The following is a 114,080-nucleotide window of genomic DNA, read 5'->3' as shown; positions in this document are numbered from 1 at the left end:
TTTTCTGCAGGAGTTTCCTGCTGGCGAAATCGTCTTCAACCACGAGCGCTTTCATGTACTCCCTCCAGCATTGGGCATCATCACTCCCATACCGGGAAAGCACCTCTGAGACAAGGGTTTGGTCTTGATAAGATGCGCCGGTTGGGGCAGTGATGCCCGCCAAGAACACTCACAAGGGGCTCACGTGCTTACAGCGCACATTTCCTGGTTCGAGGAGCACGTCCGAGGCTTTCTGACCGGCGACGCCGAGGACGATTCGCACATCGAACTCAAGAAACGCCATTCCCTCAACGTCCTGGCCGAGGCGCGCGCCATCACGTCCGCCCTGGACATCGCCCCGCGCCTGGCCGAGGCGGCGCACCTGGCGGCCCTGTTCCACGACGCCGGGCGCTTCCCGCAATACCGCGACTTCAAGACGTTCCGGGACGGCCTGTCCACCAACCACGCCCTGCTGGGCGTGCGGTCGCTCCGGGCTGGCGGGGTGCTTGCTCCGCTCGATCCGGACCTGCGCGTCCTGGTTCTGGGGGCGGTGGCCATGCACAACCGGCGCGCGGTTCCGGGCCGCCTCTCCGCCGGACTGGACACCGTCACGCGCATCGTGCGCGACAGCGACAAGCTGGACATCGTGAACATCATGCTCGAGCACCTGCGTCCCGGTGGCAAGCGCTCCGACGTGGTTGTGCTGCACATGGCCGACGAGCCCGACCGCTATTCCGGCGAGATCGTTGCGCAGATACGTGCCGGGCGCATCGGAGACTACTCGCTCATGCGCTACGAGAACGACTTCAAGCTGCTGCTTTTGAGCTGGGTGTTCGACCTCAATTTCGCGCCTTCGCGCCGGGCGTTTCTGGAAAGGGGACACGTGAAGGAGCTTTTCGGCCTGTTGCCCAGCACCCCGGAGTTGACGCAACTCGAAGACAGCATCTATGATGTCTTGAATCGGTAGGTTTCTCTGCCGCAACCCTCGAGATACCGGAGCCATTCGTGCAGGAAATCGGCGCATCCTCGGTCAGGCTGGATGTCGTGGCCATCGTCACCGGAGTGGAGGAGCATTCCCGGCGTGACCGCCAGTGCGTCAAGCAACTCCGGGCGGGCATGATCCAGCAGTTCTCTTCCGGTTCGGAGGCCATTGATTTCCTGGGCGCGCAGGACGTGGATCTGGTGGTGCTCGACTCGCAGCTGGCCGACATGGACGGGGTGAAGTTCCTGAAGCTTCTGCGCCTGAACATGAATCTCAAAGATACGCCCGTGGTCATGGTCACGGGCGACGGCCAGAAGGACCGCGTGCTCGAGGCCATCGCCGCCGGAGTGGACGGCTACGTGCTGCGCCCCTATTCCGTGGAGACCTTCCAGCGCCACATGCTGCGTGCGCTCAAGATCGACAGGCTCGTGGAGATCGAACACGCCCAGTTGAGCGAAGGCAAGCGCTTGCTGGCGGCCGGAAAGTACGAGGACGCCATCGAGGCCTTCGAGGAGCTGGTCAGCGAGGACAACCAAGCCCAGAAATACTACGACATGGGCTGCAAGTATCTGGTGAAGCTCAAGTACGGACAGGCCATCATCGCCTTCAAGAAGGCCGTGAAGATAAACGAGCTCTACGCCGAGGCCTACAAGGGCCTGGCCGAGGCCTACAAGGGCAAGGGCGACCTGGAGGGCTACAAGAACTACCTCCAGAAGGCCGCCGAGACCTTCGCCCATTTCAACCGCCTGGAGGAGACCAAGGAACTCTTCATCGAGGTCCTCAAGTACGACGCCGCCAGCCCCAACCCCTTCAACTCGCTGGGCGTCAAGCTCAGGAAGGAGGGGGACCTGCCGGGCGCCCTGCACGCCTACCGCCAGGCCCTGGAGCTCACCCCGGACGACGAGAACATCCACTTCAACATGGCCAAGGCCCAGTTCTTCATGGGCGACAACAAGGGGGCGCAGGACGCCCTGCTCAAGGCCCTGTGGATCAATTCCAACTTCACCGAGGGGCTCAAGCTCCACCTGAAGCTGTTCGGGCGCGAGTTCAAGCCGCCCAAGGGCGCGGCCATGCCCGGCGGGCCGCCGTCCTCGGGGACGCTGGACAGCATGCAGGATATCTAGTGTGGCGCCCTCAAGATAAATGTACATTTATCTTGAGGGCAACAAGTAGAAATTATTATTTTTATCCCTAAAAACATATTCATGTTTTTCAGGGACGCGACACTCGGCGCCGGGGCCGCGGGCGTCTTCTCCGCAGCGTCTCGGCCGTCAGCGTTGGCTGGCTATCTCTTCTTCAACGGGATGCGCAGTTCGAAACGCGCCCCGCCGGACGACTCCACCGTTATTTCACCGCGCAACTGGTTCACCAGCAGATACACGATCTGCAACCCAAGGGTCGTGGTTTCCGGCAGGGAGAAGCTCGCGGGCAGGCCGACTCCGTCGTCCTTGACCGTGCATGCCAGATCTCCGTCGACGAGGCGCGTGATGATTTCGATCGATCCGCTGCGCCCTCCTGGAAAAGCGTGCTTGAAGGCGTTGGTGACCAGTTCGTTGAGGATGAGGCTGAACGGTATGGCCTGATCGAGCATCAACGTGGCGGAGCAGGCCTCGATCCTGATCTGGATGTTGGAATTGCTCCTGTAGGTGGACCGTATGCTGGCCAGAAATCTGTGCAGGAAACTTCCGATCTCGATTTCGGAGAAGTCGTTCGATATGTAGAGCTGCTCGTGGATCATGGCCATGGCCACAATGCGGCCCCTGCTCTCCGCGAGGACGTCCGAGGCGGGCGAGTTGTCCGCACGCTGCTCTTGCAGGGACAGCAGGCTGGAGATGATCTGCAGGTTGTTCTTGACCCTGTGGTGGATCTCCCGCAGCAGGATTTCCTTTTCCCGCAGGGCCGATTCCATCTTGTGGTCGGAGAGCTTGCGTTCGGTTATGTCGCGCGCGATGGCGATCAGCACCGTCTCCTCGCCGAATTCCAGGCGCACCACGCGCAGATCCACGGGGAAGTCCGTCCCGTCCTTGCGCAGGTGAACCGTTTCGAAGGAGGCCTTGTTGCAGGTGCTGAGATCGTGGAGGACGCCCTCCACGGCCAGGGGAGTGGAGAAAAGCGTATCCAGATGGCGGGCGCTCATGGCGAGCAGTTCGTCGCGTGAATATCCGGTCTGTTTTTCGGCCTCGGCGTTGGCCTCGAGGATGCGGCCGGCCATGTCGGTGATGTATATGGCGTCTCCCGCGCCCTCAACGATGCCCTTGAAGCGCCTTTCGCTGTCCCAGGCTTTCTTCTCCGATTCGCGGATGTCGCGCATGGATTTGCTGCGAAGGACCTCGTGCCGGACGAGGACGCTCATCGTGATGAGGATGAACAGGGCGCCCGCCCCGAAAATCATGGTGTAGCGGTGCGAGGTCTCCCGAGTGCTTTTCTCCAGGGACGCCATGTAGCCGCCCAGCGGCAGGGTGACGCTTATTCCTCCCCGGATGTCCCCCTCGCGATACCCTTGCTTGGCGTGGCATTTCAGGCAGGGCTTTTCCGTAACCATTGCGTGCATGTATCGAAAAACCGGCTGGCCGTTTTCCTGGTCGACGGAGTAGGTTTCCCGAACCCCTTGCTCGAAGGACCTGAGCGCCTCGGCCTCCCATGGCCTGGGCGCGTTGCCGGGGCGGATGGGATTGAGGCTTGTTATGTGCCCCTTGGCGCCGCTCGATTGTTCCATCAGGCCGTGCACCATGCGCGTCATGTAGGCGGGATTGACCAGGGTCAGGCGTTTTCCTGAATCGGTGACCACGTCGCGCTCAGGAACGTCGAGGTAGGGGTTGGGTTGCAGCGAATCCGTGATCTCGACGTAAACACCTCCCAGTTGGGCCGCCCAACGCCGGTAGGTGATGTCCTTCTCGTATGCGATGCGGGCTTCGATAAGGGCGTTGTCGTTGACGTTTCTTTCGTCTGAGTCCAGTGCGTTCTTGTATAAATAATAGACGAATGATGTCCAGAGAACGCTGAACAATATTCCCATGACAAGCAGTCGCCTGTAGCCCTTCATGTCGCAGTCCCGCTGAAAAGTGTCATCCTAGGTCATCACGCGTTCTCTATACAGTTGATGCGTGCCGCAAGCAAGTGGCTGCGGACGGGGTGCGACGGCACGAGAATGATCGAGACTGCATGAAGAATCCTGCGCGGGCAGCGGAACCGACCGCGTGTCGGACCGGCTCACGCATCCAGGCCCTGCCGGGGCTTGCGAAGCTATCCGCGGGTCGCGAAAAACGCCGCCGCCATGGCCAAGGCCTGCTCGAAGGCCCGCGCGCGGCGCTCCGTCACCGTCTCCTCGCCCGCCAGGGTGGCCTCCACCCGCACCGAGCGGATGTCTTTGAGGCCGACATAATTGAGGATCGTCTCAAGATAGGGTTTTTGGAAGTCCAGGGCCTGCGCTCCCGTTCCCGGGGGGTATTGTCCGCCGCTGGCGTAGGCGATGAACACCGGCTTGTCCGGGATCAGCCCTCGCGCGCCGCTTCCGTCCGCCTCGAAGGACACCCCCGGCTGCACGATCAGATCGATGTACTGCTTCAGGCGGTAGGGGATGGAAAAGTTCCACATGGGGACGGCCATGACCAGCCCCGCGCAGGACTTGAGCTCGTCCACGTATGCGGCCACGTCCTGCCACGCCTTGAGCTGGGCAGGGTCGTGGGTGAGGCCGTGCAGGACATTGTACTTGGCCTGCAGCACCGGCCCGTCGAAGGCCGGCAGGTCCATCTCGAAGAGATTTCTGGTTTTGACGATGGCCTCGGGGATCTTTTCCTGAAGGGCCTCCAGGAAGACGTCGGCCACGGCGATGGAATGGGACCTGGGGCCTCGGGGCGAAGCCTTGACGTAGAGGATGGTGGACATGGCGGCTCCTCGGTTCCCTGGATGGCCGTCCGGCGCGTGAGAGACGGGAACCTACCAGGACCGTATACGCGCGCGGGGGGCGAGGGGCAAGGATCGGGGCGCGATCAGTCCTCGCCCACCAGCGAGGAGAATTCACTACGCTTCAGCACTTCGCGGTCGAAGTGGGCTTTCAGGGCGGCATCCTTGGGGAAGATGTGGTTCTTGCGCAGGTAGGCCAGGAAAGCCAGGGCTTCACGGAAGTCGGGCTTGATCTCGATGCACGATTTGAGGCTCTCGTAGGCTTTTTCCGTGTCGCCCTTCTCGAACCAGGCCCGGGTGATGTTCAAGAGCAGGTGCTCGTCGTCGGCGCAGAGCGCCCTGGCCCGGTTGTAGAAGGCCAGGGCTTCGTCGAAGAGTCCCTTCTTGCGCAGGGCGATGCCGAACTCGTTGAAGAGGTGCTTGTGTTCGGCGGAGAAGCTTTCCTCCATGCCCACCAGCTTCTCGAAGGCGTAGCGCCCCTTTTCCAGCTGATTGAGGGCCAGATACGCGAGGCCCAGGCCGAAGTTGCCCCGGATGTTCTCCTCGTCGATGCGCAGAAGCTTCTGGTACTCGATCTTGGCCTCGACGTTGAGGCCCTGGTTGCGGAAATAGTCTCCCATGAGCACCCGCTGGGTGAGCAGCTTGTAGCCCAGGTCCGGCTCCAGGGTGAAGTCGGCCAGGAATACGTCCTTGGGCAGGACGTGCTGCCGGGGGGTGGGCAGGTAGTGCTCGTCCAGGAGCTGGGCGTTGATGGTGATGTCGTCGATCTGGCGCGCGAACCAGTACCGCTTGGGCACGGCGGGGTCGGGGGCCTCGCCGGGCATGGCGGGGGAGGAGAATATCCCCTTGAGCTTGTGCGAGGAGGGCTCGTTCCCCCGGTCCAGGGTGTCGGATGCCATCAGGGGTTGATGAGCACGACCACGCGGCGGTTGCGGGCCTGGTTATCCGCCAGGGGCTGTCCCTGGGGAGAGTCGTTGGGGGCCACGGGCCGGGTGTCGGCGAATCCGGCCACCTGGATGCGTTCCTTGGTCACGCCGTGGTCTACGAGGTAGCGGGCTACCCGCGAGGCCCTGGCGGCGGAAAGCTCCCAGTTGGAGGGGTAGAGGAACGACTGGATGGGGATGTTGTCGGTGTGGCCTTCCACCGTCACCTTGTAGGGCGTGCCCTTGAGGGAGGTGGCGATGGAATCAAGGTAATGGGTGGAAGTGGGGCTCAGGTCGGCGCTGCCACGGTCGAAGAGCACGGCGCCCTTGAGGGTGACGGCATAGCCGCCCTCGCGCTTCTCCACCTGCACGCCGGAGGGGTCCTGGGCGAAGCGCAGGCCGAGTTCCGCTCCCAGTTCGTCCAGGGTCTTGGGCTGCTGGCTCGCTCCTGTCTCCATGGGGGGCTGGGTGGCCGGGCCCGGAGGCGTCTGGTAGACCTGCGGGGGCAGGGCGGGCTGGATCACGGGGTAGAGCTGGCCGCTGGAGCTTGCGTCCTGGTTGAGGGAGAACCCCATGGGGCGGCTTGGGCTCTGGGTGGACGCGCGCTTGGCTTTTTCGGCCTTGAGGGCGTCCTCCATGGATTTGGCCACGTTCTTGTAGCGTTCCTGGTCCAGTTGGGACACGGACAGCATGAGTACGAAAAAGCAGAGCAGCAGGGTGAGCAGGTCCGCCAGCGAGATGAACCACGTCCCCTCGTCCTCTTCCTTGAGGCGCCCTCTGAGTTGGGAAAGCTTGAGCATTGGCCGCCTTGCAACCGTGTTTTCAAGAACGCGGGACTAGGACTTCGTCCCGATGGAGGCCCAGCGCCTCGGGGGCAGGTACGCCTTGAGCTTGTCCAGCACGATGGCCGCCGGGGCCTTGTCCTTGATGAAGAGCACCCCGTCGCGGATCACGCACATGAGCAGCACCCGCTCCTCGATGCGTTTTTCCACCTTCACCGCGATGGGCAGAAAGATCAGGTTGGAGAGCAGGATGCCGTACAGGGTGGTGGTGAGGGCCACGGCCATGTGCTGCCCCAGCGCCGCCAGCCCGCCGCCGCCCATGGCCTGCATCAGGCCGATGAAGCCGATGAGCGTGCCGATGAGCCCGTAGGCGGGCGAGAGCTTGGCCATGGTGCGGTAGATGCCCGCCGAGGATATCTCCTGCTGATAGGTCTGCTCGATGCGCGTTTCGAGGATTTCCTTGATCTCGTCGCGGGAGTAGCCGTCCACCAGCATCTGCAGGGCGTTCTGCAGAAATTCGTTCTCGATGCCGGGGAGCGCCCGCTCCAGGTGCACCTTGCCCCTGGCCGAGGCTTCGCGGGCGATCTGCACGATGGATTCGATGTAGTTGCCGATGGGCAGTTCCTCGCGCTTCAGGGCCGTGAGGAAGATGTTGAAGACCCGGGTGACTTCCTTGAGCGGGAAACAGATGAAGGTGGAGGCCAGGGTGCCCCCCAGGACGATGGCCAGCCCCGGCAGGTTGATGAACACCCGGGCCGAGTCCGTGGCGAAGAACGTCGCCGTGCCCAGGATGATGACGCCCGCGACGAAACCGATGACCGTTGCTATGTTCACCCGTTAAGCCCCTTCATGGTCCTGATGCAGGAGATGAGCTCGTCTTCCACGTCGGAGGCTTCGCCTGGGTCAGGTTCCCCCATGCGCTCCATCTCTTCCTTGACCACGGTGGCTATCTTTTTGGAAAGATTGTGGAATATCTTCTTGCGCGCGTCCTCTCCCGCCATGGCCGCCAGCACCGACACCTTGTAGAACCCCAGCTTGGAAAGGGCCTCGTCCAGGGTGGCGTTGTCCACGGACACGATGTCGTCCACGGTTTCCAGGTCTTCGACCTTGAGGCGGGGGCGCTTGGCGCGCTGGAAGAACTCGGGGCCTTTCTTGGCCGCGAAGGCCAGGGCGGACGCCTTGTGGAAGAAGAAGACGTTCTCGGGAAACTCCCCGTAGGCGATCTTTTTCAGCAGGGTTTCCGGCTGGGCCTGGACCTCCCTGGCGAAGTCGTCCAGGTCGAGGAATTCCATCTCGGTGCCGCAGTGGTCCTGGTTGTCCTTGGCCATGTTCTTGACCACGCTGGCGAAGCGGTCCACGTCCGGGATGGAGAGCAGACGCTCCTTCACGAACTCGCTGGACTTCTTCATGGTGCCGAGCAGGGGATCCTTGCGGAAGTAGGTGCCCTTGATGTCCAGGATGGTGATGATGTGCACCTTCTCCAGCTTGTCGAATATCTCGTCGATCTCCACCTGGGAGATGAGCAGGATGTCCTTGATGGTCTTGGAAAGCTCCACCGTGGATATCTGCGCGGCCTCGTTCTTGGGAGCTGCCTTGGCGGCCGCTTTCCAGGCCAGCAGCATCACGTTGCAGGCCGAGGCGAAGATGTTGGCGCTGGGCCGGTCGGACACGCGGGAGTTGAGGGCGCGCACGCGCTCCACCAGGTAGGTGGTGATGATCTGGATGGGGCGCGGGCTTTTGAGCAGCAGGGTGTGCAGGAGCGTCTGGTCGAGGACGATGACCTCGGTGTAGTCCAGGGCCTCGGCCGAGGCGGTTCGCTTCTCCTCGGTGATGACGCCCATCTCGCCGAAAATCTGTCCCGGGCGCAGGATGCCCAGGTTGACTCTCTTGTTGCCGGTGAGCCTGTAGAGGCCGACGGCCCCCTGCTTGATGATGTAGGCTTCGTTGCTGGACTGGCCTTCCTTGTAGATGACCTGGCCCTTGTGGAAGATCTTGCTCTTGTCTCCCACTTCCGGTGTCTTCATCGCCGCTCTCCGGTCCAAATTGCGCCTCCCGGTACGTCCAGGGACTTTTCACCCGTATCCATTGTCAGATGCGGCGGGAGGCTGGTAGTGTCAATAGGCAAGGGCCTCGAAACGCAGATAATTCTTCGGCCAATCCCTACTTACGGTATCCGCAAAGCGTCCGGAATACAAGACGGCGTTGATCCTCCTTGAAAACATTTACTAATGCTCGCCTTGAAGGTAGTTTCGGTCCAGGAGCCAAACATGCCCTTGAACAGATGCCATGACGTGAAGGTTATTGCCCTGAACCCGCACGGCCCGGAGGGGCTGGAGCACGGCCTGTGGCTGCTGGAGTTGGAAAACCCCGGTTTCCCGGATGTGAGGCCCGGCCAGTTCGCCATGCTGCGCCCCCCGTCCTGGGGTTTCGACCCCCTGTGGGCCAGGCCTTTGTCCATCTGCCGGGCCTTGCCGGACAGGTGGGTGTTCAACTTCCTGGTGGCCGGACGGGGCACCTCGGCGCTCACGCGCCTGAAGCCAGGCGACACGGTCACGGTATGGGGCCCCCTGGGCAACGGGTTCGCCGTGGAGCCCGGAACACGCACCCTCATGCTGGCCGGGGGCATCGGCCTGGCCCCCTTCGTGGAGTACACCGCGGCGCACCCCGCGCCGGGGCAGCTTTCGCTTCTTTTCGGGCATCGCCCGCCGCTGTCCTGCTATCCCTATGAAGACCTGGCCCGGCTCGTGCCCTGCGAGTCCTTCCAGGACAAGACTCCCGAGGACATCCCCCGCTTCGTGGCGCTGGTGGAGAAGCACATGTCCGAGCACGCCGGCGGCCTGGCCCTGGCCTGCGGCCCCACGCCGTTCTTGCGCACCGTGCAGGCCGCGGCCAAGAAGTTCGGGGTGCGTTGCCAGATATCGCTGGAGAACCGCATGGTCTGCGGCGTGGGCGCGTGCCTGGGCTGCGTGGCCGCGGACAAGGACGGCCACAACGTCCAGACCTGCACCAAGGGGCCGGTCTTCTGGTCCGGCGACATCACCTTGTAGGAGCTTCGATGGATCTTCGCGTCAAACTTTCCGGCCTCGATCTCAAGAATCCGGTCATGACCGCCTCGGGAACCTTCGGCTACGGCCTGGAGTTCGCCCCCTACGGCGACCTGCGTACCCTGGGCGGCATCGTGGTCAAGGGGCTCTCCCTCAAACCCCGCGAGGGCAACCCCATGCCCCGCGTGGCCGAGACCCCCTCGGGCATGTTGAACGCCATCGGCCTGCAGAACTGCGGCGTGGAGGCATTCCTCAAGCGCCGTCTGCCTTCGCTGCCCTGGCGCGAGACCCCCATCGTGGCCAACCTTTACGCCTGTGATCCGGACGAGTTCGGCGAGCTGGCCTCGATCCTGGCCGCCGAGGAGGGCGTGGCCGCCCTGGAGGTGAACATCTCCTGCCCCAACGTGAAGGCGGGGGGGGTGCTCTTCGGGCAGGACCCGGCCCTGGCGGCCTCGGTGACCGAGGCCGTGAAGAAGCGCGCGGGAAACAAGCCGGTGATGGTCAAGCTCTCGCCCAACGTGGCCGACATAGCGGCCATGGCCAAGGCCGTGGAGTCGGCCGGGGCGGACATCCTCTCGCTCATCAATACGCTCACGGGCATGTCCGTGGACGTGCGCACCCGCAAGCCCCGCCTGGCCAACGTGGTGGGCGGGCTCTCGGGGCCGGCCATCAAGCCCGTTGCGTTGCGTTGCGTCTGGCAGGCCAGCCGGGCGGTGAAGATCCCCGTTGTGGGCATGGGCGGCATCGCCTCGGCCCTGGACGTGCTGGAATTCATCCTGGTCGGCGCGCATGCGGTGCAGGTGGGAACGGCCAACTTCATCCGTCCGGACTTCAGCTTCCGGCTGGTCGAGGAGCTTCCAGCCCTCATGCAGCGCATGGGCGTGACTGACCTCGACGAACTGCGGGGGAGCCTGAAAACCGGTTGACGCCGCCACGCCTCTAACCGCGCAACAGCGATGCCTGGGGGGGGACGTGAGAAGAAGCATCCTGGCGATGTTTTTGGTCCTGGTCCTCGGCGCTGCCTTGGCGCCGTCTCCGGCCGCGCCTGGGGAAGCGCAGCCCCCGGTCGTCTGGAAGCGCGTCTTCGTCCTTCACAGCTACAATCCCGAATACGTCTGGACCCAGAACATCAACCAGGGGATACTCGAGGCGCTCGAGAGTCTCCCCGTGGTTTACGACTACGCCTACCTGGACGCCAAGCGCACCCCCTCCAGGGCTTTGCTTACCGAGGCGGCGGGGAAGGTCATCACCCGGATGCGGGACTTCGATCCCGATGTGGTCATCGCCGCCGACGACGCCGCCCAGGCGTATGTTGTCGTTCCCTTTCTCAAGGACAAGCCGCGCCCGCAGGTGGTGTTCTGCGGGGTCAACGCGCCGCCGTCCATTTACGGCTTTCCCGCGTCCAATGTTTCGGGCGTGCGCGAGCGCTGGCACTACCGGGAGGGGGTCGCCCTGCTCAAACGGCTGATCCCCTCTGTCCAGAGCATCGCCTTTCTGACCGACGCCTCCGAATCCTCGGACTATATTATCCAGGACATGCAGGAGGATCTGAAGCAAAGAGGCCCCTACGCCCTGGAAATCAAAAACATTGATGTCATAGGTTCCTACCAGCAGTGGCAGAGGCGGGTCATCGCGTGCCAGACCACCGTGGACGCCCTGGCGCTCGGCATCTACCAATCGCTGCGCGACGAGAGCACGGGAAAGGTGGTGTCCCCGGAGGAGGTCATGGCCTGGACCAACTCGGTGAACGTGAAGCCCACGTTGGGCTTCGCTGACTACGCACTGGAGCACGACATCCTCTGCGGCGTATTGGAGTCCGCGCACGAGCAGGGTTACCTGGCCGGAACGATGGCCCTTAAGACGTTGTCCGATCACGTCCCCGCCGGAACGCTGCCCATGCGCATCAACGACACCGGGATAGTGATGCTCAACCTCAAGACGGCGGAACGCCTGCACATCGATATCCCCTATGAGATCATCGAGGCGGCGGGAGCCGTGATCCAGTAAGGCGCCGGACGTGAGAGAGCACATGCGGACTCCCTTCTACAAGCGCTACCTCGTGCCGATCCTTTCGGTGGTCATGCTGGGAGTCGGCCTGACCACGACGCTCTCCTATTTCCATACGAAACGCTCCGTCGAGGCCCTGGCCATCGGCCAGATGACCCAGGCCCTGTCCTTCCTGAACAGGGAGATTTCGGAAAAGGTCAAAGGCATCGACTCCGACGTGATTCTCTGGAGCCAGGAAGAGGTCTTCCGGCTCGCCCTCACGCAGGGTTACCTGGGACGTTCGGCCAGGGCCGCCTCGGACCGGCGTCTGGCCGAACGGGTCTACTACAACGGGTACGGCCGCGCCTTGATCGCCGCCCCGGACGGAAGCGTCGTTTCCGCCTCCGAAGCCAACATGGCTGGGGTTCTCAACATCTCGGACCGGGACTATTTCCACCGCTCCCTTGCCGGCAAGATGGCCCTGGACACTCTGGAACGGGGCAAGACCTCCGGCATCCCGATCATGGTGGTTTCAGCGCCCGTGCGCGACGCGGAACTGAACATCACCGGCGTCATGGCGGTGGTGGTGGACATCCCCAGGGTCGCCCGGGAAATCCTGAACGACGTGAGCATCGGTCAGACCGGAGGAGCCTTCATCCTGGCCACGAACAACAGGATTCTGGCCACCCCCACCTGGAAGCGGGATGGGGAGTTCAGCCCTCCGCCGGATACGGCCGCTGCGCTGCGCGCTTCGCAACCGGGGCAGGTGATCCGCTATCAGGCCGGAGACAGGGAGCGCATGGCCTTGGCAGCCCGGAACCCCGAAACCGGCTGGCTGCTCGTTGTTGAGGCCGACTCGGCAGATGTGTTGCGTCCTGCCGGCCGCCTCGCCGCCCTCAACGGTGCCATCTCGCTCGCCGTTCTCGGTCTGGTGGCCGTGGCCCTCTGGATGCTGCGCAACGCCATGGACCGCCTGCGCTCCTCCGAGGCGCGCTACCGCACCCTGGCCGAGACGACCCCCGTGGGCATCGCCACATTCGACAGACAGGGGGCGCCCTCCTACCTGAACCAGCGCGCCATGGACATCCTCGACCTGGCGCACGGGCCGTTCTCCAACACGGAAACATGGACGGACCGGTTCGAAACCAGGGAGGGCCAGCCCCTGGCCTTTCACGAGCTTCCCATGGGGCAGGCCGGTTCGGGTGTGCGTCCGCAACAGGGAAGGATGGTCTGGTACAGGCTCCCCGCCGGGGGGCGCCGCATCCTCTATCTGGGCGCGGCTCCCCTGGACAGAGGGGGGGCGCAGCCGGCGGAAGTGGTGGCAGTCATCGAGGACCTCACGGAGCGCACCCGCATCCAGGAGATGATGGTCCAGACCGAAAAGATGCTGTCGGTGGGCGGGCTCGCGGCCGGGATGGCCCACGAGATCAACAATCCCCTGGCTTCCATCCTCCAGGCGTTGCAGGTGATCAACCGCAGGCTGAGCCCGGACCTGCCCGCCAACGTCAAGGCAGCCGAGGCCGCCGGGCTCGATCTGGATGCGCTCAAGGTCTACATGAAAAGCCGCAACCTCAATGAATTCCTGGCGGGAATGCAGGAGGCGGGGGAGCGCGCCGCCAGGATCGTGAGGAACATGCTCGGGTTCTCCCGGAAATCCGGCGGGGAATTCCTTCCGTGCGACCTGGAGGAACTGCTCGACAGGACCGTCGAGTTGGCTGGAGGCGATTATGACCTGAAGAAACAATTTGATTTCAGACAGATAGAGATAGTTCGTGAATACCTGCCGGATATGGAAAAGGTCGAATGCCAGCCCATGGAGATCGAGCAGGTGTTCTTCAACATCATCAAGAACGCCGCCCAGGCGCTCAAGGAGCGCTCCACGCAGGGGGCGTCCCCGCGAATCACCCTGCGCGCCAGGACCGAGGGCGGGTACGCCGTGGCCGAGATCGAGGACAACGGGCCCGGCATGAGCGAGGAGATCCGCAAACGGATATTCGAGCCATTCTACACCACCAAGGACATCGGCGTGGGCACCGGACTCGGGCTCTCCGTGGCCTTTTTCATCGTTTCGGAGAACCACCGGGGGAGCATCACGGTGGAGTCCGAACCGGGCAGAGGGGCCAGGTTCATCGTGAAGTTGCCGCTCACGCACGTGGCCTAGCGCGCTATCCTGGGGTCGCGCTCCATGGCCTGGGCCAGCTTGCGCATGGCCGTGGGGAAGGCCAGGTTCGCCAATGCGTCGAACGGGAGCCACCGGTAGGACGTGGCCGCCGTAAGCACCGGCTCTGGAGGCTCCGCTCCCTCTGGGAATGCCGCCAGGTAGGCGTGCATGGTCACGCGGTAGCGCGTGTAGGAATGCTTGATGACCGCAAGCTTTCCCAGCGACCGGACCGTGAACCCCGTCTCTTCGGCCACTTCGCGTAGCGCCGTCTGCTCCGGTTCCTCCCCGGGCTCCATCTGTCCGCCCGGAAATTCCCACAACCCGGCCCATACCCCCCCCGGGGTGCGCTTCTGCACGAAAAAGAGCCCCTTGTGCTGGATCACCGCCGTGCCCATGCCGATGTGCACGGCGGGCTTGGCGGCGGGCAGGGCGGGACGGTCCTCCACGGTTCCGGCCGCCAGGGCCTTGCAGACGCCCGCCAGGGGGCAGGCCGCGCAGGACGGGTCCCGCGGCGTGCACACCAGGGCCCCGAACTCCATGAGGGCCTGGTTGAAGTCCCTGGCCTGGCCGGCCGGGATGAGAGAGGCCGCGAGTTCGGTGAAGTACGGCTTGGCGCTCGGGTCCTTGGGAGAGAGGGCGATATCGAAACATCGGGCCAGCACCCGCTCCACGTTGGCGTCCACGGCGGGCACATCCTCGTTGTAGGCGATGGAGAGCACCGCCCCGGTGGTGTAGCGTCCCACGCCCGGAAGCGCCCCCAGGGCGGCCGCGTCGGCCGGTATCACGCCCGCGTGGCGCGACACGATCTCTCGCGCGGCCTTGAGCAGGTTCCTTGCCCGCGAGTAGTAGCCCAACCCCTCCCAGAACCTGAGCACTTCGTCTTCACTGGCCCGGGCCAGGTTGTGGATGGTGGGGAAGCGGCCCAGGAACCGGTTGAAATAGGCCACGGCCCGGTCCATCTGGGTCTGCTGGAGCATGATCTCGGAGAGCCAGACGTGGTAGGGGTCGTAGGTCAGCCGCCAGGGCAGGGGGCGCTTGTTTGCGCGGAACCATTCCAAGAGCAGGTCGGAAAAACTGGATGAATCGGGCATGTAGGTTTCCAAAGTCGAACAAAGTGAAGTATAGCACGATCACTTTCCGCCGTCGACAAAGGAGCCCCTATGCGATCCGTGGCCGCATGCATCCTCCTGGCGCTTTTTGCGGCGCCCTGCCTCGCTCAGGACCGCCCCTGGCTTCCCGATGACCTGAAACCGTGGGAAGGCTGGGTCCTCTACGGCCTTGAGCAGTCCCAGTGCCCGCCCCTGGCCACTGACCCGGCCCAGAGGCGTTGCCTGTTTCCCACCCGGCTGGCCCTGTCGGTGGACTCCGATGGAGCGTCGTTCTCCATGACCTGGCGCGTGTTCGCCGAGTCCACGGTGCCGCTCCCGGCCGCTCCCGGCCTCTGGCCCGCACAGGTCAAGGCGGACGGACGGGGCGTGGCCGTGGTCGATCAGTCCGGCGTGCCGGGCGTTCGCCTCACTCCGGGCGAGCATGTTCTGACCGGGGTGCTGCCCTGGAAACGCAGGCCCCAGAGCCTGGCCGTGTCGCCGCTCACCGGCGTGGTGGAACTCAAGATCGACGGCGTGCCGGTGGCGCTGCCCAAGCTGGACGCTGGTGGGAGCCTGGACATCTCCGGCCGGGAGGAGCGGGCTGCGCCCGAGGATTCGGTCCAGACCAAGGTGTTCCGGCTCGTGCGCGACGGCGTGCCCCTCACCGTGACCACCCTGGCGCGCCTGGACGTTTCCGGCCGGGCCAGGACCGTGGTGCTGGACGGACTGCTGCCCCCGGGCACCGAGCCCATGTCCGTGAGCGCGCCCGTTCCCGTGGGCTTCGGCCCGGGCGGGCGCGTGCTGGTCCAGGCCGGGGCCGGGCGCTACGACATCGAGATATCCGGCCGCTACCGGGAGCAGGCCCAGGCCCTGGGGCCGGTGAGAACGCCCTTCGGCCGGGAGGTCTGGGCCTTCGCCGCCGACCCCGGGTTGCGCGACGTGCAACCCAAGGGCATGGCCTCCGTCGATCCTCAGACCACAGACCTGCCCGATGCCTGGAAAAAGTTCCCGGCCTTCCTGGCCGAGGAGGGGACGACCCTGTCCCTGGATGTCATCAGGCGCGGCGAGGCTCGCCCGAAAGGCGACGAGCTTGGCGTCAAACGCATCCTGTGGCTGGATTTCGACGGCAAGGGAATCACCGCGCGCGACATCCTGACGGGCACGGTGCGGCGCGGCTGGTCCCTGGCCATGACCCCGCCCGGAGAGCTGGGCCGGGCCACCCTGGCGGGCAAGGACCTGCCGGTGGTGCTGCTGGACAAGGAACTTCGCGGCATTGAGATCCGCGACTCGGCGGTGAATCTGACGGCCGAATCGCGCTATCCGGACGCGCAAGCCGATCTTCCCGCCTCGGGCTGGCGGGCCGGGGCCTCGTCGCTCGCGGTGGACGTCAGGCTGCCGCCGGGTTGGAGGCTGGCCCACGTGGAAGGCCCCGCCTCGGCGAGCCAGACCTGGGTGAGCCGCTGGGACCTCCTGAACATCTTCCTGACCCTGCTCATGGTGGCCGGAGCCTGGAAGCTCAGGGGCGTGGCGGCAGCCCTAGTCCTGCTGGCCTACCTGGTGCTGGCCCAGCACGAGCCGGGCGCGCCGATCGAGCTGTGGCTGGTGCTTCTGGCAGGGCTTGGCGTCATGAAGGCGCTGGAACGCCCCGGCGCTCCGGACTCCTGGCGGAAGGCCCTGCGCTTGGCCAGCCTGTTTTCCGCGGCTGCGGCGGTCAGCCTGATCCTGGCTGCGCTGCCTTTTCTGATCGGGCAGATACGAAGCGGAGTCTATCCGCAACTGGAGGACCTGCACTCCGGGCTCTTCCAGGACATGTCCACTCCCGCGCAGGAACCGGCCCAGCCCCAGGCCGTCCCGTCGCCCGCCGCCACCACGTTGGCGCGCGAGAAGGCCAGGAAGGACGCGCCTCAGCTCCTGTCGAAAGGCGTTGCGTCCTCCTTGGAGCAGGACCCCAAAAGCCTGGTGCAGACCGGGCCGGGCATCCCCGCCTGGGCGTGGCGTTCGGTCTCGCTCCGCTGGAACGGCCCGGTGGAGCCCTCCCAGACGTTGCGCATGATCCTGGTGGGGCCGCCACTGTTTTCGATTCTGTGTTTCATCAGGGTGGTGCTTTTTCTCGGCGCTCTGGTGCTGCTGGCCAGGAAGAGCTGGCACCCGCCGGGCAAGGCGGCCACGGGCGCGGCGGCCGCAGTGGCGCTCGTGCTGGCCTTTGCCGGGCCGTCCCTTGCCGGGCCCGCCACGGGCGCGGTCCCGCCCAAGGAGGTGCTGGACGAGCTGCGCGCCCGCCTGACCGCACCGGCGGAGTGCTTCCCCGCGTGCGCCGGGGTGTCCTCCCTGGCCGTGTCCCTGGACGCCAAAAGCCTGCGCCTGACACTCGCCACCGGGGCAGCGGCGCGTCTGGTGCTGCCCCTGCCCGTGGTGAGCGACGGCTGGCGGCCCCAGTCCGTAAGCGTGGACGGAAAGCCCGCCCCGGTGCTGGCCTCCGAGGGCGGCCTGGGCGTGCTGCTGGAGCCGGGAGCCCATGCGGTCGTGGTGACCGGCGCGGCCCCGCCGGGAGTGTCCTTCAGTATAGGGGCGGCATTCGCTCCGCGTTCGGTATCGGTGGATGCACCGGGATTCAGCGTGTTGGGCGTCGGCCCGGACGGCACCTTCGAGGGCGGGCTGCGGTTCTCGCGTCGGGAAGACCCCGGGCAGGGCGGCAAGCCGCTCGTGACGGCGGTGATCCCGACGTTTCTGGCCGTGGACCGCGTCCTGGAGCTCGGGCTGGAATGGAGCGCAGTGACCACGGTGCGCAGGCTGTCCCGCTCCGGCGAGCCCGTGGTGGTCCAGGTGCCGCTCCTGCCGGGCGAGTCCGTCCTGGACCAGGACGTGCGCGTGGAGGACGGCAAGGCCGTGGTCTCCCTGGCCGCAGGCCAGAGCCAGACGAGCTGGCGTTCCCGGCTGGAGATCGCCCCGGAACTGGAACTCACCGCTCCGTGGGGAACCGCCTGGGTTGAGACGTGGCGGCTCACCGCCTCGCCCGTGTGGGACTGCTCGCTGTCCGGCATCCCGGTGTCCGCGAGCCTGGACGAGGCCGGGCGCTGGTCCCCCCTGTGGCGGCCGTGGCCGGGCGAGAAGGCGGTCATAGCGGTGTCGCGGCCCGCTCCGGCTCCGGGAGAGAGCCTGACCATCGATTCCGCGACGCTTCGCCTGATCCCGGGCGAGCGTGTGGACGCGGCCGCGCTAGACGTGCGTCTGCGCTCAGCCCTCGGGGGGCGCCACGTGTTCAAGGTGCCCCTTACGGCGGAAATCACCGGGGTGGCCGTGGGCGGCAAGCCCGCCCCCTGGTCCGGCGGGAATCCGGGTGAGATCGGACTGGCCCTGCCGCCCGGCAGGCAGGACATCCATCTGGGCTGGAAGCAGCCCCGCCCGTCGCTTGGAGAGGTGGAAACCCCGGAGGTGGACCTGGGCCATCCGGCCGTCAACGCCTCGGTGAGCGTTGAGATGCCCCGGGACCGCTGGATTCTCCGGGTGCACGGGGACACCCCCATGGCTCCGGCCGTTCTCATCTGGGGAGCGGTCATGGCCGTGGCCGTGGCCGCCGTGGGGCTGGGGTTCCTGCCCGGGACGCCGCTTCGCCGCAGGCAGTGGTTCCTGCTGGGCCTGGGCCTGACCCAGGTGGACATGGGCGCGTCCCTGGGGGCGGTCCTGTGGCTGATCGCCCTGGGGCTGCGCCGTCGTCATTCGGCGTCTGGCCGGGTCGCTTTCAACGCCGTGCAGGTCTGTCTGGTGATCCTGACGCTTGCGGGCCTGTCCTGCCTGTTCGAGGCCATCCGCACCGGGCTTCTGGGCATGCCCTCCATGAAGATCGCCGGAAACGGCTCCACGGACTCCATGCTGCGCTGGTACTTCGACCGCGTGGGCGCGGTGCTGCCCTCGACCCAGGTCTGGTCGGTGTCGTTGTGGTGGTATCGCGGGGTGATGCTGGCGTGGTCCTTGTGGATGGCCCTGTCGCTCATCAAGTGGCTGCGCTGGGGGTGGGATTCGTTCACGGATGGGGGCGCGTGGCGGAAGGCCGAGCGCAAGCCCGGAAAGCGGGGCGAGGAGGCACCGGAAAAGCCCGTGCTGCGCGCAGGGCTGGAGCCTGCGCCACAGGCGGACGAATCACGGCAGTCTCCGGAACAGGCGGAGGATCAGGCCGCGCCTGAAGCTTCCCCGAAGGGTGTTTCCCCCGAGGAGGCTCCTCCCAAGGCGGACCGCAAGGCCTAGCCCGCCGGGTTAGGCCTTGGCCTTGGCCTGGTTGGCCACGGCCTCGATCTGGCGGGCGATCTCTTCCGGGTCGCCCAGGTAAAAGTGCCGGATGGGCCTCAAGTCGTCGCCGAGCTCGTACACCAGGGGCACGCCCGTGGGGATGTTGAGCCCCGCGATGGCCTCGTCGCTTACGCCGTCCAGGTATTTCACCAGGGCCCGAAGCGAGTTGCCGTGGGCCGCCACCAGCACCCGCCGGCCCGATTTCACCGCCGGGGCCAGGGTGTCGTGCCAGTAGGGCATGACCCGGGCCACGGTGTCCTTCAGGCATTCCACCGCCGGAAGTTCGTCCGGGGCGAGCGCCGCGTAGCGCGGATCGAAGCGCGGATGGCGCGGGTCGTCGTGCTCCAGGGCGGGCGGGCGCACGTCGTAGCTGCGGCGCCATATGAACACCTGCTCCTCGCCGAACTTACTCGTCATCTCCGCCTTGTTGAGCCCCTGCAGCGCCCCGTAGTGGCGCTCGTTGAGCCTCCAGGATTTCTCGACCGGCAGCCACATGAGGTCCATGGCCTCCAGGACGATGTCCAGGGTCTTGACCGCGCGCTTGAGGTAGGAGGTGAAGCACAGGTCGAAGCCGTAGCCAGCGTCCATCATGGCCTTGGCCCCGGCCATGGCCTCCTGCTCGCCCAGGGGGGAGAGGGAGACGTCGGTCCATCCGGTGAAGCGGTTCTCCAGGTTCCACTGGCTCTGGCCGTGGCGCACGAGCACGAGCGTATGCATGGCGTGTCTCCTTTGCCCGGCCCCAGGCCGGGATTGGCTGTCAGGGGAAGCGGTCGCCCACCGGTTCGCGCCGATGGCCGGGCCGTGGAATGCCTTTTGCCGATAACACGCCCTTGGGCCAAAGAAAACCGCCCGGGAAAGATCGTCTCTTTCCCGGGCGGCCATGGCGTCGTGGTCGGAGCCGTCGTCAGAACGGCCCGCGCGCTAGGACTTCTTGCCGCAGATCATGGCGTCTTCAACGCCTTCCAGCATGCGGATGGCGCAGAAGGAGCCGCACATGGCGCACTCCTTCTCCTTGTGGAAGTCCTGGCGGCGCTTGCGCAGGGTGTAGGGGTCCAGGGCGTTGTCGGCCATGGCCTCCCAGTCCAGGGCGGCTCGGGCCTTGGAGATGTTCAGGTCGCGCTCGACCGCCCAGGGGCGGCCAAGGGCGGTCTCGGCGCTCTGGGCGGCGATGAGGCTGGCCTTCACGCCGTCCCAGACGTCCTCGGGGCCGGGCAGGGTGACGTGCTCGGCCGGGGTGAGGTAGCACAGGAAGTCAGCGCCGAAGTAGGCGGCCTGGGCTCCGCCGATGGCTCCGGCGATGTGGTCGTACCCGGCGGCGGCGTCGGTGGTCAGGGGCCCGAGCACGTAGAGCGGGGCGTTGTTGGTCAGACGCTTGATGCCCTGGATTTGGCTCTGCACCAGGTGCAGGGGCACGTGGCCGGGGCCTTCGATCATGATCTGCACGCCGTATTCCACGGCGCGCTTGGCCAGGTCGCCCAGCACCGAGACTTCCTCCCACTGGGCGGCGTCGCCGGCGTCGGCTCCCGCGCCGGGGCGCAGGCCGTCGCCCAGGCTTATGGTCACGTTGTGCTTGAGGCAGATTTTCAGCAGCCGGTCATAGTTCTCCAGCAGTGGGTTCTCCACGTTGCGCCGCTTCATCCAGCGGGCCAGGAGCGCTCCGCCGCGCGACACGATGCCCAGGATGCGCCGCCCGTCGGAGGCGAGGGAGGCCCCGCGCGCGGTGACGCCGCAGTGCAGGGTCATGAAGTCCACGCCCTGTTCGGCTTCCTTCTCGATCTCCTCGAAGAGCTCGTCGACGGTGAAGTCGCTGGGGTCCTGCCCGCGGGCAACGTAGGGCTGGGCCACGGAGTAGAGCGGCACGGTACCCAGCGGCAGGGGGGAGGCTTCCAGGATGCGCACCCGCACCTCGTCCAGGTCACCGGCGGTGGAGAGGTCCATCACGGTGTGGGCTCCGGCCTTTTCGGCCAGCTTCAGCTTCTGGATCTCCATCTCCACATTGTTGATCATGGGGGAGGTGCCGATGTTGGCGTTCACCTTCACGCGGCCGGGTTGACCGATGAGGGTGGGCGACACATTCTTATGGGACGGGTTGGCCAGAAGGGCCATGCGTCCGGCGTCGAGCCCGGCGCGGATGGCCTCCAGGCCGAGGTGTTCGTGGGTGGCGAGAGTATCGCCGTGACTGGACAGGTACTTGGAAACAATGGTGTTCTTGTCTGTAAGAGACATGCGGACCTCGATGGGGTTGGCTTGGATACGGGGGAGACCCGGGCCGGGTTGCCGTCTCCCGAGTGGATTGTTACTCTATCATAACCATGCGGGGGACGGTAAGTCCCCGCGGACGGTTTCTTTCTGGGCCCGGTAGCTAGCACGGACCTTCACTGCGGAAAAGGCCCTGATTTCGCTTGCCACCTGCTGGGTCACGGTGTATAGAGCCCGTCTTCGATTTGATCAAGGAGCTTTTGATGAAGACCGACATCCATCCCAAGACGTTCAAGGCGAAGGTCGTCTGCAACTGCGGATACCAGGCCGAAGTCCTGTCCACCAAGGGTGAAACCGTGAGCGTGGAAATCTGCTCCAACTGCCACCCCTTCTACACCGGGAAGCAGCGCTTCGTGGACACCGCTGGCCGTATCGACCGCTTCCGCAAGAAGTACGCCAAGTTCGAGGAAAAGAAGGCCTAACAAGCCCTTTCCGGGAAGGACCAACCGGTCCTTCCGGCAGTTCTTCGCATTGGGCCGGGCATGCTTGCAAAAGCCCCGGCGGACGACATTTGCGAGGCCGCGTGGAAAAGTCTTTCCGGCTTTTCCATCCAACGAAACTCGTGGTTCCGGCTTGCAACATTCCCGTTGCGCCTTCGCGGCGCACGGGGACGGGGCTTGCGGCCCATAAGCGTGAAGCGGCGCCCCGGGCGCCGCTTTTTCTTACCATTATGCCCATATCCGGAGCGCTCGGCGCAAACGAAACCGTCGGCGGGCAGGCCGTCATGGAAGGGGTGATGATCCGCTCCAAGGACTGCCTCGCCATTGCCGTGCGCAAGCCAAGCGGCGAGATCTTCGTTGAGACTCGCCCCTGGTTCACCCTTGCGCGCTCCAAGTGGCTGAAAAAACCCTTCCTGCGCGGGTTCCCCATTCTGCTCGAGACCCTGGTCAACGGCATCAAGGCCCTCAATTTCTCCGCGCAGCAGTCCCTGGACGAGGAGGAGGGCGAGATCTCGCCCTGGGCCATGGCCCTGACCATGGCCTCGGCCATCGGGTTCGCCCTGCTCTTGTTCGTGGTGGCCCCCCACGTCTTCTCGCTGGCCATGAACTGGCTCGGGCTCTCGGGCGGGGCCGAGGCGCTTTCCTTCCATATGTGGGACGGGCTTTTCAAACTACTGATGTTCGTGGGCTACATCGCGGCCATCTCCTTCATCCCGGACATCCGGCGCGTGTTCCAGTACCATGGGGCAGAGCACAAGGTGATCTGGGCGCACGAGAACAAGATCGAGCTTTCGCCCGAGGCCGTTCGGGACTTCTCCCGCCTGCATCCGCGCTGCGGCACCACGTTCCTGCTCTTCGTGCTGGGCGTGTCCATCGTGCTCTACACCTTCCTTGTGCCGCTTCTGCTGCAGACCTGGGCTCCGCAGCACGCCGTGCTCAAGCAGGTCTACATCATCACGGTGAAGTTCCTGCTCATGGTGCCGATCAGCGCCATCTCCTACGAGATCATCAAATTTTCCGGGAAGTTCCATAAGAACATCCTTTGCAAGGCCCTGTCCTGTCCGGGCATGGCCATGCAGATGCTCACCACGCACGAACCCGACGACGCCCAGATCGAGGTGGCCATTGCCGCCCTCAAGGGCGCTCTCGGCCAGAAGTAACCGGAAGCACAGCCATGTTCGCCAAGCTCGAAAGCATCGAAAGCCGGTTCCTGGAACTGGAGAAGGAACTGTCCTCCCCCGAGGCCCTGTCCGACCAGGAGCGCTACCGCAAGCTCACCAAGGCCCACTCGGACCTGGGCGAGGTGGTGGCCGTCTACCGCAAGTACAAGAAGCTCAAGGAAGACCTGGAGGAGAACAAGATCCTCCTGGAGGATTCCGACCCCGAGATGCGCGAGATGGCCAAGGCGGAGATCGCCACCGCCCAGGAGGAGCTTCCCCGCCTCGAGGACGAGCTCAAGATCCTTCTGCTGCCCAAGGACCCCCTGGACGACAAGAACATCCTCCTGGAAATCCGCGCGGGCACCGGTGGCGAGGAAGCTGCCCTGTTCGCTTCCGACCTGTTCCGCATGTACATGCGCTACGCAGAGCGCCACCGCTGGAAGATGGAGGTGATGAGCGAATCGCCCTCCGACACCGGCGGCTACAAGGAAATCATCGTCAGCATAGCTGGGGAAAAGGTCTACAGCCGCCTGAAGTACGAGTCCGGCACCCACCGGGTGCAGCGCGTGCCCGCCACCGAATCCCAGGGCCGCATCCACACCTCGGCCGCCACCGTGGCCGTGCTGCCCGAGGCCGACGAGGTGGACGTGCACCTGGATCCCAACGACCTGCGCATCGACGTGTACCGCTCCGGCGGTCCCGGCGGCCAGAGCGTGAACACCACGGACTCGGCCGTGCGCATCACCCACATCCCCTCGGGGCTTGTGGTCATCTGCCAGGACGAGAAGAGCCAGCACAAGAACAAGGCCAAGGCCATGAAGGTGCTCCTCTCCAGGCTCCTGCAGCAGGAGCAGGAAAAGCAGCGCCAGGAGGTGGAGGCCAACCGCCGCCAGCAGGTGGGCTCGGGCGACCGCTCCGAGCGCATCCGCACCTACAACTTTCCCCAGGGCCGCATGACCGACCACCGCATCAACTTCACCCTGCACAACCTGGACAAGATCATGGACGGCGACATCGAGGACATGATGGACGCCCTCACCAACCACTACCAGACCGAGGCCTTGAAGGCCCAGGCCGACATGGCCTGATCCCGGTTGTTCATCCCTCTTTGCATCGGCTTCAAGGCCCGGCTTCGCCCGGGCCTTTTCTTTTTGCGGCCGCGTCGCACCCCTTTGGCTTGTTCCGTCGGCCATGGCGGATCACCCAGCCGTTCGATCCCAGCCCCCCCTCCACTCCCCCTGTTCCTGCCGGGCTCCCCCCTCTACTCGCCACTTGCAACCTTGTAAAAAGAGAGTAGGCTGCGAACCGCATTTCGTAAGTTTTTGTTATGTTCAAATAATTGCTTGAAATTATTGAACTATTTTTGAATTTTTTGACTCCTGGGAGGGGTGGTTTTGGAACGCAGCATGACTGGCGGGCGCGAGAAGTTTGCTTGGCCCGTACCGAAATTGTTCAAGGTTTTACGCAGGGGGCTTTCCGCCCAGGATGTCTCGAAAGACCTTTTGGCCGGACTCACCGTGGGCGTGGTGGCCCTGCCCCTGGCCATGGCCTTCGCCATCGCCTCCCACGTGGGGCCGGAAAAGGGTCTATTCACGGCCATCGTCGCCGGTTTCCTCATTTCGTTCCTGGGCGGCTCTCGCTTCGCGGTGGGCGGGCCGACCGGCGCGTTCGTGGTCATCATCGCGGGCGTGGTGGACAGGCACGGATACCAGGGGCTGGTGCTGACCACGCTCATGGCCGGCGCCATCCTTCTGGTCATGGGGCTGGCCAAGCTCGGCAAGCTCATCAAGTTCATCCCCTATCCCGTGACCACGGGCTTCACCAGCGGCATCGCCGTGCTCATCTTCTTCAGCCAGCTGACTGATTTCCTGGGCCTCAAGTTGGAGCACGTCCCGGCCGAGTTCGTGCCCAAGGTGGCCCTGTTGGCCTCCTCGCTGGGCTCGATCGACCTCTCGACGGCGGGCATCGGTTTCATTTCGCTCGGAGCCATCCTGCTGGCCCGGCGCTTCTTCCCCAGGATACCGGCCCCTGTGTTCGGCGTGGCCGTGGGCGCGGTGACGGCCGCAGCCTTCAACCTGCCGGTGGAGACCATCGGCACGCGCTTCGGGGGCATCCCGAGCGAGCTGCCGTCCCTGGTAGTGCCTTCCCTGGACTGGGCCTCGCTCAGGGCTTTGATGCCGGACGCCATGACCATCGCCCTGCTGGCCGGTATCGAATCGCTCTTGTGCTGCGTGGTGTCCGACGGCATGACCGGCGACCGGCACGACTCCTCCATGGAGCTTCTGGCCCAGGGCACGGCCAACATCGCCTCGGTGCTGTTCGGCGGCATCCCCGCCACAGGGGCCGTGGCCCGCACCGTGACCAGCATCAAGTCCGGGGCGGTGTCGCCCGTTGCCGGATGCATCCACGCCGTGGTCCTGGTGGTGTTCGTGCTAGCCGCCGCGCCCGTTGCCTCGGCCATTCCGCTGTCCAGCCTGGCGGCGGTGCTCCTGGTTGTGGCCTACGACATGAGCGAATACCGCAAGTTCGCAAGGCTGCTGCGTGCGCCGCGCTCCGACGTGGCCGTGCTGGTGACTACCTTCGCCCTGACGGTGCTCATCGACCTGACCGTGGCGGTCTACGTGGGCGTGCTCCTGGCGGCGCTTTTGTTCATGCGGCGCATGAGCGAGATGACCGAGATCTGCTCCTGCAGTCTGCCGCAGAGCGACAACCTGGATGAACGGGTCCGCATGGCCGACATCTCCGCCGGCGGAGAGGACGCGGCCTATTCCAAGGAGTCCTGCCCCCTGCCCACCGGACAGTCCCTCTTGGAGGAAGGAATCCAGGTCTACGAGATCGACGGTCCCTTCTTCTTCGGCATCGCGGACCGCTTCCAGGACATCCTGGACGTGGTTTCAGGGAAGCCCAGGGTGTTCATATTGGACGTGTCCCATGCGCAAACAATCGATTCTACGGGCGTCAATGCTCTCGAAGGCTTTGTGAAGAAATGCAAGTCACGAGGAATCGAACTCTATCTCGCCGGAGACAGGGATCATTTCAAGGCGACGTTGCAGCGTTTCGGAACCGACGTCCTGATTGGATGGGATCATATGGTGGATTCCGTCGCCGAGGCATTGTTGATCGCGTCCTACAAGGGGCGTTACGACGCACGCAAGGATGGTCCTGCGGCACAGGCGTAGGGATTTGCGGCAGGTGTGCGCGCGGGGCCTGGGCCACGTCCTCCGATGAGGAATTCGTCCCCGGCGCCCCGCGCTGGGGCGGGCGAGGCTTTACATCGTGTACGGCACATGCAATGGTCTGGTTTCTTAGGGAACATTCCGGAGCATGGGGACGACATTGCAGTTTTGCAGATCAGCCTTTCCGACCCGCTACCCGTTTTCGCGGCCCCAGCTCTTCCGGCAGGCTGCGGGTTGGCTCCTGCTCGCGCTGGCGCTTCTCATCCTGCCCGGAAACGGGCTTGCCGAATCCCGCTTCATTCCCAGATTCCAGCATTTCGGGGTGGAGGACGGACTTTCCCAGTCCTCCGCCGTCTGCCTGGCCCAGGATCGCGAGGGTTTTCTCTGGATAGGAACCTACTCGGGCCTCAACCGCTACGACGGATACACCTTCAAGGTGTATCCGGGCGGCCAGGACAGTCCCGGATCGCTCCCTGACAGCAACATCCGTGCTCTGACCGTGGACGACGCGGGGACCCTCTGGGTGGGCACCAGGAGCGGCGGCCTCTGCCGCTACGACCGCGCCACCGACTCCTTCGTCAGCTACACCCACGACCCCTCCAATCAGTCGGGCATTCCCAGCAACGAGGTCCACGCCATCCATCAGGACAGCCGGGGCGTCATCCGGGTGGCCACCGCGGCTGGACTGGCCGAATTCCAGAAGAGCACCGGATCCTTCCGCCTGGTCCCCGTCGCCCAGGGCAAGGCCGGGGGCGAAATCATGGCCATCGCCGAGGACGAGCTGGGGCAGGTGTGGGCCGCGTCGCACAGGGTGGTCTACCGCCTGGACCAGGCCAAGGGGGCGCTGGTTTCCATCGTTGACGAGAAGCTGTCCAAAATCCTGGCGAACGCCCAGATCAGCCAGATATTCCCTGAAGGCAACAACATCCTCTGGATCGTCAGCGACGTCATCGGGCTCTTCAGGCTGGACTTGTCCACGGGGGCGTTCGAGCAGCATCTGCCTGGAGTGGGAGTCTTCAGGCTGGCGCGAGACAAATGGGGGGCCGTCTGGGCCGCCACCAGCAAGGGGGTGGGCCGGCTCATGGAGAACGGCTCCGGGAGGCGGTTCGAGCTCTTCGGCCACAATCCCTACGACCCCGACTCCATCAGCCAGGACGATGTGATCTCCCTGCTCGAGGACCGGTCGGGCATCCTGTGGGCGGGCACCTATTCCGGCGGGCTCAACAAGCTGGTCACGGGATCGCGCTGGTTCGCATCGTACCGGCACATCCCGGGCGACGCCGGCAGCCTGCCCGGCAAGGAAGTGAGCGCCGTGTGGCTGGGGCGGGACGGAAGCCTGTGGGTGGGCCTGCGCTATGAGGGACTGGCCAGACTCGGCCGCGACCGAAAGCTCGCCCAGCATTTCCGCAATGACCCCGCGAATCCGTCCAGCCTGGGAGAGAACCAGGTCAACTGCGTCATGGAGGACTCCAAAGGACGCATCTGGGTCGGCACGGTGGAGAACGGCATAAGCATCCTGGACAGGGCCACGGGCAAGTTTTCCCACTTCCGGCACGACCCGGCCAACCCCGAGACCCTGAGCCAGGACAAGATCTGGTGGCTGTTCGAGGACTCCTCCGGCATCGTCTGGGCCGGAACGAGCAAGGGCGGCCTCAACCGCATCGATCCGGACACGGGCAAGGTCAAGCGGTACCTGAATGATCCCAAGAATCCGTCCAGCCTGAGCCATGACCGCGTCCGCCACGTCATGCAGACCCGCGACGGGGCGCTCTGGATCGGCACCAACGCGGGCCTGAACCGCTTCGATCCAGCCACCCAGACATTCACCTGCTGGCGGCACAACCCCAAGAATCCGGAAAGCCTCTCCAACGACCGGGTCACGCCCATCCTGGAGGACCCCTCCGGAGCGCTCTGGGTGGGAACGGACAACGGCCTGAACCGCTTCGATCCCGCCAGCGGAACATGCAGGCGCTACCTCGAGCGGGACGGGCTGGCCGACGACGGTATCCAGGGCTTGGCCATGGACGCCAAGGGCCTGCTCTGGATGAGCACCTTCAAGGGCATATCGCGCCTCGATCCCGCCACCGGCGAGATCAGGAACTACTCCCGCCGCGACGGACTGGCCGGGGTGGAATTCTACATGAACGCCTTCCACAAGGGGGCCAACGGGGAGATGTTCTTCGGGAGCTTCTCCGGACTCAACGCCTTCCAGCCTTCCGAAGTCATGCCCAACCGGCACGCGCCCGCGACGGCTCTCTCCGGCCTGTACGTGAACAACCATCCCAGCGAACCTGCCGGCGGGCCGGGCCGGTATTCAGTGGTGCTCAAACCCAGCGACCAGAGCCTCACCTTCGAGTTCGCGGCCATGGATTTCACCAATCCCCACAAGAACCGCTACGCGTATATGCTCGACGGCTTCGAAACCGGCTGGGTGGACGCCGGGACCACGCACCGGGCCAGCTACACCAACCTCGACCCGGGCCAGTACCGCTTCCTGGTGAAAGCCTGCAACGACGAGGGCTACTGGAACGAGAAAGTGCTCGAGATCGCCGTCACGGTGATCCCTCCCTTCTGGAGGACCCTGTGGTTCAAGGGCCTGATGGTTCTCGCCGCCGTGGGGTCCCTGTACGCCGTGTTCTCCCTGCGCTTGAACGCCCTCAAGGCCCGGCGCAGGGAACTGGAAGACACCGTGGCCAGCCAGACCGCATCGCTGCGTGTCGAAATCGAGGAACGCGTCAAGGCCGAGGCTGAACTGCGCGACAGCCAGCAGAGCTTCCAGGCCATCTTCCAGTACAGCCCCGTGGCCGTGGCCATCTCTTCCGTCCACGACAACCGCATCCTGCAGGTCAACAACGCGTTCTGCTCCCTGACCGGCTTTCCGGCCGAGGAGATACTGGGGCGGACGGGGTCCGAACTGGGCATCTGGCAGGACACTTCCGCACGCAGGATGATGCTCGATGAAGTCATGGCCAGCCGGGTGGTGCTCAACCGCGAGTTGGGCATGATCTCCCGGGACGGCCGCCAGACCCATGCGCTGTGTTCGGCGGCATTGATCGACGTGTTCAACGAGCCGTGCGTGCTCTGGCTTGTTTCGGACATCTCGGACCGCAAGGTGCTCGAACTCAAGCTCATCGACGCGCGCGAGCGGGCCGAGGCTGCCAACCGGGCCAAGAGCGACTTCCTGGCCAACGTCAGCCATGAGATACGCTCGCCCATGAACGCGGTCCTGGGGCTCACGGAGCTGGCGCTTCGCCGCAACCCGCCTGAGGACATGCGCAAGTACCTCGCGAAGATATCCTCGGCCAGCCACGTGCTGCTGGGCGTCATCAACGACCTCCTGGATCTTTCCAAGATCGAGGCGGGGAAGATGGAGCTGAGCCTGGCCCGGTTCGACCTGCAAACCATCCTGGATCGGGTGTCGGACATCTACGTGTCCAAGGCGCGCGAGAAGGGCGTGGAATTCTCCGTGGACATTCTCGAAGGCACCCCCACGGACCTGGTGGGCGACGGCCTGCGGCTGGAGCAGATACTCATCAACCTGGTGGGCAACGCGGTGAAGTTCACCTCCGCCGGGGTCGTGACCGTCGAAGTCTCCGGAACCCTGGACGGGCAGGGCCGGACGGAGCTGACCTTCACGGTGCGCGACACCGGCATCGGCATGTCCCCGGAACAGCTCGGCCGTGTCTTCAAGCCTTTCGTTCAGGCCGACACCTCCACCTCCCGCCGTTTCGGCGGCACCGGACTGGGGCTTTCCATCGTCTCCAAGCTGGTGGAGATGCTTGGTGGAAGGATAACCGCCCGGAGCACACCCGGGTCCGGCAGCACCTTCGTCTTTATCGTTCCTTTCGCCCTGGTGGGCCCTGGCGCGATGGACAGCGCGGGCCATGCTGAAGACTCCTCCGGACTCGAGGGAGTGCGCGCCCTGGTCGTCGACGACAACGCCCTCAACCGCGAACTGACCTTCGAGCTGCTCAAGATGGCCGGTGTCGAATCCAAGACCGCCTCCGGCGGGCATGAGGCCCTGGCCATGCTCGAGGAGGAGGACTTCGACGTGGCCCTGCTCGACGTGCAGATGCCGGTCATGGACGGGTACGAGCTGTCGCGGGCCATCCGGGAGCAGCGCGCCGGACGTCCCATGATCCTCCTGGCCCTGACGGCGCACGGCATGTCCGGCGACAGGGAGCGCTGTCTGGAGGCCGGAATGGACGGCTACCTCACCAAGCCGATCATGCCCGACGTCCTGTTCGCGGCCTTGAAAAAGCACCTCGGCCGGGGCGGAGAAGCCAAAGCCTGAAAAATGGCTTGGAATCCACGCGGCAGGGGGATATGCCCCCCGCAATCATGACCAAGCAGCCAACCGTCCGCGACATCCTTCTCAAGACCGAAGCCTATCTGCGCGACAAGAACGTCGATTCGCCGCGCCTGTCGGCCCAGATACTCCTGTCCAAAGGGCTGGGCACCAACCGCATGGGCCTTTTCCTGGATATGGACCGGCCTCTCAGGGAAGAGGAACTGGTCGCCCTGCGCCCCCTGGTGGCCCGACGGGGCAGGGGGGAGCCGGTGGCCTACATCACGGGCGAGCGCGAGTTTTTCAGCATGGCCTTCGAGGTGACGCCGGACGTCCTTATCCCCAGGCCTGAAACGGAGATGGTCGTGGAGGAGGCCCTGCGCCTGTTCCCCAAGGAGGGCGAGCTCTCCTTCGCCGACCTGGGCACGGGTTCGGGCTGCCTGGCTGTAACGCTCGCGGCGCAGTTCCCCGCCTCGCGGGGCGTGGCCCTGGACGCGAGCCCCGCCGCCCTGGCCGTGGCCCGGGCCAACGCCGTCCGCCATGAGGTCCAGGACAGGCTGGAATTCGTCGAGGCGGATTTTTCTGGACTGGATGCCCCGGCGGGCGGGTTCGGGCTCATCGTCTCCAATCCCCCCTATGTGAGCGAGGAGGAATACGCCGCGCTGTCGCCCGAGGTGTCCGGCTTCGAACCGAAATCCGCCCTGGTGCCCCGGGGCGGGGGGGGCACCGGCCTGGAAGCCTACCCGGTCGTGGTGGCGAGCGCCTGGAAGGCCCTGGCCCCCGGCGGCGTGCTCATGCTGGAGATAGGGTGGAAGCAGGGGCCTGACGTGAAGTACCTGCTGGAGGCGGACCCTTTCGGGTTCGAGGGCGTGGCCGTGCTGCCCGACCTGGCCGGAAACGACCGGGTGGTGCTGGGGCGCAAGCCGGGCGAGCCCGGGAGCACCTGAAAACGTGTGCGCGTCCAGGCGATCCCGGGCGCCTTTGGATGACGGTTCCCTTTCCTGAACGGTCCGGCGGACCACGAGGACGCGGCGCGAGGCCGCCGCGCGGGAGGGCCGGCGATCATGCTCGAACTGGTGGTTTTTCTCTGCGGCGCGGTGGTGATGGTCATCGAGCTTGCCGCCACGCGGGTGCTCGCGCCCGCCCTCGGCACGTCCACGGTGGTCTGGACCAGCATCATCGGGGTGATCCTGGCGGCCATGGCCCTGGGCTATTGGTGGGGCGGACGCCTGGCCGACCGACGGCCGTCGCCCAAAGCCCTGTCCCTGGTCATCCTGGGAGCCTCGGTCTGCACGGGGCTCATCGGCTTCTCGCGCTCCTTCGTGGTGGAGATGATCCAGGCGTCGGGCAGCGGGCTGCATTTCGGGTCGGTGCAGGCCGTGGCGCTTCTTTTCGCCCCGCCAGCCACGCTGCTCGGCATGGTTGCCCCTTTCGCCGCGCGCATCCGCATGACCGACTGCGCCCGGGCCGGCAGCACCGTGGGCAGGCTCTATGCCCTGTCCACCCTGGGCAGCATCGCGGGCACCTTCGCTGGCGGTTTCTTCCTCATCTCTTATTTCGGCAGCGTCACCATCCTGTTTTTGCTGGCGGCGGTGTTGGCCGGGGCATCCATCCTCTGCCACGTCGGGAAATGGCCGCTCAAGGCGTCGGTCGGACTGGCCTTCGCCGCCCTGTACCTGCTGGCCGCAGTGGAGAATCGCGCCCAGGCGGCGTCCGGCATGGTGGACGTGGACACTCCCTACCAGCGCGTGCTGGTCTATCCCTCGCTGGATTTCAGCACAGGACGGCCCATGCGGGCCCTCTCCACAGGCCCCGAAGGCGTCCAGGGCGGTGTCTATCCCGACGATCCGGACGCCCTGGCCCTCAACTATACCCGCTACCTCAGCCTGGCCGAGCACTTAGCGCCGGACATGCGCCGCGTGCTGGTACTGGGGGGCGGGGCCTTCGCCATGCCCAAATATGTACTGGCCCGCCACGAACAGGCCACGGTGGACGTGGTGGAGTTGGACCCCGGCATCACGAAGCTGGCCAGGGCCCATTTCTTCCTCCCGGAGAGCCCCCGGCTTCGCATTCTCCACGAGGACGCCCGAACCTTCCTCAATACCAACGGCGCGCGCTACGACGTCATCGTGGAGGACGTGTTCAATTCGGCAGCATCCATCCCCTTCCATCTGGCCACGGTTGAGACGGTGCGACGCCTCTACGACGCCCTGGAGGACGACGGCGTACTGGTGGTGAATACCATCGCCGCTCTGGACGGGCCGAAATCCAGGCTTTACAAATCCTTCTTCGCCACATACGCGAGCGTGTTCCCGCAGGTGCACTCCCTGCGCGCCTGGACCGCGTCACCCGAGACGCAGCCGCAGAACATCCTGCTGTTCTGTTTCAAGAACACGGCTCCCAGGCAGTGGACCAGCGCCGACGCGGCCGTACAGGCCAGGCTCGAAAGAAGACTCGATCCCCCGGACACCGCCGGGGCGCTGGTCCTGTCCGACGATTTCGCACCCGTAGAACGCTATCTAACCGGTTGGTGACACATGAACGAAAACGATCCCTGTCCTTGCGGCTCCGGCCTTGAATTGTCCGCCTGCTGCGGCCCCATCGTCGCGGGCACGCGCCCGGCCCCCACTGCCGAGGCCCTCATGCGCTCGCGCTACACCGCCTACGTGCTGTGCGACGTGGACCACCTGAAACGCTCGCTGGACCAGCGCTGGCACGCCACCTTCGATGTGGATGGCTCGCGTGAGTGGTCCGAGAAGGCCACGTGGAAGGGGCTGACCATCCTCTCCACCAAGGCCGGGGCCGAGGGCGACGAGGAGGGCGAGGTGGAGTTCGTGGCCAGCTTCGAGATGGACGGCGAGGAGCAGCAACTGCGCGAGCGCTCCCGCTTCCGCAAGCGGGCTGGCGAGTGGCGCTATCTGGACGGTAAGGTCAAGTCCACCAACGAGCCCGTGGTGGCGTCCGGCCCCAAGGTGGGCCGCAACGATCCCTGCCCCTGCGGCAGCGGCAAGAAGTTCAAGAAGTGCTGCGGCTGAACTTTTTTCAAGTAATTTGAAATAGTCGTTGACACTCCGGTGTCTCGAGCATAGAACCTCTTTCTCAACGACGCGGGGTGGAGCAGACCGGTAGCTCATCGGGCTCATAACCCGAAGATCGTGGGTTCAAATCCCACCCCCGCAACCAAGAGATTACAGGGGCTTACGGATACACACCGTAGGCCCCTTTCTCTTTTTCCAACCTTTCCCCGACGGCTTCACTCCTCCGCGCGGGCCGTGCGCAGGGCCATCTCCTGGGCCTTCTTGATGTCCCGGGCCAGGGCTGGGCTCAGGACGGCCGCTTCGAGACGCTCTCTGTCCACCATGTGGTGGTATGAGATGTTGAGCGGATCCGCGGGTTCTTCCGTGCCGGATGCGAACACGCCAGCCAGCTTGTCCGCCACGTACAGGGCCGTCAGGTGGCGCAGGGTGGCGGAGTCGAGCCCCAGCGTCTGGCATTCCGTCCAGGCCGGTGAGTGGTGGTGCTCAAGCCCGGCGGAGATGCGGTCCGGAAAGTTCCACCGCGTGGCGAGCAGCTTCCCGGCCAGGGCATGGTTGATCCCGAACAACTCGTTCTCGTCCTCGATGGAGAATCGCTGGTCGTAGGCCAGGGTCTGGTCCTGGCCTCGGTCCACCAACGGCGAGGTGGCGATGACGAACCGCCCGATGTCGTGCAGGAGCCCCATGGTGAAGAGGGTGCCGGGGTTCACGCCGTCGAAGGCCGGCGCCACGTGCGAGCAGCATACGCTGGTGAAAGTCAGGTGCTCCCAGAGTTGGTTGAAGAAGAGCTTCAGCCTTGGGTCCTCGATGTCCACCAGTTGGACCATGTGCGCGCGGTATATGATGTTGCGCAGGTTGACCATTCCCAGGATCAGGATGGCCGTGGGAATGGAGCTGACCGCGCCGCGCAGGCCGAAGTAGGGCGAGTTCACGCACTTGAGAACCTTGCCCGAGAGGCTCGGATTGTCCGTGATGATGCGTGACAGCTCCGAGAGCCTGATGTTGGGGTCGCCCAGGGACGCAAGGACGGCGTATCCCGTTTCGAAGCTCCTGAGGATTTCGTTGCGCCGCCCGAGCACCTGCAGCAGGGCGGGGCGCACGCCGTCCAGGGTGAGTTCCGGCTGCCGCTCCTCCGGAGGGCGGCCGCTGAAGAGAAGCTCCAGGCGGGCCGACAGCTGTTCGCGCCAAGCCTCGGTCTCCACGTCCAGGCCGCGCTTGGCCACCATGACGCCGCCGTCCCCCCGGAAATAGTCGGCCCACATGGTCTCGTGCCCGGCGTCGACCTCTCCCAGGGACATGTCCTCCTGGTGGGGGTCTTGGAAGAACGGGGTGTTGGCCTTATCCCGGCGCGTTCGTGCGCGCCGGTCCATGACGAGCTTCACGGCGAGCGCCAGTCCGGTCAGGCCGAGCAAGACGGCCAGGATATCCCACATGTGAAGCGCCCCTGGTCGATAGGGTTCACGTATCCGGCGGCTGAACAGGACGTTGCGGCCGGTGCTCTTTTTTATTGCCGTAGGCGGGGGAAATGTAAATCGCAAAGATGCGGCGCGCCAGGCCGATGCATTTTTTTCACTGTTGACCCGGAAGACGGATTACCTGTATATATGAAAGATGAAGGAGGATTCCAGATGAAAAAACACGGTGTGCTGACGGCGTTGTTTCTGGTTCTGGTCGTATCGCAGGCTTGGGCGCAGTCGACCTACTCCGGCGAGTTGATCTTCAGCCAAGGGGATTTCAGGCAGCTCGATGTGCTCGGATCGGGTCCGGTCACAGGGGGCGTTTCTGGAAACAACCTGATCATAACGTCCACGGGCGGAAACTTCTCCTATCAGAACAGCAGCAACTCGCTGGACTGGTCCATAAGCCTGGACAAGACCGCGGCCGCTGCCATGGTTTCCGGAACGGGCGTGACCACCTACACCGGCTATTTCACCTATGGTCAGCCCCAGGGTGCGCAGACGGTCATCGGATCGGGCCAGCTCAACGGCTCGGTCAGCAACGGCGTGTTGTCCTTGCAGACCTACAACGGTCGCATGGGCGTGAGCGGGGTCATCCCGGCCAACACCGTGGCCAGCGACTGGAACACCGCCGCATTCAACTGGAACATGTCCATGCCTGTCAGCACCGTCAGGTTGTGGCTGGGCATGTAGCTTCTTTCAAGAACGAGTCTGGACTGAAAAAGCCCCCGCGTGCGGGGGCTTTTTCGTGTCTGAACGGGCCGGACCGGCCTACTCGCCGACCGCGCCGTTTCAGGTGAAGCCGGAACCGGCGGTGCAGGCGAAGCAGTGATCTCCGGTGGGGATGTCGCCGCCTGGCTGGCCGGCGGCCAATTCCGAGATGTGCCGGACTGACGACGAGGGGAGTTGGGCGGCCTGGTTGAAATCACAGTCGTAGAGGGTCCCGTCCCAGGCCACGGACACGAGGGTGCGGCACATGAGGCCCGGGACCACAGCGGGGTTGAAGCGTTCCCGTAGTGAGCGCGTGTAGCCCTCCAGATTGCCCGAGCGCTCCAACCATGACTTGAACCGGCCCAGCGGCATGTTGGCGAAGACGAAGAGCGAATTGAACCGCACCCCATGGCGCCTGAGCAGTTCCCGTTGGAAGTGCTTTTGGGCAGCCTCCTGGGCCGGGGGCAGGAAGGCTCCGGCCGGGTTGGCCACCAGGTGCAGCTCGAGCCCGTCCCCCGAGGCGTATCCGGCCTCGTTCAGCGCGCGCAGCATGTCCAGGCTGGCCTCGAAGACGCCGTGCCCGCGCATGGCCTCCACCTGGCTCCCGCTGACGGCGGGCAGCGAGGCCGCCAGGTTCCATCCGCCGGAGGCGAGGGTGTCCAGCAGGCCCATGTTTTCGCGCAGGGCCACAAGGTTGGTCCTGAACATCCTGCGCGGGGCCAGCGGCGCGAGTTCGCCAAGCAGCGCGCCGATGTCCGGGACCATTTCCGGGGCTCCGCCGGTGACGTCCACGGTTTCGAAGGGGATGCGCCGGGCGCAGGCCACCACGTCCGCCATGGTGGACCGGCTCATGACCTCGCTGCGTGACGGCCCGGCCTCGAGATGGCAGTGGCGGCAGGCCAGGTTGCAGAGGTAGCCCGTGTTCACCTGGAGGGTGTTCACGGCCGCCTTGCACAGTTCGAGGCCATGGGCGCGCAGGGTCTGGAGGAAGCTGGGACTGGCCTGGGACATGCCGGCTACAGGGATATCTTCTCGGCGATGTTGCGCATCTGCACGCCGTGGACAAGGGCCGCTCCACCCCTGATGGCGTTGGCCACATGCACGGCTTCGGTCATCTCGGGCAGGTTGGAGCCTTTTTCCAGGCAGGCCCGTGTGTAGGCCTCGATGCAGTAGGGGCACTGCACCGCGTGGGCCACGGCCAGGGCGATGAGGGACTTCTCCCGTTCGCTGAGCGCGCCGTCGGCGAAGACGGTGGCGTAGTAGTCGAAGAACTTGCGCGCCATTTCCGGCGCATCCTTGCCGATCTCGGCGAACCGGGCCAGGTCGTCCGAATCGTAGTAGCCGCTCATGGAGCCTCCGGGCTGGTGTAGGGTAGGTGTCCCGGCCTGCGGACATGCCGGGAAGGAGCCGTAATCCCATAGCGCCGCAGCGCAGGTGACGCAAGGGTGACGCATGTCTCCGTCATCAGCTCCCCTTGCTTGGGTGCCCCGGAAAGCACATGCGCACGGCCGGTCAAGCGCAATGAGTGTGAAGCTCTTTTGGACCGCATGGGGGCATCATTTTCGTGAAACCCTCCTCCCGGCAGGTTGACCCTGCCGGGCAGCGCGGATAAAAAAGGAAAGCGATTCCAAGGGGACGCCGCGAACCCGGCAGTTGGGCGGGGGCCGGGGCGGCCCTATACGCGCGCCCGATATGTGCGTTGGCATCGAGAGGGGCATCATGACCGGCGACGTATCCTATCCACTGGTTCTTGGCGTCTATTCGCTCCGGAAGGTCAGCGAAATCGGTTCCGGCATTACCACCACGGACCATGAGAACATCACCTACTGGTATGTGCGCCAGACCGGGGAGGAGCGCTTCGAGGTCCAGCCCCTGGCCACGTCCGGGCTCCCCTCGGGCATGGTGAAGCCCATGGCCTCCAAGGATTTCATCAAGGCGTACACCCCCGAGCCGTTCTATTACAGCAAGAACCCGGTACCGGTGGTGGACAGCCTGGCTGCCAAGCTGCTCGAGGTCGGCCAGACCCATTCCCTCGCCAGTCTGAGCGAAGTCGAACGCTCCGCCCTGAACGCCCTCATGGTGGAAAAGATCGTGATCCCGGGCCCCGGCAAGCCGGGCCAGGACGACGCCCTCCATGCCCTGATGACGCGCATCGGAAGGGTGATCGGCATCCTGCTGTGCCGTGATCCCAAGGTCAGATTCGAGCACCGCACGCGCTTCAACTCCTGTGGCGTGAGCCTGCGCAAGGACGGCCATCTCGACCAGTCCCTGGGGTATTTCTCCAAGGCCCTGGAGATCGACGGGCGCGACGAGAACGTCTATTTCAACATAGCCAGGGTGTACTTCGACATGGGGGAGCTGGGCGAGTGCTCCAAGGCCCTCGAACAGGCTCTGGGCTTGAATCCCGAGTTCAAGGAGGCGGACAAATTCGCCCGCTACGTGGCCAAGCTCGGGGCCACCTCGGCCTGAGCCCGCCTCCGGCGCTCAACGCCGGGCGTTGCCGCCATTCCCTTGCGGGCGCGTTCGTGCTAGGACGCTCCCCAGCCGCCGCGCCGGCCCGGCGGTTTCCATCCTGACCAGCCAAGGCACGTCATGAGTTTTCGTTTCTTCAAACCGTTCGCCCTGCTGGCGGTCGCCGCCATGCTGCTCCTGAGCGCCACGGGAGCCTTCCCCCAGGATAAGAGACGCATCCTGGTGCTGCATTCCTATCACAAGGGGCTTGCCTGGACCGACAGCGTGGACGCGGGCATGATGTCCGTGCTGGGGGCCGCCCCTCACGTGGATGTCTTCACCGAATACATGGACACCAAGCGGGTCCACGAGAGCCGCGACGACGCCCGCCTGGCCGATTTCCTCAAAGACAAGTACGCCCGGGTGCGCTTCGACGCGGTCATCGCCTCCGACGACGACGCCTTCCAGTTCCTGCTGGATAAGCGGGCCACGCTCTTTCCCAACGCGCCGGTCGTGTTCTGCGGGGTGAACTTCTTCGACGAGGACAAGCTCGCGGGCAAGAGGGATTTCTTCACCGGCGTGGTGGAGGCTTACGACGTGCGCAATACCCTGCGCACCGCCCTTGCCCTGCAGCCCGGAACCTACCGCATCGTGGTGATCAACGACCGCTCGGCCACGGGCTTGGCCAACAAGAAAGTCCTGGCCGAGGTGCTGCCGGAATTCGAGAAGAAGGTCTCCGTGACCTACCTGGACGACCTGGACATGGACGAGCTGCTCACGCGGGTCCGCTCCCTGGCCCAGGGCGACATCATCCTGCTTCTGACATTCAATCGCGACCGCTCGGGCAATCCCTTCGATTACGACGAATCCATCGAGCTGGTGGCCCGCCAGGCTCGAGTGCCCATATACGGCGTGTGGGACTTCTACCTGGGCAAGGGCATCGTGGGGGGACTTCTGACCAGCGGTGTCGACCAGGGCAGCGTGGCTGCTCGCATGGCGCTGCGCATCCTGGACGGGGAGAAGGTCCGCGACATCCCCGTGGTCAAGGAGAGCACCAACCGCTACATGTTCGACTACGAGCAGCTGCGCCGTTTCGGCATCTCCACCAGCCTTCTGCCCGAAGACAGCCTGGTCATCAACCGCCCGGCCTCGTTCTACGAGGAACACCGGGGCAAGGTGCTGGCCGTGAGCGCGGCCTTCATGGTCATGCTCGGCATGCTGGTGGCGTTGTGGGTGAACATCCAGGGCCGCAAGAAGACCGAGGCCAGCCTGCGCGAGTCGGAGGAGAAGTTCGAGCGCATCTTCCGCCACAGCCCGGACTGGATCGCCATCCTCAGCATGCCCGACGGCCGGTACGTGGACGTCAACGACGCCTTCATGGTCATCACCGGCTTCACGCGCGAGGAGGTCATCGGCAAGACCTCCATGGAGATCGGCATCTACGCAAACCCCGACGAGCGCTATGAGCTCGACGAGTCCTTCCTGCTCCAGGGCAAGACCAGCGTGCAGGAGGTGCAGTACCGCCTCAAGTCCGGCGAGGTGATCACGGCGGAGCGCTCGGGCGAGCTGGTGGAGATAGGCGGGGAGAAGTGCGTGGTTTCCGTGGTGCGCGACGTGACCAGCAAGCGCCAGGCCGAATTGGCCCTGCTCGAGTCCGAACGCCAGAAGAAGCTGCGCACGGACGCGGAGATCAAGATGCTCCAGGCCCAGATCAACCCGCACTTCCTGTTCAACGCCATCACTTCCATCATGCACTACATCCGCACGGACCCCGAGACCGCCTCGGACCTGCTGGTGAAGCTGGGAGACTTCTTCCGCAAGAACATCAAGCCCGGCGGGGCGAGCGTCCCATTGTCCAAGGAGCTTGAGCACTGCGAGGACTACCTCTCCATCGAGCGGGCCCGCTTCGAGGAGCGGCTCCGGGTGGCCTACGACATCGACCCGGCCGCCCTGGAATGCCCGGTGCCGCCGCTGATCCTGCAGCCACTGGTGGAGAACGCCCTGCGCCACGGCATCATGCCCAAGGAGGAGGGCGGCGAGATCGTCATCGGAGCGCACCCTGAAAACGGGGCGGTGCGCATCTTCGTGCGCGACAACGGCGTGGGCATGGAACCCTCCGTGGCCGCCTCGCTCCTGGACGAGACCGGCGCGTCGCCCCCGCCCCAGGGCACCGGACTGGCCCTGCGCAACGTCAACGCCCGGCTTGTGGCCATCCACGGTGCCCAGCACGGCCTGCGCATCGAAAGCAGCCCCGGGCAGGGAACCTCCATATCCTTTTCCATTCCCCGCGCATGAACCTGACCGTTTTCATCATCGACGACGAAGGCCCGGTGCGCCGCGAACTCAAGCACCTGCTCGGACGCATCGAGAACGTGGAGGTGGTGGGGGAGTCCCCCAGCGGCCGCGCCGCCCTGCCGGACATCCGGGAGCTGGAGCCGGACCTGATCTTCCTGGACATCCAGATGCCGGGGCTCTCGGGGCTTGAGCTGTCCTATCTCTTCGGCGACCTGCCCAAGAAGCCGCTGCTGGTCTTCGTCACCGCCTACGAGGAGCACGCGGTCAAGGCGTTCGAGCTCGACGCCCTGGACTACATCCTCAAGCCCTTCACCCTGGAGCGGCTGCGCAAGGCCGTGGACAAGGCCCGGCGTTTCCTGCGCCTGGACGCCGCCGCCGCTCCCCAGGCTCCGGCCCCCGGGCAGCCCGAGCGGCGCATCCCCCTGTACGACGGCGAGCGCATCGTGCCCACCCTGCCCAAGCACATCTTCTTCGTCACCAGCGAGGAGGGGAAAATCACCGTGCACGCGGTCCACGGGCGCTACACGGTCAAGGCCACCATCTCCGAACTGGAGGCCCGGCTCGTGCCCCACGGCTTCTTCCGCGCCCACCGCAGCCACTTGGTGAACCTGAACCACGTGGCCGAAATCCTGCCCTGGAGCGGGGGCAGCTACAAGCTCATCATGAGCGACCGCGAGCGCACCGAGATCCTGGTCAGCCGCTACAACGCCAAGGACCTCAAGGTTCATTTCGAACTGTAGGACAAGCTTTTCCGGCCCTTCATCCCTGGCGAGGGCAGGCCAAGGGGCGATCCGGTGATCCAGCAGTCGATTCGCCGGGCGACCGGCATGCCTTCTGCCTCAGTCATTCTCTCCATTCAGGTCCGGAAACGCTCCCTTGGCCCTGAAAATCGCGCCAAACGGCCTTGCGCGATTCATTAATTGTCTAAAATAATTAAGTTTAGCTGTCTTCCCTCCCGGCAGGCCATTCGCTCTGCCTTTCAGCCCTCAAAAACCGCCATTCAGACCTCGGAACGGGGTATTGAAAATTATTTTTCATATCTTTGAAAACAAGCCGTACACAACGCCTCAATACAGGCTGCGCCGCGTGCGCGCCATTGCCGAAACGGGCGGCCAGGCCGGGCGCCCTTCACATCCGGAGGACTGATATGTTTGACCTGTTCAAAGCCAGGGCCGAGGCCGTGAGCGCCGAGGTGCACCGCTTCGCCGCCAAGGGCGAGGCCATGGAGTTCATCAAGGAAACTTTCCGCAAGGAAGCGATCGCCGACGCCCCGCAGTCCTACGCCGTCTGGACTGACTGCCCCTTCCTCGTGGGCGAGGACAAGGACGCCCTGGCCAAGGAATTCCCCGGCCTTGCGTTCGACGTCACCCGCGACCGCTCCGAGCAGGCCAAGATCGGCGTCACCCAGATGCACTGGGGGCTGGCCAACACCGGCAGCGTCTGCCAGAATTCTTCCGACCCCAAGGAACGCCTGGCCTCCATGCTGCCCATCATCCACGTGGCCATCATCGGCACCGGCCAGATTCTGCCCGACCTGCCGGCGCTCCTCGAGACCGTCCATCCCAAGGATTGCGCCTACCTGGCCATCATCTCCGGCCCCAGCCGCACCGCCGACATCGAGCGCGTGCTCACCATTGGCGTCCACGGACCCAAACGCCTCATCGTCGTCTGCGTCGACGATCTGGGAGGGAACAACTAATGGCCAACACCGAATTCAAACAATCCGTAGATAAGGCGCTGCACAACTCAAACCTGTCCGGCGCCCTGGGCCGCTTCTCCGAAGCCTACGCCACCGCCCGCGTGAAGGCCTACGAAGGCATCGACTTCGAGCAGCTGCGCGAGCGCATCGCCGCCATCAAGGGCTACGCCGCCGAGCACCAGAACGAGCTTGCCGAGCAGTTCACCAAGGCCGCCACCGCGCGCGGCGCCAAGGTTTTCCGGGCCAACTCGCCCAAGGAAGTCAAGGACTACATCGCCAACCTCTGCCGCGAGAAGGGCGTCAAACGAATCGTGAAGTCCAAGTCCATGGCCTCCGAGGAAATCCACCTGAACGACCACCTGGTCAAACAGGGCATCCAGGTGAACGAGACGGACCTGGGCGAGTGGATCATTCAGCTGGCCGGGCAGACCCCCTCGCACATGGTCATGCCCGCCATCCACATGACCCGCGACGAGGTGGCCGACCTCTTCAGCAAGGAAATCAACGAGCGCCTGACCAACGACATTCCCAAGCTGGTGGAAGTGGCTCGCAAGGAGCTGCGCGAGAAGTTCCTCCAGGCCGACATGGGCATCTCCGGCGGCAACATGGCCATCGCCGAAACCGGAACCATCGCTCTGGTCACCAACGAGGGCAACGCCCGCCTGACCACCAGCCTGCCCAAGATCCACGTGGCCATCGTGGGCCTGGAGAAGCTCGTCCCCACCTGGGCCGACGCCGCCCCGATCCTGGTGGCCCTGCCCAAGAGCGCGACCAGCCAGCAGCTCACCAGCTACGTGAGCCTCATCACCGGCCCCACCCCCAACGACGACGGCTCCATGAAGGACATGCACATCATCCTCATGGACAACAAACGCTCCGAGATGGCCGCGGACCCCATCTTCAAGCAGGCCCTGCAGTGCATCCGCTGCGCTTCCTGCCTGAACGTCTGCCCGGTCTACCGCCTGGTGGGCGGCCACGTGTTCGGCAAGGTCTACACCGGCGGCATCGGCACCATCCTCACCGCCTGGTTCGACGAGCTCAAGAAGAGCGAGGACATCCAGGGCCTGTGCATCCAGTGCGGCAACTGCAAGCAGGTCTGCCCCGGCAAGATCGACATCCCCGCGCTCATCCTTGAAATCCGCCGCAGGCTGGTCAAGGAGCAGGGACAGGGCGTGGTCCAGAAGGCCATCTTCTCCGTGGTCAACAACCGCCCGCTGTTCCACGCCATGCTGCGCACGGCCTCCAAGACCCAGGGCCTGGTCGGGGCCAAGGAAGGCTTCATCCGCCACCTGCCCCTGTTCCTCTCGGGCCTGGCCGACTTCCGCAGCCTGCCCGCCATCGCCGACAAGCCCTTCCGCGACGTGTTCGACACCATCAAGCAGCCCGTGCTGCCCAAAAAGGTGGCCTTCTACGCTGGCTGCCTCATCGACTTCGCCTATCCCGGCATGGGCGAGAAGCTGGTGAGCATCATGAACAAGGCCGGCTACAACGTCACCTTCCCCAAGGGCCAGACCTGCTGCGGCGCGCCCGCGCGCTACAACGGCGCCTACGAGGTGGCCGCCGGGAACGCCACGGACAACATCAAGGCCCTCTTGGAAGAGGATGTGGACTACGTGATCTCGGCCTGCCCCACCTGCACCGGGGCTCTCAAGCACGAGTTCATCGACGTCTACGAGAGCCTGGGCAAGCGCGACATGCTGCCCAAGGCCCGCCGCCTGGCCACCAAGACCATGGACTTCTCCAGCTTCGTCAAGCAGCTGGTGGACGAAGGCAAGCTCACCTTCAAGGAAGGCCAGTCCCTGGGCAGGATCACCTACCACGACTCCTGCCACCTGAAGCGCACCCTGCACGCCGAAAAGGAGCCCAGGGAGCTCCTGACCCAGGCCGGCTACCAGATCGACGAGATGTTCGAGTGCGACATGTGCTGCGGCATGGGCGGATCGTACTCGCTCAAGTTCCCGGAGATCTCCAAGCCCATCCTCACCCGCAAGCTGTCCAACATCAAGGCCACTGGAGCGCCCATGGTGGCCATGGACTGCCCGGGCTGCGTCATGCAGATCAAGGGCGGCCTGGACAAGGACGGCGCGAAGATCACCGTGAAGCACACCGTCGAGCTCATCGACGACCTGCTGTCCTAACACTCACGAAAAACGCCGCGCGCTCGCCCGACTCGGGGCGGACGCGCGGCGGCAAATCTCCCGGTTGATGGCGGCCCTTGCGGGAAATCGGTCCCCCTGCTGGGGCCGCCCTTTTATCGAGAGGGTGGTTAAGAGGAGATATTTCACGCAATACCGGGAAGAGGGTTGGGCCGAGTCAACCACGTGACTTCCAGGGCAACGGTTGCAAGCAGCCAGTTGGCGAAAAGGAGTACCCCGATGAACATCCGTACGGGCGACGAGTATCTCGACAACCGCATCGACACGTATTCAGAATGGATGCGGGAAGGCAAGATTCCCACGTCCTCGAAAGTCATTCCTGTGAAACAATCCCTGTCCGGCCTGCAATGGATTCTTCCCACTGAGCAGGCCAGGGTAATCCTGCGCAACTCCCGCTCCTTCGCCCTTGCCCATTGCGCGTGCCGCAAGCGCTACGAGCGCTGCGACAACCCCACCGAGGTCTGCTTCTATTTAAACGACGTGGCCGACAAGAAAACGGCCGACGGCCAAGCCCGCCGGGTTACGCTCGAAGAGGCTGAGAAACAGCTCATGCTTGCCGACGCCCACGGCCTGATCCACATGACGATCTACAATCCGGAACAGCACGTTTTCGCCCTTTGCTGCTGCTGCGCCTGTTGCTGCCACGAGGTGGCGTTCCTGCGGCAATACAAGCGTCCCGACATGCTCGCCCACTCCGATTACATCGCCGCGACGGACACCGGATCCTGCGTGCATTGCGGGGCATGCGAGCCCAGGTGCGTCTTCGAGGCCAGGACAATGAAGGACGAAATCATGCACTACGAGCCTTCAAAGTGCTACGGTTGCGGGCTCTGCGTGTCGGTCTGCCCCAGTTCGGCCACGAGCATGGAGTTGCGGGTGGCAGACAAGCACGGACTTGCGGTCCGGTAGCCGGGCAGGTCCCAGCCGGGGGGAGAGGGTCCCCCTGAAATTCTCCCGGTCGAAGGCGGCCCTTGCGGGATATCGGTCACCCCGCAGGGGCCGCCGTCTCGTTTGACGGATTACAAGCGCAGCGTTGCGAAGAACGCGGCCATCACGAAAAACGGCAGCGTCTTGGCCTTGGACGACCTGAACATGCCCTCAAAAGCCGGGACGACGCAGGATGCGGCGCAGACGGCCCCGCTGAATGCGATGTAGGCGGCCGTGGCGCACAGGACCACCGGCATCACATTGGTGAAGAGAAAAACGAGTTCGGGTTCCATTATCATGAACGTCCTCCGGCGGGGTGCTGCGAAAGCCATTCCGGGCATGGCAGTGATGCTTCTTAAGTATGGATGGGCCGGAGGGCGGTGCGGTTACGGCTGGAACCGGATTGGATGATGGCGAAGGGTAATGATCCGGACTTTCGGCAGCGTTTCAGGATGGCCGGTCCGGTCATCCCGGTGGAGGGGGGGGCGGACTCTGCCCGCTGTTGCGCGATGCGCCTGGACGCCGGAAAAAAGAAACCGGCAGGGGCTTCCGGAGCGCCCCTGCCGGTCGAAATCAAAGCCCTGAAGAAGTGTTATTTCTTCGTGGCCTTCTTGGCCTTGGCAGCCTTGGGGGCTTCCTTGGCAGGTCCGGGGAAGTTCATGACCAGGCCGCCCATCTTCATGCACTCGCCGGTGGTGGCGGTCATGACCTTCTTGTCGCCCACGGAGCATTCGATCTTCTTGGGGGCTTCCTTCTTGGGGGCCTTGGCCTTTCCGGCGGCAAAGGCGGCGCCAGCGGACAGGGACATGGCGAAAACGAGACCAGCAATAAGCAGCTTCTTCATGGCAATAGGCTCCTTTCGAAAGGTTTTTAGCACTTTAGCCAAGGCCGCTTCTTGCATCAAGAGGTTTCATGAACAATATTTCATCTTTCCAAAGAGTCATGTAACGATTCCCGACATTCCGGGGACATTTGGCGTCTTCCGGACACTCCGTCATCCCGTGTGGGAGGCGCGCCCGCGTCCCGGCTCCGTTCTTCACCGGGATGCAACGGCCGTTTCCGCCGCGTTCCAGCCGCCGCCCAGGGCCTTGTACAGACTTACAAGGTCCGTAAGCTCGTTGGCGCTCGACTTGCACAAGCTGTCCTGGGCCTCGTAGAGCGACTTCTCGGACGACAGGACATCCAGAAAGCTGGTCAGCCCCTTGGAGTAACGTTCCCGCGCCAGGGCCAGGGCTTCCTCGTTGGCCCGCACGGCCAGGGCCAGCATGCGCTTGGTTTCCTGCTCCGATGCGAGCGCCGTCAGCGCGTTCTCCACATCCTCCAGGGCCGTGAGGAACGCCGTGCGGTACTTGGCCAGGCTTTCATCGTAGGCGGCGGTTTTCCTGCTCACGTCCGCGCGGGCCTTCCCGGCGTCGAAAACCGGCGCGGTCACGGAAGGGATCACGCTCCAATACCAGTTGGCCAGCCCCAGAAACTTCGTGAGCGCGTTGCCCTGCACTCCGAGCCCCATGGTCAGGTCGAACGTGGGATACAGCCCGGCCGTGGCCGCGCCGATGTTGGCCGAAGCCGCGGCCAGCTGACGCTCGGCTTTGCGCAGGTCGGGGCGGCGGCTGAGCAGGCCGGAGGGAAGTCCGGTGGCGAACACCCCGTCGGGCTTCGGAAGCGGGACGGCCCGGGAGAGGCGTGCCAGGAGCGCCTCTGGCGGGTTGCCGGTCAGGATGCCCAGGCGGTGGATGGACTGTTTCACCGATGCTTCCAGGCCGGGGATGTCCGATCTGGTCTTGGCGTGCTGGGCCACGGCCTGGGACACGTCCAGATGGCTGGTGAGCCCCAGCCGGAATCGTTCCGTGGTCACGTCCACGTTCTGCTGCTGGGACGCTGCCGTGGCCTTGGCGATGGCCAGGCGCTCCTGGCCGGACCTGAGCTCCACGTAGTTGCGGGCCACGTCGCCGAGCAGCGTGAGGACCACCGAACGCAGATCCTCCACACTGGCCTCGTAGGTGGCCCGGGCAGCTTCGGTCTTGCGCCGCTGGCCGCCGAAGAGGTCCAACTCCCAGCTGACGTCGAACCCGGCCTGGTAGGTTGTGCCGGGGGAGACGGCGATGCTCTCCAGGGACTGGTCCGTGGATGTGGCCGCGCCGTTGGAATAGCTCGAAGTGGTCGTCCCCCCGACCTTGAGGGCGGGCAGTTGGGCTGCGCGCGCGATGCCCACGTCGGCCCGGGCCTGGAGCACGCGGGCCTTGGCCTGGGCCACGTCCAGGTTGCCCCGCACGGCCTCTTCCACCAGGCGGTCGAGCTCCGGGTCGTTCAGCCTCTTCCACCATTGGACCTGTTCGAGTCCCGCCGCGGCTTGGGCGTCGCCCTGGGCCGCATCCCTGCAGGCAGCGAAGCGTCCCGGGGCGTCGAGCTGGGGGCGCTTGTAGTCGGGGCCGACGCTGACGCACCCGCCCAAGCAGAGGACCACCCCCAAGAGAATCGCCGGGAGCCGTCTCATGAGCCGCTCCCCGTGTCGGAGGCGGCCGCCGTGGAGGTCTGCACCGGGGTCTCCAGGAAGACGTCCAACTGCTGGCCCACGAAGGCGGGCAGCTGCTTGCGGTCGAAGCTGTAGACCACCTGGAGCACGCGGGTGTCCACCCGCTCGGTGCTGCTGCCGGTGAGCGAGGACTTGGGCACCACGTAGGGCTCCACCCGCACGAAAGTGAGCTCGGCCTTGATGTCACGATTGCCGCGCATGTAGGCCATGCCCCTGGCGCCGCTGACGAAACGCCATGCGTCGTTCTCGTCCACGTCCACGCGCACCTGCATGCGGTCCAGGTTGCCCAGGCGCATGAGCGGCGTCGAGAGGCTGCCCGTGGCCGCGAATTCGCCGGGCCGCACGTTCACTTGGAGAACCTCGCAGGCGATGGGTGCGCGTACGGTCAACCGGTCCACGGTGGTCTCGGCCGCGGCAAGCTCGGCCTGGGACGCCGTGACCGCCGCCTTGGCGCTCTCGAGCTTGGCCTTGGCCAATGCCTCCGCGTTACGGCGTTTTTCCACCTCGTCCACGCTGACTGCTCGGCGGTCCTTCACGTCGCGAACAATGGCGAACTGGGTCTGATAATCCTTGAGCGACGCCTTGGCTTCCTCGAGGGCGGCCTTGGCCTTGAGAAGGCTCGCCCGCTTGACCTCGCGCTCCGACAGGGCCTCACGTCCGTCGATGTCGAAGAGCGCCTGGCCCGCCTGCACCGTGTCCCCGGCCTCCACGTACACGTGGGCTACTACCCCGCCCACGGACGTCCCCAGGGCGATGTTGTTGGAATTGGCTTCCACGATGCCGGCCCCGCCGATGTAGGCGGCGAACGGGGCCTGGGCCGGCTGGGCCACGGCCTGGGACTGGGACCTGGCCCGCTCCGACTTGAGCGATATGACCACGGCCATGACAATCCCGGCCAGGGCCAGGACCGGGAGCACTGTATTCTTGAGCCTCACGGGCATCCTCCTTGATGCGCTCGCTCGTGTCGCATCCTCGTCATCCGTTCAGACAGATTTCTGGCGTAATTCACTATAATAATTATTTATTTAAGACGCGCTCATGCGTTGCGACATGGACGCTAGTGTCGCGTTCCTGAAAAACATGAACATGTTTTTCAGGGGTAAAAATAATAATTTCATTTTTTTGAGGGCGCCACACTAGGCGGTCTCGACGCGGTCGATACGGCCGTCGTCCATGTGGGCCATGTGGTCCGCGTATTCGAAAATCCGGGAGTCGTGGGTCACGATGACCAGGGAGCGCCCGCCCGTGGTGGCCAGCGACCGGAGCAGGTCCATCACCACCTTGCCGGTGGTGTGGTCCAGGGCGCTGGTGGGCTCGTCGCAGACCACCAGCCTCGGCTCGTGGACCAGGGCGCGGGCGATGGCTACGCGCTGCTGCTGCCCGCCCGAAAGATCGCGCGGCAGGGAGTTCTCCCGCCCGGAAAGCCCCACCTCTTCAAGTCTGGCCGCGGCGACGTCCAGCGCCTTCGTCCGGGGGACACCGTTTATGAGCAGCGGCAGGCAGGCGTTCTCGACAGCCGTGAGCGTGGGCACCAGGTTGAAGGCCTGGAACACGAACCCGATGTTCCTGCCCCTGAACACCGTGCGCTCCCGGGGAGACAGCAGGGACATGTCCTGGCCGAGCAGGGCGCACGCGCCTTCGTCCTGGTCCAGGATACCCGCCATCACGGAGATGAGGGTGGTCTTGCCGCACCCGGAGGGCCCCACCAGCATGAAGAGTTCCCCGGCGCGCACGTCCAGGTCCACGCCGCGCAGGGCCTGAGTCCTGGTTTCGCCGGACCCGAAGGACTTGGTGACGCCCCTGCAGCACACCGAGATGGATGCGTCGTGCATGGTCAAGCCTTGAACACCACGGCGGATTCGAGTTTCAGCACCCTGCGGGCGGAGAGCATGGCCGCCAGGGCCACGATGAGCATCACCGCGCCGCCGCTTCCGGCCAGGAGCTGCCAGGTCATCTTGGGCTGGGGCCCCATGCCCCCGGCCGAGGCGGCCATGAAGGCGGCGCTCAAGCCAGCGCCCAGGCCGTATCCCACGAAACCAACAAGAAACGCCTGCAGGAGGATCATGCGCGTAAGCATTGAATCCGTGGCTCCCATTGCCTTGAACACTCCGAAATAGCGCAGGTTGTCCAAGGTGAAGTTGTAGAAGATCTGGCCCGTGACAGCGGTTCCGACCACGAAGCCGATCACGACCACGAAGCCGATGTTCACCAGGATGTTGGTGTGCTCGATGATGTGGTTCAGGGATTTGTCCTTGAATTCCTCGGCCGAATAGGCGGCCAGTCCGGTCTCGGCGGTGATGCGCCGGGCCACGTTCTCGGGCCTCTCGTCCGGCTTGGCCTTGGCCAGCACGAAGCTCAGGAGTTTGCGCTCGCTGAAGGCGAAGGTCTTGGCGCGGGCGTATGTAGTGAAGATCACCGGCTGGGACATGAAGCTCGGCGTGGACCGGGCGATGCCCACCACCTGGGCGCGCTTGTCGTTGATCTCCAGGATGTCGCCCAGTTTAACAGGGATCGGGGTTCCCTCGGCGGTGCGCATGGCCAGCCTGCCCTTGGCTCCGGCTTCGTCCACGATGACCGCGTCGGGGATTCGCAGATCGGCGAGATTTCCTTCGAGCATCACCGCCGGGCCGCCGATGAGTGTGGCCTCGTCCAGGCCGTTCATCTGGCACTGGGCGGTCTCGCCGTTCTCCAGGCGCACCTTCTGCCCGCCCTTGAAGAAGGGCACGGCCCATTCCACTCCGCTGACCCCGCGCACGCGGTAGAGCTGCGTGTCCTGCATGGGCTTGGAATCTTCGATGGACTGCACCTTGGGGTCCATGACCCAGATGTCGGGGAGGTCCATGTCGGAGATGGCGCCATAGGTCTGGCTGAGGATGTCCACCAGGATGGCCGGCTGCTGGATCATGATGATGGAAGACAGGGCGATGGCCACGACGATGCCCAGGTATTTCCCCATGTCGCCGAAGAGCATTTTCAGGGCTATGTGAAGCATGGAAGTGTTCCGATGGTGCGGTGGAGTGGCGCGGCTGGCGTCGGTCGCTGAGTTGCGGGTCTTGGTCTAGAGGCGGGGGGAGGGCTGACGGTTACGCGCCGCCGCAAACGCGGCCCGGGCACGCAAAAAAGAAGGGGGAGATTGCTCTCCCCCATGATCTGGCGCGCGATGCAGCGCTCCTATTCGGTGACGGTGATGGTCCCGATCATGTGTTCGTGACCGGAACCGCAGAAATTGTCGCAGTGGAAGGGGAACGTCCCGACCTTGTCCGGGACGAAACGCACGGTGGTGGTTTTCCCGGGGGGGATGTCGCTGCGGAGCTTGAGGGCCGGGCAGGAGAATCCGTGCAGCCTGTCCAGTGACGTCAACTCGAGGACCACGGGAGTTCCCTTCTTCACAGTGATCGTTTGGGGGGAAAACTCGTACTGTTTCGCAGTGACCGTGACGACCTGCTCGTCCTGCTGCGCGAGAGCGGGCGAGGCCGTCATGGCCACCGTGCAAACCGCGAACAACAAGGCGACCAGCAATGGGATCGTGATGCCGCGCATGAGACTATTCTCCCTTGAGGGGGTATTCGGTCAGGGCGTATGCCCGGTCCTTGCCGGCGTCCACGCCCCGGAATCCCAGGCCCTTGAACGGCTGTGAGGGAGTCCAGGGAAGGGGGGCCTTGATCGGTACGGAACCCGGGGCGGGCAGGGGATACATGAGGCCCATGGCGGAGTTGTGTTTGATGCCGTCGGCTTCGTGGTGGTTCACCTGATGGATGTGCCCGTAGAAGACCGTGACGTTGTTGGTGAACGGCTTGAGCATCTCCAAGGCCTTGGCCCCGTCGCGGGTGTGCCAGTCCCAGTCAGGGGCAAGGTCGAACAGCGGCCGGTGGGTGAAGATGACCAGCGGCGCTTTCTTGTCGATCTTGCCCAGTTCGGCGGCGAACCATTGCAGTTGGGCGTCGCCAATGGTGGAGCCCGGGTTGGAAACATTGTCCAGAACGATGAAATGCACGCCTTTGTGTTCGAAGGCGTAGTGTGTTTCCCCGAAGAGCTCCTGGTATGCCTTGCCGTTGTCCAGCCCGGCGTCGTGTTCCCCGGGCATGAACCGGACATTCTTCACCTTGAGGGCTCCCACGATCTCACGGAATTCACCGAGGCGCTTGCGGCGTACCTGTTCGTCGTCCGTGGTATGGGTCAAGTCACCAGTGAAGATGATGAAATCGGGTTGGCGGGCCAGGGCGTTCACCGCAGCCACGGCCTTTTGAAGGGTCGTTCCGGCCTCGGGGTTCACTGCGGGGTTGTTGAAGCCCCAATGGGTGTCGGACATCTGCACGAAAAAGAAATCGTCCTGGGCGGGCGTTGCGGCATGCCCCAACCCGTTCATGCCCATGAGGCCGCTTGCGAACACCACGCTTCCGATACCCGCAAGTTTCAGGAACTCGCGCCGTTCGATGCCTGTTTTCATCACTGTCCCCCTTGAAGACCGCTAGTCGTGATCGAGCGGTGGAAAACTCACTCAATGACACAGGTAACCCGAACGGATGAAAACTGGCAAGGAAATGATGAAAAGACCTGGCGTTCTGGAAAAAAAGAAGCGGGGGGAGTGGGCTCTCCCCCCGCACGGTAGGGCCGCCCGGCGGTTGTGGGCAGCGTGGTGAGGCTCGCGGCTTTTAGGGCGGGGTGTGGTGGGGCGATGCCGCGAGGGGTTTCCGCCGGGCGGCCCGTGGGCCGTTTCTTTTGTCTCGGCGGGCTGTGCTTCCCGCCGAGAACACCATAACCAATTTCGTCAATCCCCGGAACAGGTTTTCACCTGTTCCGGGGACGTTTTTTCACTCGTCTATTTGCCGGCGCGGCCGTCGTCGCAGGGCTCGCCAGCGGTGCTGGTGTGCTCGGCTGTGTCGCTCAGGGTGCAGGACTCGGTATTGGCCGGGGCGCTGGCCTTGGCCTTCTCGCCGTTGCCGTTGGGATCGACGCCGGCCAGGACGCACAGCTGCTTCCAGCGGTCTGTGACGTCGGACTCCAGCTCGATGCGCAGCTTCTTGGCCTGCTCGGGCATCATCTTGTCCAGGGCGGCGAAGCGGTTCTCGCTCATGACGAAGTCGAGAACGGTTCCGTCAGGGGCCTTGGAGTCGATCACCATGGGGTTCTTGCCCTCGGCGATCAGGGTGGGGTTGTAGCGGAACAGCGGCCAGTAGCCGGAGGCGGTGGCCAGCTTTTCCTGCTCCTGGGTCTTGCCCATGCCGCGCTTCAGGCCCTGGTTGATGCAGGGAGCGTAGGCCAGGATGATGGAGGGGCCGGGGTAGGCCTCGGCCTCGGCGAACGCCTTGATCATCTGCTGCTTGTTGTAGCCCATGGACACGGTGGCCACGTACACGTTGCCGTAGGTCATGGCGATGCGCGCCAGGTCCTTCTTGCGGGTACGCTTGCCGGCCGCCGCGAACTTGGCGATGGCGCCGGTGGGGGTGGACTTGGAGGACTGGCCGCCGGTGTTGGAGTACACCTCGGTGTCCATGACCAGGATGTTCACGTTCTCGCCGGAGGCGATCACGTGGTCCAGGCCGCCGAAGCCGATGTCGTAGGCCCATCCGTCACCGCCGAAGCACCAGATCGACTTCTTGACCAACAGGTCGGCGTCGGTCTCAACGGCCTTGAGGGCGTCGGACTTGGAGGACTTGGCTGCCAGCAGCTTCTTGATCTGGCCGCCGAACAGGGCGGACTTGTCCGCGTCGTCGGGGTCGCAGGACCAGGCTTCCAGGGCGGCCTTGAGGTCGCCGTCGGCCTCGGCGGCGGCCGCCTTGACCTTGTCCTTCAGGAGCTCACGGCGCTGGGTGACGCCCATGCCGATGCCGTAGCCGAACTCGGCGGCGTCCTCGAACAGGGAGTTGCCCCAGGCCGGGCCGTGTCCGTCCTTGTTCTGGCAGTACGGGGTGGTGGGAGCCGAGGCGCCCCAGATGGAGGAGCAGCCGGTGGCGTTGGCGATGACCATGCGCTCGCCGAACATCTGGGTGAGCACGCGCACGTACGGGGTTTCGCCGCAGCCCGAGCAGGCGCCGGAGAATTCCATGAGGGGCTGGTAGAACTGGGAGCCCTTCACGGAATCGCGTTTCATGAGGCCGTCCTTCCAGGACACGGTCTGGCAGAACTTGAAGTTCGGGACCTGGGTGGCCAGCTGGGTCTCGATGGGCTTCATCTCCAGGGCCTTCTTCTTGGAGGGGCAGATGTCGGCGCAGTTGCCGCAGCCCAGGCAGTCCTCGGTGTTAATCTGGATGCGGAAGGCCATGCCCTTGAGTTCCTTGCCCTGGGCGGGAAGGGTCTCATAGGTGGCGGGAGCCTTGGCCTTCTCGGCATCGGTCAGCACGGTGGACACGATGGCGGAGTGGGGGCAGACGAAGGCGCACTGGTTGCACTGGATGCAGTTTTCCTTGATCCACTCGGGCACGTTGATGGCCACGGCGCGCTTCTCGTACTGCGAGGTGGACACGGGCATGGTGCCGGAGGGGTCGAACAGCGACACCGGCAGGGCGTCGCCCTGCTGGGCCAGGACCGGCTTGGCGATCTTGGCCACGTAGTCGGGCAGCTTCTCGGCGGACTTGGCCACGTCCTTGGCATCGGCCCAGGAGGCGGGGTACTTCACTTCCACGAGGGCGGCCACGGCCTGGTCGACCGCGTCGATGTTCATCTGGACGATCTTCTCGCCTTTCTTGCCATAGGCCTTGTGGATGGACTTCTTCAGCAGTTCCACGGCCTTTTCGAAGGGCAGCACGCCCGCCAGCTTGAAGAAGGCGGTCTGCATGATCATGTTGATGCGGCCGCCGAGGCCCACGCCCTGGGCGATCTTCACGGCGTCGATGTTGTAGAACTTGAGCTTCTTCTTGGCGATGGCGGCCTTCACCTTTCCGGGCAGCTCGGTCTCCATGTCGGCCAGGGACCAGTTGGAGTTCAGCACGAAGGTGCCGCCTTCCTTGCTTCCGGCCAGCACGTCGTACAGGGTGACGTAGTTGGCCTTGTGCACGGCCACGTAGTCGGCGGCGTTGACCAGGTAGGTGGAGCGGATGGGCTCCTTGCCGAAGCGCAGGTGGGAAACCGTGATGCCGCCGGACTTCTTGGAGTCGTAGGAGAAGTAGCCCTGGGCGTACATGTCGGTGTTGTCGCCGATGATCTTGATGGCTTCCTTGTTCGCGCCCACGGTGCCGTCGGCGCCCAGGCCCCAGAACATGCACTGCACGGTGCCGGCGGGGGTGGTGTCGGCGAAGGCGGGCACGGCCAGGGAGGTGCCGGTGACGTCGTCCTCGATACCCACGGTGAAGTGGTTCTTCTTGGCGGCGCCCATGTTGTCGAACACGGCCTTGACCATGGCCGGGGTGAACTCCTTGGAGCCCAGGCCGTAGCGGCCGCCCAGCAGGGTGGCGTTGTTGCCTGCGTCGCGCAGGGTGGTGGCCACGTCAAGGTACAGGGGCTCGTACTGGGAACCGGCTTCCTTGGTGCGGTCGAGCACGGTGATGACCTTGGCGGACTTGGGCAGGGCGGCCAGGAAGTCCTGCGCGCACCAGGGGCGGAAGAGGCGCACCGTGACCAGGCCGATCTTCTCGCCCTTGCAGGCGTCGATGACTTCCTTGACGGCTTCGCAGGAAGAACCCATGGCCACGATGACGCGCTCGGCGTCGGGAGCGCCGTAGTATTCAATGAGCCCGTAGGAGCGGCCGGTGGCGGCCGAAACCTTCTTCATGGCCTCCTTCACGATGCCCGGCACGGCCTGGTAGTACTTGTTGGCGGCTTCGCGGCCCTGGAAGTAGATGTCCGGGTTCTGGGCGGTGCCGCGGATGTTCGGATGCTCGGAGTTCATGGACTTGGCGCGGAACTCGGCCACCTTGTCCATGTTCACCATCTTGGCGATCTCGGAGAACTCGAGCACCTCGATCTTCTGGATCTCGTGGGAGGTGCGGAAGCCGTCGAAGAAGTGCAGGAAGGGGACGCTGGACTCGATGGCGGACAGGTGCGCCACCAGGGCCATGTCGTGGGCTTCCTGGACGGAGCAGCCGGCCAGCATGGCGAAGCCGGTCTGGCGGCAGGCCATGACGTCCTGGTGGTCGCCGAAGATGGACAGGGCGTGGGCGGCCACGGCGCGGGCGGACACGTGGAAGACGCCGGGCAGCAGCTCGCCGGCGATCTTGTACATGTTAGGGATCATCAGCAGCAGGCCCTGGGAGCAGGTGTAGGTGCTGGTCAGGGCGCCGGCGGCCAGGCAGCCGTGGACCGCGCCGGCGGCGCCGGCCTCGCTTTGCATCTCCCGGACCTTGAGGGTCTGACCGAAGATGTTCTTCATGCCCTGGGAAGCCCACTCGTCGACCATTTCACCCATGTTGGACGAAGGAGTGATGGGGTAGATGGCCGCGCACTCGGAGAGGGCGTACGCCACCCAAGAAGTGGCGGTGTTGCCGTCCACGGTCTTGATCAGTTTCTGTGCCATTTCCTTGTTTCCTTTCTACTGTATGTATGTGGGGTTGGTTAGAGCCCAAGACCCTGCCTGATGGCCGCAACGTCGAGGTTGGCCGCCACCAGTTGGGATGCTTGTTGAAATTTGCCGGGATCGCGCAGCTTGTGACGGGCGAGCAGCGCTTCCATGCGCCGGGCCACCGAGTAGGTGTCCTCGCGCACCACCATAATGGGCACCTCGGCGTTCTCCGCCCGGGCCAGGATGATGTCGTTGGGGTAGAGGTTGCCGGTGAGGATCAGGCAGGCGCAACGCCCCTCGATGGCCACCAGCTGCAAATCGGAGCGGTCGCCGCCCACGATGACCGCGGCCTTGGGGTGCTTGCGGAAATAGGCCAGGAAGTTCTCCACCTGCATGGTGCCGATGAGGAACGATTCCGCCACCACGTCGGCCTTGTGGGCGCTGGAGATGATCTTGCCGCCCAGGCGCTCGGCCAGGACGTTCACCGAGACGGCTCCAAGCACCCGGTCGTGGGGGATGATGCCCAGTACCTTCACTCCGCGCCGGGCCAGGAAGGGGGCCAGCACGGAGTTGACTTCCTCGAGGTAGCCGCCGGAGACGTCGGAGAGCACGCATCCGATCATCTTGTCGCCCATCTGCTCCTTGATGGCCAGGAGGATGTCGTAGTTCATCTCATGGGTGCAGCGGTCCACGATGACCACGGGCACGTCCAGGGCCTTGGCTACGCTGGCCCCGTCCAGGCAGGCGTAGAGCCCGGAGGTGAGGAACCCCCCGGAGCCGCCCACCAGGGTGACGTCCTTGCCCTTGGAAATCTTCTTGTATGCGGCGATGATGTCGCTGGTGCGGTCCTGGCAGGGACCTTGGGCGAAAACCTTGTGCATGAAGTCCTGGGTGACCAGGACCGGGGTGGCAGTGTCCGGGGCGATGTCCTGGCCCAGGGCCTCGCTGATGGCCACGGCGTCCAGATCTCCCCAGGCGTTGCCGACCTTGGCCGCTTGCGCTCCCACGGGCTTGAAGTAGCCCACGGAGAGCCCCTCCTTGCGGAACTTGAGGCCAAGCCCCAGGCAGAGGGTATTCTTGCCCGAATAGGGCGCGGTGGATCCAATGTACAGGCCTGGCATGAGCGAGGATTCTCCCTTGGCTACTGCGGCAGCAGCATCAGGCGCGTGTCAGCGACGACGGCGCGCTCGTTGTTGACAAGGACAGGACCTAATTCGGCCTCGAAAATCTCGGGGAAGTCCATCGCCAGTTGGGAGAGTCGGATGACGATGTCTTCGAGCGCTTCAATGTTCGCGGGCGGCTCCCCCCTAACCCCTTTCAGGAGCATGTAGGAGTCGATGCCTCGGATCAGCTGGCGGGCGTCGTGTATGGATACTGGAGCCAGCCGGTACGAAATGTCTCCCAGAACGTCAACATAAATTCCGCTCAGGCCGAAGCGCAAGAGCGGTCCGAAATGGTCGTCGCGACGAAAGCCGATGACCACTTCCTTCATGTTGTCGGGGGCCTGCTCCTGGATCATGCAGCCGGACACGTGGGCGTCCGGCCGGGTGATCTTCACGTGCCCGGTGATCTCCAGGAACGCGCTGCGCAGTTCCTCGGGGGTGGTGACGCCCACGGCCACGGCCCCGGCGTCGGCCTTGTGGGCGATCTGGGGCGAGGCCACCTTGCACACCACGGGGTAGCCGATTTTGGCGGCCACGGCCAGGGCCTCGTCGGATGTCCTGGCCAGGGCGGCGCGGGCGGCCGGGAGGTCGTATGCCTTGAGGATCTCCTGGGCCATCTGCTCGGGAATCTCGGTCATGCCCTGGGCGCGGGCTTCCTTGATGACCCGGCGCACCACGTCCTTGCGGCCCTCCACGCTGGCCATGACCGGCGAGGGGCGGGACTTGCGCACGCCGTAGCGGTACATGGCCTCCAGGCTGTGCACGGCCTGCTCCGGGAAGGCGTAGCAGGGGATGTTCGCCTGCTTGAGGAGCTTCACGCCCGGCTCCATGCGGGTCTTGCCCATGAAGCAGCACATCACCGGCTTGAGCGTCTTGGAGGCGACCTCGACCACGGCCTGGGCCATCTTTTCGGGATCGGTGAAGGCCGTGGGGGCGATGAGCACCATGAGGCTGTCCACCAGCGGATCGTTCAGGAGCACGGTGACGGCGCTCAGGAGGCGGGTTTTGTCCGCGTCGGCCAGGATGTCCACGGGGTTGTAGATGCCCGCGGTGGCCGGAAGGTCCGCCTTGAGGGTCTCCACGGTGGCGGCCGAGAGCGGGGCCATGGTCAAGAGCGACTTCTCGGCTGCGTCGGCGGCCAGGATGGCCGGTCCGCCCGCGTTGGTGACGATGGCCAGCCGCGGTCCCTGGGGCAGGGGCTGCATGGAGAATGCCTGGGCCAGGTCGAACATTTCGGAGACGGTGTGGGCGCGCAGGATGCCTGTCTGGCTGAAGGCCGCCTCGTAGGCGTGCTCCGAGCCAACCATCGAGCCGGTGTGCGAGGACGCGGCCTTGGCTCCGGCCGCGGTGACGCCGCCCTTCAACATGATCACGGGCTTTTCCCGGGTGATCTTGCGGGCCATGCGCAAAAACGCCTCGCCGTGCTCCACGTTCTCCACGTAGCCGAGCACCACCTTGGTCTCGGGGTCCTGGGCCAGGGCGTAGAGCATATGGGTCTCGTCCACCACGGCCTTGTTGCCCAGACTCACGAACTTGGAAAAGCCGATGGACTCGCCGATGGCCCAGTCCAGGATGGCGGAGCACAAGGCCCCGGACTGGGAGAAGAAGGCGATGTTGCCCTTGCCCGGGAATCCCGGCGCGAAGGACGCGTTGACCTTGTCGGCCGTCGAGAGAACGCCCAGGCAGTTGGGGCCGATGAGGGCTATGTCGTTGTCGCGGCAGATGCGCGCCACTTCGCCTTCGATCTTCCACCCCTCCTTGCCGGATTCGCGGTAGCCGGCGGAGACGATCACCGCCGCGCGCAGCCTGTGGGGCAGGAGGGCCTTGAGCGAGGGAACCACGGCGTCGCGGGGCACGGCCAGCACGGCCAGGTCCAGGGGGGAGGGGAGCAGGGAGATGTCCTTGTAGGACTTGAGGCCGAGGATGGAGTCGGCTTTGGGGTTGACGGGGAAGAGTTCCCCCTCGTAGCCGGCCTCGATCATGTTTTTCAGAATGGTGTGCCCAATCTTTCCTGAAGTCCTGGATGCGCCAACAACGGCCACGGTTTTCGGGCTGAACAGCGCGTCAAGGTGCATTCTTACTCCAATATGGGAAACCGGAGCCCATGCCCGGCGGTTCCATCCAGTTTCACGAAAACGGACGGGCTGTGCGCCCTGCCGTCTTCGTCGGCCATCCGAATACCTTTACAACTTCCGTTCCAACGCCGTTAGTGTCGTAAAAACAATATGTTAACTACATAGAATGTGTCCGGTCCTCCGGATTGACGGAGCGTGTCCGGTTAATCGGACGGCGTGGGAGGCTCAAACCGTCCGGATGTCCGGACAGTGACGGGCAGGCATGAATGGAGTATATGCCTTAAAGTGACACAGGCGTCAATCGGATCGCTGAAAGGACGCAAACGCATCCCGAAACGATATATCAAGGAGTTCGAATGGATATGGACGCACATTCGGGCCGCCGGGGGCGGGTGGTCATCGCCGGGGCGGGGTTCGGAGGCATATGGGCCGCGCGCAAGCTTTCCGGCTCGGGCCTGGACGTCCTGGTGGTGGACAAGCGCAACTTCCACACCTTCCTGCCGCTCCTCTACCAGGTGGCGGCGGCGGAGCTTGAGCCGGGCCAGATCGCCTACCCCGTTCGCGGCATCTTCCGGCGCAAGCGCGACACCCGCTTCGCCATGGCCGAGATCCGGGGCATCGACAGGCAGCGCCGGAGGCTCATCACAGACGGGCCGGAGATTCCCTACGACTGCCTCATCTTGTCGCTCGGCAGCGAGACCAACTTCTTCGGCATACCCGGCGCGGCCCGCAACTGCTTCGGACTCAAGTCGCTGGAGGAGGGCATCGGGCTTCGCAACCATATCATGAGCCTGTTCGAGGAGGCGTCGCAGACGAGCGACCCCTCCAGGCAGCGCGAACTGCTCACCTTCGTCGTGGCCGGGGGCGGCCCCACGGGAGTGGAGTACGCCGGCGCCCTGGCGGAACTCATCCGCGGCCCCCTGGCCGAGGACTTCCCGCTGCTCAACCTGAGCCAGGCCCGGGTGGTGCTCCTGGAGGCCGGACAGGCCATCCTGGCGCCCTTCCCGCAGGCGCTCCGCGAGTACGCGCTGAACAAGCTGGGCCGCAAGGGCGTGGAGGTCCACCTGGGAGCCCAGGTGAGCCGCGTGGCCCCCGAGGCCGTGCTCATGGAGGACGGCAGCGCGCTGGCCACACGCACCGTGGTCTGGACCGCCGGCGTGCGCGGTCCGGCCGTGGCCGCGAACCTGGGGCTGGACACGGGGCCGGGCGGCAGGATTTTCGTGGGCGAGACCCTGCAGTCGCGCAGCGACCCTTCCATCTTCGTCATCGGGGACATGGCCCACTTCGAGGGGCCGGGCGGGGCGCTGCCCATGCTGGCTCCGGTGGCCATGCAGCAGGGGAAGCTGGCGGCGGTGAATGCGAAGCGCCTGCTGGCCGGGAAAAAACTCAAGGCCTTCCGCTATTTCGACAAGGGCGTCATGGCCACCATCGGGCGCGCCGCCGCCGTGACCACCTTCGGGAAAGTGAGCTTTACAGGCTACACCGCCTGGGCGGCCTGGCTGTTCGTGCACCTGCTCATGCTCATCGGCTTCCGCAACCGCCTGGCGGTGCTCATCAACTGGGCCTGGGACTATTTCTTCTTCGAGCGGGCGGTGCGGCTCATCGTGCCGTGCATGGCCGACAGGCGCTCCAGCGCCGGATTCGAGAGGGACGCGGCCCGGCCGGAAGGCGACGGCGGGGGAATCTGAACGGGCCAGGGGGAGCGGCCGCAAATCACGGACTGGGAGGAGCTTCTTTTGCCGGGCGGAACGCCCGGCGATCCCGGCGAAACGGGCTCGTCGCGCCGCGCCGCGCTTCAGGCGGCCGGGGAACCGGCGGGCTTGTCCAGGGAGAGCCCCGGCAGGGTGAGCAGGGTGCGCTTGGCCTTGCGCTTGCGGCGTTCGAATATCTCGGGGCGCGATCCCAGGCGGTAGCGCCAGAGCCAGCACGGCTCGTAGGGCTCCTTGCAGGTCGGGGAGGCGGCGCAGGCGCGCACGCGATCCCGGCCGCCGCAACAGCAGGCCAGGCACTGGCGGCGGATGGCCCGCACCGGGGGCCTCGTCTGCTCCGGGGCGGGACCGAGCCTGTAGGCGTGCAGGGGGCAGGCCGTGTCCGGGCACTCCGACACCAGCACGTAGGATCCGCCCATGCAGGACACGCAGAACTTGCGGACCGACTCGGACGCGCTCAGTTTCCTGATGATGGTGGTGCTCATGTCGAAACCTGCCTTGTGGCGTTGGCCTTTGGGGGCCCGTTCGGGGCCGCCCGCGTTTTCGCCCGTGTGTCCTTTCCCGGCGCAAAAGGCAAGGCCGCCCTATTTGGACCGGAAAACGCCCAGTACGTCGTCGTCAGGCTTTTTTACATATATTTCAGGAAGTTCATAGTAGACATGGTCGATGGCCAGGCGCTGCGTGAAATCGCGCCTATCGTCGTAATTGAGCAGGCGGACGCTGCCGTCCATGCAGCGGCACTCGGCGTCGAAGGCGTCGCCGAGCAGATCGGGGATGACGCGTCCCTCTATCACTCGGCAGGGTTTGGTTCCGAAATTGAGGAGCTGGGAGAAGGCTCGGGCCTCGGGGCTGTCATAATCGAAATCCCATTGCCTGCGCTGCTGGACGATATATTGGATGATGTCAGGCACGTTGTCGTCCTGGTCGCGGTTGAGTTCGGGAGTGGCGTTGTTGGGCCTGCTCTGGGCCAGGAGCATCTGTCCGGTGAGGATGAGCGCCGCCGCCGCGAGGCAGGTCAGGAACTTGGGACGCATGGTGACTCCGGTGGAACGTTTGCCCCCTCATGCAACAAGGGGGCGCGGCTGTCCAGACCGGGAGGCCGCACGCGGGCGCGGTTGCTGTACCTGCGAAGCTATGGCAGTATTACGACCGATCATGGACATGCCAACCGTATCTCTCGACACGCCCGGCGGCGCATCCGGCAAGGTGCAGCCGGTCCGTACCGTGTTGCGCGACATCCTCACGCCCGGCGTGGTGGGTGTTTCCGCCGGAGCCTGCATGAGCAAGGCTCTGGAGTGCATGAGCGGGCAGCGCATCAGTTCGGTGGTGGTCCTCACACGCGGCAAGCCCGTGGGCATCCTCACCGAGCGCGGGGTCATCCGGGCTGCGGCCGAACATGGCGCGTCGCTGCAAAATCTCAAGATCAGCCAGGTGATGACGAGCCCGGTGCTCACCGCGCCCGAGGACATGCCCATTCATCAGGCGTTTTCGTTGCTCCTGAGCGAGGGCATCCGCCATCTTGTGGTGGTGGATTCCTGCGGTCGGGCCATGGGTATGGTCACGCAGACCAACATGATCCGCAATCTGGGTGTGGAATATTTCGTGGAGATCAAACGGGTCTCGCAGATCATGATCCGAAACGTGGCCAGCCTGCCGAGCCGCCTGAACCTGCGTGACACGCTGGACCTCATGGTGCTCGGCCCCTACAGCTGCGTGGTGGCCATGGAAGACGGGGTTCCGGCGGGCATCTTCTCAGAGCGCGACATGGTGGCGGCGGTGTCGGGGAGCGGCGATCTCGACGGAACCACCCTGGCCCAGGTCATGTCCAGCCCGGTCATCACCATCACAGGCGACACGCCGGTGCACACGGCGGCGACCATGATGGGGGACATGAATGTCCGCCGGCTCCTGGTGACGGGCGAGGACGGCAAGGTCGAGGGAATCCTCACCCAGTCCGACATCGTCAAGGGCCTGGAGGCCCGCTACGTGGAGATGCTCAAGGATGTCATCCGCGAAAAGGACGAGCTTCTGCGCGAGGCGGTCATGGAAGCGGCCAGGAAGTCGGTCTACCTGGACACCATACTGAATTCCTCGATGGACCTGGGCATCGCGGCCACGGAAGGAGGCGTCATCGCCTTCATCAACCAGTCCGCCCAGGACATGTTCGGCGTGATCGAGGGCGACGTCATCGGCCGGGACATCATCGAATTCCACAAGAGCCTCGGCGTTCCGGCCAGCCGGATCAGGCGCGTCCTGTCCCATGTGCGCAAGGGCAATTCCCACGCGTTTTCCACGCGCCTCGGCGGCGGGGCGGGTAAATACATCGACGGCCAGGTCAGCGGCATCGCCGGACCCGCCGGGAAGCCGGACGGCTACGTCTTCATGATGCGCGACGTGACCGAGCGGCGCAGCGCCGAGAACACCATCCGTCACATGGCCTACCACGACGCCTTGACCGGCCTGCCCAACCGCCTGTTGGTGGCCGACAGGCTGGAGCAGGGCCTGGCCCAGGCCAAGCGCCGCGCCTGCCTGCTGGCGGTGATGCTCCTGGACCTGGACGGGTTCAAGGCCATCAACGACAGCCTGGGGCACAACGTGGGCGACGAGTTGCTCAAGGCCATCGGAGCCAGGATCGCGGGGCTTCTCAGGAAATCGGACACGGTGGGGCGCATGGGCGGCGACGAATTTTTGATCGTGCTGCCGGAGGTGAAAACGCCGGAGGGAGCCGCCTCCGTGGCCTCCAAGATGCTCAAGGCCGTATGGGAGCCTCGGGTGCTGGCGGGTCGGGAGATCGTGGTGAGCACCAGCATCGGCCTGGCCCTGTACCCTTGGGACGGGGCGGACGCCAAGTCGCTGATCCAGAGGGCGGACGCGGCCATGTACAGGGCCAAGGAAGCCGGCCGCAACACCTACCGCTTCGCGGGCGAGGGCCGGGACGGACAGAGCTTCCGTCATCCCTGACGGAGCATACGGCCCAGCTCAGGCCGTCCGGTAAGGCATCCGCGCACATAATCCAGACAGGCCGTCCGGTAGGGCGGCTTCGTCCGTCCAGTCCGGCACCAGTCGTACCGGAAGAACGCTTCGCTGTATCCCTACTGACTGTGGGTCCGCACCCAGGCGTCCCTGATGGCGTCCTCAAGAATCTTGGCGCGCATCTGGACATAGGCGTCCCGGGCGGCGCTGTAGGGCTCCACGGCCGAGCGCTTGAGCTCCTCGTAGACATCCAGAGTCTCGGGGATGCGGTTTATTCTGCCGGCGCCGCTGATGGCCAGGGTGAGCAGGTAGGGCGCTTCGGGGAGGAACGTGGTGGGCTGGGCGGTGGCGTCGAAAGCCAGGCCCACGCCGTCGCGCAGGGACGACGGCCCGAGGATGGGCAGCACCAGGTAGAAGCCGTGCCCCACGCCCCACACGCCCAGCGTCTGGCCGAAGTCCAGGGTCTGCGGCCCCATGCCGGGCTTGGTGGCGGCCAGGTCGTAGAGGCCGCCCAGGCCGAAGGTGGAGTTGACGATGAAGCGTCCCAGCTCCCGCGAGGCCTTGTCCGGGCGCAGCTGCAGGATGGCGTTCACGAAACGGGCCGGAAAGAGGAAGTTCGAATAGGCGTTCTCGATGCGGTCCCGGGCGTACTTGGGCAGCACGGTGGTGTAGGCCCGGCTGAAGGGCTTGCCCAGGCCCATGTAGAACACGTCGTTGAACCCGAACCAGAAACGGTTCCATGGCTCAAGCGGATCGGCGATCTGGGGCAGGGGGGCGTCCTCGGGGTCGAGAGGAGCCTGGGCGGCTTTCTTGGAGGCGCACCCGGCCGCGGCGCACAAGGCCAGCAGGAGGGAGAGAACCAGGACGAGGCGGCGGCTGGATGATTTCATGAACGTACCTTAGCTGGCCGAGCCCATGGTTTCAACCCTGCCGATGAGCTGGGCGGGACTTTCCTTGGCCAGAATCTGGTTGAACTGGTTGCGGTAGTTCTGCACGAGGCTGACACCCTCGATGACCACGTCGTAGACCTTCCAGTCGTTCTTCTTGATGAGCCTGTACACTATGGGCACCTCCTTGCTGGAGGTGACGATCTTGGTGCTCACTTCCGAACGGCCTTCACCCAGCACCGACTCGTCCATGAACACCACCTTCTCGTCGGTGTAGGCTTCGATGCGGCGCAGGTAGGTGTGCTCCAGAAGCCTCACGAACGCCTTGGTGAAACGCTGGCGTTCGTCCGGATTGAAGGCTTCCCAGTTGGCTGCCAGGGTGCGCCTGGCCAGTTCCTCGGGGTCGAAAACCTTGCTCACCGCCGCCTGGAGCTTTTCCGTGCGGGCAGGGTCGCCGGATTTGGTGCTGGAGAGCACGGACAGCACTTCGTCCACGCTGGCCTTGAGGGTGTCGCGAGCCTGTCCGGCCTGGGCTGCGTGAGACCAGCCGGAAAGAAGCAAAACCAGAAAAAGCACGTTCAGGGCACGCGCCGTCATTTCTTCTCCTCCTTCACTCCGCCGAAAACGTACTTGCCGATGAGTTCCTGGATGTCCACGGAAGATTCCGTGTCGGTGAGCAGTCCGCCTGGCGCCAGGGGGTCTCCGGCGCCGCCGGGGGTGATCTTCAGGTATTTGTCGCCGATGAGCCCGCTGGTCTTCACGGACACGATGGCGTCGTCGGTCACTTTCACGCCTTTCTCGATGAGCATGGTCACGATGGCGTGCTTGTCGGGCGAGAGCCCGATGGACTCCACCCGTCCCACGCGCACCCCGGCCAGCTCCACTCCCGCGCCTTCCTTGAGGCCGGTCACGTCGATGAAGCGGGCCTTGATCTCGTAGCTGTCGCCACCGAGCACTTCGAGCTTGCCGAGCCTCACCGTGAGGTAGGCCGCGCACAAAAGCCCGGCCAGAACGAACAGTCCGGCCGCCAATTCCACGGAACGATTCTTCATTGTGTCCACGCAGTATGCCTCATCACCGGGGAATGCAACTCATAGCTAAAGCAGGAACGACGTCAGGGCGTAGTCCGAGGCCAGGATGCACACGCACGACGTCACCACGGCCGACGTGGTGGACAGCCCCACGCCCTTGGCCCCGTACACTCCCGGACGCCTGTGGGCGTAGAATCCCTCGTAGCAGCACACCGCGGCCACCAGCAGGGCGAACACCAGGGACTTGGAGAAACCGCCGTTCACGTCGCGCAGCACCACGCTGTCGTGGATGCGCGCCCAGTAGATGCCCGGGCTCACGCCGAGCATCATCACGCCCGTCAGGTAGCCGCCAAGCAGGGCGATGACGTCGAACATGGCCGTGAGCAGCGGAAAGCAGATGAGCGATGCGACCAGGCGGGGACCCACCAGGTAGCGCACGGGGTCGACGTCCATGGCGTCGAGGGCGTCGATCTGCTCCGAGATGCGCATGATGCCGAGTTCCGCCGCCATGGACGAACCGGCCCGGCCGGTGATCATGATGGCCGTCAGAACCGGTCCCAGTTCGCGGATGACCGACAGCGCGACGGCCGCCCCCAGGAGCCCTTCCGCTCCGAACTTCACCAGGGTGTAGTAGCCCTGAAGCCCCAGCACCATGCCCGTGAACAGCCCGATCAGAGCGATCACCGCCACGGATTTCACCCCGATGAAGTACACCTGCTGCACGGCCTTGGCCCACTGCAGGGGCAGGCTGAACATGTGGATCAGCCCCCGGCAGGTGAACACGAAAAAGGAACCGAGCCCGAGCACGGTTCCCAGGAAGGAGCGCCCCAGGTTCGCGACGGGGCCGAGCAGCACGTCCAAGGCGTTAGCCATGATTTGCGTATATTAATCGTTTTCCGGGTTTTGTGAAGCGTTTACCCGGAAAAGCAGCGATTTCAGATAGTCGGTTTCGGGCATGGACGGATGGATCGGATGGTCCGGTCCCTGTCCGCCGCGCCGGATGAGCTGGGCGCGCTTGCGCCCCGAGAGGGCCGAGGCCACGAGGCGCTGGAACTGTCCGGCCTCGAGATGCTGCGAGCAGGAGGCCGTGAGCAGAAATCCGCCCGGCGTAACGAGCCGCCCGGCCAGCTTGTTGATCTTGTGGTAGGCGCCCATGGCGTTTTCCAGGTCCTTCTTGCGCTTGACGAAGGCGGGCGGGTCCACGCTGACCACGTCGAAGCGCCTGCCCTCGCGGGCGAACTCCTCGAGCACTTCGGCCGCGTCGCCCTTGACGGCGCTCACGCGGTCCGCGACGCCGTTCAGCTCGGCGTTCTGGGTCACGTGGTCCACGGCCGCCTGGGATGCGTCCACGCAGACTGCCGCGTCGGCGCCGGACAGGGCCGCGCCCACGCCCAGGGCGCCCACGTAGCTGAACACGTCCAGCACGCGCTTGCCGGAGCACAGGGGCATGATACCCAGGCGGTTGGGACGCTGGTCGAAGAACCAGCCGGTCTTTTGGCCGGTGGCCAGGCTGGCCCGGTAACGTCCGGGGCCTTCGGGCACGTCTACTTCCGAGGGAGGGGTGCCGTGAACGGCCTCCACCTCGAGCGGCAGCCCCTCGAGCTGGCGGGAGCGCACGTCGCCCTTGAGCAGGATGGAGGACGGCTTGACCAACTCGTCCAGGACGTCCAGGACGTCCTCGCGCATGCGTTCCATTCCGGCCGTGAGCAGTTGCACGCTCAAAGCGTCGCCGTAACGGTCGACCACGAGGCCGGGCAGATGGTCGCCCTCGCCGTAGACCATGCGGTAGTAGGGCTGGTCGAAGAATGTCTCGCGCAGGGCCAGGGCCTGGGACAAACGGCCGTGGAGCCAGTCGCGGTCCAGGCGGGCCCTGGGGCTCTTGTCGCAGATTCTGGCCAGGATGAGCGAGCCCGGGTTCACGTAGCCCACGCCCAGGGGCTTGCCCCTGGCCGACATGACCAGGACGTGGTCCCCGGCGGAAAAGGTGTTCAGGGGGCTCAGGGCCGTGTCCGCTTCGTTGGAGAACACCCACAGGTGTCCGGCCATGAGGCGGCGTTCCTCGTGCTTCTTGAGATGGAGTATGGGGAGGTTCATAGGCGAGGGGTCCTCTATGCCTTCCGGCCGGCGTTTGCAATGTTTTGCCTTGAGCATGAAACATTTGGGGGATAATTTCCAGACATGAAAACCGCAGCTTTCGTCCTTTTCGCCGTGGTCACGGCGGCTGCCGCCGCCCTGTCCACGCTGGTGGCCACCCGGTATCTCGCCCTAGAGAAGGATCTCTCCGAAACGCGCTCCCAGCTCGAGGACGTCCTGCGCGAGCGCAAGCGCCAGGAAGAGGAGAAGATGTCCATTCGCCTGGAGGCCCAGCGCGTGCAGTCGGAACTCGAGGCCCGCTTCTCGGAGCAGCGTTCCCAGCTTGAGGAGTGCGGCAACCAGCGCCAGCGCGACTTCCAGGAACTCCTGACGGGTGTGAACGCCCTTCAGAAACGCCTGACCGACATGGAAGTGCAGCTCTCGCCCTCGGCCAAGGCGGGAGATGGCAAGCCCCAGGGCGAGGACGCCGCGTCCAGGGCGGGCGACGGGCCGCCCCCGGCCAAGACCGTCCGGGAGCCGCAGCCGGCCAAGAACACCGACGTTCCCAAAGGGGCCATCCCCACTCCCGAACAGGAAGCCAGGAAGCTCGAACAGGCGCAGTAGCGCCGCAAGCCACAACCGGAGGTCGGCCGTGCCGCTCACGCACATCAGCGTCATGAGGGATCTGGGGTCCGAGGAAAAAATCGCGGTTATGAACGCCGTGCACTCGGCCCTGGTGGAGGCCTTCGGCATCCCCGAACCGGACCGCAATATCCGCATCCGCAGCTACGCCGCGGACGAGTGGCTGCTGCCTCCGGGCAAATCCGACCGGTACGTGCTAGTGGAGGTCCGGGCCTTCACGGGCCGCAGCGCCGAGGCCAAGGGTCGGCTCTACGCCCTGATCGTCGAGAACCTCGGCAAGCTCGGCGTCCCGGCCGGGGACGTGTTCGTGCAGGTGGCCGAGCAGCCCCGCGAAAACTGGGGCATCCGGGGCGGCCAGAGGGCCGATCTGGTGGATTTGGGGTATGCGGTGAAGGTGTAAGAGAGGCAAGCCGGGATATATTGCAAGCGGCGTCGCCCATGGGCGACGCCGCTTTTTTGGGTTTTTGTTTCGGATCAGGTGTCGATTTTTGTGCCCGGTTTAACCTTCCCACCGGAAACCCAGCCTCCCAGGTTTACGGGATCGTAAATCTCCGGGGACTTCGTGGGATGACTTCTTACGCTCATTCCCAGCCTATTCGTGACGGACTTGTGCAGAAAGAGGTCCGGTCTGTTAGAGAAATTCCGGCCAGCAGGGAGGATTTCCCAGATGCGGTTCTCTACGGTTTCATCGTGAGCTGGGCCTTGGCTTTTCCTCGCGATGCTTTGGAACTCAACACTAGGTGTCTTGAACTTCACCGAGAGCGCTTCCAACTGGTGCTGCATCCAGTTGAGGGAGATGTCTGACAGGTCGCTTTCGTTGTTGTCGTCGGGGTATCCGCCGCCCACGTCCGCGTGGCCCCCCGCGAACAGGACCTGCTTGACCTGGGCACTGGCGTCCCACAGCGTGGGAGTGAAATCTGCCCGCCTGTCGTCGATGGAAACGGCGTGGAGGCCGTTTTGAACCTTGCCGTTCAACGTGAGGTCCACGAATTTGAAGGCGTCTATTCTCTCGCGGTCCATGCTGTATTGGGGGATGCCAAGCGCGCCCACCGTGTCCCATACGCATACGGCCGTAATCGCATCGACTTTGACCAGATGGCCACTGATGGCGGTGTTGGTGAGGAATTTCGGGAACATGTCGAGGGTGTCCTGGATTCTTCCCCAAAGCGACGAATCAGGCTTTTTCCTTGATTCAACATACTGATACCAAGCCGCGGCTCCGAGGATGTACGCTTTTTCCTTGGGGATAGGATTGGCGTACGTGTCCAGCACGCCCATGGCGCAGATCAGTCCGGCCAGCGCCCGCGCCGTATAGGCCCCCCGGCTGAAGCCGATGATGAATATCTCGTCCCTGGGTTCGTAGTGCCTGGAAATGAAGGTATAACCCCGGACGATTCTTTGGATGATCCCCACTCCGGCAGCCCCGCCAAGGATCTTGATGATAGGGTTATGCGAGTCACCGACGCCGTGGATGTATTTCGAGACCTGATCTCCCTCGGCAGCGGATTTGAAATAGATTTCCTGCTCATCGGCCAGCCTTGTCGTGTTCGCAATATCATCACCCGGCAATCGATCGAAGAGCTTCCAAACGTTGGTCGGTGTGTTGTCGTAGTTTCCGTCGTGGTCGATGTCCACTCCCGGCCCGTTCCACGTCCCATCCGCGCAGAAAATGATCTTCTTTGCCATAGTGTGTCCCCCTCAGTTCGGGTTTACGAGGTGCGACTTGTATAAATATATATAATATTTCGAAATCATTTGTTTTTCCGTCATTGTGGCTAGTATTGCCTGCACGACTATTTGTCAAAGCCTGAGCGCAAGTTTGGTTTCGCATGCCGGCAGTTCCGCCAGGGGCGAGCTCCGAAAGCCGGGGCCGAAGTGTGCGCGAAGCGCGGCAAGACCGGACCACGTCCGCACAATTGCCTCTTCATGCTTGACCTTCAGCTTGGGGATGGGAGTATATGGTTGAACCCCCCAAAAGCCCCGAGAGGCCATCGAAGGTGCGAGGAGAAACACATGACCCCTGAAATCAAGGTCTACGCCCTGTCCACCTGTCATCATTGCGCCGCCGCCAAGAAATATCTGGATGAACGCGCAGTCCCCTACGACCACGTGTTCGTGGACCGCCTGTACGCCGAGGAGCGCAACAAAACCATGCCCATCCTGCGCGAACTCAACCCTTCCCTGTCCTTTCCCACCATCGTCATCGGCGACAAAGTCTTCGCGGGCTTTGTTCGCGAGGATATCGAGAACGCACTCAAGAAATATGACATTTGATGATCGCGCGACCTGCTCGGTCTCACCTGATCGCCTCAATCCTCGGGGTGCCCTTGGTTCAGGATGAGGTGGCCTACCGGTGTCAGGTCGGTTGACACTTTTTAACCAGATGGTTAAACCGTCCGGTAGATATGGAGAACGCAATCACTTCGACAGAAAGCCCCGAGGAGGCCATCCTGGACGCCGCCGCCACCGTGTTCGCCGAGCACGGCTTCGCCGGGGCGCGGGTGGAGGCCATCGCCAAGGCGGCGGGAATCAACAAGGCCATGCTCTACTACCGGGTGGGCGACAAGGCCCGCCTGTACGAGCTTGTGGTCATGCGACAGTTCGACCGCCTGGCCACGGCCGTGGAGCAGGTGGACGCCTCGGACGGGGCCGCCCTGGAAAAGCTCAAGGGCATCCTCAACGCGGTGGCCGGGCTCTTCGCCAAGGACCCGCGCCTGCCGCGCATCATGGCCTGGGAGCTGGCCTCCCAGGGCAAGAGCATGCCGCCGCAGGTGCTCTCACAGTGGTCCAGGATCATCCGCACGGTGGCGGGACTGGTGGCGCGAACCGGGCTCGATCCGGTGCTCACGCATTTCTCGCTGGTTGGGCCGCTGGTTTTCACCAGCCTGACCGAACCGGTCCGCAAACGTTTCGCCAGCCAACTTCCCGCCTCCCTCACCCGCGTGGCGGACATCGGAGTCATGGACATGGCCGGATTTCTCGGCGGGTTACTCACCGCCGCCGCCCGGGAGGAAGCATGAAGATTCGCGCACTGCTGGTCGTGGCCCTCTGCCTGTCGGCCTGGTCCTGCTCCAAGGGGGGCGAGACGGTCTACCAGGGATACGTCGAGGGCGAGTTCGTATACGTGGCCTCGCAGCTGGCCGGACGCCTCGACGAGCTGCCGGTCGCGCGCGGATCGCGGGTGCGCCCCGGCGACCCGCTCTTCACCCTGGAGCACGATCTGGAGCAGCAGAGCGTGGACCGGGCCGAGGCCAATCTCAAGAAGGCCCAGGACACGGTCAATGACCTGAAAAAGGGCCTGCGTCCCGAGGAGATCGACCAGATTCTCGCGCGGATCGCCCAGTCCGAGGCCCAGTTGGCCCTGAACAAGCTGGAGATGGACCGCCGCGCGGCGCTTCTCGCCACAGGAGCCGTGGCCAGGGAGGAATACGACCAGTCCCGCACGGCGTATCTGAACGCCAAGGGCGGCCTGGCCGATTTCAGAGCCCAGCTGGCCACCGGCAAGCTCGGCTCGCGCATCGACCAGATTCTGGCGGCGCAGGCCCAGGCGCGATCCGCCCAGGCCGACCTGGACCAGGCCCGCTGGTACCTGGACCAGAAGCTCCAGAACTCCACCCTGGACGCCCAGGTGTTCGACCTGATCCACTACAAGGGAGAATGGGTGCAGGCGGGCAGCCCGGTGGTGAAGCTTCTGCCCCCGGCCAACGTGAAGGTGCGCTTCTTCATCCCCGAGACCGATCTGGGCAAGGTGTCCGTGGGACAGCCCGTCACCGTGCGCTGCGACGGCTGCCCCAAGCCGTTCACCGGCACGGTGAGCTTCATCTTCCCCCAGGCCGAATACACCCCGCCGGTGATCTACAGCCAGGATTTCCGGGCCAAGCTGGTGTTCATGGTGGAGGCGCGCTTCGATGCCCAGACGGCCCAGGCCCTCAAGCCCGGCCAGCCCGTGGACGTCCTGCCCCAGAACGCCCCCAAAGGATCCAATTCGTGAACCGCCCGGCCATTGACGTCACCGGCATCACCAAGTCCTTCGACGGCAAGGTGGTGGTGAACAACCTTTCGCTCAAGGTGGAGCAGGGTGAAATCTACGGCTTTCTCGGGCCCAACGGATCGGGCAAGACCACGTTCATCCGCATGCTCTGCGGCCTGCTCAAGCCTGATTCCGGCAGCGGCACCTGCCTCGGCATGGACGTGATCACCGAGGCCGCGCGCATCAAGACCCGCGTGGGTTACATGGCCCAGCGCTTCAGCCTCTACGGCGACCTCTCCGTGCGCGAGAATCTGGACTTCATGGCCCGGGTCTACGGCGTGGAGAACCGCGCCCGCACGGTCTCCGAAATGATCGAGCGCATGAGCCTCGGCCCCTACGCCGACCAGCTGGCCCAGACGCTCTCCGGCGGCTGGAAGCAGCGCCTGGCCCTGGCGGCCAGCCTCATCCACGGCCCCGAGCTGCTGCTCCTGGACGAACCCACCGCCGGTGTGGACCCCAAGGCCCGGCGCGACTTCTGGGACGAGGTGCACGAGCTGGCCGGGCAGGGGCTCACCGCGCTCATCTCCACCCACTACATGGACGAGGCCGAGCGCTGTCACCGCCTAGCCTACATCGCCTACGGCGACCTGCTCACCAAGGGCACTGTGGAAGATGTGGTGACCGGGCGCGGCCTGGCCACCTGGGAGGTCTCGGGGCCGGGGCTCTACGAGCTGGCCCGGACGCTGAAGACACTTCCGGGAGTGGAGCAGGTGGCCCATTTCGGCAACACCCTGCACGTCTCCGGACCTGATCCGGCGCTCCTCTCGGCCAGCCTCGAACCCTACGCAGCCGGCCCCCAGAGCTTCCGCGTGGTGGCCACCAGCCTGGAGGAGGTGTTCATCAGCCTCATGAACGAGTCTCTCGCCGGAGGCCGGAAATGAACCTCTTCTCGCCGCGCCGCTTCTGGGCCATGGTGGTCAAGGAATTCGTGCAGATGCGCCGTGACCGCGTGACCTTCGCCATGATGATCGGCATCCCGCTCATGCAGTTGATCCTCTTCGGGTTCGCCATCAACTCCAACCCGCAGAACCTGCCCCTGGCCGTCCTGAACAACGACGACTCGGAATTCTCCCGCACCGTGGTCGCGGCCATGCAGAACAGCCTGTACTACCGCATCACCAACGTCATTTCCAAGGAATCCGAGGCCAAACGCCTGCTGGACCGGGGCGAGGTGCTCTTCGTGCTCACCATCCCCCAGGATTTCGGCCGCTTGATCGCTCGCGGCGACCGCCCGACAGCCCTGGTGGAGGCCGACGCAGCCGACCCCACGGCCTCCGGTTTCGCCTTGGCCGCCCTGGACACCATTTTCAGCCAGAGCCTCTCCCGCGACCTCATCGGGCCGCTTCTTTCCCTGCGCGCCCAGCCCGGCCCGGTGGACCTGCGCGTGCAGCGGCTCTACAACCCGGAAATCCAGACCAAGTACAACATCGTGCCCGGGCTCATGGGGGTGGTGCTCACCATGACCATGGTCATCATCACCGCCCTGGCCATTACCCGCGAGCGCGAGCGCGGCACCATGGAAAACCTGCTGTGCACGCCCGTGCGGCCCTTCGAGGTGATGATCGGCAAGATCATCCCCTATATCGTGGTGGGTTACATCCAGATGCTTTTGATCATCATCGCGGCCAAGGTGATCTTCGGGGTGCCCATCCTGGGGAGCCTGCCGCTTCTTTTGTGTGTGTCGATCCTGTTCATCGCCGCCAACCTGGCCGTGGGGATCACCTTCTCCACCGTGGCCCAGAACCAGCTCCAGGCCATGCAGATGGCGTTCTTCTTCTTCCTGCCGTCCATACTGCTGTCCGGGTTCATGTTCCCGTTCCAGGGCATGCCGAACTGGGCGCAGTGGGTGGGGTCGGTGCTGCCGCTGACGCACTACCTGCGGGTGGTGCGGGGAATCGTGCTCAAGGGCAACGGCTTCACGGACATCGCCCCGGAACTGTGGCCCATGGCGCTTTTTCTGGCGGTGATGATGGTGGTCGCTGTGAAGCGCTACCGGCAGACGCTGGATTAGGCGTTCTTCCTGAGCATCGGCCACAACTCCGACAGAAGCATCCCGGCCAGCATCAGGGCGCATCCGGCTATCCCGCGCAGGGGCAGCTCCTCTCCGATCAGCACCCAGCCCGCCAGGGCTGCGAACACCGACTCCAGGCTCAGGATGATGGCCGCATGGGAGGGATTGGCGTCGCGCTGGGCCACCAGTTGCAGCGTATAGGCCACGCCCACCGAGAGAAGCCCGCCGTAGAGGATGGGCACGGCCGCGGCCGAGAGTCCCTCCCAGGCGAAGGATTCGCCGCCTGCCACGGCGATGGCCAGGCTCAGGCCGGAGCAGACCGCGTACTGTCCCACGGCCAGATGGATGGGGTTCATGCGCGGGGCGAACCAGGAGGCCACCAGCACGTGCCCGGCCCAGAACACCGCGCCGATGAGTTCCAGCACGTCGCCCCGGTTGACGCTGAAATCCTCCGTCACGCTCAAGAGGTACATGCCCGCGACCGCCACGGCGGCTCCCATCCAGGTGCCAAGCGGCGTGCGCTTGCCCCAGAACACGGCGAAGAGCGGCACCAGGATCACGTACAGGCAGGTGATGAACCCGGCCTTGCCCGCGGTGGTGTACTGCAGGCCGATCTGCTGGAGGCTGGCCCCCAAGGTAAGTACGATCCCGGCGCAAAGGCAGCCCAACACAGGGTTGGCGTACATACCGGGGGCCGGGCGCATGGCTTGCTTGGAGCGCGCGGCAAGAGGAAGCAGGGCGGCGGCCCCCAGGGCGAAGCGCACGCCGTTGAAGACGAACGGGCCGACATGGTCCGCGCCCACGCGCTGGGCCACGAAGGCCAAGCCCCAGATGAGGGCGGTGGTGGTGAGCAGCAGGTCGGCTTTGAGCGACGTGAGGCTCCGGCCGGTTCTCGAAGACATGGACGCTCCCCCGGCAAGGCGTGCCGTCCTTCCGTGGCGGACGGTACGGGCCTTGCGCATCGACAGGCATGGATTCCGGCTGGAAGCCAGCCGAGCGGTGGCAATACACGCAACGTGGCGGGGAGATCAAGAAACGTGTTTGACTCCTGGTCCGCACATTGCATACTATTTAAGTATGGACAGAACCAGAACCGAAACGAAGATTCCACGGGAGGCCTTGGCTAAGGCAACCCATTTGGATCACACCGCATTCGCCAAACATTTCACCTGGGACGAGTTGTGCCTCTTGTCCGGGTTCATGACATATCAGAGTTTGTATCCCGGGGATTTCCTGTTCGAGGAGGGAGATCCGGGCACTTTCACGGGGATACTGCTGCGAGGGGTGGTGTCGGTGGTGAAGGGCGCGCCCGACGGGGGATCCGCCCTGGTGTGCGACATCCACAAAGGGCACGCGGTGGGCGAGCAGGCTTTGCTGGACCGCGAACCGAGGTCCGCCTCCATCATCGCCCAGACTCCTGTGACACTGCTGATCCTGCGCCGGGAGGCATTCGACATGATCGTGAACAACCACCCGAGGCTCGGCATGAAGCTCATGGGTGCGCTGGCCTGCGAGATGAGCGCGCGGCTCAGGATGGTCACGGGGCGGCTGGCCTGCGACAGGCGTTTCAGAGTCCCGGAACGCGACCTGTTCGTGCAGCGCGAATCTGAGGTCGAGGAATGATCCCGCCTGGCGTGTCCGGGTAAAGGGACCTGATTTCCTGGAGAAGTGAAGGGGACAGCCTGGACGGCCGGGCCACCGTGCGGAGTCAGGGGAAGCCGATTCTTGCCGGGCGCGCTCAGGGCTTTCCTGTGTCCTTCGGTTCGAGCGAGGCGAGCATTTCCGAGGCCTCGACGAAGTCCGGCTTGATCTCGAGCGCCTTGCGGAGGTGCTCGGCGGCCTTATCCTTCTTGGCCGCATGGATGTAGGCCTTGGCGATGTTGTAATGCAGGTTTTCGTCGGTTGGAGTCAGGTCGAGCGCCCTGGTATAGGCGTGCAGGGCCCCCGAGAGATCGCCTGAACGGCGCAGGCGCACGCCCAGGGTGTTGTAGGGGTTCACCGCCTCGGGATCGTGGGAGAGGATCTCCACGTAGAGCTCCTTGAGCTCCTGGAGCTTGTCCTGCATGGCCAGGATCTCCGCGGACTTTTTCAGAAATTCGAGATGCTTCTCCATGTCGCCGAGCCCCTTGTGGGCGTAGGCGAGCCCCCGGTATGCCTCGGCGAAGAGGGCGTTCACCGCCAGGGCCGTGTTGAAGCAGGAGATGGCCTGGCCGTATTCCTGCTTGCGCAGGTGCTCGAGTCCTTTATTGAACCACTCCAGCGCGTCGTTCTCCTGTCCTGCCGCGGCTCCCAGTTCCTGCACGGCTTCGCTGAATTGGCCGGTGAAGGCCAGAGTCAGGCCTTTCTGCACCTGCTCCAGGCTCTTTTCGTCCGGTCTGGAGCTTTCCCAGGCCGCCTTGAGGTGCTTGGCGAAGGTGGCCAGGATGTACGGGCGCAGCACATAGCCGCCGCATCCGGCGGAGACCGCTTTCAGCACGTGCTCGCGCCTGCCGTCCGAGGAGATCATGACGACGGCCGTCTGCTTGAGGTTCTCCTGCCGCTTGAGGTCCTTGAGGCATTCGACGCCGGAAAGCTGGCCCGCCTTGTCTCCCACCAGTATCAGCTGAACGGGAACCTCCCCCATGAACTTCCGGGCCTCGCCGACCCCGGCAAAGACGTGGACGCCGCCGAACCCGAGCTTGGAGAGGGCCTGGCGGTCCTTGCTTTGCTGAACGCCGTCCGAATTGATGAGGGCGACCGCCAGGGAGGCGGGATCGAATTTCATCCTTCCCGACTAGCACCGCATGCGGTAAGTGGCAAGAAAGACGGTCTGTTTCCAGGAGCGAGAATGAACCGCACGGTGCTGAAGAAGGTGGTCCTGGCGGGGGGCGTGGCGGGTCTGGCGGCGTTGTTTTTCTGGCTGGACGGTCCCCGCTATCTGGACCTGCAGACGCTCAAGGCTTCCCGGGCCTACCTGCAGGACCTTTACGGGCAGCGGCCTCTGGCCATGCTGGCGGGATACTTCCTGCTGTACGTGCTCATGGCCGCCATGAACCTGCCGGGGGCGGCGGCGCTCAGCCTGGTGGGCAGCGCCGTGTTCGGATTCTGGGCCGGCCTGGTCACGGTGTCCTTCGCGTCGAGCATGGGAGCGACCCTGGCCTGCGCGCTGTCGCGCTTCGTGCTGCGCGACGCCGTGCGCTCGCGCTTCAAGCCCACCCTGGACCGTATCGACTCCGGCCTGGCCAAGGAGGGCGTGTGGTATCTGGTTTCCCTGCGCCTGGTTCCGGTGTTTCCGTTCTTTCTCATCAACCTGTGCATGGGGCTTACGACCATGCCGCTCAAGACTTTCTACTGGGCATCGCAGTTGGGGATGCTCCCGGGCACGGCAGTGTTCGTGAACGCGGGCACGGAACTCGGGCGTATCGAGAGCGTGAAGGACGTGCTGTCCCCCGGCCTGCTCGGAGCGTTCGCGCTGCTGGCTGTGTTTCCGCTGGCCGCGAAATGGGCGCTTAAGCGTTTCCGCCGCTGAGCCCACCCTCCTGGGTGGAGCGGGCCTGGGACAAACGGCGCTGCATCTCGGCAATGGTGCGGTCGAGGATTTCGCGTAGGCGCAAGGCGTTGGCCGGGGTGAGCACGATGCGGTTGGCGATCCTTACCTGGTTGGGCACGGACCGGTTCACGTTGCCGAATTCCAGGACCACGTCGTCGGGGCCAGCGAAGACGGTAAAGAAATCACGGTAGACGTATTCGATGTCGGCGGGAATCTGCATCTGGACCTGTTGCTCGGACATGGCTCACTCCGTGGATGATGGGGGGCGGCGCCTCAGGCGACGGTCCGCTTGCGCAGGGCGCGCTGGATGGCTTCAGACAGGGCCTGGGCGTCGAAGGGCTTGGGCACGAGGTCGTCCATTCCTGCCTTGATGAACCGGAAACGGTCCTTGGCGGTGGAGTAGACCGTGAGGGCGACGATGGGGATGCGGCGGTCCACCCCGGGCAGTTCTCCCTCCCGGATGAGGCGGGTGGCCGTGATGCCGTCCATGACCGGCATCTGCACGTCCATGAGCACCACGTCGAAGCTGCCGTTCATGAGCGCCTTGAGGCCCTCCTGGCCGTCGGCCGCTCCGTGGGCGTGGTAGCCCATGCGCTTGAGCATCATGAGCGCCGTGGTCATATTGATGTGCTCGTCCTCGACTACCAGGATGCGGATTCCCTCGGCCTCCGGAACGGCGGCCAGCGGCGGAGCGGACGCGTGCTCCTCCTCCTGGCCCGGCCAGAAGGAGGCCGTGAATTGGAATCTGCTGCCTTCTCCGGGCGAACTCTCAGCCCAGATCCTTCCGCCGAGCAGCTCCGCCAGGTTCTTGGCGATGGACAGGCCCACCCCGGCGCCGCTGCGGGACTTGGTCAGAGGGTCCTCGGCCAGGGTGAAGCTCTCGAAAATGTCCGGGAGCTTGTCCGCCCTGATGCCCACGCCCGTGTCCTCCACCGTGAAGACGAGGCTCATGGCCCCATAGCAGGTGATGAGCCCCCGCCTGCGCAACTCCTCGTCGGAGAGCACCTCCACGCTCACGAGCACCTCGCCCTGGGACGTGGAGTGTATGGCGTTGGACACCAGGTTGGCCAGGATCTGGCGCAGGCGGAACTCGTCGCCGTTCAGGGTCCTGGGCACGTTGTCGTCCACCTCGGCCGTCAGCTCGATGCCCTTGAGCCGGGCCCTCACCTCGAAGCTGCGCACCACCGAGGCCAAGGTCCTGCGCGGCTGGAAGGGGCGCATGGCGGGCTGGAGCGCGTGGGAGGAGATGTCCGCCAGGTCCAGAAGCGAATTGATGGCCCGCAGGAGCCGTTCGCCCGATTCGTTGACGATGCCCCACAACTCGCGCTGTTCCTCGGAGAGGGCTTCGTCCTCGGCCAGCTGGGCCGCCCCCAAAATGCCGTTCAGGGGCGTGCGCAGCTCGTGGCTCAGGTTGGCCAGGAACTGCGTCTTGGCCAGGAATGACGCCTCCGCGCGCTGCTTGGCCTGGATGAGGGCCCGCTCCATGTGCTTGCGCTCGGTGATGTCCTTGGAGAAGGAGCCCAGGTGGGTAATGTCGCCCTGGGCGTCCGCGATGGGATAGATGCTCACCCAGTAGGTGCGCTTCGAGGTCTCTTCCTCGTATTCCACCGGCTTGCCCGAGGACAGCACCTTTTCGGCCATTGCCCGGCGGTACTGGGCGACGTCCGGCTCCAGGTGCTTGTAGATGCTCTTGCCGAGGAGTTCGTCGGGGCTGACTCCCCTGCGCCGCGCTGCCTCGTTGTTCAGGGCCATGAACCGCCCGTTGACGTCCATGAGCACGGCCGAATCCTGAGTGGCGTTGAGGAGTTCCCGCAGGCGCACGTGCTCTTCGCGGAAGTGCTTTTCCATGTTGACCCAGGGCGTCACGTCCTCGCGGATGACCACCGCCCCTCCGGCCTTGCTGCCCGACGTGATTCCGGTGGCCCGGATGGTCTGGTAGCCTGACTGGCCTCCGCTGAATTCCTGTGTGAACACTTTCTCCAGGAGGACATCCTGGCCGTCGAGGGCCGGCTTGAGGGATTCGCTCACGCCCGAGGAGACTATGCCGGGAAGGGCGAAGAGGGACTTGCCGAGAAAATAGCCCCGCTCGTGCAGGCCGCGCGCGAAATGCGCGAGGTGCCAGTCGTTGACGAAACAGATCACCCCCCGGCAATCGATGAACATGATGGATACCGGCGCCTTCTGCGCCAATACCTGGAATTCGACGGGGAACCCCTGCAAAGGTGAGAGCATATCCGCCTGTCCTATGAAATATCCGGTCCGAACACGGTTTGTGAACGGCTTCGCCATGAGAAACTTAGAAGTATGAGAGGTGCTACCATGGCGGACGGTTACGGTCCAGCCGCATGGACGGTGATTCTCTTGATAGGCAAGCCGGAAGAGGCGAATGCATGACATGCCCAGGGGAAGCGCGAATCTGGGGGCAGTGGGGTAAAGGGGAGGCTGTAAGGCGGCGCGGGATTTGGCACTGATTTGCGCCGAATTCGGCACGCCGCCCCGTCAGCCTTCCTCTCTATTTTAACGTCTCCTCGGCCGCGCGGATTCGCCCGGCGGCGAGGGTGGCGTATTCGGCCGATAGTTCTACCCCCGTGAAGCGCCTACCCGTCTCTAGGCAGGCCAGGGCGGTGGTGCCTCCTCCCATGAACGGATCAAGCACATGTGCCCCCGCCGGGGTCACGGCCAGGAGGTCCTTCACGAGGGCCACCGGCTTGCCTGTGAGGTGGACCTTCTGGGCGGTGTTCACCGCGTGCTTGAACACGCCCGGGAAGCATTGCCGGGTATGCGTCTTCGCTTGCCCCTTGACCGCATGGATCACGAATTCCGTGTCCCGGCGGAAGGACCCGAGCATGGGGCGGGCGCTCGGCTTGTGCCAGATCACTATGCCTTTCCAGGCCCACCCGGCCGCCTGGATGGCGTCGGTCATGGCCGGGAGCTGCCACCAGTCGGAGAAGACCAAGCAGGGCGCGCCCGGCTTGGCTAGCCGCCAGCACTCCCCAAGCCAGAGAGTGGCCCACATGGTGAAAGAGCGTGGTCCTTGAGATCGCCGAGCATGGGAGGGTAGGTCCGCTTCGTCCCCGTGCTTTGGTACTTGTTGGCCGGATCGGCCTAGCGTGCGGCCTAGTGTACGCCGCCCTCGTCATCAAGTCCATGGGGGCCTCCATCTCCTTGGTGGATGGCAAGGTGAGGCTCGCGGGTCTGGACCGACTGGATCTGGCAACCGCCGTCCGCGTCCTAGAGGTGGCCCGTGCCCATAAAACCGAGATCATGGCGGAGCTTCGAGGCGACACCGAGCGGACACTTGTACGCGTGCGGGAGGAGCAACCACGTGAGCCCTCCCGCCGCCGCAAGTGGATGACCCCGGACCTGGTGGAAAACTTCAAAGCCGCCCGCCCTTGGCTCCTCGAACACCTGGAGGCCCTGCTTGTCGCTGGTTGGACCCGAGACGAGCTTTTCCGGGTTCACAAGCCACTTGGGCATACGCTGGGCTGGGGGGTGGCCTGGCTTTCGGGGTGGAGAAATGCGGACCACGTGGAACTCCAACCGAACGGGTGGATTGCCTACCACTTCAAGCAGGTCAATGGGAGCACGAACATCCTTCACTCCTGGCCCCGGAGGACCGCCATGGAAATGAGATGAGAAACCCGATTTTCGAGGGCAAGCGTCGGAGCCTACTCGGCAAGCGCTGCCTTTAGGGATTTCCCGTGAATCCTCTCATAGGCTTCCGCCGTGCTCAAGCTCCAAAAATCATCTTGCTTGTCCGGCTTGGGGAGCCTCGGCCGGGCCTTCGGGGCTCCTCGTTCCCGCTCCTTGATGGCGGCCAGGACCACTGACCGCCACCAGCGTCGACCGCGCCCCCGGCCAAGGCCAAGATGGATGAACGGCAAACCCCATTCGTCCATCAAGGCCGAAGCGGCCCGAGGGGAAACGAGGCTCAAAAGGGTTTGAACCTCGCGGGCCGTCAAGAGCTTGTCAGGCATTGTTAAACTCCTCCCAAAAGTCCTTTGCCCAGTCCCTGGTGAGGATCATCAAGGCCCGGTGCCAAGATTGCCTCCCCGGTGGCGCGCCGGTTGCGATGCATTCAAACCCTACGAACACCACCAGTCTTGCCCGTGCTGGCCCTTCCGGTTGGGCAAGAATCCGAATTATGACCCGGAGCACGTAAAAAGCTACGCGTGCATGGGCAAGAGGGTAGGGTTTTAACCGGGCTCACAGCCTGATTCAGGTCCCAGGATGGAGCGCATGAGCCTTTTGAATGTACCGTTTATTGCCCTTGATCAGGGCATGACTCGTAAACGGGATGCTCTATGGCGCTACACATCCCTTGAGTGATTTCATAAGAGTTATTGTTGAATTCTATATCAAATCCTGGATGACTGCAATAGTCCACGTATACCATGTAAAAGTGATCTTTGAATTTTTCAGCTTTAATTTTATACATTCGTACCCTATTTGGGTTATAATTTGGCTTTGGTTCTATACTATTCCAGTACTCCACCTGTTTATTACGTTTGTCAAGCCAATATTTTAAGTGGAGCCCTTTGTTGTTGGCAAGTTCATCACTTTCATCGTATATAAGTGAGTGTTCACTGCAGTCACCAGCTCCAAAATTAAGCACACGAACGAATACGGGTTGATTGTCTTCTTGCTTAGTTTCTTGCACTATATGAGTAAATTCGTTTTCAACAAATTGCCACACTATGTCGTGTCCAGCTTTTACATAAAAATTAAATTCACGTTCATTCATTCCGCAATGTTCGATTATAATAAAAAATGACACAGCGATGGGCAGGATGCAGATGGCTGCAACTTCAAATCGTAGTCTAATGGAATAGCGAATTGCTTGGACAATGCATAAAATTGCAATAAATATCACTGATAACGAATGAATAACATAAATAGTTTTATGAACATTATATGGTTGAAATTTAATGTATATAGATATCAGCTGTGACAAGATTGTTGTTATTATGGATAGCAGTGTAACAAGTATTATTTTTTTAAAATACTTTATTTCGAAATTTTTCGAAATTTTTGAAAAAATAAATAATTCACGAGTGATGCAATATCCGGTGAATAATGAAAAACAAACTTGGAATAGGCGAAATATATAATATTTCATTGAATTAATCATGTGGGCATTACCTGGGAAAAATAGAGGTAGCTTGTTGATTGAATTAGTCCACATCAAACTAGATTTCTAAGTGGATACCCCGTTTTCGGTTATGGAGGCAACAAAAAGGAAAGCTACGCCTGTCCTTAGGGGTGGTTCACCCCGGGGGGGGCAAAAGTCGAGAGGGAACGCGCCCGGGACCGCGCGCATAGCTCTTCACGCATTCAGGCAATTTGAAGGAAAAAATTGGGAAATCCAAAGCACGTCTAAATTTCTACAAGCCGCGCCCCAAATGCCCTTGGAATAGGTCCGAACAGGCGACCGGGCTGACCCTCGGTTTTTCTTGCTGGGTAGGAATAGGGTAGGAAAAGACAAAGGGGTCACGGCCTTGTTTGCCGTAACCCCTTCTTATTCTTGGTGGAGGCGATGAGGATCGAACTCACGACCTCAGCGTTGCGAACGCTGCGCTCTCCCAGCTGAGCTACGCCCCCTCGGGAAACGCGGACATTATTCGTTCATGCTTTTCAGGTCAAGAGGTGATCTGCTCCAGGATGGAACGAATTCTATGGCCGTAGGTGTGCTCGCTCGCGACAAGCTCCCGCCAGGACGCGATGAGCCCCGCCCTCTCGCGCTCGAGGCTCCGGGCCAGGGCCGGTATTGCCTGGGCGGTCCGGTATGTGACCGGACGCGTCAGCTCCTCCGGGAATATGCTAAGTCCCGGCGTGTCGTCCGTGAGCAGGCACCCCCCGGCCGCCCAGACGTCGAAGTGGCGCTGGGTGAGGCCGTGGGGAAGAAGCGGGCTCACGGCCCCGAGCACGAATCGCGCCGAGGCGTACATGCCCGCCAAGGGGCCGTAGTAGTCCACCGGAGGGAGCAGGATGAAGGGCGCGTCCACGAGCCCGCGCCAGGCATCGTCGCCGCAGACCACCAGTCCGCCCCCTTGCGCCGCCTCCCGGATGACCATGGAACGCCAGGCCTGGCCGGACTGCTCCGCTCCGAAACCGGCCCTGCGGGCCTCGCGACCCGGCCACAGGCACCCGGTTCCGAGCCGTGAGGCCCACCAGCCGAAATCCGGCCGCTCGCCGCCCTGCAGCATGGCCAGAGCCTCGGCCCAGGCGTCCTCCGGTACCGTCAGCCCGGCGAAGAAGGCTTTCTTGTCCGGGAATTCGCTGCGTCCCACGAACAGGAGCTTGTCCTGAAGCCCCGGCCTGTCCGGGACGGCCTTGAAGAAATCCGGGTTGGCCGCCAGCGGCAGGTGGCGGACGGACTTTGCCCCGTAGCGCTCGAGCGGTTCCACGAACCAGCCGTCGGTGACGAACAGATGGATATTTTTCCAGGCGTTGGTCTTGACGCCGGACAAGGAGTGGAACGGGTTGTCCACGCACCAGACCGCAACCGGCACTCCGGCCCGCTCCAGCACGGCCTGGGCCGCGCCGTAGGGATCGAGGCCGGCGAAGTTGACCGAGAGAAAAAGGTCCGGGCGGGACTCCTCAAGCACCGGGATCAGGTCATCGGGACCGACCGCGCGCACTTGGAAACCTTCATCCCGCAAGGCGCGGGCGGCCTCGGAGGCGATGAGCCGCGACTCTTCCGCCGGGACCAGGGCGGTCTTGCCCGCCCCGGGCGCGCGCTCCGCCGGGCGGGGCAGGGCGAGCGTGGCCGCCACCGGCCCCCAGAAGGAAGGAAAGAGCTGCATGGCCGAGCCATACATTATAATGTTACGCTCGCGGTGCGGGTCGAAGCTCTCCGTCCTGCCCCAGGCGGCCGGGATGGCCGCCCGCCAATCCTCGCCTGCCTGCTCGAAAAAGGCCGGGCATTCCAGGTACTCGACCCGCGCATTCGTGGGGAGTTCCGCCGCCAGGGCCGCCGGGTCCGGCCCCAGGCCCAGGATGAGCCAGTCCGGGCTTTGGGCGAGCATGACGATGTCATGGCCGGCCATGAGGGTCTTCGGGCTGCCCAGTTCGTCCATGAGGCGCAGCCGCTTCGGGGGGCTTGGCATGTGCAAGGGGCCTTTGTTACAGGTCCGGGCCGGAGGGGCCATGAAAAAAATTCAGGATCATTACTTCAAGCGCGCCAAGCAGGAGAACTACCCAGCCCGCTCCATCTACAAGCTCCAGGAAATGGATTCGAACTTCAAGCTGTTCAAGCCCGGCCAGAAGGTGCTGGACCTGGGAGCCACACCCGGCTCCTGGACGCTCTACGCCGCCAAGAAGGTCGGCCCCTCGGGGCGGGTGGTGGGCGTGGACATAAACCCCACGGACACTCCCTTTCCCGAGAACGTCACCTTCCTGGTGGCCGACGCCCTGGAGCCCGGCCCGGAGTTCCGGGAGCTTCTCGAGTCCATGAAACCCTTCCACCTGGTGATCAGCGACATGGCCCCCAGGACCACGGGCGCGCGCATCACCGATCAGGCCCGGTCGCTTGAGCTTGTGGAGCAGGCCCTTGCCCTCGCAGGGACTTGCCTGATACACGGCGGCCACTTCATCGCCAAGGTCTTCATGGGGCCGGACGTCAAACCGTTCATGGATTCCATGCGCGGGGCCTTTGAAAAGGTCAAGACCGCCAAACCCAAAAGCTCCCGGTCGGAGAGCTTCGAACTGTTCATCGTGGGCCTCGGCTTTCGCGGCCTTCAGACATATCCGGAGGAGTAGATGGCTGGACATTCGAAATGGAAGAACATCCAGGTGCGCAAGGGCGCCCAGGACGCCAAGAAAGGCAAGGTTTTCACCAAGGTCACCAAGGAAATCATGCTGGCGGCCAAGGCCGGCGGCGGCGATCCGATCACCAACGCCCGCCTGCGTTCGGCCATCGCGGCCGCCAAGGCGGTGAACCTGCCCAAGGACAAGATCGACACGGCCGTCAAGAAGGGCACCGGCGAGCTGGCCGGCGGCAACATCGACGAGATCACCTATGAGGGCTACGGCCCCGGCGGCGTGGCCATCCTCATCGAGGCCGCCACGGACAACCGCAACCGCACCGTGGCTGACGTGCGCGCCATCATGAGCAAAAACGGCGGCCAGTTGGGCGAGGCCGGATGCGTGGGCTGGATGTTCGACAAGAAGGGCGTCATCGAGCTGGACAAGGCCAAGTACGCCGAGGACAAGGTCATGGAGGCCGCACTGGAGGCCGGGGCCGAGGACATCCTGGACCAGGGCGACACCTGGGAGGTCAACACCGCCCCCGAGGATTTCGAAGCCGTGCGCCAGGCCCTCGAGGATGCCGGGATGGAGCTTCTCTCCGCCGAGATCTCCATGCTGCCCAAGAACACCGTGGACGTGGACGCCGAGACCGGCCGCAAGCTCATGAAGCTCATGGACGCCCTGGACGACTATGACGACGTGCAGCAGACTCACTCCAACTTCGAGCTGCCCGAGGCCCTGATGGCGGAGATGGGGTAGGGGGAGCGTGGCCTCCCTCGTGGTGCTCGGGCTCGACCCCGGATCGCGCAACACCGGCTGGGGCATCGTCCGTGAAGAGTCGGGCGTCCTGTCCCTGGTGGACGCCGGAGTCATCCGCGTGGAGCGCCTGGGAGACATGGACGTGCGCCTGGGTGCCATCTTCGAGGCCCTGGCCGGGCTTCTGGCCATTCACAAGCCCGTCGAGGCCGCCATGGAAGACGTGTTCGTGTCCAAGAATCCGTCCTCGGCACTGAAGCTCGGGCAGGCGCGTGGCGCGGCCATGGCCTGCTGCTCGGTGGCGGGCCTTCGCGTGCACGCCTACGAGCCCTCGGTGGTGAAAAAGAGCCTGGTGGGCGTTGGCCGGGCGGAAAAATCGCAGGTGGCCTTCATGGTCGCGCAGGTGCTGGGATGCCGAAAACCGCTGGCCACCGACGCTTCGGACGCGCTCGCCGTGGCCGTGTGCCATCTGAATCAGAGGCGCTTCAAGCGCCTCTCAGGGGAGCCATGATCGCCTATCTGCGCGGGGAACTGCTGGAGAAGTCCGACAAGGGCTGCCTCGTCCTCACGCCCTCGGGCGTGGGCTACGAGCTGACCGTGTCCACACCCACGGCGGCCAACCTGCCGGGCAAGGGCGAGGAAGCTTCCCTGTACGTCCACGCCCAGACCGGCGAGGACGGCACCCGCCTGTTCGGGTTCGCTTCCGGCGAGGAGCGCCAGGCCTTCCGGGCGCTCATCGGCATCCCCAAGCTCGGCCCCAAGACCGCCCTGGCCATGCTCTCCAGCTACGGCGTGAACGACCTGGCGCTGATCGCCGCCCGCGAGGACGTCGCCGCCCTGTCCCAGGTGCCGGGCATCGGCAAGAAAAGCGCCCAGCGCATGATCCTGGAACTCAAGTACGCCCTGGATGGCGTGTCCGGCCATTCGCCGGTCCACGCCGCCCAGACTCCTGCGGGGAGCGTCTTCCGCGACGCCCTGGCGGCCCTCACCAACTTGGGGTACAACGAGTCCCAGGCCGGACCCATCCTGCGCGAGGCGCTTGAAGCCGAACCGGACCTGGATGTGGCCCAGGCCATCCGCGCGTGCCTGAAGAAGATCGCGGCCGCCAAAGCATGACCAAGCCCGCCGACGACACCATCCGCCCAAGCCGCCTGTCCGACTTCATCGGCCAGGACGACCTGCGCGCCAACCTGCAGGTGTACCTTTCCTCGGCCACGGAACGGGGCAAGGCCCTGGACCACACGCTTTTCTACGGCCCCCCCGGCCTAGGCAAGACCACCCTGGCCCAGATCATGTCTTCCGAGCTGGGCGTGAACCTGGTCACCACCTCGGGGCCTGTGATGGAGCGCGGCGGCGACCTGGCAGCCATCCTCACCAACCTGGGCCGCCACGACATCCTCTTCATCGACGAGATCCACCGCATGCCTCCGGCCGTGGAGGAAATCCTCTATCCGGCCATGGAAGACTTCAAGCTGGACCTCATCATTGGCCAGGGACCCGGCGCGCGCACGGTGAAGATCGACCTGGAGCCATTCACCCTGGTGGGGGCCACCACCCGCATCGGCCTGCTCACCTCGCCGCTTCGCGACCGCTTCGGGGTGATCTTCCGCCTGGATTTCTACTCGGCCCAGGAGCTCTCCACCATCGTCACCCGGGCTTCGAAGATACTCGGGGCCAAGCTCACTCCCGAGGCCGCGTTTGAGATCGGCAAGCGCTCCCGGGGCACGCCGCGCATCGCGGGCCGGCTCTTGCGACGGGTGCGCGATTTCGCCGTGGTGCGATCAAGCGAGGTCATCGACCGGGAGCTGGCCCATGAGGCGCTCGGGCGCATGGACGTGGACCCGCACGGCCTGGACCAGATGGACCGCAAGATACTCTCCTGCCTGGTGGAGCAGTTCGGCGGCGGGCCAGTAGGGGTGAAGACCCTGGCCGTGGCCTGCTCCGAGGAAGTGCGCACCCTGGAAGATATTTACGAGCCGTATCTGATCCAGTGCGGACTCATCAAACGCACCCCGCGCGGGCGCGTGGCCACGGCTAAGGCCTACCAGCACCTCAAGACCCATTCCCTGGGGTAGAAGTGTGATGAGGGGCAGGGGAAGCCTCCGGCGGCCAAAGGGACTTCGTCCCCTTTGGAATCCAGCATAGGGGGGCGACGTAAATCTGTTGACCGTAGCCCGGCCAAGCCGGTGATCATAGAGGCGAATCAATGCCCGCGAAGAAGCTTGATGTTGCGCTGCTGGCCTTCACCCCGGAACCCCTCTCCGTCATCTATGCGGCGTTTCGCCAGTGCTACCATGCGGGCTTCGTGGCGGACATGTGGCCGCGGCTCCTGGCCGGGGAGATCCCGCGCGCCAAGCAGGCCGAGTTCGTGGCCAAGGTGCTCGAATCCGGCCACGTGAGCCCCATCGAGCACGTGAGCTTCACCTTCGCCGTCGAGGGTGTGTCGCGCGCGCTCACCCACCAGTTGGTGCGCCACCGCATCGCTAGCTATTCCCAGCAGTCCCAGCGCTATGTGGACGCCTCCCAGTTCGACTACGTATTGCCCCCGGCCATCGCCAAGATCCCCCCGGCCAAGGCCCGCTTCGAGGCGTTCATGGAAGAGGTGGGCGCGGCCTATCGAGACATTAAAGCGATACTTGAAGAAAACGGGCGCAAGGACAAGGCCAAGGAAGACGCGCGTTTCGTGCTTCCCCAGGCGGCCGAGACGCGCATCGTGACCACCATGAACTGCCGGGCGCTGTTCAATTTCTTCGAGCAGCGCTGCTGCACGCGTGCCCAGTGGGAGATCCGCGCCCTGGCCGACAAGATGCTTTCCCTGTGCCGCCTGACCCTGCCCGAAGTGTTCGCCGTGGCCGGTGCCCGTTGCGAACGCTTGGGCTACTGCCCCGAGGGCGAGAAGTTCACCTGCGGAAAGTATCCGCTGCGCTAGGGCGGCGCCTCGAAAGCCACTTCCCGTTCAGTCGTGATTGACTTGCACGTCGTTGGGTGCTGGATGCCCCACGCCCTTTTCCAGAAGGTCCTTGAGACTCAACAGGAAAACCGCCCATTTCGTCGAGCAGTGTGGAAGCATTCCATCATCCCTGCGCCAGCCCGAATGGCTGAAGTGGACGTAACACTGCTTTTCACCGGCTCTTAAGGAAAAGGCTATCTCAGTCTCGTCCCACTCATCTGGGGCGTCATTTTTAAGAGCCTTCCACCGGACGAGCGTGTCCTGTTGGAGCTCGACGACCGCAAACTTCTTGCAATACTCTCCGAACCAGAACTCAAGTACGCCCCCGACCCGTGATCCCTCGCCGCGGGTATCGGAAGTCCACCATCCGGCGAGTTTCTTTGTATCCGTCAATGCCTGGTAAACGGCTCCAGGCGGTGTCTTGATCCCGATTTCATGGCGAATGGAATAGGTGTCCATCGGTGGCCTCCCATACTGGCTTGGTGAACGGTTCCAGCCATTGTCCCATCATGTTTTGCGCATGCACCACGAATATCTTTATCGTTACCTATCAAGAGGCATGAAATTGGGGAAGGGCAAACGTCAATAACAAGGCGGGACGCGCGGCTTTGCGCGCTTCCCGCCTTTTCTCGTCTCTGTTGCGTTTCACATCGATCGACGCGGAGCTATAAAGGATTCCAAAGGAACGAAGTTCCTTTGGCCGCCGGAGGCATCTTGCTCTTCTGCCTCTTTCCTACCTCCCCAACGCCTTCACGCCCGCCACGTGCACGCCCGGGGTGCGCTCCAGTCCGTTGTCCAGGAAGGTCTTTACGTAGCGCTTGTCCGTCTTGCAGATGTGGTCCACCAGCCAGTCCTTGAGGAAGTTCATGATGTCCATGGACATTCCCGCCTGTCCGGCCTTGAATTTCCCGATGTAGTCCACCACCTGGGCCTTAAGGTGCTCGTGGGCTTTCTTGTGCTGGGTGGTTTCGGTGAACTTGAACTGGTCGAAGTATTTCTCCTCGATGCCGAAATGGTGGACGGTGTAGCCGGCCAGTTCGTCCAGGATCTTTTCCAGCGCGCTCTTGCCCTGGCCCGACTTCATGGCGGCGTAGAGGTGGTTGATGATGTCAACCAGCTTGTGGTGCTGCTCGTCGATGATCTTGACGCCGGTGGCGAGGTCGCTGGTCCAGGGCATGAGGATGCCCGCCTGCATGCCGCTCTTGAGGTCGGCGATGAGTACGGAGAGTTCCCGGGAGAGTTCCGAAAGCTCAAGCACGGCGTGGGCCGAGTCGTGGATGCCGTCGGCGATTTCCGTGGCCACGTGGTCCACTTCCTCGATGGCCTTGTTGATGTGGGCCGAAGTGGCGGACTGCTCTTCGGAGGCGGCGGCGATGGAGTGGATCTTGGTGGTGTTGTCCTCGGTGTGGCGCAGGATCTCTTCAGCCGATTCCCCCGATCGCTGGGCCATGAGCGAGGCTTCGTCCGCGCGGACGACCGCCATGTCCATCTGCTGCACGTTCTGGTGGATGGCGTTCTGGATGGCGGTGATGGAGTCCCCGACCTCCTTGGTGGCGGTCATGGTCTTTTCGGCCAGCTTGCGCACCTCGTCGGCCACGACCGCGAAGCCGCGTCCGGCCTCGCCGGCTCGGGCGGCCTCGATGGCCGCATTCAGGGCCAGCAGGTTGGTCTGGTCGGCGATGTCGTCGATGACGTTGATGATACGGTCGATGCTCTTGGCCTGGTCGCCGAGGCTGCCCATGTTCTGCTTGAGCACGGAGGTGGCCTCCGTGACCTTGGCGATGGCGGCGATGGCCTCTCCGGCGATGGCGGCGCTGGAACCGGCCTGGTCCTTGGAGCCCTGCACGCTCACGGAGGCGTCGGAAGAACTGCGCGAGATGTCCGCGATGGCCAGGTTCATCTCCTCCATGGCCATGGAGGTTTCATTCATGCGCATCTTCTGGAGGTCGGCCCCTTCGGAGATGCGTTCCATCTGGTTGGAGAGCGCGCCGGCCGAGGTCATGATGCGCTCCACCACGGCCTCAAGCTTGGTGGAGGCCGCGAGCAGGTTTTCGGCGCGGGATTCTTCGGCCAGGCGCGACGCCTCCTGGGCCTGGAGAACGGCATCGTCGCAGGTCCTGAGGGACGCCTCGAAGGACGCCTTGCTGTCGGCCTCGGCCTTGACGGCCTGCCTGAGGCAATCCGAGAGTTCGATCAGGGCGGTGGAAAGGGCGCTGAATTCGAAGGGCCCGGCGGAATCGTCCTTGGCCGAAAGTTCCCCCTTGGCGGCCAGACGGGCCATCTCCGCCAGGCGGGCGAGGGGGGCAGCCACCATGAAGGCGAAGGCCGCCAACGACATCAGTGTCGCCAGCGCCGCGAGAGTCACTACCCATGCGGGCGCCGCACCCGACCCCAAGGACAGGATGGCGGCCGTGGTCGAGAGCGCGCCCGACGCCCCCAACAGCGCGAAAAGACAAGATTTGACGGACATGAGTACTTCCTGGGTAGAATTTGAAATATCTCTAATACGAGCCCTGCAGGTCTGCAAGGCTTGGGTATTTACAATTGTGATAACCTGCGTCACACACCTGCCGCAGCACGCTTGATCTCAGACTTTCCGCTTGTTATCAAGAAGTCCCTTTTTAGGGATAAAAACTACCTTGGAGTTAAATATGAATTCTACGGATACACCGCGCGGCGCAATCCTGCAGCGCGACGGCCAGACTTGGGCGATAGTTCCTCGCACCCCCGTGGGGCTGATCACCCCCGAGGTGCTCGACGCCCTCAATACTGTAGTGAAGAAGTATTCCATCCCCATTGTCAAGATTACCTCGGGCCAGCGCATCGCCCTGGTCGGGGTGAAGGCCGAGCAGGTGGAGGACATCTGGGCGGACCTGGGCACCCTGGTAGGGCAGGCCATCGAGCTGTGCGTGCACTTCGTGCAGGCCTGCCCCGGCACCAGCGTGTGCAAGTTCGGCGTGCAGGACTCCCTGGGCCTGGGCCTGGAGCTTGAGAAGCTTTACGTGGGCATGGAACTGCCCGCCAAGGTGAAGATGGGCGTGTCCGGTTGCCCGCTGTGCTGTGCCAGTTCGCTGGTGCGGGACATGGGCGTGATCGGCAAGAAGAACGGTTTCACCGTGGCCTTCGGTGGCCATCCGGGCAACAAGCCCCGGGTGGGAGACGTGGTGGCCGAGGACCTGGACAAGGACCAGGTGGTGGCCCTGGTGAGGAAGCTCCTGGAATACTACCGGGACAACGCCAAGAAAAAGGAACGTTGCGCCCGCTTCGTTGAGCGGGTGGGCATCGACGCCGTCAAGGCCGCCGTGCTGTGAGGATTCGGGCCGCTCCTTCGGGGGCGGCCTTTTCCGTATGACTCCGCTCATCTCCGTTCTGCTTCCGGTCCGCAACGCGGCGGACCATCTGCCCCAGGCTCTGGAGAGCCTGCTCGCCCAGACCTTCGCCGATTTCGAAATTCTGGCCGTTGACGACGCTTCCGACGACGGGGGCCTCACGCTTGCGGTCCTTGAGGAGTATGCCGGGCGCGACGCCAGGATCAGGGCTATCGCCGCCGGACGCCTGGGCATCGCGGGGGCGCTGAATCTGGCGGCGCAACGGTCGCGCGGGCGCTATCTGGCCCGCATGGACGCTGACGACGCCTGCGAGCCCGAGCGGCTGCGCCTCCAGGCGGAACATCTTGAGGCCAGCCCCCTGACGGACGTGGTGGGCTGCCGGGTCCGCTTCGGGGGAGATCCGGCCGTATCGGCCGGATACGCCCGTCACGTGGGATGGATCAACACCCTCGAGAGCCATGAGGCCATGGCGCTGGGCGCGTTTCGGGACGCGCCCCTGGCGCATCCGTCGGTCATGTTCCGGGCGTCCGCATTCGCGCGCCTGGGCGGGTACCGCCAGGGGCCGTATCCCGAGGATTACGAACTCTGGCTGCGCTGGCTCAACGCAGGAGCCCGGTTCGCCAAGCTGCCCCAGACCCTTTTGACCTGGAACGACCCGCCCGGACGCCTGTCGCGCACCGATCCCCGGTATTCGCTGGAGGCGTTCCACGCCTTGAAGGCCGGATACCTGGCCGGTTGGCTCGCGGCCAACAATCCGCATCATCCTGAAGTGATCGTGGTGGGGGCGGGCCGGGTCACGCGGCGCAGGGCGGAGCATCTGTGTTCGCACGGCGTGCGCATCAGGGCCTATCTGGACATCGACCCTCGCAAGATCGGCCAGGTCCACCAGGGGAGGCCGGTATTGCACCATCGCGACGTCCCGCCCCCGGGCGAGGCGTTCGTGGTGTCGTACGTCTCGACGCCGGGAGCGGCCGAGCACGTGGCGGCGTTCCTTAATTCCCGGGGGTATCGCGCAGGGCGGGCGTATATCCAGGCAGGATGAGGATTTGTGCCGTATCGACACCGGAAATCGTCCAAAACTCCTGGAAACTCCAGAAATCCGTATGGGGGAATCCCCCATTGTTGCTTCGCGTGAAGAATTTGTTTCAAACATAATTTCAAAATTAATCCTGTGATAATGAGGTATTGAAATAAGTCTGCACGTTATCCAGAAAAGACTGGACAAGTCGCGGATGCCCGTCCAGGGCGGCAAATCAAGGAAAACAGCGGGTAAACCAAGTCCTTCCTACTAGGAAAGGAAATCATTCTTTCGCAATCCGGCAAAATCAAGAATTATGGCTGTGGAAAACTTTTATAGTGGGTGTTGATAAAAAATGGCTCTTTCCAGTGGAATCCCTTGCGACCCGGCGTTTCCGGGGTGCCCGGCACCGGCTGACACCTGATCGTCGTTTTCCTGTCTCTTCAATTATCACAAGAGGTTACGTTTGGGATAATAACTCGGCCGGCCACCCGGATCGGGGCTCTCATCCGGGTTGAGAAAAACACGCCCCTGACGCATCACGCTTTTCATGACGAACCCGACCTGGAACCACATCCAACGCATACTCGAAAGCAGCCTGAATCCTGGTCTCTATCAAGTCTGGATCAAGCCTCTGACCGCCTCCTTCAAGGACGGCGGCATACTCCTTCATGCTCCCAACGAATTCGTAGCCGCCTGGGTGAGGGACAGGCTCCTTTCCAATATTTCCGAAGCCGCCGCCCAGGTCATGGGGCAGGCCCCCCGCGTGAGCGTCACCGCCACCCCCGCGGCTTCCGGAGAATCAGCCAGGAAAAGCGCCGCTCCGGCCTGCGCCGCCAGGGCCGTCCGCAAGTCGGCCGCCCGTCCCGACGACGAGTCGGGCAATCTCTTCCGCTTCTCCTTCGACCAATTCGTGGTGGGTCCCTCCAACGCCCTGGCCTATGAAGCCTCCCTGGGGCTCTGCCGGGAGTCGCTGCCGGCAAGCCAGCTGTTCATCAGCTCCGGCCCCGGCCTGGGCAAGACCCATCTGAGCCAGGCCATGGGCAATCTGCTCATGGGCGGCGAGCGGGCCGCCAAGCCGAAACTGGTCTACCTCACCGCCGAGGAGTTCTCCTCCCGGCTGATCCTGGCCATCAAGACCCGGGACATGGAACGTTTCAAGGCCCGCTTCCGAGAGGACGTGGACATCCTCATCCTCGAGGACATCCACTTCTTCCAGGGCAAGCTGAAGCTCCAGGACGAACTGCTCAATACCCTGAGCGCGCTCCAGTCCAGGGGATGCCGGGTGGTGTTCACCAGCTCGTTCCTTCCCAAGGAACTCACCGGCCTGGACAACCAGCTCGCCTCCAGGCTCTGCGCCGGATTCATGGCCACCATCGAGCAGCCCGACTTCAAGACCCGCCTCAACATACTCGACCGCAAGGCCAGGAGCCATCAGGTGCTTTTGCCCGGCGAGGTGGCCGGCCTCCTGGCGGAGCGCATCACCACCGACATCCGCCAACTGGAGTCTTGCCTGCAGAACCTGGCCCTCAAGGCGCGCGTGCTGGGGCAGGGCATATCCTTGGAAATGGCCTGGGAAGTGCTCAGGAACTACGACATCGAGGATATCCCGGTGGGCATCGACCAGATCGTGGAACACGTCTGCAGCGTCTACGACATCAAGCCCGAGCACCTAGCCTCCAAAAGCCGCAAGCGCCAGCACGTGCTGGCCAGGAACACGGCCTTCTTCCTGGCCCGCAAGCACACGGAGCTGTCCCTCCAGGACATCGGCGGGCGCTTCAACCGCCGCCATTCCACCGTGGTCAAGGGCATCACCGCCGTGGAACGCCAGCTCTCCCTGCAGACCCCGCTCGGACGCCAGATCGAAACCGCCATCGAACGCATGGTGCATTAGGGCGCGGCCCCCCGGGCCGCGGCATCCGTCTCGCGCAAATCAACGACGAAATGATCCGCGCTGCCCCGGGAGGCTGCGTTGCCGACTGGGCGTGCCCCGGACCGGTGAACCGGGGCGTCCCGGAGGCACTTCTGCCGCGCGGCGCTCCAGGGTCATTCCAGCACTGCGAGCTCCATGTCGCCCCACACGCCAATGGTGTCGTCCACTTGGGCGAACACGCCCGTGACGCCGAAACGCGCCAGCTCCTGGGCGCGCTCGAGCACCAGGGGGAGGTGCGCGCCGCTTCTGGCCAGGTTTCCGAGGGTCGTGGCCGCCGCGTCGGCCAGGGCCCCGGACCGGGCCTTCACCGTCACCAGATCCGCCCTGCCGAAGGACAAGGAGTGGCCGATGGTGGCCGAGGAGCCGCACAGAGCCGTGGGGAAGTCCTCCGGGGAGAGGCGCAGGGCCAGCCGGGCTCCCTGCACGGGCTTGGCCAGCAGGGCCACCAGGCGCTCCCGGGTGGAGTGCAGGTAGAGGTCCCCGCCGTTTTCCACCAGGATGTCGGGCGATTCGGGCGCGAAGCGGTCGGCCACGGCCTGAGCCACGGCTCCGGCCACGGCGGCCATGGGGCCCACCTGGCAGCATCGGGCGGCTTCGAGCATCTTCCGGGCCAGGTCCGGAGCGGCTTCGTCCTCGGACAGGGGGACCAGGGATGTGGCGAATTCGGGGCGGAGCAGGATGTAGTTCTTGAGTTCGCCGCGAAGCGATGTCAGGTAGTGGACGATCTCGCAGGAAAGGTCCCGGCGGGCCGTTATCCTGAGGTCGGACTCCTCCACCACCACGGTGAAGCAGGTCTCGCCCTCGGCCGGGGTGAGCGCCCCGCGATAGGCTCTGTCGGAATCCAGATGGGTCATGGGTCGCTCGCTTAAGCCTGTTGGAGAGTGGCGGGAGCCTGGTGCTTTCGCCGCACCCCGAATGTGCCATCAGCCTCCCCCGGCTGGCAAGGGCCCCGGTCCCTTCCCCGGCGGCCCGGCCGGCGGCGGGTGGTGACCCCGCGCACCCTAATGGATTTGCCTCTTGCGGCCGATTATAGCTTGCGCCGGAAGCGCAGGCTCGCTTCAGCAATCGAAACAGGACCGAATCGCCCATGTACAAGCTCTCGCAGCTTATTGATCAGATCCAACCAATCGCCCAGCCGAAGCTGGTGACGTCGGGCGTGGGCATGTGGCTCGTCTGGGACGGCCCGCTCTCGCCGGTGGTGGGGCAGATATTCACGGACTTCGGCGGATTCCAGCAGGCCCAGGACGGCAATCAGGCCCTGTGGTTCTTTTTCGGCGACGAGGCGTTCAAGGCGCTGGGGAGGCTCACCGGCTACGCCAGGGTCAACCGGCTGCCCATCTTCATCCAGGCCTTTCCCGCTTCTCTGCTGGTAGGCTACAAATATGAGGTTTCGCTCGCCTGCGCCGACGAGTACGCCCACCAGGAGGCCGGAGCCGCCCAGGACCTGGAAATCCTGGTCCACCCGCAGTTCAAGACCATGCTGGACTCCCTGCCGGGACTGGGAATCAAGCCCACCCAGGCCATGCCCGGCTTGTCTCCGGCGGGTTTCGGGCTCTTGAGCGTCGACGCCACCATGGGGCACGATTCACCGCTGGGCTGGTATTTCATGCTGCGCCCCCTGGGCGATCCCCTGGACAAGAACGACGCCGAGGGATGGCGGGCCATTTTTTCCGAACTCCAGGCCCTGCTCGAGCGCCTGGCCATCAAGTACCTCTCTCACGAGGGTTTTCTCATCTTCGGCCTGGACAACGTCAAGGCGTTGCGCAACGTCAGCCGCGAACTCCTGAAGCTCGAGGGAAACCTCAAGCAGGGCGACTCGGGGAAGAAGTACTGGCCGTGCGTCATGGCCTGCGTGTTCAAGAAGGGGTTTCACCTCAACAAGGATCTCCCCAAGAAGATCAATCTCGACTGGAAGCAGCTGGCCCCGGACTACCCGCACATGAGCTTCAAGTCCGCGCTCTACCTGGGCAAGGGCTTCCGGATCAACGACGTGCGCCACTCCTCCAGCAGCCTGACCATCGAGAGCTGGTGCCACATATCCCTCTCCCCCGATGAGGAGGCCGAGGAAGTCCAGGGCGAGCTGCCCTTCAAGCTCCCCACCAACCTCGTGGCCGGGACCAATCCTCCCTGCTTCTACTGCGGCCTTTCCAGCCACCTGCCGCGCGAGTGCCCCACGAGGTTGATCCCGGAACGGCGCACCGCGGTATGGGACGACCTGGGGCTGGTGGACATGGGCAAGCTCGACGAGGCCGGACTGGTCCTCAATCGGGAACTGGCCCAGGCGGATCCCTCCGCGCTCGCGCGCATCATGGACAGCCAGAACATCCAGGGGCTCATGCTTCGCTCGTTGTTCGAGATCTCCTTTCCGGGGCAGCTCAGGTGCTTAAGCCTCATCTGGCGCAGCAAGGGCAAGGACCTGCCCGGCGGGTTCAACGATGTGGGGGCTGCCGACGACGGCGATTATCTCTGGGGCGCCCTGGACATGCTCAGGAACCGGGACGAGGAGGGGTTCGAGCGCGAGATCACCCAGGGGCTGGCCAAATACGGACGGGGATTCCAGCCACGGTCGATCCAGGGGTTTCTGGCCATGGAGGAGGGCGACTGGAGCCGCAGCGCCTACTTCTGGCAGGAGGCGGCCCGCAGCGCCTTCACCCCCTTGCAACGAGGCTGGCTGGCCTACCTTGAGGGGCGGGCCATGGAGGTCCAGGGCGAGTTCCAGAAGGCCGTGGGGTTCTACCATCAGGTCCGGTCGGAGTGCCCTCGTTGGGCCGATCCCGTGTACCGCCAGGGCGTGTGCATGGTGAAGATGGGCTTCACCAGCCAGGGGCTGCACGAATTCATGGACCTCTTGCGCTCCGATCCCAACATCTTCAACCGCGTCCTCCTGGACCCCGAGGTGGAACGCGGCCGGGTCTACCTTCTCTCCGCGCTCTGGAAGCCCTGGAGCGAGGCCATGGCCCTCCGGGACGAAAAGGCCGCCCACCTCCCCGGGCTGCCCGCGAACCTCAAAAGCTGGTTCAAGGAAGACCACCCATTCCTGAAAAAGGCCCTCGAGGATGCCAAGGTCCTGGACGAGCTGGCCAAGATCAACAATTACGTCTGCTTCAACCGCCTGGCCCAGGCGTACGACGGCATGCAGAAGGAGCTGCACCAGACCGTGGAGAAGGGGATCATCTCCATCGATCATCGGCTCAAGAACCTTCATGAGGAGCTCAAGAACATCCACCACGAAGCGGCCTGGTTCCCCTTCGGCAAGCTTCTGCGCGAATTCAACAAGGATTTCAACTCATGCGCGTCCAAGCTGAACTGGATGCGCACCTCGTCCCTGCAGGTGGCCACGAATTTCCGCAAGAGCCAGGACTATGTCGAGGAAATCGAGGCCACCATCACCCTGCTGCGGGCCAGGCTGGTGACGCTTCGCATCGTGCGCGACGCCACGCTTTTCGTTCTGCTTCTGGGCAAGAGCTTCATGTGGATCGAGCTGGTCGGACTGGCCTTGTCGCTCATCGCGGTTCCCGGACTCATCTTCATCTCCCAGAAGACGGGGCAGTTCTGGCTGGCCGGTCTCCTGGAGGGGCAGAAGTGGCAGGTGCAGAAGGGGCTGGTGATCATCGTGAGCATCGTGGCCATGGCCGCGGCGGCCATCAAGACCGCCGTGAGCTTCGAGAAGCGCCGGGCGGAACTCTTCAAGGAAGAGGAAGACAAGGCCGCAAAAAGAGGGGCCAAGGCAGCAAAGGGCAAGCCCGCGCCCAAGGCGTTGCCGAGCGGCAAGGGCGCGGCCGTCCCGGCCAAGGCCGGCGGAGGCAAACCCGCGGCGGGAAAGGGCAAGGGCAAATAGGCGCCGAGCCCGGTAAACCGCCTGTACGTTCAGGAATAAAAAAAGCGGGGTTCCTTTCGGAACCCCGCTTCGCTTTCGTAAGCGCGGTACGGACTACACGCAGCCGGTGGGCTTGGGCAGGCCGGCCATCTTACAAGCTCCCTTGCCGGGGCCGGAGGGGAACAGCTCATAGATGTGCTTCAGCTTGTATCCGGTCACCTTCGAGAGGATGCGGACCATGGGGGCGATGCCGTTCTTCTTGTAGTAGTCCTGCAGGAACTCGATCACCTTGTTGTGCTCGTCGGAAAGTTCCTTGATGCCCTCGGACTCCTTAACGTACTCGACCCAGTCGGGGTTCCAGTCCTCAAAGCGCTGCAGGAATCCGTCCTCGTCGACCTCGAAGGTTTTGCCCTTGAATTCAACAGTGGCCATTCTCCATCCTCCTTGGCGTTGTGAACAATCAGTCGGTTGCCCAGAGTTGCCGGACCCTCGTAAGAGGGCTCCAAACCATTTTTAAACAGCGTTCCGCTGTTTTGGAACACCAGGTAAGAACGAGGGTCCTTTACCCGATGCCCTTGCGCTCGGAGAGCGCTCGGGCGTCCTTACGTGGTCCCCACCCGAATTCGTGACGTCTTAAAGGCCAATTCCAAGTGTTGTCAAATGATTTTGCTAAGGAATCACTCAGGTCGGATTTGCGCCAGGTGTTCCCGTGCGAAATCCAGGCCGGGGTCCATCTCCAGGGCCTTGCCCAGGAAATCCGCCGCGGCGTCCGCATGACCTAGGAACTTATGGCAAAGTCCCAGGTTGGCCAGGTCCATGGCCGAACCGGAGTCCAGGGCCAGGGCCGCCTCGAAGTCGGCCGCGGCGTCGGCGTACCTGCCCGCCTTGAAGCGGGCCACGCCCCGGAGGTTGTAGTATTCCTTGACCTCGGGGCTCATGTCGATGGCCTTGCCCAGTAGCGCCTCCACCTGGTCCCATTGATCGAGCCTGGAGAGCCCGTAGGCTCTGTAGAAGACCGTCATGGCCTCTTCCTCGGGGTCGGCCTGGAGCGGCTCGGCCTTCTCGAAGAGGGCCATGGCCTCCTCGATTTCCCCCATGCGCAGGGCGTACAGGCCCTGGAAGAAGGGCAGGTAGGGCTCCCCGGCGCAGATTTCAGCCAGGATGCCCAGTCCCGGGCCGGCCAGTTCCTCGGGGGCCTCCTCGGCCAGCATGCGGCCCACGAACATGCCCAGGCTGGCCCGGGGGGTTCTTTCCCGGAACAAAAAGCCCGGAACGAAGTTGTAGTTGGTGGAGATGCCGAGCTGGGGCTGGGTAGTCTCCACCGTATAGAGGGTGTAGCCCTTCTGCTTGAGTCCCGAGGCCAGGGCCTCGATCTCATGGAGCATGTCCGCGCGCTCCAGGCTCGGTAGGCGTTCCAGGTCAGTCTGCGGGCCTTCCGCCACCCAGGAGGTCTCTCCCAACTGGGTGAACTTGCGCAGGCCCGACGCCTCGTAGTTGCTGCCCGTCTCGAAGTCGCCGGCCAGCTGCGCGATCTCGGTCACGGCCCGCACGGCGGCCTTGAGCGGCGAGCTTGCAGTGCCAGCGGTGAAGACGATCTCGCTCTTGATGCCGAGCGTGGACGGGTCGTAGGCCAGGGCTCCCACGGTGGGCGCTGGCATGTCCAGGCTGAAGTCCTTGAGCCAGATCCTGATGCCATTGCGCTCGAAGGCTTCCACCAGTTCCCGCAGCACGGGGTCGGAGAAGCCATGGGTGCGGATGGTGGGGAGCTTGGGCTCCTCGCGGTCCACCACGGCGCTCACGTGGCGCTCCACCAGCTCGCACGCCCCCTGGAGGATGGACTCCTCCAGGCAGTTTCCAGCGGATGATCCGTTGAATTCGTTGAGCTTCTTGAACCAGTCCAGGGGCACCATGACCTCTTCGCCGTCCAGCACCCGGGTGGCGGGATAGAAACGCCACGGGATGAGGTCCATGAGGGCTTGCGCCTGCTCCTCGGAGAGCGTGTCATGAACGGACTGGAGAATCTCGGCGATGGGAATGACCTTGCCCGGCCACAGAGCCTGCGCCTGGGACCAAGTGGCGCTGACGAAGTTGTCCTCGTCGGCCCAGAAGCTGAAATAGCTGAAGCGCTCGGCCAGTTCCATCAAGGCCGACGCCTCGGCCTGGGCCGGGGACGCGCCCTTGCCCATCTGCTTGCGGGTGGGCATCACCCCCCGGGCCTGGGCGCCGCAGATGCTCAAATAGACGGGGATGCCCAGGCGCCCGGTGTCGGTGCGGCGCAGTTCGGCCAGGATACCGCCGTGGCCTTCGAAAAGAGCCTTCACCCGGGCCACGGTCTGGGCCGGAGTGCAGAGTTTGTCGGAATCGGACGTGTAGCCCTTGGGGGTGCTTTGAAGTTTACGCATTGGTACGTCTCCGCATGCGGTACAGCACGCAGGTTTGTGATTCGCCGCCGTCGGAACGGCAGGTGGACTGGGTACGCTGGATGAGGAAATCCCGGCTGGCCCGCGCGAAGAAGGGCGCGGCCTCGCGGCACTGGTCGCAGGAGAGAAGCACCTGTGCTTCAGGAGCCGTGGTCGCGTGTCCGCCCAGGAAATCGGCCAGGGGCTCGTGGAGCTGCGGCATATAGAGCGCCTCGGACCCGGCGATGACATCGAAGGTCTCGTCGAGCACGGGAGCGGTCATGTCCAAGACGCCTGGCCTGGCCTGGGCGTCCAGGCCGTTCTTCAGGATGGCCGCCCGGATGAACAGGAGCGCCTCGGGCTCGATGTCGGTGATGAGGGCCGAGAATCCGCGCTTGGCCGCAGCCAGGCCGCACAGGCCGAGCCCCGCGCCCAACTCCAGCATGCGGCCGCCGGGGGCCGGGGTGAGGCGCGAGATCAACATGGCCAGCGGGAACGACGCGGGCCAGAGCTTGGCCCAGAAGGGCAGGGATATCTTCTGCCCAGCCGGGGCGGTCTCCACGAGCCTGTCGATGTATTCGGAAAGGTCGGCGATCTGGAGGAGTTCGATGTCCATCTGCCCCAGGGAGACGGTCTCGAAGGCCACCGGATAGCGGGATCCGGCCAGGGCCATGATGTCGTCCAGGGTGGTGGCGGGGGACAGCGCGGCTTCCAACATGCGTGGATCAGGGGTCATGGGGTCCGTCTCCTGGCGTGGCGTCCGGCGCCGGCCGGACGGAAAAAGAAAAAGGCCGGACGCTCTGAGGCGCCGGCCTTGGCTGGACTGGTGGAGCGGGAGACGGGATTTGAACCCGCGACTTCAACCTTGGCAAGGTTGCACTCTACCACTGAGTTACTCCCGCAAAACTGGAGGCGGCATCCGGATTTGAACCGGAGAATGGAGGTTTTGCAGACCTCTGCCTTACCACTTGGCTATGCCGCCTCGCTCAAAGGGAAGCTGTATTTAGGGAAGTTCGGCTTCACTGTCAACAGCTTCCGGGGAAGCAAAAAAAATTCCCCCGAGGGGGAGGTGGAGCGGGAGACGGGATTTGAACCCGCGACTTCAACCTTGGCAAGGTTGCACTCTACCACTGAGTTACTCCCGCTCGTGGTGAGAGGCGCTTCTAAATGGACGAGGCCGGGATGTCAAGCGCCAAGTTGGAAATAATTCGTTAAGTTCCTGTTTCACATGAGTTTTCGAGCAGATAGGCGGCATGATTTTTTGTCTTTTGGACGCGCTGCGCCGGGGGCAGGGGGCCTCGAGCGTGCGAAAAGGCGCTTCCGGTGCCCGATCGCGACCGGGAAGTTGCAAAAGCCTAATCAGTTCTTATTTAGGAAGGCGCATAAAAAAGAGTCCACGGCGTAAACACAGTCGGTCAGGCACTTTACCTCCGACCGCAAATCCATTAAGGGGACTCACTTCGCCGCCCTTCGGGTCAGGCGTTCTCCGGAGGTTCTCTCTATGGAACAGAAAGATTTGGATTTCTTCCGGCAGTATCTGAACGATTCTCTTCAAGACATCCTCAAGAAAGGCGAGGAGACCATTGAAGACATGACCGACACGGTTGAGGTCTACGCCGATCCGGCGGACCGGGCCACGGCCGAGTCGGACCGTGCCTTCACCCTTCGCCTGCGCGACCGCGAGCGCAAGCTCATCCGCAAGATCCAGGAAGCCCTTGAGCGCATCGAGGACGGCACCTATGGCATCTGCGAGGAATGCGGCGAGGATATCAGCGTGCCCAGGCTCAAGGCCCGCCCGGTCACGACCCTGTGCATCAAGTGCAAGGCCCGCCAGGAGGCCGACGAAGATTTGCGGGGCGAATAGTCCTACATTATAAAGAATAAATGGACGTCGCCTTTTTCAGGCATCTCGGGCCTGAACTCATCCGCGTCCTCGGTGGCGTCCGCTTCGATACGGTCTTCAGTCCGGCCCCTGGCTTCTGGACGTTCGTATTTACGCCTCCCGTGAGTCTTCGCGACGATTCCCCTCCGGAGTGCAAATTCCTGCTGGCGCGGGTCGATCCCCGCGACGGCGTCCTGTTCCTTTCGCCTGAAAAGCCGGCCAATCCTCTGCAACCGCCCGCCAAGGCAATGTGGCTGCGCAAACGCCTGCGCGGGCGCAAGGTCGTGGGCGGCCGCTTCGACTGGCCCCGCAAGCGCCTGGCGCTTGAGCTTTCCCCGGGCGAAGGGCGCTGGCTGTTCGTGACCATGGAGGACGACCCGGTGGTGCTCGACAGCCTGCCGGACGATTTCACCCTTGAGCCCAGGTGGGATTCTCCCCGGGAAGCGTTGGAGGACCCCGCCTGCCCGCGCAGCCTGCGCCGGGCCCTGGAGCGCGAAGATCCCGAGGACCGGCAGGCGTTTCTAGATGCGTTTCTAGACGGTCGTTCCGCCGGATTCTTCCTGGGTGAAAGCAAAGAGGCGGCGCGGCCCGGGGAGGGTCCGCTGCCCTGGCTTCCCGGCCGGGAATCGGTGCGTTTCAAGAACGCTCTGGAGGCCGCCCTGGCCTATGGCCGCACGGCCTATTTCGCCGCCCTGGCCCCTCCCGGCGAGGAGCCGAAGCGGGCGGAGGTCCGCAGGAAGAAGCGCCTCTCGGCTTTGGATCAGGACCAGCGCAGGCTGGAGGGCCTGGCCGCCCAGCATCTTTACGGCGAGGCGGTGGCCGCCAACCTTTCCGCTCTGGACCCCAAGGCCAAGTCCGGCCCGCTGGAGCTTTCCCACCCCGAGCACGGCCCCATGGCCGTGCCCCTTGATCCTTCGTTGACAATTCTGGAAAACATGGAGCGGTTCTTCCGCAAGGCCGCCAAGGGCAGGCGAGGGCAGCTGCACGTGGAGCGCTTGCGCCGCGAAGCCGAGGACGGCCTGCCCGCACCGGTCCGGCCTAGGCAGGCGCAAGGTTCGGCCAAGCCCGCCAAGCCAGTCCCGTACGGCCGGGGATCGGCCATTCCCCTGCACCGCTTTCGCTCCAGCGACGGGTTCGTCATCCTGCGCGGCAAGAACAGCGCCGCCAACCACAAGCTACTCTCCGAACTGGCCAGTCCCTTCGATTACTGGCTCCACGCTGAGGGAGGACCGGGAGCCCACGTCATCGTCAAGCGCGACCATCCCGGCCAGGATATTCCGGAATCCACGCTGGTCCAGGCGGCCATCCTGGCGGGGCTCTCCAGCTGGCGCGCGGGCGACTCTAAGGCCAACGTGCTCTATGCCCAGGCCCGGGAGGTGCGCAAGATGAAGGGCGCGGCCCTGGGCCAGGTCCGCCTGGACAGCGCCAAGACCCTGCTCGTGGACCTCGACCCCTCCCTGGAAGACCGCCTGCGCATGGACTCTTGACTCTTCTCCGCCCGGAAATTAGTACTGCCGGACCTGCCTGCAATTTTACAATAGAGGTAATTTGTCATGTCCCTCAAACAGAAGATGCAGGCTCTTTCCCTTTTCTCCGTCATCCTCATCCTGGCCGTTTGGCTCCCGGCCTGGCTCGCTTCCTCCACCGCGCTGGAAACCGCCGCGCAGTCCCCCGCGACGCTTCAGGCCGTGGCCTCGTTGCGTTCGATCCTGCTGTGGACCGGCGCGGCCGCCGCCATGCTGGCCGTGGCCGCCGGGGCCTTGACCGGGCTCGGCATGACCGGCCGGGTCAACCGCATCCTTACCGTCCTGGACCGCGCCGAAAAGGGCGATCTCTCCGCGCGTTACGAATCCTCCGGTTCGGACGAGCTGGAGCGCATCGGCAGCGAGGTGAACACCCTGCTCGGCAAGGTGCGCGAGCTTTTCGAGAAGGCCGCCGAGCATGAGGCCCAGGCCATCGATAGCGCCGGACAGTGCAGGCTGGCCATGGACCAGGCCGCCGAGGCCAGGCTGCGCGCCGAGAACTCGCGTCGCCAGGGCATGGCCGGCGCCTCCGGCACCCTTAGGAAGGTTGTGGGCGAAATCCAGGACGTGGCCGGACGCCTTTCTTCCGAAGTGGACAAGACGGCCAGCGGCGCGCGCGGCCAGGCCGAGATGGTCATCCAGGCCGCCGCCGCCGTGGAGCAGCTGGACCAGGCCGTCATGGAGGCCGCCCGCAACGCCTCCGGCGCGGCCGAGCTGGCCGAGCGCGCCCGCGATCGGGCCGAGCACGGCGCGCGGGTGGTGGAAGGGGTGCTTTCCTCCATCACCGGGGCCTACAACCGCACCATGGAACTCAAGGGAGTGGTGGAGGAACTGGGCGGACGGGCGCAGTCCATCGGACGCATCATGACCGTCATTTCCGACATCGCCGACCAGACCAACCTGCTGGCCTTGAACGCTGCCATCGAGGCCGCCCGCGCCGGTGAGGCCGGACGCGGGTTCGCGGTGGTGGCCGACGAGGTGCGAAAACTGGCCGAGAAGACCATGGCCGCCACCCGCGAGGTGGGCGAGGTGATCGACGCCATCCAGACAGGGGCGCGCGGGGCGGTCACGGGAATGGAGCACGCCGCCTCCGAGGTGGAGATGGCCACGGGACAGGCCCGCCAGTCCGGCGAGGCTCTGGGCGAGATCGTCTCCATCGTGGAGGCCACGGCCGACCAGGTGCGCTCCATCGCCACGGCCGCCGAACAGCAGTCCGCCGCCAGCACCCACATCGGGCGAACCGTGAACACCGTGAGCGAAACCTCCTCCGACACCCTTGACGGCATGACCCGATGCGAGCAAGGACTCGATACGCTCATCGAGCAGGTGCGCGCGCTTGCCAATTTGAACTGCGTGTTTACCCTGCTCGGGCAGGGGACCGTGCAGGAGCTCATCGAGACCATGGCCCGCTCCGCCGACCTGGCCTCCATGGACCGCCAGCGCATGGAGTCCGGGCTCAAGCAGGCCATGGCGCAGAACGCGTACCTGGAGCTGGCCTACATCACCGGAACCGACGGACGCCAGGTGGTGAGCAACATCCCCCAGGCCGGTTTCGCCGCCCAGTACGACGGCACGGGATTCGGCAAGGACTGGAGTTCGCGCCCCTGGTTCACCGGGGCCATGAAGAGCAAGGATATCTTTATTTCGGAGGTTTACGTCTCCTCGGCTTCCCAGGAGCCGTGCATCACCGTCAGCCGGCCCATCGAGGACGGCAACGGCAAGGTGCTCGGCGTGCTGGGCCTGGACGTGAAGCTCCACTGAGCACCATCGGATGGCAAAAAATACCTGTCTGGAACGCAGACTCGAATTCGACGACGCCGGCCTGGCCCGGGATCTCTTCGGGGTCCACAACGCCAACCTGGCCTTCGTGGCCGAAAAGACCGGCGTGCGCGCCGATTCGCGCGGCTCCGTGCTGACCCTGCGCGGCGAATCGATCGAGGTGCTGGACCAGGTGGCCGAGGCCATGGTCTCGCTGTATGGCATGCTCAAGAGGGGGGTCCCGGTCTCCCCGCGCGACATCGAACCGGCCCTGGCGCACCTGGCCAAGGCTCCCGGCTCGGGGCTGTGCAAGCTCTTCGAGGAAAAATCCTTCATCGTCTCGCCTAAGAAGACCATCACCCCCCGCACCGCCACCCAGCGCGACTACCTGGGGGCCATCCGGGCCAGCGACTTGGTTTTCGGCGTGGGGCCGGCCGGTACCGGCAAGACCTATCTGGCCGTGGCCATGGCCGTGGCCGACCTGCTGGCCCGGAGAGTGAAACGCCTGGTGCTGACCCGCCCCGCAGTGGAGGCTGGCGAGAAGCTGGGCTTTCTGCCCGGCGACCTCATGGAGAAGGTCAATCCCTACCTGCGCCCCCTCTACGATGCCCTGCACGACATGCTGGACTTCCAGCGCGTGACCGAAATGCTCGCCGAGGGCGTCATCGAGGTGGCCCCCCTGGCCTTCATGCGCGGCCGGACATTGAACGACGCCTTCATCATCCTGGACGAGGCCCAGAACACCACGCCCGAACAGATGAAGATGTTCTTGACGCGGCTTGGCTTCGGGTCCAAAGCGGTTGTCACCGGCGACGTGACCCAGGTCGACCTGCCCCGCGGCGCGCCGTCGGGACTCATAGAGGCCCGGACCATCCTGACCGGCGTACCCGGCCTGGAGTTCGTTTACTTCAACGAGGAGGACGTCATCCGCCACCCGCTGGTGGGCCGGATCGTACAAGCCTATGAGCGGCATACTCAGCCGTCTGAAACGAAATAACCTGCCTGCCAAACCGGCTGCACCCTGCCAGCCGGGTCAGGCGTGCCAGAACTTCACCTGGGGTCTGGGCGTGTTCCTGGGAGTCATCCTGGGAGCCAGCATCCTTTCCGCAGTGCACTTCGAATCGCCGGTCAAGGTGTTCCTGGCCGGCGAAATCGCGTCCCAGGACGTCACCGCGGACCAGAACCTGCGCTACGAGGACCGCGAAGCCACCATCCGCAAGCGCGAACAGGTGGCCGAGAACCAGCCCCCCGTCTTCGACCTGAATCCCGATCCCTACGAGTCCATCAGGAAGCACGTCACCGACATTCTCGCCCAGGTCAAAAGGCCCGACGACGAGCTGGATAAGATGCGCGCCTCCATTTCCGAGGACCTGAACGTCGAGATCAGTCGGGATATGATATCCCTCTGGCGTTCCCAGGACTTCCAGGATCTCGTGCTCCTGCAGGTGCTGCCCTGGCTCAAGGAAGCCTACGCCAAGGGCGTGGCCGCGCATCCCGGGGTGTTCTCGTCCTACCGGCAGGGCATCCTCCTGCGCGAACTGCCCTCCGGCATGGAGACCCTGTATCTCGACGGGCCCGGCATGGTGGACCTGGAACGCCTCAAGGACGACCTGGACCAGCTCCTGCGCCGCGACCTCAAGCGCACCATCAAGATTCGCAAGGCCATCTTCACCGTGGCCGGACCCTTCCTGCAGCCCAACCTGGTTTTCAATCAGGAGACCACGCAGGCCCGCAAGCGCGAGATCATAAGCGCCATGGAGCCCGTCTACTCCAACATCTACAAGGGAGAGATCGTGGTCCGCCAGGGCGAGCGCGTCACGCCCGAGCAGCAGACCAAGCTCCAGACCCTTTACGCCCACCGCACCAGCTCGCTCAAACCCTTCGCCATCCCCGGCACGTTCCTGCTCTCAAGCCTCTTCTTCGTGCTCCTGCACCTGTCGCAAGGCAAGAAATCGGCGGGCATCCGCGGCGTGAGCAACCGCGACTGGCTGGCCCTGGCCATCACCACGGCGTTTCTCGTCGTGCTGGCCAAGTTCGTGGAGCTGGCCCGGCTCTCCGAAGCCCACATCCCGGTTTTTTTGCGCACCGGGCAGATGGCCTTCGGCCTGCCCATCGCCGGAGCCGCGGGCGTGCTGGCCATGTTCCTGTCCCCGACCCTGTGCTCCTTCGCGGTGTTGCTCATCTCCTACCTCGTGACCAACGAGGTTGGCGGCAACCTCTACCTCTTCAGCTACTACCTGCTGGGCGGCTTCGTGTACGCCTCCATCATCCGCAACTGCGAAACCCGGCAGGACGTGCTGCGCTCCATCCTGCCCCTGGCCGCGCTGTGCATCGTCTCCTGGTTCGGTATCATGCTGGTGCAGGACGCCGGGGGCGAGATCAACTGGGCGGGCGGAGTCCACGCGGCGTTCAACGCCGTATTCTCCCTGCTTCTTGTGCTGGGCCTGAGCCCCATCCTGGAGATGGTCTTCGGCTACACCTCGCGCTTCCGGCTCATGGAGCTCATGAGCCTTGAACAGCCGCTGCTGCAGGACCTCATGGTCACCGCGCCCGGCACCTACCACCATTCCATCATCGTGGCCAACATGGTGGAGGCCGCCGCCCGCGCCATCGGAGCCAACGCCCTGCTGGCCAAGGTCGCGGCGCTGTACCACGACATCGGCAAGCTCAAGAATCCGCAGTATTTCATCGAGAACCAGTACGGGAAGGAAAACAAGCACGACAAGCTCTCGCCTTCCATGAGCGCGCTGATCCTCATCTCGCACGTCAAGAAGGGCGTGGAGCTGGCCCGCGAGCACAAGCTTGGCGACGAAATCTGCGACCTGATCGGCCAGCATCACGGCATGACGCTCATCACCTACTTCTACCACAAGGCCCAGGAGCAGGCCGAGGCCAAGGGCGAAGAACCCGTGCGCGAGGACGAGTTCCGCTACCCCGGCCCCAAGCCCCAGACCAAGGAAGCGGGCATCATCATGCTGGCCGACGCCATCGAGGCCTCCAGCCGCACCCTGGTGGACCCCACGTCCAGCCGCATCAAGGGGCACATCCAGTCCATCATGCGCAAGCTCTACAACGAGGGCGAGCTGGACGGCTCCGAGCTGACTCTGCGCGACCTCACCCAGGCTTCCGAGACTTTCCACCGGATTCTTACCGGCATATTCCACCATCGCATCGAATACCCGAGCGACAGGGGCCGGGAGAAGCCCAAGGAAAACGGCGTCAAGGCTCTGCCGTCCACGGAGAACGCCGCGTAGCCGGGGCGCCGCCCTGCACCCGCCAAAGGGCTTTGCCCTCTGGACACCATATCGTGTTGCGGGATTCATGAGCGGGATCGGGGGTGTTGCCTGAGTTGCCCGAAACGGCGTTGCCCGTTGAGCGCCATACCCAGGAGGAAAGCATGCTTGTCGATTGGCAAAACCTGCTTCAGAGCGCCATGAAGGCGTTTGGTGAACTGGCCAAGGGCAACCCCAAGATCATGGATGGGATAAAGGCTCTGGACGAGGCCGGCGCCGCCCACGGCGCCCTGGACGCCAAGACCAGGGAGCTCATCGCCGTCGCCGTCGCCTCCACCACTCGTTGCGACACCTGCATCGCCGTGCACGTCAAGGCCGCCGTTGCCGCCGGAGCCACCCGCCAGGAACTGCTGGAAGCCCTGGGAGTGGCCGTCGGACTCAACGCTGGCGCGGCATTCGTCTATTCCTCGCACGCCCTGGAAGCCTTCGACACCTTGAAATAAGGGGCGCGGCCTGGGGCGTCCCGACGGACCGCCGACCCAGGCGGCATATTTAATAGGCAGGCAGCGCGCAAGGACGCGCTTCCTGCCTGTTTTCAAACAATCTCGCATCGATCGACGCGAAGCTACACGGGATTCCAAAGGAACGAAGTTCCTTTGGCCGCCGGAGGCATCTTAAATCTTATGTCTTCTTCTCTCTGGATCGAGCCGGGCGCGGCGCTTAATCCCTCCCTGCCGCTCTCGAAAAGCGAGCTCGCGCCGCTCGTCGCCCGTCTTCTGGACGTCCTTGGCCTTGCCGGGGCGTCGGTCGAGGTCCGCATGGTGGACGACGCCGAGATCGCACGCCTGAACCTCGAATTCCTGGGCTTGCCCGGCCCCACCAACGTCTTGTCCTTTCCGGCCGAGGATGACGAGCGCCCGGACTACCTGGGCGAGATCGCCCTCTCCGTCGACACCCTTACGCGCGAAGCCGTGCTCTACGGCCAGGATCCCGCCGGGCATCTGGTTCGCCTGCTGGCCCACGGCCTCCTGCACCTGGCCGGATACGACCACGGTCAGGTGATGGAGGAGATGACTGACATGGCGGTAGAAAGCGTGGCGTAATCCGCTTTACAATGGGCTTTTCAGGCGCTATCCGATTTCTTTTCCGAAGCGATTCCAGTGGAGGCCCATATGCTCAAAAGATTCCTTGAAATCCATGACATGACCCGCGCCGAGGCCCACGCCGTGGTGGCCCGGGCCATCGAGATGAAGCGCATCAAGTTTCGTTCGGACCTGCTCGAGGGCCGCACCCTGGCGCTGATATTCGAGAAGGCCTCCACCCGCACCCGCGTGTCCTTCGAGATGGCGGTGCGCCATCTGGGCGGCTCGACCATCTACATGACCCAGAACGACTCCCAGCTCGGGCGCGCAGAACCCGTCGAGGACACCATCCGCGTGCTCTCGCGCTACGTGGACGGCGTGGTCATGCGCACCTTCGAGCACTCCAAACTCACGCGCATGTGGGCCAAGACCTCCATCCCCATCGTCAACGCCCTTTCTGACGACTTCCATCCCTGCCAGGTCATGGGCGACGTGATGACCATGACGGAGCAGGGCGCGGACCTGGAGAAGACCAAGGTGGCCTGGATCGGTGACGGCAACAACATGGCCCATTCCTGGATCAACTCGGCCACCTATTTCCCCTTCGAGCTGGTTCTGGCCTGCCCCGAGGGCTACCTGCCGGACAAGGGCATCCTGGACGCCGCCCTGGCCAAGAGGGCCAAGATCAAGCTGGTCAAGGATCCCATGGAGGCCATCGCCGGGGCGCATTTCGTCAACACCGACGTGTGGGCGTCCATGGGCCAGGAAGGCGAGGCGGGCGAGCGCATCAAGGTGTTCAAGGACTACCAGGTGAACGCCAAGGCCATGGCCCTGGCCGCCCCCAACGCGAAATTCATGCACTGCCTGCCCGCCCACCAGGGCGAGGAAGTGACCACCGAGGTCTTCGAGTCCGAAGCCTCCATCGTCTGGGACCAGGCCGAGAACCGCCTGCATATTCAGAAGGCCATCCTGGAGTGGGTCTACACCCCCCAGTACGACACCGTTCCCTACACTCTCGCGGAGATTTAGCATGAGCAGCATCAAGAAAGTGGTCCTGGCCTATTCCGGCGGCCTGGACACGTCCGTCATCCTCAAGTGGATCAAGAAGACCTACCAGTGCGAGGTCATCACCATGACCGCCGATCTGGGCCAGGAAGAAGAGCTCGACGGCCTGGAAGAGAAGGCCCGCAACACCGGAGCCACCAAGGCCTACATCGACGACCTGCGCGAGGAGTTCGCCTCCGACTTCGTCTTCCCGGTGCTGCGCGCCGGAGCCGTGTACGAGGGCCGCTACCTGCTGGGCACCTCCATCGCCCGGCCGCTCATCGCCAAGCGCATGGTGGAGATCGCCCTGAAGGAGGGCGCCCAGGCCGTGTCCCACGGCGCCACCGGCAAGGGCAACGACCAGGTGCGCTTCGAACTGGCCGCCATGGCCCTGGCCCCGCAGCTGAAAACCATCGCCCCCTGGCGCGAATGGGACTTCAAGGGCCGCGCCGACCTCATGGCCTTCGCCAAGGACAACGGCATCCCCGTGCCCGTCACCAAGGAAAAGCCCTACAGCTGCGACCGCAACCTCATGCACCTCTCCTTCGAGGGCGGCGAGCTGGAAGCCCCCTGGAACGAACCCGGACCGCACAGCTACCTGCTCTGCGTGAAGCCCGAGGACGCCCCCAACGAGCCCGAATACATCGAGCTCGAGTTCGACAAGGGCAACCCCATCGCCATAAACGGCATCAACCTGACCCCGGCGGCCATCATCCGCGAGCTGAACCGCCTCGGCGGCAAGCACGGCGTGGGCCGCCTGGACATGGTGGAGAACCGCTTCGTGGGCATGAAGTCGCGCGGCGTCTACGAGACCCCGGGCTGCACCATCATCCACGCCGCCCACCGCGACCTGGAAGGCATCACCCTGGACCGCGAGGTCATGCACCTGCGCGACTCGCTCATCCCGCGCTACGCCGAGATGGTCTACTACGGATTCTGGTTCGCCCCCGAACGCGAGGCTCTCCAGGCCCTGGTGGACAAGAGCCAGGAGCGCGTCAGCGGCGTCGTGCGCGTGAAGCTCTACAAGGGTCAGGCCACCCCCGTGGGACGCAAGTCGCCCAACAGCCTCTACAACACCGAGCTGGTGACTTTCGAGGAGGACTCGGTCTATGACCAGTCCGACGCCACCGGCTTCATAAGACTCCAGGGCCTGCGGCTGCGCGGTTACAAGAAGATGTAAGCGAGGCGGGGCTCCGCCCCGCACCCCGCAAGGGCTCTGCCCTTGACCCGCCAGGGGGATGATCCCCCTGAACCCTGCAATTTGCTTCGCGTCGATCATCGGTGTTACCGATGATCGACGCGAAGCTCCGTAAAAGTTTTTGAAAGAGAGT

99 protein-coding genes and 5 tRNA genes (1 of these 104 running past the window's edge) are annotated in these 114,080 nt (G+C 64.3%); 54 read left to right on the top strand and 50 right to left on the bottom strand.

Translation table 11 applies throughout. The annotated features are described in order from the left end of the window. Positions 1-55: the 5' end (the start) of a response regulator gene (locus ML540_RS11320; RefSeq protein WP_243361112.1), read on the bottom strand. 344 nt of this gene lie to the left of the window's left edge; 55 of the gene's 399 nt are visible here — the first part of the coding sequence; its start codon is at positions 53-55; its stop codon lies off the left edge, out of view. A 129-nt stretch (positions 56-184) separates the two neighbouring features. Between ML540_RS11320 and ML540_RS11315 the strand changes: the two genes are divergently transcribed. Together ML540_RS11315 and ML540_RS11310 are read left to right on the top strand one after the other, a co-directional pair. Then, on the top strand, positions 185-946 hold the full coding sequence (locus ML540_RS11315; protein WP_243361110.1) for an HD domain-containing protein: 762 nt from the start codon (positions 185-187) through the stop codon (positions 944-946). 38 nt (positions 947-984) lie between these two features. After that, on the top strand, positions 985-2,085 hold the full coding sequence (locus tag ML540_RS11310; protein ID WP_243361108.1) for a tetratricopeptide repeat protein: 1,101 nt from the start codon (positions 985-987) through the stop codon (positions 2,083-2,085). Positions 2,086-2,246: 161 nt separating this feature from the next. Here the strand turns inward: ML540_RS11310 and ML540_RS11305 are convergent, their stop codons facing one another. The 6 genes from ML540_RS11305 to ML540_RS11280 all read right to left on the bottom strand — a co-directional run bounded on the left by ML540_RS11305 (position 2,247) and on the right by ML540_RS11280 (position 8,593). After that, entirely contained in the window at positions 2,247-3,977 is a 1,731-nt protein-coding gene (locus tag ML540_RS11305; RefSeq protein ID WP_243361107.1) for a histidine kinase dimerization/phosphoacceptor domain -containing protein, read from the bottom strand. A gap of 227 nt (positions 3,978-4,204) precedes the next feature. Further along, positions 4,205-4,846, bottom strand: a complete 642-nt coding sequence (locus tag ML540_RS11300) for an FMN-dependent NADH-azoreductase (RefSeq protein ID WP_243361105.1) — start codon at positions 4,844-4,846, stop codon at positions 4,205-4,207. A 104-nt stretch (positions 4,847-4,950) separates the two neighbouring features. Then, positions 4,951-5,763, bottom strand: a complete 813-nt coding sequence (locus ML540_RS11295) for a tetratricopeptide repeat protein (protein WP_243361102.1) — start codon at positions 5,761-5,763, stop codon at positions 4,951-4,953. After that, positions 5,763-6,587, bottom strand: a complete 825-nt coding sequence (locus tag ML540_RS11290; protein ID WP_243361100.1) for an OmpA family protein — start codon at positions 6,585-6,587, stop codon at positions 5,763-5,765. Before ML540_RS11290 ends, ML540_RS11295 begins: the two co-directional genes overlap by 1 nt. Before the next feature lie 36 nt (positions 6,588-6,623). Then, entirely contained in the window at positions 6,624-7,403 is a 780-nt protein-coding gene (locus ML540_RS11285; protein WP_243361097.1) for a motility protein A, read from the bottom strand. Beyond that, on the bottom strand, positions 7,400-8,593 hold the full coding sequence (locus tag ML540_RS11280) for a cyclic nucleotide-binding domain-containing protein (RefSeq protein WP_243361095.1): 1,194 nt from the start codon (positions 8,591-8,593) through the stop codon (positions 7,400-7,402). Before ML540_RS11280 ends, ML540_RS11285 begins: the two co-directional genes overlap by 4 nt. Positions 8,594-8,836: 243 nt before the next feature. Here ML540_RS11280 and ML540_RS11275 point away from each other — a divergent pair, with 243 nt between their 5' ends. From ML540_RS11275 to ML540_RS11260, 4 genes are read left to right on the top strand one after another with little or no spacing between them, the layout of a single operon-like run. Beyond that, positions 8,837-9,616: an iron-sulfur cluster-binding protein gene (locus tag ML540_RS11275; protein WP_243361093.1), complete on the top strand. Its 780-nt coding sequence runs from the start codon at positions 8,837-8,839 to the stop codon at positions 9,614-9,616. Between the two features lie 8 nt (positions 9,617-9,624). After that, a complete protein-coding gene (locus tag ML540_RS11270; protein ID WP_243361091.1) occupies positions 9,625-10,539 on the top strand; it encodes a dihydroorotate dehydrogenase in 915 nt (304 codons plus the stop codon). Between the two features lie 46 nt (positions 10,540-10,585). Then, entirely contained in the window at positions 10,586-11,620 is a 1,035-nt protein-coding gene (locus tag ML540_RS11265) for an ABC transporter substrate-binding protein (RefSeq protein WP_243361089.1), read from the top strand. 22 nt (positions 11,621-11,642) lie between these two features. Continuing rightward, positions 11,643-13,760, top strand: coding sequence for a sensor histidine kinase (locus ML540_RS11260; protein ID WP_243361088.1), 2,118 nt, complete (start codon positions 11,643-11,645; stop codon positions 13,758-13,760). Here ML540_RS11260 and mutY read toward each other — a convergent pair. Next, positions 13,757-14,851, bottom strand: a complete 1,095-nt coding sequence (mutY, locus tag ML540_RS11255; protein WP_243361086.1) for an A/G-specific adenine glycosylase — start codon at positions 14,849-14,851, stop codon at positions 13,757-13,759. The genes ML540_RS11260 and mutY overlap by 4 nt on opposite strands. 69 nt (positions 14,852-14,920) lie before the next feature. Here mutY and ML540_RS11250 point away from each other — a divergent pair, with 69 nt between their 5' ends. Beyond that, a complete protein-coding gene (locus ML540_RS11250) occupies positions 14,921-19,090 on the top strand; it encodes a hypothetical protein (protein WP_243361084.1) in 4,170 nt (1,389 codons plus the stop codon). A gap of 9 nt (positions 19,091-19,099) precedes the next feature. Here the strand turns inward: ML540_RS11250 and gpmA are convergent, their stop codons facing one another. Together gpmA and thiC are read right to left on the bottom strand one after the other, a co-directional pair. After that, a complete protein-coding gene (gpmA, locus tag ML540_RS11245) occupies positions 19,100-19,849 on the bottom strand; it encodes a 2,3-diphosphoglycerate-dependent phosphoglycerate mutase (protein ID WP_243361082.1) in 750 nt (249 codons plus the stop codon). Between the two features lie 204 nt (positions 19,850-20,053). Beyond that, entirely contained in the window at positions 20,054-21,358 is a 1,305-nt protein-coding gene (gene thiC / locus ML540_RS11240; RefSeq protein ID WP_243361080.1) for a phosphomethylpyrimidine synthase ThiC, read from the bottom strand. Between the two features lie 236 nt (positions 21,359-21,594). On the opposite strand from thiC, the gene rpmE reads away from it, so the two are divergent. The 9 genes from rpmE to ML540_RS11195 all read left to right on the top strand — a co-directional run bounded on the left by rpmE (position 21,595) and on the right by ML540_RS11195 (position 33,638). Further along, the gene (gene rpmE, locus ML540_RS11235; RefSeq protein ID WP_243361079.1) at positions 21,595-21,813 is read left to right on the top strand and encodes a 50S ribosomal protein L31; all 219 of its coding nucleotides are present in this window, start codon (positions 21,595-21,597) and stop codon (positions 21,811-21,813) included. A gap of 314 nt (positions 21,814-22,127) precedes the next feature. Next, the gene (locus ML540_RS11230; RefSeq protein WP_423747889.1) at positions 22,128-22,991 is read left to right on the top strand and encodes a DUF1385 domain-containing protein; all 864 of its coding nucleotides are present in this window, start codon (positions 22,128-22,130) and stop codon (positions 22,989-22,991) included. 14 nt (positions 22,992-23,005) lie between these two features. Further along, complete coding sequence (gene prfA / locus ML540_RS11225) at positions 23,006-24,079, top strand: peptide chain release factor 1 (protein WP_243361075.1); 1,074 nt, start codon at positions 23,006-23,008, stop codon at positions 24,077-24,079. Positions 24,080-24,385: 306 nt separating this feature from the next. Then, entirely contained in the window at positions 24,386-26,170 is a 1,785-nt protein-coding gene (locus ML540_RS11220) for a SulP family inorganic anion transporter (protein WP_341482651.1), read from the top strand. A gap of 145 nt (positions 26,171-26,315) precedes the next feature. Further along, positions 26,316-30,461, top strand: a complete 4,146-nt coding sequence (locus tag ML540_RS11215; protein WP_243361073.1) for a two-component regulator propeller domain-containing protein — start codon at positions 26,316-26,318, stop codon at positions 30,459-30,461. A gap of 47 nt (positions 30,462-30,508) precedes the next feature. After that, positions 30,509-31,402 carry a peptide chain release factor N(5)-glutamine methyltransferase gene (gene prmC, locus ML540_RS11210; protein ID WP_243361047.1) on the top strand — a complete coding sequence of 298 codons (894 nt, stop codon included), beginning with the start codon at positions 30,509-30,511 and terminating at the stop codon, positions 31,400-31,402. 117 nt (positions 31,403-31,519) lie between these two features. Beyond that, positions 31,520-32,989, top strand: a complete 1,470-nt coding sequence (locus tag ML540_RS11205) for a fused MFS/spermidine synthase (RefSeq protein WP_243361045.1) — start codon at positions 31,520-31,522, stop codon at positions 32,987-32,989. A 3-nt stretch (positions 32,990-32,992) separates the two neighbouring features. Further along, a complete protein-coding gene (locus ML540_RS11200; RefSeq protein WP_243361043.1) occupies positions 32,993-33,490 on the top strand; it encodes a YchJ family protein in 498 nt (165 codons plus the stop codon). 71 nt (positions 33,491-33,561) lie between these two features. After that, positions 33,562-33,638, top strand: a tRNA-Met gene (locus tag ML540_RS11195). A gap of 70 nt (positions 33,639-33,708) precedes the next feature. On the opposite strand, the gene ML540_RS11190 is transcribed toward ML540_RS11195, so the two are convergent. Then, the gene (locus tag ML540_RS11190) at positions 33,709-34,923 is read right to left on the bottom strand and encodes an HDOD domain-containing protein (RefSeq protein ID WP_243361041.1); all 1,215 of its coding nucleotides are present in this window, start codon (positions 34,921-34,923) and stop codon (positions 33,709-33,711) included. A 195-nt stretch (positions 34,924-35,118) separates the two neighbouring features. On the opposite strand from ML540_RS11190, the gene ML540_RS11185 reads away from it, so the two are divergent. Further along, positions 35,119-35,640, top strand: a complete 522-nt coding sequence (locus ML540_RS11185; protein WP_243361039.1) for a hypothetical protein — start codon at positions 35,119-35,121, stop codon at positions 35,638-35,640. A 99-nt stretch (positions 35,641-35,739) separates the two neighbouring features. Here ML540_RS11185 and arsS read toward each other — a convergent pair whose 3' ends face one another. Together arsS and ML540_RS11175 are read right to left on the bottom strand one after the other, a co-directional pair. Then, on the bottom strand, positions 35,740-36,669 hold the full coding sequence (arsS, locus tag ML540_RS11180) for an arsenosugar biosynthesis radical SAM (seleno)protein ArsS (RefSeq protein ID WP_243361037.1): 930 nt from the start codon (positions 36,667-36,669) through the stop codon (positions 35,740-35,742). A gap of 5 nt (positions 36,670-36,674) precedes the next feature. Next, on the bottom strand, positions 36,675-37,007 hold the full coding sequence (locus tag ML540_RS11175; RefSeq protein WP_243361035.1) for an arsenosugar biosynthesis-associated peroxidase-like protein: 333 nt from the start codon (positions 37,005-37,007) through the stop codon (positions 36,675-36,677). Between the two features lie 370 nt (positions 37,008-37,377). Here ML540_RS11175 and ML540_RS11170 point away from each other — a divergent pair, with 370 nt between their 5' ends. From ML540_RS11170 to ML540_RS11145, 6 genes are all read left to right on the top strand, one after another. Further along, a complete protein-coding gene (locus ML540_RS11170) occupies positions 37,378-38,127 on the top strand; it encodes a tetratricopeptide repeat protein (RefSeq protein ID WP_243361034.1) in 750 nt (249 codons plus the stop codon). A gap of 123 nt (positions 38,128-38,250) precedes the next feature. Next, the gene (locus ML540_RS11165; protein WP_243361032.1) at positions 38,251-40,404 is read left to right on the top strand and encodes an ABC transporter substrate binding protein; all 2,154 of its coding nucleotides are present in this window, start codon (positions 38,251-38,253) and stop codon (positions 40,402-40,404) included. Then, entirely contained in the window at positions 40,401-41,144 is a 744-nt protein-coding gene (locus ML540_RS11160; RefSeq protein ID WP_243361030.1) for a LytR/AlgR family response regulator transcription factor, read from the top strand. Before ML540_RS11165 ends, ML540_RS11160 begins: the two co-directional genes overlap by 4 nt. A gap of 407 nt (positions 41,145-41,551) precedes the next feature. After that, positions 41,552-42,103 carry a LutC/YkgG family protein gene (locus tag ML540_RS11155; protein ID WP_243361027.1) on the top strand — a complete coding sequence of 184 codons (552 nt, stop codon included), beginning with the start codon at positions 41,552-41,554 and terminating at the stop codon, positions 42,101-42,103. Beyond that, positions 42,103-44,241, top strand: coding sequence for an L-lactate dehydrogenase (quinone) large subunit LdhH (ldhH, locus tag ML540_RS11150; protein ID WP_243361025.1), 2,139 nt, complete (start codon positions 42,103-42,105; stop codon positions 44,239-44,241). The genes ML540_RS11155 and ldhH overlap by 1 nt, the downstream gene beginning before the upstream one ends. A 237-nt stretch (positions 44,242-44,478) precedes the next feature. Beyond that, the gene (locus tag ML540_RS11145) at positions 44,479-45,168 is read left to right on the top strand and encodes a 4Fe-4S dicluster domain-containing protein (RefSeq protein ID WP_243361023.1); all 690 of its coding nucleotides are present in this window, start codon (positions 44,479-44,481) and stop codon (positions 45,166-45,168) included. Between the two features lie 110 nt (positions 45,169-45,278). Here the strand turns inward: ML540_RS11145 and ML540_RS11140 are convergent, their stop codons facing one another. The 11 genes from ML540_RS11140 to ML540_RS11090 form a co-directional block, all read right to left on the bottom strand. After that, positions 45,279-45,485 carry a hypothetical protein gene (locus ML540_RS11140; protein ID WP_243361020.1) on the bottom strand — a complete coding sequence of 69 codons (207 nt, stop codon included), beginning with the start codon at positions 45,483-45,485 and terminating at the stop codon, positions 45,279-45,281. Between the two features lie 293 nt (positions 45,486-45,778). Further along, positions 45,779-46,030, bottom strand: coding sequence for a hypothetical protein (locus ML540_RS11135; protein WP_243361018.1), 252 nt, complete (start codon positions 46,028-46,030; stop codon positions 45,779-45,781). 192 nt (positions 46,031-46,222) lie between these two features. Continuing rightward, positions 46,223-47,680, bottom strand: coding sequence for an efflux transporter outer membrane subunit (locus tag ML540_RS11130; RefSeq protein WP_243361015.1), 1,458 nt, complete (start codon positions 47,678-47,680; stop codon positions 46,223-46,225). Beyond that, entirely contained in the window at positions 47,677-48,654 is a 978-nt protein-coding gene (locus ML540_RS11125) for an efflux RND transporter periplasmic adaptor subunit (RefSeq protein WP_243361012.1), read from the bottom strand. The genes ML540_RS11130 and ML540_RS11125 overlap by 4 nt, the downstream gene beginning before the upstream one ends. A 201-nt stretch (positions 48,655-48,855) precedes the next feature. Next, positions 48,856-49,551 carry an ABC transporter ATP-binding protein gene (locus ML540_RS11120; protein ID WP_243361010.1) on the bottom strand — a complete coding sequence of 232 codons (696 nt, stop codon included), beginning with the start codon at positions 49,549-49,551 and terminating at the stop codon, positions 48,856-48,858. A 2-nt stretch (positions 49,552-49,553) separates the two neighbouring features. After that, positions 49,554-50,711, bottom strand: a complete 1,158-nt coding sequence (locus ML540_RS11115; RefSeq protein ID WP_243361008.1) for an ABC transporter permease — start codon at positions 50,709-50,711, stop codon at positions 49,554-49,556. Between the two features lie 179 nt (positions 50,712-50,890). Continuing rightward, positions 50,891-51,259 (bottom strand): cupredoxin domain-containing protein, encoded by a 369-nt coding sequence (locus tag ML540_RS11110; protein ID WP_243361006.1) that lies wholly within the window; start codon positions 51,257-51,259, stop codon positions 50,891-50,893. 4 nt (positions 51,260-51,263) lie between these two features. After that, entirely contained in the window at positions 51,264-52,166 is a 903-nt protein-coding gene (locus tag ML540_RS11105; RefSeq protein WP_243361003.1) for a metallophosphoesterase family protein, read from the bottom strand. Between the two features lie 372 nt (positions 52,167-52,538). Then, complete coding sequence (nifJ, locus tag ML540_RS11100) at positions 52,539-56,168, bottom strand: pyruvate:ferredoxin (flavodoxin) oxidoreductase (RefSeq protein ID WP_243361001.1); 3,630 nt, start codon at positions 56,166-56,168, stop codon at positions 52,539-52,541. A 38-nt stretch (positions 56,169-56,206) separates the two neighbouring features. Then, a complete protein-coding gene (locus ML540_RS11095) occupies positions 56,207-57,274 on the bottom strand; it encodes a phosphotransacetylase family protein (protein ID WP_243360999.1) in 1,068 nt (355 codons plus the stop codon). 20 nt (positions 57,275-57,294) lie between these two features. Further along, on the bottom strand, positions 57,295-59,391 hold the full coding sequence (locus ML540_RS11090; protein WP_243360996.1) for an acetate--CoA ligase family protein: 2,097 nt from the start codon (positions 59,389-59,391) through the stop codon (positions 57,295-57,297). 362 nt (positions 59,392-59,753) lie between these two features. On the opposite strand from ML540_RS11090, the gene ML540_RS11085 reads away from it, so the two are divergent. Further along, positions 59,754-61,079 (top strand): NAD(P)/FAD-dependent oxidoreductase, encoded by a 1,326-nt coding sequence (locus ML540_RS11085; protein ID WP_243360994.1) that lies wholly within the window; start codon positions 59,754-59,756, stop codon positions 61,077-61,079. 107 nt (positions 61,080-61,186) lie between these two features. Here ML540_RS11085 and ML540_RS11080 read toward each other — a convergent pair whose 3' ends face one another. Beyond that, positions 61,187-61,585: a restriction endonuclease gene (locus tag ML540_RS11080; protein WP_243360993.1), complete on the bottom strand. Its 399-nt coding sequence runs from the start codon at positions 61,583-61,585 to the stop codon at positions 61,187-61,189. Between the two features lie 99 nt (positions 61,586-61,684). Beyond that, positions 61,685-62,134 (bottom strand): hypothetical protein, encoded by a 450-nt coding sequence (locus tag ML540_RS11075; RefSeq protein WP_243360991.1) that lies wholly within the window; start codon positions 62,132-62,134, stop codon positions 61,685-61,687. Positions 62,135-62,255: 121 nt separating this feature from the next. On the opposite strand from ML540_RS11075, the gene ML540_RS11070 reads away from it, so the two are divergent. Further along, a complete protein-coding gene (locus tag ML540_RS11070) occupies positions 62,256-64,061 on the top strand; it encodes a diguanylate cyclase domain-containing protein (RefSeq protein WP_243360988.1) in 1,806 nt (601 codons plus the stop codon). Between the two features lie 131 nt (positions 64,062-64,192). Here ML540_RS11070 and ML540_RS11065 read toward each other — a convergent pair whose 3' ends face one another. Genes ML540_RS11065 through ML540_RS11045 form a run of 5 tightly spaced genes read right to left on the bottom strand, consistent with a single transcriptional unit; the run spans position 64,193 to position 68,085 of the window. Then, positions 64,193-64,963 (bottom strand): MlaA family lipoprotein, encoded by a 771-nt coding sequence (locus tag ML540_RS11065; RefSeq protein WP_243360985.1) that lies wholly within the window; start codon positions 64,961-64,963, stop codon positions 64,193-64,195. Positions 64,964-64,972: 9 nt separating this feature from the next. Further along, on the bottom strand, positions 64,973-65,557 hold the full coding sequence (locus ML540_RS11060) for an MlaC/ttg2D family ABC transporter substrate-binding protein (RefSeq protein ID WP_243360982.1): 585 nt from the start codon (positions 65,555-65,557) through the stop codon (positions 64,973-64,975). Next, positions 65,554-66,012, bottom strand: a complete 459-nt coding sequence (mlaD, locus tag ML540_RS11055; protein ID WP_243360980.1) for an outer membrane lipid asymmetry maintenance protein MlaD — start codon at positions 66,010-66,012, stop codon at positions 65,554-65,556. Before mlaD ends, ML540_RS11060 begins: the two co-directional genes overlap by 4 nt. A 45-nt stretch (positions 66,013-66,057) precedes the next feature. Next, positions 66,058-66,864 carry an MlaE family ABC transporter permease gene (locus tag ML540_RS11050; RefSeq protein WP_243360979.1) on the bottom strand — a complete coding sequence of 269 codons (807 nt, stop codon included), beginning with the start codon at positions 66,862-66,864 and terminating at the stop codon, positions 66,058-66,060. 12 nt (positions 66,865-66,876) lie between these two features. Then, positions 66,877-68,085: a class I SAM-dependent rRNA methyltransferase gene (locus ML540_RS11045; protein ID WP_243360976.1), complete on the bottom strand. Its 1,209-nt coding sequence runs from the start codon at positions 68,083-68,085 to the stop codon at positions 66,877-66,879. 84 nt (positions 68,086-68,169) lie between these two features. On the opposite strand from ML540_RS11045, the gene ML540_RS11040 reads away from it, so the two are divergent. Continuing rightward, positions 68,170-68,688, top strand: coding sequence for a hypothetical protein (locus ML540_RS11040; RefSeq protein WP_243360974.1), 519 nt, complete (start codon positions 68,170-68,172; stop codon positions 68,686-68,688). A 28-nt stretch (positions 68,689-68,716) separates the two neighbouring features. Next, entirely contained in the window at positions 68,717-69,106 is a 390-nt protein-coding gene (locus ML540_RS11035; protein WP_243360972.1) for a tautomerase family protein, read from the top strand. A 74-nt stretch (positions 69,107-69,180) separates the two neighbouring features. Here ML540_RS11035 and ML540_RS11030 read toward each other — a convergent pair whose 3' ends face one another. Then, positions 69,181-70,392 (bottom strand): DUF2235 domain-containing protein, encoded by a 1,212-nt coding sequence (locus ML540_RS11030; protein ID WP_243360970.1) that lies wholly within the window; start codon positions 70,390-70,392, stop codon positions 69,181-69,183. Between the two features lie 327 nt (positions 70,393-70,719). On the opposite strand from ML540_RS11030, the gene ML540_RS11025 reads away from it, so the two are divergent. The 5 genes from ML540_RS11025 (at position 70,720) to ML540_RS11005 (ending at position 74,747) form a co-directional block, all read left to right on the top strand. Further along, positions 70,720-70,980, top strand: a complete 261-nt coding sequence (locus ML540_RS11025) for a glutaredoxin family protein (protein ID WP_243360968.1) — start codon at positions 70,720-70,722, stop codon at positions 70,978-70,980. Positions 70,981-71,111: 131 nt separating this feature from the next. Next, positions 71,112-71,726, top strand: coding sequence for a TetR/AcrR family transcriptional regulator (locus ML540_RS11020; protein WP_243360966.1), 615 nt, complete (start codon positions 71,112-71,114; stop codon positions 71,724-71,726). Next, positions 71,723-72,697, top strand: a complete 975-nt coding sequence (locus ML540_RS11015) for an HlyD family secretion protein (RefSeq protein WP_243360964.1) — start codon at positions 71,723-71,725, stop codon at positions 72,695-72,697. The genes ML540_RS11020 and ML540_RS11015 overlap by 4 nt, the downstream gene beginning before the upstream one ends. Next, positions 72,694-73,617 (top strand): ABC transporter ATP-binding protein, encoded by a 924-nt coding sequence (locus tag ML540_RS11010; RefSeq protein ID WP_243360962.1) that lies wholly within the window; start codon positions 72,694-72,696, stop codon positions 73,615-73,617. The genes ML540_RS11015 and ML540_RS11010 overlap by 4 nt, the downstream gene beginning before the upstream one ends. Then, the gene (locus ML540_RS11005; RefSeq protein ID WP_243360960.1) at positions 73,614-74,747 is read left to right on the top strand and encodes an ABC transporter permease; all 1,134 of its coding nucleotides are present in this window, start codon (positions 73,614-73,616) and stop codon (positions 74,745-74,747) included. The genes ML540_RS11010 and ML540_RS11005 overlap by 4 nt, the downstream gene beginning before the upstream one ends. Here ML540_RS11005 and ML540_RS11000 read toward each other — a convergent pair. Next, positions 74,744-75,649 (bottom strand): DMT family transporter, encoded by a 906-nt coding sequence (locus ML540_RS11000; RefSeq protein WP_243360958.1) that lies wholly within the window; start codon positions 75,647-75,649, stop codon positions 74,744-74,746. The genes ML540_RS11005 and ML540_RS11000 overlap by 4 nt on opposite strands. Positions 75,650-75,884: 235 nt before the next feature. Here ML540_RS11000 and ML540_RS10995 point away from each other — a divergent pair, with 235 nt between their 5' ends. Then, positions 75,885-76,370, top strand: a complete 486-nt coding sequence (locus tag ML540_RS10995) for a Crp/Fnr family transcriptional regulator (RefSeq protein ID WP_243360956.1) — start codon at positions 75,885-75,887, stop codon at positions 76,368-76,370. Positions 76,371-76,485: 115 nt separating this feature from the next. Here the strand turns inward: ML540_RS10995 and ML540_RS10990 are convergent, their stop codons facing one another. Further along, positions 76,486-77,511, bottom strand: a complete 1,026-nt coding sequence (locus ML540_RS10990) for a tetratricopeptide repeat protein (protein WP_243360954.1) — start codon at positions 77,509-77,511, stop codon at positions 76,486-76,488. A 63-nt stretch (positions 77,512-77,574) separates the two neighbouring features. On the opposite strand from ML540_RS10990, the gene ML540_RS10985 reads away from it, so the two are divergent. Beyond that, positions 77,575-78,255 (top strand): TVP38/TMEM64 family protein, encoded by a 681-nt coding sequence (locus ML540_RS10985; RefSeq protein ID WP_243360952.1) that lies wholly within the window; start codon positions 77,575-77,577, stop codon positions 78,253-78,255. On the opposite strand, the gene ML540_RS10980 is transcribed toward ML540_RS10985, so the two are convergent. The 3 genes from ML540_RS10980 to ML540_RS10970 all read right to left on the bottom strand — a co-directional run bounded on the left by ML540_RS10980 (position 78,236) and on the right by ML540_RS10970 (position 81,292). Next, positions 78,236-78,517 (bottom strand): DUF3467 domain-containing protein, encoded by a 282-nt coding sequence (locus tag ML540_RS10980; RefSeq protein WP_243360950.1) that lies wholly within the window; start codon positions 78,515-78,517, stop codon positions 78,236-78,238. The genes ML540_RS10985 and ML540_RS10980 overlap by 20 nt on opposite strands. 32 nt (positions 78,518-78,549) lie before the next feature. Further along, positions 78,550-80,508 (bottom strand): PAS domain-containing hybrid sensor histidine kinase/response regulator, encoded by a 1,959-nt coding sequence (locus tag ML540_RS10975; RefSeq protein WP_243360948.1) that lies wholly within the window; start codon positions 80,506-80,508, stop codon positions 78,550-78,552. Positions 80,509-80,788: 280 nt separating this feature from the next. Beyond that, positions 80,789-81,292, bottom strand: a complete 504-nt coding sequence (locus tag ML540_RS10970) for a DNA-methyltransferase (RefSeq protein WP_341482650.1) — start codon at positions 81,290-81,292, stop codon at positions 80,789-80,791. A gap of 11 nt (positions 81,293-81,303) precedes the next feature. On the opposite strand from ML540_RS10970, the gene ML540_RS10965 reads away from it, so the two are divergent. Then, positions 81,304-81,912 (top strand): hypothetical protein, encoded by a 609-nt coding sequence (locus ML540_RS10965; RefSeq protein ID WP_341482649.1) that lies wholly within the window; start codon positions 81,304-81,306, stop codon positions 81,910-81,912. Between the two features lie 32 nt (positions 81,913-81,944). Here ML540_RS10965 and ML540_RS10960 read toward each other — a convergent pair whose 3' ends face one another. The 4 genes from ML540_RS10960 to ML540_RS10945 all read right to left on the bottom strand — a co-directional run bounded on the left by ML540_RS10960 (position 81,945) and on the right by ML540_RS10945 (position 85,385). Further along, positions 81,945-82,253 (bottom strand): hypothetical protein, encoded by a 309-nt coding sequence (locus tag ML540_RS10960; protein WP_243360944.1) that lies wholly within the window; start codon positions 82,251-82,253, stop codon positions 81,945-81,947. Positions 82,254-82,537: 284 nt separating this feature from the next. Further along, a complete protein-coding gene (locus tag ML540_RS10955) occupies positions 82,538-83,020 on the bottom strand; it encodes a hypothetical protein (protein WP_243360942.1) in 483 nt (160 codons plus the stop codon). A gap of 781 nt (positions 83,021-83,801) precedes the next feature. Next, positions 83,802-83,877, bottom strand: a tRNA-Ala gene (locus tag ML540_RS10950). A gap of 38 nt (positions 83,878-83,915) precedes the next feature. Next, the gene (locus ML540_RS10945; protein ID WP_243360940.1) at positions 83,916-85,385 is read right to left on the bottom strand and encodes a glycosyltransferase family protein; all 1,470 of its coding nucleotides are present in this window, start codon (positions 85,383-85,385) and stop codon (positions 83,916-83,918) included. 40 nt (positions 85,386-85,425) lie between these two features. On the opposite strand from ML540_RS10945, the gene ML540_RS10940 reads away from it, so the two are divergent. The 6 genes from ML540_RS10940 to thyX all read left to right on the top strand — a co-directional run bounded on the left by ML540_RS10940 (position 85,426) and on the right by thyX (position 89,710). After that, positions 85,426-86,037: an RlmE family RNA methyltransferase gene (locus tag ML540_RS10940; RefSeq protein WP_243360938.1), complete on the top strand. Its 612-nt coding sequence runs from the start codon at positions 85,426-85,428 to the stop codon at positions 86,035-86,037. Further along, on the top strand, positions 86,038-86,784 hold the full coding sequence (locus ML540_RS10935; protein WP_243360935.1) for a YebC/PmpR family DNA-binding transcriptional regulator: 747 nt from the start codon (positions 86,038-86,040) through the stop codon (positions 86,782-86,784). It abuts the gene before it with no gap. Between the two features lie 7 nt (positions 86,785-86,791). Next, on the top strand, positions 86,792-87,292 hold the full coding sequence (gene ruvC / locus ML540_RS10930) for a crossover junction endodeoxyribonuclease RuvC (RefSeq protein WP_243360933.1): 501 nt from the start codon (positions 86,792-86,794) through the stop codon (positions 87,290-87,292). Beyond that, positions 87,289-87,897 carry a Holliday junction branch migration protein RuvA gene (gene ruvA / locus ML540_RS10925; RefSeq protein ID WP_243360930.1) on the top strand — a complete coding sequence of 203 codons (609 nt, stop codon included), beginning with the start codon at positions 87,289-87,291 and terminating at the stop codon, positions 87,895-87,897. Before ruvC ends, ruvA begins: the two co-directional genes overlap by 4 nt. Continuing rightward, positions 87,894-88,856 (top strand): Holliday junction branch migration DNA helicase RuvB, encoded by a 963-nt coding sequence (gene ruvB / locus ML540_RS10920; protein WP_243360928.1) that lies wholly within the window; start codon positions 87,894-87,896, stop codon positions 88,854-88,856. Before ruvA ends, ruvB begins: the two co-directional genes overlap by 4 nt. A gap of 131 nt (positions 88,857-88,987) precedes the next feature. Then, positions 88,988-89,710, top strand: coding sequence for an FAD-dependent thymidylate synthase (thyX, locus tag ML540_RS10915; RefSeq protein ID WP_243360925.1), 723 nt, complete (start codon positions 88,988-88,990; stop codon positions 89,708-89,710). 27 nt (positions 89,711-89,737) lie between these two features. Here thyX and ML540_RS10910 read toward each other — a convergent pair whose 3' ends face one another. Then, positions 89,738-90,190 (bottom strand): SRPBCC family protein, encoded by a 453-nt coding sequence (locus tag ML540_RS10910; RefSeq protein ID WP_243360924.1) that lies wholly within the window; start codon positions 90,188-90,190, stop codon positions 89,738-89,740. Positions 90,191-90,464: 274 nt separating this feature from the next. Further along, on the bottom strand, positions 90,465-92,201 hold the full coding sequence (locus ML540_RS10905; protein ID WP_243360922.1) for a bacteriohemerythrin: 1,737 nt from the start codon (positions 92,199-92,201) through the stop codon (positions 90,465-90,467). Positions 92,202-92,382: 181 nt separating this feature from the next. Here ML540_RS10905 and ML540_RS10900 point away from each other — a divergent pair, with 181 nt between their 5' ends. The 3 genes from ML540_RS10900 to ML540_RS10890 all read left to right on the top strand — a co-directional run bounded on the left by ML540_RS10900 (position 92,383) and on the right by ML540_RS10890 (position 95,972). Further along, entirely contained in the window at positions 92,383-93,042 is a 660-nt protein-coding gene (locus tag ML540_RS10900; RefSeq protein WP_243360920.1) for a nitrite/sulfite reductase domain-containing protein, read from the top strand. A 37-nt stretch (positions 93,043-93,079) separates the two neighbouring features. Continuing rightward, positions 93,080-94,102, top strand: a complete 1,023-nt coding sequence (locus ML540_RS10895; RefSeq protein WP_243360918.1) for a glycosyltransferase — start codon at positions 93,080-93,082, stop codon at positions 94,100-94,102. Between the two features lie 526 nt (positions 94,103-94,628). Beyond that, entirely contained in the window at positions 94,629-95,972 is a 1,344-nt protein-coding gene (locus tag ML540_RS10890) for a DnaA ATPase domain-containing protein (protein WP_243360916.1), read from the top strand. Between the two features lie 152 nt (positions 95,973-96,124). Here the strand turns inward: ML540_RS10890 and ML540_RS10885 are convergent, their stop codons facing one another. After that, on the bottom strand, positions 96,125-96,865 hold the full coding sequence (locus ML540_RS10885; protein ID WP_243360915.1) for a UPF0280 family protein: 741 nt from the start codon (positions 96,863-96,865) through the stop codon (positions 96,125-96,127). Between the two features lie 233 nt (positions 96,866-97,098). On the opposite strand from ML540_RS10885, the gene ML540_RS10880 reads away from it, so the two are divergent. After that, complete coding sequence (locus ML540_RS10880; protein ID WP_243360913.1) at positions 97,099-99,849, top strand: tetratricopeptide repeat protein; 2,751 nt, start codon at positions 97,099-97,101, stop codon at positions 99,847-99,849. 93 nt (positions 99,850-99,942) lie between these two features. Here ML540_RS10880 and ML540_RS10875 read toward each other — a convergent pair whose 3' ends face one another. The 6 genes from ML540_RS10875 to ML540_RS10850 all read right to left on the bottom strand — a co-directional run bounded on the left by ML540_RS10875 (position 99,943) and on the right by ML540_RS10850 (position 103,372). After that, positions 99,943-100,260 carry a TusE/DsrC/DsvC family sulfur relay protein gene (locus tag ML540_RS10875; RefSeq protein ID WP_243360911.1) on the bottom strand — a complete coding sequence of 106 codons (318 nt, stop codon included), beginning with the start codon at positions 100,258-100,260 and terminating at the stop codon, positions 99,943-99,945. A gap of 245 nt (positions 100,261-100,505) precedes the next feature. Next, on the bottom strand, positions 100,506-102,230 hold the full coding sequence (locus ML540_RS10870) for a YcaO-like family protein (RefSeq protein ID WP_243360909.1): 1,725 nt from the start codon (positions 102,228-102,230) through the stop codon (positions 100,506-100,508). Continuing rightward, positions 102,223-102,963, bottom strand: a complete 741-nt coding sequence (locus ML540_RS10865) for a class I SAM-dependent methyltransferase (protein ID WP_243360908.1) — start codon at positions 102,961-102,963, stop codon at positions 102,223-102,225. The genes ML540_RS10870 and ML540_RS10865 overlap by 8 nt, the downstream gene beginning before the upstream one ends. Positions 102,964-103,054: 91 nt before the next feature. Beyond that, a tRNA-Gly gene (locus ML540_RS10860) sits at positions 103,055-103,129 on the bottom strand. Between the two features lie 5 nt (positions 103,130-103,134). Beyond that, a tRNA-Cys gene (locus ML540_RS10855) sits at positions 103,135-103,209 on the bottom strand. A gap of 88 nt (positions 103,210-103,297) precedes the next feature. Next, a tRNA-Gly gene (locus ML540_RS10850) sits at positions 103,298-103,372 on the bottom strand. A 356-nt stretch (positions 103,373-103,728) separates the two neighbouring features. On the opposite strand from ML540_RS10850, the gene dksA reads away from it, so the two are divergent. The 9 genes from dksA to ML540_RS10805 all read left to right on the top strand — a co-directional run bounded on the left by dksA (position 103,729) and on the right by ML540_RS10805 (position 113,929). After that, complete coding sequence (dksA, locus tag ML540_RS10845; protein ID WP_243360906.1) at positions 103,729-104,091, top strand: RNA polymerase-binding protein DksA; 363 nt, start codon at positions 103,729-103,731, stop codon at positions 104,089-104,091. Positions 104,092-104,111: 20 nt separating this feature from the next. Then, positions 104,112-105,596 (top strand): NFACT RNA binding domain-containing protein, encoded by a 1,485-nt coding sequence (locus ML540_RS10840; protein ID WP_243360904.1) that lies wholly within the window; start codon positions 104,112-104,114, stop codon positions 105,594-105,596. Positions 105,597-105,662: 66 nt separating this feature from the next. Beyond that, positions 105,663-107,393 carry a methyl-accepting chemotaxis protein gene (locus ML540_RS10835; protein WP_243360900.1) on the top strand — a complete coding sequence of 577 codons (1,731 nt, stop codon included), beginning with the start codon at positions 105,663-105,665 and terminating at the stop codon, positions 107,391-107,393. A 10-nt stretch (positions 107,394-107,403) separates the two neighbouring features. Continuing rightward, complete coding sequence (locus tag ML540_RS10830) at positions 107,404-108,387, top strand: PhoH family protein (RefSeq protein ID WP_243360898.1); 984 nt, start codon at positions 107,404-107,406, stop codon at positions 108,385-108,387. Further along, positions 108,353-110,644, top strand: coding sequence for an HD family phosphohydrolase (locus ML540_RS10825; RefSeq protein ID WP_243360896.1), 2,292 nt, complete (start codon positions 108,353-108,355; stop codon positions 110,642-110,644). Before ML540_RS10830 ends, ML540_RS10825 begins: the two co-directional genes overlap by 35 nt. Positions 110,645-110,787: 143 nt before the next feature. Further along, positions 110,788-111,126: a carboxymuconolactone decarboxylase family protein gene (locus ML540_RS10820; protein ID WP_243360894.1), complete on the top strand. Its 339-nt coding sequence runs from the start codon at positions 110,788-110,790 to the stop codon at positions 111,124-111,126. A gap of 180 nt (positions 111,127-111,306) precedes the next feature. Further along, positions 111,307-111,726, top strand: coding sequence for an rRNA maturation RNase YbeY (gene ybeY / locus ML540_RS10815; RefSeq protein ID WP_243360892.1), 420 nt, complete (start codon positions 111,307-111,309; stop codon positions 111,724-111,726). Between the two features lie 69 nt (positions 111,727-111,795). Then, positions 111,796-112,734: an ornithine carbamoyltransferase gene (gene argF, locus ML540_RS10810; protein WP_243360889.1), complete on the top strand. Its 939-nt coding sequence runs from the start codon at positions 111,796-111,798 to the stop codon at positions 112,732-112,734. 1 nt (position 112,735) lies between these two features. Next, positions 112,736-113,929 carry an argininosuccinate synthase gene (locus ML540_RS10805; RefSeq protein WP_243360887.1) on the top strand — a complete coding sequence of 398 codons (1,194 nt, stop codon included), beginning with the start codon at positions 112,736-112,738 and terminating at the stop codon, positions 113,927-113,929. The last annotated feature ends 151 nt before the right edge of the window (positions 113,930-114,080 follow it).

The sequence above is a fragment of the Fundidesulfovibrio terrae genome (assembly GCF_022808915.1).
Taxonomy (GTDB): Bacteria; Desulfobacterota; Desulfovibrionia; order Desulfovibrionales; family Desulfovibrionaceae; genus Fundidesulfovibrio; species Fundidesulfovibrio terrae.
This window is presented reverse-complemented; position numbering and strand designations above follow the sequence as displayed.

What these genes read in the sequence shown, in the direction of transcription:
- ML540_RS11305 (WP_243361107.1), bottom strand. Translation starts at nt 3,977, where the DNA reads ATGGGAATATTGTTCAGCGTTCTCTGGACATCATTCGTCTATTATTTA.
- ML540_RS11300 (WP_243361105.1), bottom strand. Translation starts at nt 4,846, where the DNA reads ATGTCCACCATCCTCTACGTCAAGGCTTCGCCCCGAGGCCCCAGGTCC.
- ML540_RS11295 (WP_243361102.1), bottom strand. Translation starts at nt 5,763, where the DNA reads ATGGCATCCGACACCCTGGACCGGGGGAACGAGCCCTCCTCGCACAAG.
- ML540_RS11290 (WP_243361100.1), bottom strand. Translation starts at nt 6,587, where the DNA reads ATGCTCAAGCTTTCCCAACTCAGAGGGCGCCTCAAGGAAGAGGACGAG.
- ML540_RS11280 (WP_243361095.1), bottom strand. Translation starts at nt 8,593, where the DNA reads ATGAAGACACCGGAAGTGGGAGACAAGAGCAAGATCTTCCACAAGGGC.
- ML540_RS11275 (WP_243361093.1), top strand. Translation starts at nt 8,837, where the DNA reads ATGCCCTTGAACAGATGCCATGACGTGAAGGTTATTGCCCTGAACCCG.
- ML540_RS11270 (WP_243361091.1), top strand. Translation starts at nt 9,625, where the DNA reads ATGGATCTTCGCGTCAAACTTTCCGGCCTCGATCTCAAGAATCCGGTC.
- ML540_RS11260 (WP_243361088.1), top strand. Translation starts at nt 11,643, where the DNA reads ATGCGGACTCCCTTCTACAAGCGCTACCTCGTGCCGATCCTTTCGGTG.
- mutY (WP_243361086.1), bottom strand. Translation starts at nt 14,851, where the DNA reads ATGCCCGATTCATCCAGTTTTTCCGACCTGCTCTTGGAATGGTTCCGC.
- ML540_RS11250 (WP_243361084.1), top strand. Translation starts at nt 14,921, where the DNA reads ATGCGATCCGTGGCCGCATGCATCCTCCTGGCGCTTTTTGCGGCGCCC.
- gpmA (WP_243361082.1), bottom strand. Translation starts at nt 19,849, where the DNA reads ATGCATACGCTCGTGCTCGTGCGCCACGGCCAGAGCCAGTGGAACCTG.
- thiC (WP_243361080.1), bottom strand. Translation starts at nt 21,358, where the DNA reads ATGTCTCTTACAGACAAGAACACCATTGTTTCCAAGTACCTGTCCAGT.
- rpmE (WP_243361079.1), top strand. Translation starts at nt 21,595, where the DNA reads ATGAAGACCGACATCCATCCCAAGACGTTCAAGGCGAAGGTCGTCTGC.
- ML540_RS11230 (WP_423747889.1), top strand. Translation starts at nt 22,128, where the DNA reads ATGATCCGCTCCAAGGACTGCCTCGCCATTGCCGTGCGCAAGCCAAGC.
- prfA (WP_243361075.1), top strand. Translation starts at nt 23,006, where the DNA reads ATGTTCGCCAAGCTCGAAAGCATCGAAAGCCGGTTCCTGGAACTGGAG.
- ML540_RS11215 (WP_243361073.1), top strand. Translation starts at nt 26,316, where the DNA reads ATGGGGACGACATTGCAGTTTTGCAGATCAGCCTTTCCGACCCGCTAC.
- prmC (WP_243361047.1), top strand. Translation starts at nt 30,509, where the DNA reads ATGACCAAGCAGCCAACCGTCCGCGACATCCTTCTCAAGACCGAAGCC.
- ML540_RS11205 (WP_243361045.1), top strand. Translation starts at nt 31,520, where the DNA reads ATGCTCGAACTGGTGGTTTTTCTCTGCGGCGCGGTGGTGATGGTCATC.
- ML540_RS11200 (WP_243361043.1), top strand. Translation starts at nt 32,993, where the DNA reads ATGAACGAAAACGATCCCTGTCCTTGCGGCTCCGGCCTTGAATTGTCC.
- ML540_RS11190 (WP_243361041.1), bottom strand. Translation starts at nt 34,923, where the DNA reads ATGTGGGATATCCTGGCCGTCTTGCTCGGCCTGACCGGACTGGCGCTC.
- ML540_RS11185 (WP_243361039.1), top strand. Translation starts at nt 35,119, where the DNA reads ATGAAAAAACACGGTGTGCTGACGGCGTTGTTTCTGGTTCTGGTCGTA.
- arsS (WP_243361037.1), bottom strand. Translation starts at nt 36,669, where the DNA reads ATGTCCCAGGCCAGTCCCAGCTTCCTCCAGACCCTGCGCGCCCATGGC.
- ML540_RS11175 (WP_243361035.1), bottom strand. Translation starts at nt 37,007, where the DNA reads ATGAGCGGCTACTACGATTCGGACGACCTGGCCCGGTTCGCCGAGATC.
- ML540_RS11170 (WP_243361034.1), top strand. Translation starts at nt 37,378, where the DNA reads ATGACCGGCGACGTATCCTATCCACTGGTTCTTGGCGTCTATTCGCTC.
- ML540_RS11165 (WP_243361032.1), top strand. Translation starts at nt 38,251, where the DNA reads ATGAGTTTTCGTTTCTTCAAACCGTTCGCCCTGCTGGCGGTCGCCGCC.
- ML540_RS11160 (WP_243361030.1), top strand. Translation starts at nt 40,401, where the DNA reads ATGAACCTGACCGTTTTCATCATCGACGACGAAGGCCCGGTGCGCCGC.
- ML540_RS11155 (WP_243361027.1), top strand. Translation starts at nt 41,552, where the DNA reads ATGTTTGACCTGTTCAAAGCCAGGGCCGAGGCCGTGAGCGCCGAGGTG.
- ldhH (WP_243361025.1), top strand. Translation starts at nt 42,103, where the DNA reads ATGGCCAACACCGAATTCAAACAATCCGTAGATAAGGCGCTGCACAAC.
- ML540_RS11145 (WP_243361023.1), top strand. Translation starts at nt 44,479, where the DNA reads ATGAACATCCGTACGGGCGACGAGTATCTCGACAACCGCATCGACACG.
- ML540_RS11140 (WP_243361020.1), bottom strand. Translation starts at nt 45,485, where the DNA reads ATGATAATGGAACCCGAACTCGTTTTTCTCTTCACCAATGTGATGCCG.
- ML540_RS11135 (WP_243361018.1), bottom strand. Translation starts at nt 46,030, where the DNA reads ATGAAGAAGCTGCTTATTGCTGGTCTCGTTTTCGCCATGTCCCTGTCC.
- ML540_RS11130 (WP_243361015.1), bottom strand. Translation starts at nt 47,680, where the DNA reads ATGAGACGGCTCCCGGCGATTCTCTTGGGGGTGGTCCTCTGCTTGGGC.
- ML540_RS11120 (WP_243361010.1), bottom strand. Translation starts at nt 49,551, where the DNA reads ATGCACGACGCATCCATCTCGGTGTGCTGCAGGGGCGTCACCAAGTCC.
- ML540_RS11115 (WP_243361008.1), bottom strand. Translation starts at nt 50,711, where the DNA reads ATGCTTCACATAGCCCTGAAAATGCTCTTCGGCGACATGGGGAAATAC.
- ML540_RS11110 (WP_243361006.1), bottom strand. Translation starts at nt 51,259, where the DNA reads ATGCGCGGCATCACGATCCCATTGCTGGTCGCCTTGTTGTTCGCGGTT.
- ML540_RS11105 (WP_243361003.1), bottom strand. Translation starts at nt 52,166, where the DNA reads ATGAAAACAGGCATCGAACGGCGCGAGTTCCTGAAACTTGCGGGTATC.
- nifJ (WP_243361001.1), bottom strand. Translation starts at nt 56,168, where the DNA reads ATGGCACAGAAACTGATCAAGACCGTGGACGGCAACACCGCCACTTCT.
- ML540_RS11095 (WP_243360999.1), bottom strand. Translation starts at nt 57,274, where the DNA reads ATGCCAGGCCTGTACATTGGATCCACCGCGCCCTATTCGGGCAAGAAT.
- ML540_RS11090 (WP_243360996.1), bottom strand. Translation starts at nt 59,391, where the DNA reads ATGCACCTTGACGCGCTGTTCAGCCCGAAAACCGTGGCCGTTGTTGGC.
- ML540_RS11085 (WP_243360994.1), top strand. Translation starts at nt 59,754, where the DNA reads ATGGACGCACATTCGGGCCGCCGGGGGCGGGTGGTCATCGCCGGGGCG.
- ML540_RS11080 (WP_243360993.1), bottom strand. Translation starts at nt 61,585, where the DNA reads ATGAGCACCACCATCATCAGGAAACTGAGCGCGTCCGAGTCGGTCCGC.
- ML540_RS11075 (WP_243360991.1), bottom strand. Translation starts at nt 62,134, where the DNA reads ATGCGTCCCAAGTTCCTGACCTGCCTCGCGGCGGCGGCGCTCATCCTC.
- ML540_RS11070 (WP_243360988.1), top strand. Translation starts at nt 62,256, where the DNA reads ATGGACATGCCAACCGTATCTCTCGACACGCCCGGCGGCGCATCCGGC.
- ML540_RS11065 (WP_243360985.1), bottom strand. Translation starts at nt 64,963, where the DNA reads ATGAAATCATCCAGCCGCCGCCTCGTCCTGGTTCTCTCCCTCCTGCTG.
- ML540_RS11060 (WP_243360982.1), bottom strand. Translation starts at nt 65,557, where the DNA reads ATGACGGCGCGTGCCCTGAACGTGCTTTTTCTGGTTTTGCTTCTTTCC.
- mlaD (WP_243360980.1), bottom strand. Translation starts at nt 66,012, where the DNA reads ATGAAGAATCGTTCCGTGGAATTGGCGGCCGGACTGTTCGTTCTGGCC.
- ML540_RS11050 (WP_243360979.1), bottom strand. Translation starts at nt 66,864, where the DNA reads ATGGCTAACGCCTTGGACGTGCTGCTCGGCCCCGTCGCGAACCTGGGG.
- ML540_RS11045 (WP_243360976.1), bottom strand. Translation starts at nt 68,085, where the DNA reads ATGAACCTCCCCATACTCCATCTCAAGAAGCACGAGGAACGCCGCCTC.
- ML540_RS11040 (WP_243360974.1), top strand. Translation starts at nt 68,170, where the DNA reads ATGAAAACCGCAGCTTTCGTCCTTTTCGCCGTGGTCACGGCGGCTGCC.
- ML540_RS11030 (WP_243360970.1), bottom strand. Translation starts at nt 70,392, where the DNA reads ATGGCAAAGAAGATCATTTTCTGCGCGGATGGGACGTGGAACGGGCCG.
- ML540_RS11025 (WP_243360968.1), top strand. Translation starts at nt 70,720, where the DNA reads ATGACCCCTGAAATCAAGGTCTACGCCCTGTCCACCTGTCATCATTGC.
- ML540_RS11020 (WP_243360966.1), top strand. Translation starts at nt 71,112, where the DNA reads ATGGAGAACGCAATCACTTCGACAGAAAGCCCCGAGGAGGCCATCCTG.
- ML540_RS11015 (WP_243360964.1), top strand. Translation starts at nt 71,723, where the DNA reads ATGAAGATTCGCGCACTGCTGGTCGTGGCCCTCTGCCTGTCGGCCTGG.
- ML540_RS11005 (WP_243360960.1), top strand. Translation starts at nt 73,614, where the DNA reads ATGAACCTCTTCTCGCCGCGCCGCTTCTGGGCCATGGTGGTCAAGGAA.
- ML540_RS11000 (WP_243360958.1), bottom strand. Translation starts at nt 75,649, where the DNA reads ATGTCTTCGAGAACCGGCCGGAGCCTCACGTCGCTCAAAGCCGACCTG.
- ML540_RS10990 (WP_243360954.1), bottom strand. Translation starts at nt 77,511, where the DNA reads ATGAAATTCGATCCCGCCTCCCTGGCGGTCGCCCTCATCAATTCGGAC.
- ML540_RS10985 (WP_243360952.1), top strand. Translation starts at nt 77,575, where the DNA reads ATGAACCGCACGGTGCTGAAGAAGGTGGTCCTGGCGGGGGGCGTGGCG.
- ML540_RS10980 (WP_243360950.1), bottom strand. Translation starts at nt 78,517, where the DNA reads ATGTCCGAGCAACAGGTCCAGATGCAGATTCCCGCCGACATCGAATAC.
- ML540_RS10975 (WP_243360948.1), bottom strand. Translation starts at nt 80,508, where the DNA reads ATGCTCTCACCTTTGCAGGGGTTCCCCGTCGAATTCCAGGTATTGGCG.
- ML540_RS10970 (WP_341482650.1), bottom strand. Translation starts at nt 81,292, where the DNA reads ATGTGGGCCACTCTCTGGCTTGGGGAGTGCTGGCGGCTAGCCAAGCCG.
- ML540_RS10960 (WP_243360944.1), bottom strand. Translation starts at nt 82,253, where the DNA reads ATGCCTGACAAGCTCTTGACGGCCCGCGAGGTTCAAACCCTTTTGAGC.
- ML540_RS10955 (WP_243360942.1), bottom strand. Translation starts at nt 83,020, where the DNA reads ATGAATGAACGTGAATTTAATTTTTATGTAAAAGCTGGACACGACATA.
- ML540_RS10945 (WP_243360940.1), bottom strand. Translation starts at nt 85,385, where the DNA reads ATGCCAAGCCCCCCGAAGCGGCTGCGCCTCATGGACGAACTGGGCAGC.
- ML540_RS10940 (WP_243360938.1), top strand. Translation starts at nt 85,426, where the DNA reads ATGAAAAAAATTCAGGATCATTACTTCAAGCGCGCCAAGCAGGAGAAC.
- ML540_RS10935 (WP_243360935.1), top strand. Translation starts at nt 86,038, where the DNA reads ATGGCTGGACATTCGAAATGGAAGAACATCCAGGTGCGCAAGGGCGCC.
- ruvA (WP_243360930.1), top strand. Translation starts at nt 87,289, where the DNA reads ATGATCGCCTATCTGCGCGGGGAACTGCTGGAGAAGTCCGACAAGGGC.
- ruvB (WP_243360928.1), top strand. Translation starts at nt 87,894, where the DNA reads ATGACCAAGCCCGCCGACGACACCATCCGCCCAAGCCGCCTGTCCGAC.
- thyX (WP_243360925.1), top strand. Translation starts at nt 88,988, where the DNA reads ATGCCCGCGAAGAAGCTTGATGTTGCGCTGCTGGCCTTCACCCCGGAA.
- ML540_RS10910 (WP_243360924.1), bottom strand. Translation starts at nt 90,190, where the DNA reads ATGGACACCTATTCCATTCGCCATGAAATCGGGATCAAGACACCGCCT.
- ML540_RS10905 (WP_243360922.1), bottom strand. Translation starts at nt 92,201, where the DNA reads ATGTCCGTCAAATCTTGTCTTTTCGCGCTGTTGGGGGCGTCGGGCGCG.
- ML540_RS10900 (WP_243360920.1), top strand. Translation starts at nt 92,383, where the DNA reads ATGAATTCTACGGATACACCGCGCGGCGCAATCCTGCAGCGCGACGGC.
- ML540_RS10895 (WP_243360918.1), top strand. Translation starts at nt 93,080, where the DNA reads ATGACTCCGCTCATCTCCGTTCTGCTTCCGGTCCGCAACGCGGCGGAC.
- ML540_RS10890 (WP_243360916.1), top strand. Translation starts at nt 94,629, where the DNA reads ATGACGAACCCGACCTGGAACCACATCCAACGCATACTCGAAAGCAGC.
- ML540_RS10885 (WP_243360915.1), bottom strand. Translation starts at nt 96,865, where the DNA reads ATGACCCATCTGGATTCCGACAGAGCCTATCGCGGGGCGCTCACCCCG.
- ML540_RS10880 (WP_243360913.1), top strand. Translation starts at nt 97,099, where the DNA reads ATGTACAAGCTCTCGCAGCTTATTGATCAGATCCAACCAATCGCCCAG.
- ML540_RS10875 (WP_243360911.1), bottom strand. Translation starts at nt 100,260, where the DNA reads ATGGCCACTGTTGAATTCAAGGGCAAAACCTTCGAGGTCGACGAGGAC.
- ML540_RS10870 (WP_243360909.1), bottom strand. Translation starts at nt 102,230, where the DNA reads ATGCGTAAACTTCAAAGCACCCCCAAGGGCTACACGTCCGATTCCGAC.
- ML540_RS10865 (WP_243360908.1), bottom strand. Translation starts at nt 102,963, where the DNA reads ATGACCCCTGATCCACGCATGTTGGAAGCCGCGCTGTCCCCCGCCACC.
- dksA (WP_243360906.1), top strand. Translation starts at nt 103,729, where the DNA reads ATGGAACAGAAAGATTTGGATTTCTTCCGGCAGTATCTGAACGATTCT.
- ML540_RS10840 (WP_243360904.1), top strand. Translation starts at nt 104,112, where the DNA reads ATGGACGTCGCCTTTTTCAGGCATCTCGGGCCTGAACTCATCCGCGTC.
- ML540_RS10835 (WP_243360900.1), top strand. Translation starts at nt 105,663, where the DNA reads ATGTCCCTCAAACAGAAGATGCAGGCTCTTTCCCTTTTCTCCGTCATC.
- ML540_RS10830 (WP_243360898.1), top strand. Translation starts at nt 107,404, where the DNA reads ATGGCAAAAAATACCTGTCTGGAACGCAGACTCGAATTCGACGACGCC.
- ML540_RS10825 (WP_243360896.1), top strand. Translation starts at nt 108,353, where the DNA reads ATGAGCGGCATACTCAGCCGTCTGAAACGAAATAACCTGCCTGCCAAA.
- ML540_RS10820 (WP_243360894.1), top strand. Translation starts at nt 110,788, where the DNA reads ATGCTTGTCGATTGGCAAAACCTGCTTCAGAGCGCCATGAAGGCGTTT.
- ybeY (WP_243360892.1), top strand. Translation starts at nt 111,307, where the DNA reads ATGTCTTCTTCTCTCTGGATCGAGCCGGGCGCGGCGCTTAATCCCTCC.
- argF (WP_243360889.1), top strand. Translation starts at nt 111,796, where the DNA reads ATGCTCAAAAGATTCCTTGAAATCCATGACATGACCCGCGCCGAGGCC.
- ML540_RS10805 (WP_243360887.1), top strand. Translation starts at nt 112,736, where the DNA reads ATGAGCAGCATCAAGAAAGTGGTCCTGGCCTATTCCGGCGGCCTGGAC.